General features: G+C 34.4%; 112 protein-coding genes, 1 tRNA gene and 5 pseudogenes (2 of these 118 only partly in view). 46 read left to right on the plus strand and 72 right to left on the minus strand.

Going from position 1 to position 115,343, the window contains the following annotated elements:
* Positions 1 to 374, minus strand: the 5' portion of a protein-coding gene (locus CINF_RS04930; RefSeq protein ID WP_179974702.1) for an amino acid ABC transporter permease. 337 nt of this gene lie to the left of the window's left edge; 374 of the gene's 711 nt are visible here — the first part of the coding sequence; its start codon is at positions 372 to 374; the stop codon falls past the left edge of the window.
* Between the two features lie 150 nt (positions 375 to 524).
* Between CINF_RS04930 and CINF_RS04935 the strand changes: the two genes are divergently transcribed.
* From CINF_RS04935 to CINF_RS04975, 9 genes are all read left to right on the plus strand, one after another.
* Positions 525 to 1,823, plus strand: coding sequence for an ArsS family sensor histidine kinase (locus tag CINF_RS04935; RefSeq protein WP_179974703.1), 1,299 nt, complete (start codon positions 525 to 527; stop codon positions 1,821 to 1,823).
* Positions 1,824 to 1,939: 116 nt separating this feature from the next.
* Positions 1,940 to 2,707, plus strand: a complete 768-nt coding sequence (locus CINF_RS04940) for a MetQ/NlpA family ABC transporter substrate-binding protein (RefSeq protein ID WP_178695308.1) — start codon at positions 1,940 to 1,942, stop codon at positions 2,705 to 2,707.
* Between the two features lie 127 nt (positions 2,708 to 2,834).
* Positions 2,835 to 3,299 carry an RNA pyrophosphohydrolase gene (locus CINF_RS04945; RefSeq protein WP_179974704.1) on the plus strand — a complete coding sequence of 155 codons (465 nt, stop codon included), beginning with the start codon at positions 2,835 to 2,837 and terminating at the stop codon, positions 3,297 to 3,299.
* 52 nt (positions 3,300 to 3,351) lie between these two features.
* Positions 3,352 to 4,560 (plus strand): aspartate kinase, encoded by a 1,209-nt coding sequence (locus tag CINF_RS04950; protein ID WP_178695310.1) that lies wholly within the window; start codon positions 3,352 to 3,354, stop codon positions 4,558 to 4,560.
* Positions 4,557 to 5,108 (plus strand): HobA family DNA replication regulator, encoded by a 552-nt coding sequence (locus CINF_RS04955; RefSeq protein ID WP_240156094.1) that lies wholly within the window; start codon positions 4,557 to 4,559, stop codon positions 5,106 to 5,108. Before CINF_RS04950 ends, CINF_RS04955 begins: the two co-directional genes overlap by 4 nt.
* Positions 5,108 to 5,725, plus strand: coding sequence for a DNA polymerase III subunit delta' (locus CINF_RS04960; protein ID WP_179974705.1), 618 nt, complete (start codon positions 5,108 to 5,110; stop codon positions 5,723 to 5,725). The genes CINF_RS04955 and CINF_RS04960 overlap by 1 nt, the downstream gene beginning before the upstream one ends.
* 13 nt (positions 5,726 to 5,738) lie before the next feature.
* Positions 5,739 to 6,893, plus strand: coding sequence for a dihydropteroate synthase (folP, locus tag CINF_RS04965; protein WP_179974706.1), 1,155 nt, complete (start codon positions 5,739 to 5,741; stop codon positions 6,891 to 6,893).
* Positions 6,894 to 6,939: 46 nt separating this feature from the next.
* Entirely contained in the window at positions 6,940 to 7,539 is a 600-nt protein-coding gene (locus CINF_RS04970; protein ID WP_179974707.1) for a tetratricopeptide repeat protein, read from the plus strand.
* Positions 7,540 to 7,720: 181 nt separating this feature from the next.
* The gene (locus CINF_RS04975) at positions 7,721 to 8,341 is read left to right on the plus strand and encodes a tetratricopeptide repeat protein (RefSeq protein WP_179974708.1); all 621 of its coding nucleotides are present in this window, start codon (positions 7,721 to 7,723) and stop codon (positions 8,339 to 8,341) included.
* A gap of 270 nt (positions 8,342 to 8,611) precedes the next feature.
* Here CINF_RS04975 and CINF_RS04980 read toward each other — a convergent pair whose 3' ends face one another.
* Positions 8,612 to 8,980 (minus strand): YkgJ family cysteine cluster protein, encoded by a 369-nt coding sequence (locus CINF_RS04980; protein WP_179974709.1) that lies wholly within the window; start codon positions 8,978 to 8,980, stop codon positions 8,612 to 8,614.
* A gap of 145 nt (positions 8,981 to 9,125) precedes the next feature.
* Positions 9,126 to 10,547 carry a class II fumarate hydratase gene (gene fumC, locus CINF_RS04985; RefSeq protein WP_179974710.1) on the minus strand — a complete coding sequence of 474 codons (1,422 nt, stop codon included), beginning with the start codon at positions 10,545 to 10,547 and terminating at the stop codon, positions 9,126 to 9,128.
* 131 nt (positions 10,548 to 10,678) lie between these two features.
* Between fumC and CINF_RS04990 the strand changes: the two genes are divergently transcribed.
* The 4 genes from CINF_RS04990 (at position 10,679) to CINF_RS05005 (ending at position 14,425) form a co-directional block, all read left to right on the plus strand.
* The gene (locus CINF_RS04990) at positions 10,679 to 11,455 is read left to right on the plus strand and encodes a threonine/serine exporter family protein (protein WP_179974711.1); all 777 of its coding nucleotides are present in this window, start codon (positions 10,679 to 10,681) and stop codon (positions 11,453 to 11,455) included.
* A complete protein-coding gene (locus CINF_RS04995; RefSeq protein WP_178695317.1) occupies positions 11,452 to 11,952 on the plus strand; it encodes a threonine/serine exporter family protein in 501 nt (166 codons plus the stop codon). Before CINF_RS04990 ends, CINF_RS04995 begins: the two co-directional genes overlap by 4 nt.
* Before the next feature lie 106 nt (positions 11,953 to 12,058).
* Positions 12,059 to 12,805, plus strand: coding sequence for a CDP-diacylglycerol--serine O-phosphatidyltransferase (gene pssA / locus CINF_RS05000; RefSeq protein ID WP_179974712.1), 747 nt, complete (start codon positions 12,059 to 12,061; stop codon positions 12,803 to 12,805).
* Positions 12,806 to 12,898: 93 nt separating this feature from the next.
* A complete protein-coding gene (locus CINF_RS05005) occupies positions 12,899 to 14,425 on the plus strand; it encodes a 2-isopropylmalate synthase (protein ID WP_179974713.1) in 1,527 nt (508 codons plus the stop codon).
* A 146-nt stretch (positions 14,426 to 14,571) separates the two neighbouring features.
* Here the strand turns inward: CINF_RS05005 and CINF_RS05010 are convergent, their stop codons facing one another.
* The 7 genes from CINF_RS05010 to CINF_RS05040 all read right to left on the minus strand — a co-directional run bounded on the left by CINF_RS05010 (position 14,572) and on the right by CINF_RS05040 (position 24,857).
* Positions 14,572 to 15,603 (minus strand): cytochrome-c peroxidase, encoded by a 1,032-nt coding sequence (locus tag CINF_RS05010; protein WP_179974714.1) that lies wholly within the window; start codon positions 15,601 to 15,603, stop codon positions 14,572 to 14,574.
* A gap of 118 nt (positions 15,604 to 15,721) precedes the next feature.
* A complete protein-coding gene (locus CINF_RS05015) occupies positions 15,722 to 17,365 on the minus strand; it encodes a methyl-accepting chemotaxis protein (protein ID WP_179974715.1) in 1,644 nt (547 codons plus the stop codon).
* A 57-nt stretch (positions 17,366 to 17,422) separates the two neighbouring features.
* Positions 17,423 to 17,764 carry an aspartate 1-decarboxylase gene (panD, locus tag CINF_RS05020; protein WP_178695322.1) on the minus strand — a complete coding sequence of 114 codons (342 nt, stop codon included), beginning with the start codon at positions 17,762 to 17,764 and terminating at the stop codon, positions 17,423 to 17,425.
* Positions 17,765 to 17,839: 75 nt separating this feature from the next.
* Positions 17,840 to 19,147, minus strand: coding sequence for a UDP-N-acetylmuramoyl-L-alanyl-D-glutamate--2,6-diaminopimelate ligase (locus CINF_RS05025; protein WP_179974716.1), 1,308 nt, complete (start codon positions 19,145 to 19,147; stop codon positions 17,840 to 17,842).
* Between the two features lie 29 nt (positions 19,148 to 19,176).
* On the minus strand, positions 19,177 to 20,586 hold the full coding sequence (locus tag CINF_RS05030) for an efflux transporter outer membrane subunit (RefSeq protein WP_179974717.1): 1,410 nt from the start codon (positions 20,584 to 20,586) through the stop codon (positions 19,177 to 19,179).
* The gene (locus CINF_RS05035; RefSeq protein ID WP_179974718.1) at positions 20,564 to 23,719 is read right to left on the minus strand and encodes an efflux RND transporter permease subunit; all 3,156 of its coding nucleotides are present in this window, start codon (positions 23,717 to 23,719) and stop codon (positions 20,564 to 20,566) included. Before CINF_RS05035 ends, CINF_RS05030 begins: the two co-directional genes overlap by 23 nt.
* A gap of 10 nt (positions 23,720 to 23,729) precedes the next feature.
* Positions 23,730 to 24,857 (minus strand): efflux RND transporter periplasmic adaptor subunit, encoded by a 1,128-nt coding sequence (locus CINF_RS05040; RefSeq protein WP_179974719.1) that lies wholly within the window; start codon positions 24,855 to 24,857, stop codon positions 23,730 to 23,732.
* 181 nt (positions 24,858 to 25,038) lie between these two features.
* Here CINF_RS05040 and radA point away from each other — a divergent pair, with 181 nt between their 5' ends.
* The 4 genes from radA (at position 25,039) to CINF_RS05060 (ending at position 28,257) form a co-directional block, all read left to right on the plus strand.
* Positions 25,039 to 26,385 carry a DNA repair protein RadA gene (gene radA / locus CINF_RS05045; protein WP_179974720.1) on the plus strand — a complete coding sequence of 449 codons (1,347 nt, stop codon included), beginning with the start codon at positions 25,039 to 25,041 and terminating at the stop codon, positions 26,383 to 26,385.
* Positions 26,386 to 26,387: 2 nt separating this feature from the next.
* Positions 26,388 to 26,810, plus strand: a complete 423-nt coding sequence (ybeY, locus tag CINF_RS05050; RefSeq protein ID WP_179974721.1) for an rRNA maturation RNase YbeY — start codon at positions 26,388 to 26,390, stop codon at positions 26,808 to 26,810.
* A gap of 10 nt (positions 26,811 to 26,820) precedes the next feature.
* Positions 26,821 to 27,843, plus strand: coding sequence for a hydrogenase expression/formation protein HypE (hypE, locus tag CINF_RS05055; RefSeq protein ID WP_179974722.1), 1,023 nt, complete (start codon positions 26,821 to 26,823; stop codon positions 27,841 to 27,843).
* Positions 27,844 to 27,915: 72 nt separating this feature from the next.
* Entirely contained in the window at positions 27,916 to 28,257 is a 342-nt protein-coding gene (locus tag CINF_RS05060) for a hydrogenase maturation nickel metallochaperone HypA (protein WP_178695329.1), read from the plus strand.
* A 115-nt stretch (positions 28,258 to 28,372) separates the two neighbouring features.
* Here CINF_RS05060 and CINF_RS05065 read toward each other — a convergent pair whose 3' ends face one another.
* The 16 genes from CINF_RS05065 to CINF_RS05140 all read right to left on the minus strand — a co-directional run bounded on the left by CINF_RS05065 (position 28,373) and on the right by CINF_RS05140 (position 45,964).
* Positions 28,373 to 29,479 (minus strand): cytochrome b/b6 domain-containing protein, encoded by a 1,107-nt coding sequence (locus CINF_RS05065; RefSeq protein WP_179974723.1) that lies wholly within the window; start codon positions 29,477 to 29,479, stop codon positions 28,373 to 28,375.
* Positions 29,472 to 29,972, minus strand: a complete 501-nt coding sequence (locus CINF_RS05070; RefSeq protein ID WP_179974724.1) for a diheme cytochrome c — start codon at positions 29,970 to 29,972, stop codon at positions 29,472 to 29,474. Before CINF_RS05070 ends, CINF_RS05065 begins: the two co-directional genes overlap by 8 nt.
* A gap of 9 nt (positions 29,973 to 29,981) precedes the next feature.
* Positions 29,982 to 30,395 carry a DUF1924 domain-containing protein gene (locus tag CINF_RS05075; RefSeq protein ID WP_179974725.1) on the minus strand — a complete coding sequence of 138 codons (414 nt, stop codon included), beginning with the start codon at positions 30,393 to 30,395 and terminating at the stop codon, positions 29,982 to 29,984.
* A gap of 147 nt (positions 30,396 to 30,542) precedes the next feature.
* Positions 30,543 to 31,766 (minus strand): sodium/glutamate symporter, encoded by a 1,224-nt coding sequence (gene gltS, locus CINF_RS05080; RefSeq protein ID WP_178695333.1) that lies wholly within the window; start codon positions 31,764 to 31,766, stop codon positions 30,543 to 30,545.
* A 236-nt stretch (positions 31,767 to 32,002) separates the two neighbouring features.
* Positions 32,003 to 33,880: a molecular chaperone HtpG gene (gene htpG / locus CINF_RS05085; protein ID WP_179974726.1), complete on the minus strand. Its 1,878-nt coding sequence runs from the start codon at positions 33,878 to 33,880 to the stop codon at positions 32,003 to 32,005.
* Between the two features lie 216 nt (positions 33,881 to 34,096).
* Complete coding sequence (locus CINF_RS05090; protein WP_179974727.1) at positions 34,097 to 34,504, minus strand: YgiW/YdeI family stress tolerance OB fold protein; 408 nt, start codon at positions 34,502 to 34,504, stop codon at positions 34,097 to 34,099.
* Positions 34,505 to 34,568: 64 nt separating this feature from the next.
* Positions 34,569 to 35,228, minus strand: coding sequence for a 3-methyladenine DNA glycosylase (locus CINF_RS05095; RefSeq protein ID WP_179974728.1), 660 nt, complete (start codon positions 35,226 to 35,228; stop codon positions 34,569 to 34,571).
* Complete coding sequence (locus CINF_RS05100) at positions 35,221 to 35,979, minus strand: DUF815 domain-containing protein (protein ID WP_179974729.1); 759 nt, start codon at positions 35,977 to 35,979, stop codon at positions 35,221 to 35,223. Before CINF_RS05100 ends, CINF_RS05095 begins: the two co-directional genes overlap by 8 nt.
* Positions 35,980 to 35,989: 10 nt before the next feature.
* Positions 35,990 to 36,715: a putative metalloprotease CJM1_0395 family protein gene (locus CINF_RS05105; RefSeq protein WP_179974730.1), complete on the minus strand. Its 726-nt coding sequence runs from the start codon at positions 36,713 to 36,715 to the stop codon at positions 35,990 to 35,992.
* Positions 36,712 to 39,840, minus strand: a complete 3,129-nt coding sequence (gene mfd, locus CINF_RS05110; RefSeq protein WP_179974731.1) for a transcription-repair coupling factor — start codon at positions 39,838 to 39,840, stop codon at positions 36,712 to 36,714. Before mfd ends, CINF_RS05105 begins: the two co-directional genes overlap by 4 nt.
* A 1-nt stretch (position 39,841) precedes the next feature.
* Positions 39,842 to 40,249, minus strand: coding sequence for a bactofilin family protein (locus CINF_RS05115; RefSeq protein WP_179974732.1), 408 nt, complete (start codon positions 40,247 to 40,249; stop codon positions 39,842 to 39,844).
* Complete coding sequence (locus CINF_RS05120; RefSeq protein ID WP_179974733.1) at positions 40,198 to 41,076, minus strand: M23 family metallopeptidase; 879 nt, start codon at positions 41,074 to 41,076, stop codon at positions 40,198 to 40,200. Before CINF_RS05120 ends, CINF_RS05115 begins: the two co-directional genes overlap by 52 nt.
* Positions 41,057 to 42,319: a folylpolyglutamate synthase/dihydrofolate synthase family protein gene (locus CINF_RS05125; RefSeq protein WP_179974734.1), complete on the minus strand. Its 1,263-nt coding sequence runs from the start codon at positions 42,317 to 42,319 to the stop codon at positions 41,057 to 41,059. Before CINF_RS05125 ends, CINF_RS05120 begins: the two co-directional genes overlap by 20 nt.
* Positions 42,320 to 42,380: 61 nt before the next feature.
* Positions 42,381 to 44,303, minus strand: a complete 1,923-nt coding sequence (locus CINF_RS05130) for a transglycosylase domain-containing protein (RefSeq protein ID WP_179974735.1) — start codon at positions 44,301 to 44,303, stop codon at positions 42,381 to 42,383.
* Positions 44,304 to 44,353: 50 nt separating this feature from the next.
* The gene (gene ilvA, locus CINF_RS05135) at positions 44,354 to 45,565 is read right to left on the minus strand and encodes a threonine ammonia-lyase (RefSeq protein WP_179974736.1); all 1,212 of its coding nucleotides are present in this window, start codon (positions 45,563 to 45,565) and stop codon (positions 44,354 to 44,356) included.
* The gene (locus tag CINF_RS05140) at positions 45,566 to 45,964 is read right to left on the minus strand and encodes a CoA-binding protein (RefSeq protein WP_179974737.1); all 399 of its coding nucleotides are present in this window, start codon (positions 45,962 to 45,964) and stop codon (positions 45,566 to 45,568) included.
* Between the two features lie 270 nt (positions 45,965 to 46,234).
* Between CINF_RS05140 and CINF_RS09165 the strand changes: the two are divergent.
* Positions 46,235 to 47,047: pseudogene (locus CINF_RS09165) on the plus strand (Cache 3/Cache 2 fusion domain-containing protein); the annotation flags it as partial.
* 546 nt (positions 47,048 to 47,593) lie between these two features.
* Complete coding sequence (locus CINF_RS09170) at positions 47,594 to 48,184, plus strand: methyl-accepting chemotaxis protein (protein ID WP_420808773.1); 591 nt, start codon at positions 47,594 to 47,596, stop codon at positions 48,182 to 48,184.
* 62 nt (positions 48,185 to 48,246) lie between these two features.
* On the opposite strand, the gene CINF_RS05150 is transcribed toward CINF_RS09170, so the two are convergent.
* Positions 48,247 to 48,507, minus strand: coding sequence for a hypothetical protein (locus tag CINF_RS05150; RefSeq protein WP_178695347.1), 261 nt, complete (start codon positions 48,505 to 48,507; stop codon positions 48,247 to 48,249).
* 8 nt (positions 48,508 to 48,515) lie between these two features.
* Complete coding sequence (rsmH, locus tag CINF_RS05155; RefSeq protein ID WP_179974739.1) at positions 48,516 to 49,514, minus strand: 16S rRNA (cytosine(1402)-N(4))-methyltransferase RsmH; 999 nt, start codon at positions 49,512 to 49,514, stop codon at positions 48,516 to 48,518.
* 59 nt (positions 49,515 to 49,573) lie between these two features.
* Between rsmH and CINF_RS05160 the strand changes: the two genes are divergently transcribed.
* Positions 49,574 to 50,146, plus strand: a complete 573-nt coding sequence (locus CINF_RS05160) for a class II aldolase and adducin N-terminal domain-containing protein (RefSeq protein ID WP_179974740.1) — start codon at positions 49,574 to 49,576, stop codon at positions 50,144 to 50,146.
* Positions 50,147 to 50,154: 8 nt separating this feature from the next.
* Here CINF_RS05160 and CINF_RS05165 read toward each other — a convergent pair whose 3' ends face one another.
* Positions 50,155 to 50,667, minus strand: a complete 513-nt coding sequence (locus CINF_RS05165; RefSeq protein WP_178695350.1) for an HIT family protein — start codon at positions 50,665 to 50,667, stop codon at positions 50,155 to 50,157.
* A 139-nt stretch (positions 50,668 to 50,806) separates the two neighbouring features.
* On the opposite strand from CINF_RS05165, the gene CINF_RS05170 reads away from it, so the two are divergent.
* The 4 genes from CINF_RS05170 to CINF_RS05185 are packed head-to-tail and all read left to right on the plus strand — an operon-like array spanning position 50,807 to position 53,716.
* Positions 50,807 to 51,040 carry a hypothetical protein gene (locus tag CINF_RS05170; protein WP_178695351.1) on the plus strand — a complete coding sequence of 78 codons (234 nt, stop codon included), beginning with the start codon at positions 50,807 to 50,809 and terminating at the stop codon, positions 51,038 to 51,040.
* A 19-nt stretch (positions 51,041 to 51,059) separates the two neighbouring features.
* Positions 51,060 to 51,317, plus strand: a complete 258-nt coding sequence (locus CINF_RS05175; RefSeq protein WP_178695352.1) for a hypothetical protein — start codon at positions 51,060 to 51,062, stop codon at positions 51,315 to 51,317.
* Between the two features lie 2 nt (positions 51,318 to 51,319).
* Positions 51,320 to 51,775, plus strand: a complete 456-nt coding sequence (locus CINF_RS09080) for a type II secretion system protein (RefSeq protein WP_179974741.1) — start codon at positions 51,320 to 51,322, stop codon at positions 51,773 to 51,775.
* Positions 51,776 to 51,814: 39 nt separating this feature from the next.
* Complete coding sequence (locus CINF_RS05185) at positions 51,815 to 53,716, plus strand: primosomal protein N' (RefSeq protein ID WP_179974742.1); 1,902 nt, start codon at positions 51,815 to 51,817, stop codon at positions 53,714 to 53,716.
* 268 nt (positions 53,717 to 53,984) lie between these two features.
* Here CINF_RS05185 and pseI read toward each other — a convergent pair whose 3' ends face one another.
* Positions 53,985 to 55,034: a pseudaminic acid synthase gene (gene pseI / locus CINF_RS05190; RefSeq protein WP_179974743.1), complete on the minus strand. Its 1,050-nt coding sequence runs from the start codon at positions 55,032 to 55,034 to the stop codon at positions 53,985 to 53,987.
* Between the two features lie 96 nt (positions 55,035 to 55,130).
* Here pseI and CINF_RS05195 point away from each other — a divergent pair, with 96 nt between their 5' ends.
* The 7 genes from CINF_RS05195 to CINF_RS05225 all read left to right on the plus strand — a co-directional run bounded on the left by CINF_RS05195 (position 55,131) and on the right by CINF_RS05225 (position 62,433).
* On the plus strand, positions 55,131 to 55,877 hold the full coding sequence (locus CINF_RS05195; RefSeq protein ID WP_178695356.1) for a plasminogen-binding N-terminal domain-containing protein: 747 nt from the start codon (positions 55,131 to 55,133) through the stop codon (positions 55,875 to 55,877).
* A 13-nt stretch (positions 55,878 to 55,890) separates the two neighbouring features.
* Positions 55,891 to 57,273, plus strand: coding sequence for an FAD-linked oxidase C-terminal domain-containing protein (locus CINF_RS05200; protein ID WP_178695357.1), 1,383 nt, complete (start codon positions 55,891 to 55,893; stop codon positions 57,271 to 57,273).
* A gap of 270 nt (positions 57,274 to 57,543) precedes the next feature.
* On the plus strand, positions 57,544 to 58,662 hold the full coding sequence (locus CINF_RS05205; RefSeq protein ID WP_179974744.1) for an acyl-CoA dehydrogenase family protein: 1,119 nt from the start codon (positions 57,544 to 57,546) through the stop codon (positions 58,660 to 58,662).
* An 89-nt stretch (positions 58,663 to 58,751) separates the two neighbouring features.
* Entirely contained in the window at positions 58,752 to 59,627 is an 876-nt protein-coding gene (locus CINF_RS05210; RefSeq protein WP_179974745.1) for a phosphate/phosphite/phosphonate ABC transporter substrate-binding protein, read from the plus strand.
* A 2-nt stretch (positions 59,628 to 59,629) separates the two neighbouring features.
* A complete protein-coding gene (locus tag CINF_RS05215) occupies positions 59,630 to 60,808 on the plus strand; it encodes a ferritin-like domain-containing protein (protein WP_179974746.1) in 1,179 nt (392 codons plus the stop codon).
* Between the two features lie 126 nt (positions 60,809 to 60,934).
* Entirely contained in the window at positions 60,935 to 61,285 is a 351-nt protein-coding gene (locus CINF_RS05220) for a TIGR04076 family protein (RefSeq protein WP_179974747.1), read from the plus strand.
* An 80-nt stretch (positions 61,286 to 61,365) separates the two neighbouring features.
* On the plus strand, positions 61,366 to 62,433 hold the full coding sequence (locus tag CINF_RS05225) for a vWA domain-containing protein (RefSeq protein WP_179974748.1): 1,068 nt from the start codon (positions 61,366 to 61,368) through the stop codon (positions 62,431 to 62,433).
* A 130-nt stretch (positions 62,434 to 62,563) separates the two neighbouring features.
* On the opposite strand, the gene CINF_RS05230 is transcribed toward CINF_RS05225, so the two are convergent.
* The 3 genes and pseudogenes from CINF_RS05230 to CINF_RS05240 form a co-directional block, all read right to left on the minus strand.
* Positions 62,564 to 64,174: a hypothetical protein gene (locus tag CINF_RS05230; RefSeq protein ID WP_179974749.1), complete on the minus strand. Its 1,611-nt coding sequence runs from the start codon at positions 64,172 to 64,174 to the stop codon at positions 62,564 to 62,566.
* Between the two features lie 60 nt (positions 64,175 to 64,234).
* Positions 64,235 to 64,654, minus strand: a complete 420-nt coding sequence (locus CINF_RS05235) for a pyridoxamine 5'-phosphate oxidase family protein (protein WP_179974750.1) — start codon at positions 64,652 to 64,654, stop codon at positions 64,235 to 64,237.
* Between the two features lie 228 nt (positions 64,655 to 64,882).
* A pseudogene (locus CINF_RS05240) lies at positions 64,883 to 65,342 on the minus strand (ZIP family metal transporter); the annotation flags it as partial.
* A gap of 5 nt (positions 65,343 to 65,347) precedes the next feature.
* On the opposite strand from CINF_RS05240, the gene CINF_RS09085 reads away from it, so the two are divergent.
* Positions 65,348 to 65,470, plus strand: a complete 123-nt coding sequence (locus CINF_RS09085) for a hypothetical protein (RefSeq protein ID WP_275690492.1) — start codon at positions 65,348 to 65,350, stop codon at positions 65,468 to 65,470.
* Between the two features lie 225 nt (positions 65,471 to 65,695).
* Here the strand turns inward: CINF_RS09085 and CINF_RS05245 are convergent, their stop codons facing one another.
* A complete protein-coding gene (locus CINF_RS05245; protein ID WP_179974751.1) occupies positions 65,696 to 66,970 on the minus strand; it encodes an MFS transporter in 1,275 nt (424 codons plus the stop codon).
* Between the two features lie 84 nt (positions 66,971 to 67,054).
* Positions 67,055 to 68,005, minus strand: coding sequence for a cation diffusion facilitator family transporter (locus CINF_RS05250; protein WP_179974752.1), 951 nt, complete (start codon positions 68,003 to 68,005; stop codon positions 67,055 to 67,057).
* Between the two features lie 171 nt (positions 68,006 to 68,176).
* Between CINF_RS05250 and CINF_RS05255 the strand changes: the two genes are divergently transcribed.
* A tRNA-Arg gene (locus tag CINF_RS05255) sits at positions 68,177 to 68,253 on the plus strand.
* A gap of 213 nt (positions 68,254 to 68,466) precedes the next feature.
* On the opposite strand, the gene CINF_RS05260 is transcribed toward CINF_RS05255, so the two are convergent.
* From CINF_RS05260 to CINF_RS05390, 29 genes and pseudogenes are all read right to left on the minus strand, one after another.
* On the minus strand, positions 68,467 to 68,640 hold the full coding sequence (locus tag CINF_RS05260) for a hypothetical protein (protein ID WP_179974753.1): 174 nt from the start codon (positions 68,638 to 68,640) through the stop codon (positions 68,467 to 68,469).
* 135 nt (positions 68,641 to 68,775) lie between these two features.
* Entirely contained in the window at positions 68,776 to 69,543 is a 768-nt protein-coding gene (locus CINF_RS05265) for a hypothetical protein (protein ID WP_179974754.1), read from the minus strand.
* 390 nt (positions 69,544 to 69,933) lie between these two features.
* A complete protein-coding gene (locus tag CINF_RS05270) occupies positions 69,934 to 70,158 on the minus strand; it encodes a type II toxin-antitoxin system YoeB family toxin (RefSeq protein ID WP_179974755.1) in 225 nt (74 codons plus the stop codon).
* 27 nt (positions 70,159 to 70,185) lie between these two features.
* The gene (locus CINF_RS05275) at positions 70,186 to 71,346 is read right to left on the minus strand and encodes a calcium-binding protein (RefSeq protein ID WP_338025064.1); all 1,161 of its coding nucleotides are present in this window, start codon (positions 71,344 to 71,346) and stop codon (positions 70,186 to 70,188) included.
* A gap of 144 nt (positions 71,347 to 71,490) precedes the next feature.
* Positions 71,491 to 73,515 (minus strand): Tle-like phospholipase domain-containing protein, encoded by a 2,025-nt coding sequence (locus CINF_RS05280; protein WP_179974757.1) that lies wholly within the window; start codon positions 73,513 to 73,515, stop codon positions 71,491 to 71,493.
* Positions 73,512 to 74,213: a hypothetical protein gene (locus tag CINF_RS05285; protein ID WP_179974758.1), complete on the minus strand. Its 702-nt coding sequence runs from the start codon at positions 74,211 to 74,213 to the stop codon at positions 73,512 to 73,514. The genes CINF_RS05280 and CINF_RS05285 overlap by 4 nt, the downstream gene beginning before the upstream one ends.
* 487 nt (positions 74,214 to 74,700) lie before the next feature.
* Entirely contained in the window at positions 74,701 to 74,880 is a 180-nt protein-coding gene (locus CINF_RS05290; RefSeq protein WP_179974759.1) for a type II toxin-antitoxin system YoeB family toxin, read from the minus strand.
* A 27-nt stretch (positions 74,881 to 74,907) separates the two neighbouring features.
* Positions 74,908 to 75,222, minus strand: a complete 315-nt coding sequence (locus tag CINF_RS05295; protein ID WP_179974760.1) for a hypothetical protein — start codon at positions 75,220 to 75,222, stop codon at positions 74,908 to 74,910.
* Entirely contained in the window at positions 75,182 to 78,172 is a 2,991-nt protein-coding gene (locus tag CINF_RS05300) for a calcium-binding protein (RefSeq protein WP_179974761.1), read from the minus strand. The genes CINF_RS05295 and CINF_RS05300 overlap by 41 nt, the downstream gene beginning before the upstream one ends.
* A 445-nt stretch (positions 78,173 to 78,617) precedes the next feature.
* The gene (locus CINF_RS05305) at positions 78,618 to 78,851 is read right to left on the minus strand and encodes a hypothetical protein (RefSeq protein ID WP_179974762.1); all 234 of its coding nucleotides are present in this window, start codon (positions 78,849 to 78,851) and stop codon (positions 78,618 to 78,620) included.
* 430 nt (positions 78,852 to 79,281) lie between these two features.
* A complete protein-coding gene (locus CINF_RS05310; RefSeq protein ID WP_179974763.1) occupies positions 79,282 to 80,571 on the minus strand; it encodes a calcium-binding protein in 1,290 nt (429 codons plus the stop codon).
* Positions 80,543 to 80,689: a hypothetical protein gene (locus CINF_RS05315; protein WP_179974764.1), complete on the minus strand. Its 147-nt coding sequence runs from the start codon at positions 80,687 to 80,689 to the stop codon at positions 80,543 to 80,545. Before CINF_RS05315 ends, CINF_RS05310 begins: the two co-directional genes overlap by 29 nt.
* Positions 80,649 to 80,915 carry a calcium-binding protein gene (locus tag CINF_RS09090; RefSeq protein ID WP_179975943.1) on the minus strand — a complete coding sequence of 89 codons (267 nt, stop codon included), beginning with the start codon at positions 80,913 to 80,915 and terminating at the stop codon, positions 80,649 to 80,651. Before CINF_RS09090 ends, CINF_RS05315 begins: the two co-directional genes overlap by 41 nt.
* Positions 80,916 to 81,233: 318 nt before the next feature.
* Positions 81,234 to 81,368: pseudogene (locus tag CINF_RS05325) on the minus strand (calcium-binding protein); the annotation flags it as partial.
* A gap of 70 nt (positions 81,369 to 81,438) precedes the next feature.
* Positions 81,439 to 81,564 carry a hypothetical protein gene (locus tag CINF_RS09095; RefSeq protein ID WP_275690493.1) on the minus strand — a complete coding sequence of 42 codons (126 nt, stop codon included), beginning with the start codon at positions 81,562 to 81,564 and terminating at the stop codon, positions 81,439 to 81,441.
* A gap of 153 nt (positions 81,565 to 81,717) precedes the next feature.
* Entirely contained in the window at positions 81,718 to 83,697 is a 1,980-nt protein-coding gene (locus tag CINF_RS05330; protein ID WP_179974765.1) for a Tle-like phospholipase domain-containing protein, read from the minus strand.
* Positions 83,698 to 83,706: 9 nt separating this feature from the next.
* Positions 83,707 to 84,381, minus strand: coding sequence for a hypothetical protein (locus tag CINF_RS05335; RefSeq protein ID WP_179974766.1), 675 nt, complete (start codon positions 84,379 to 84,381; stop codon positions 83,707 to 83,709).
* Positions 84,382 to 84,761: 380 nt separating this feature from the next.
* Entirely contained in the window at positions 84,762 to 86,450 is a 1,689-nt protein-coding gene (locus CINF_RS05340; protein WP_179974767.1) for a Tle-like phospholipase domain-containing protein, read from the minus strand.
* Positions 86,437 to 87,171: a hypothetical protein gene (locus tag CINF_RS05345; RefSeq protein WP_178695464.1), complete on the minus strand. Its 735-nt coding sequence runs from the start codon at positions 87,169 to 87,171 to the stop codon at positions 86,437 to 86,439. The genes CINF_RS05340 and CINF_RS05345 overlap by 14 nt, the downstream gene beginning before the upstream one ends.
* Positions 87,172 to 87,341: 170 nt before the next feature.
* Positions 87,342 to 88,541 carry a hypothetical protein gene (locus CINF_RS05350; RefSeq protein WP_179974768.1) on the minus strand — a complete coding sequence of 400 codons (1,200 nt, stop codon included), beginning with the start codon at positions 88,539 to 88,541 and terminating at the stop codon, positions 87,342 to 87,344.
* A 10-nt stretch (positions 88,542 to 88,551) separates the two neighbouring features.
* Positions 88,552 to 89,028, minus strand: coding sequence for a hypothetical protein (locus CINF_RS05355; RefSeq protein ID WP_179974769.1), 477 nt, complete (start codon positions 89,026 to 89,028; stop codon positions 88,552 to 88,554).
* A gap of 191 nt (positions 89,029 to 89,219) precedes the next feature.
* The gene (locus tag CINF_RS05360; protein WP_179974770.1) at positions 89,220 to 90,371 is read right to left on the minus strand and encodes a hypothetical protein; all 1,152 of its coding nucleotides are present in this window, start codon (positions 90,369 to 90,371) and stop codon (positions 89,220 to 89,222) included.
* Positions 90,372 to 91,469: 1,098 nt separating this feature from the next.
* A complete protein-coding gene (locus tag CINF_RS05365) occupies positions 91,470 to 92,618 on the minus strand; it encodes a hypothetical protein (protein WP_179974771.1) in 1,149 nt (382 codons plus the stop codon).
* Complete coding sequence (locus CINF_RS05370; RefSeq protein ID WP_179974772.1) at positions 92,602 to 93,048, minus strand: hypothetical protein; 447 nt, start codon at positions 93,046 to 93,048, stop codon at positions 92,602 to 92,604. The genes CINF_RS05365 and CINF_RS05370 overlap by 17 nt, the downstream gene beginning before the upstream one ends.
* A gap of 79 nt (positions 93,049 to 93,127) precedes the next feature.
* Positions 93,128 to 93,361 carry a hypothetical protein gene (locus CINF_RS05375; protein ID WP_179974773.1) on the minus strand — a complete coding sequence of 78 codons (234 nt, stop codon included), beginning with the start codon at positions 93,359 to 93,361 and terminating at the stop codon, positions 93,128 to 93,130.
* The gene (locus CINF_RS05380; RefSeq protein ID WP_179974774.1) at positions 93,358 to 94,140 is read right to left on the minus strand and encodes a hypothetical protein; all 783 of its coding nucleotides are present in this window, start codon (positions 94,138 to 94,140) and stop codon (positions 93,358 to 93,360) included. The genes CINF_RS05375 and CINF_RS05380 overlap by 4 nt, the downstream gene beginning before the upstream one ends.
* A gap of 108 nt (positions 94,141 to 94,248) precedes the next feature.
* Entirely contained in the window at positions 94,249 to 94,374 is a 126-nt protein-coding gene (locus CINF_RS09100) for a hypothetical protein (RefSeq protein WP_275690494.1), read from the minus strand.
* Positions 94,375 to 94,591: 217 nt separating this feature from the next.
* Positions 94,592 to 95,728, minus strand: coding sequence for a DEAD/DEAH box helicase (locus CINF_RS05385; protein WP_179974775.1), 1,137 nt, complete (start codon positions 95,726 to 95,728; stop codon positions 94,592 to 94,594).
* Between the two features lie 113 nt (positions 95,729 to 95,841).
* Entirely contained in the window at positions 95,842 to 97,800 is a 1,959-nt protein-coding gene (locus CINF_RS05390; protein WP_179974776.1) for a DEAD/DEAH box helicase family protein, read from the minus strand.
* 533 nt (positions 97,801 to 98,333) lie between these two features.
* Here CINF_RS05390 and CINF_RS05395 point away from each other — a divergent pair.
* From CINF_RS05395 to CINF_RS08975, 7 genes are all read left to right on the plus strand, one after another.
* A complete protein-coding gene (locus CINF_RS05395) occupies positions 98,334 to 98,510 on the plus strand; it encodes a hypothetical protein (RefSeq protein WP_179974777.1) in 177 nt (58 codons plus the stop codon).
* Positions 98,500 to 99,210 (plus strand): hypothetical protein, encoded by a 711-nt coding sequence (locus CINF_RS05400; RefSeq protein ID WP_179974778.1) that lies wholly within the window; start codon positions 98,500 to 98,502, stop codon positions 99,208 to 99,210. The genes CINF_RS05395 and CINF_RS05400 overlap by 11 nt, the downstream gene beginning before the upstream one ends.
* Positions 99,211 to 99,304: 94 nt before the next feature.
* Complete coding sequence (locus tag CINF_RS05405; protein ID WP_179974779.1) at positions 99,305 to 100,003, plus strand: hypothetical protein; 699 nt, start codon at positions 99,305 to 99,307, stop codon at positions 100,001 to 100,003.
* Between the two features lie 325 nt (positions 100,004 to 100,328).
* Entirely contained in the window at positions 100,329 to 100,787 is a 459-nt protein-coding gene (locus CINF_RS05410; RefSeq protein WP_179974780.1) for a hypothetical protein, read from the plus strand.
* Positions 100,768 to 101,505 (plus strand): hypothetical protein, encoded by a 738-nt coding sequence (locus tag CINF_RS05415; protein ID WP_179974781.1) that lies wholly within the window; start codon positions 100,768 to 100,770, stop codon positions 101,503 to 101,505. The genes CINF_RS05410 and CINF_RS05415 overlap by 20 nt, the downstream gene beginning before the upstream one ends.
* A 12-nt stretch (positions 101,506 to 101,517) precedes the next feature.
* Positions 101,518 to 102,102, plus strand: coding sequence for a C39 family peptidase (locus CINF_RS05420; RefSeq protein WP_179975944.1), 585 nt, complete (start codon positions 101,518 to 101,520; stop codon positions 102,100 to 102,102).
* A gap of 139 nt (positions 102,103 to 102,241) precedes the next feature.
* Positions 102,242 to 102,670 carry a hypothetical protein gene (locus CINF_RS08975; RefSeq protein WP_240156095.1) on the plus strand — a complete coding sequence of 143 codons (429 nt, stop codon included), beginning with the start codon at positions 102,242 to 102,244 and terminating at the stop codon, positions 102,668 to 102,670.
* Here the strand turns inward: CINF_RS08975 and CINF_RS05430 are convergent.
* The 3 genes and pseudogenes from CINF_RS05430 to dba form a co-directional block, all read right to left on the minus strand.
* Positions 102,634 to 102,855: pseudogene (locus CINF_RS05430) on the minus strand (AAA family ATPase); the annotation flags it as partial. The gene CINF_RS08975 and the pseudogene CINF_RS05430 overlap by 37 nt on opposite strands.
* Before the next feature lie 103 nt (positions 102,856 to 102,958).
* Positions 102,959 to 104,476, minus strand: coding sequence for a disulfide bond formation protein DsbI (gene dsbI, locus CINF_RS05435; protein WP_179974782.1), 1,518 nt, complete (start codon positions 104,474 to 104,476; stop codon positions 102,959 to 102,961).
* Between the two features lie 11 nt (positions 104,477 to 104,487).
* Positions 104,488 to 104,655, minus strand: coding sequence for a disulfide bond formation protein Dba (gene dba / locus CINF_RS05440; RefSeq protein ID WP_002779270.1), 168 nt, complete (start codon positions 104,653 to 104,655; stop codon positions 104,488 to 104,490).
* 154 nt (positions 104,656 to 104,809) lie between these two features.
* Between dba and CINF_RS05445 the strand changes: the two are divergent.
* The 6 genes and pseudogenes from CINF_RS05445 to CINF_RS05470 form a co-directional block, all read left to right on the plus strand.
* Positions 104,810 to 105,196 (plus strand): annotated as a pseudogene (locus tag CINF_RS05445) (ABC transporter substrate-binding protein); the annotation flags it as partial.
* 307 nt (positions 105,197 to 105,503) lie between these two features.
* Positions 105,504 to 106,352: a response regulator gene (locus tag CINF_RS05450; protein ID WP_178697311.1), complete on the plus strand. Its 849-nt coding sequence runs from the start codon at positions 105,504 to 105,506 to the stop codon at positions 106,350 to 106,352.
* Positions 106,324 to 107,592 (plus strand): sulfate adenylyltransferase, encoded by a 1,269-nt coding sequence (locus tag CINF_RS05455; RefSeq protein ID WP_240156096.1) that lies wholly within the window; start codon positions 106,324 to 106,326, stop codon positions 107,590 to 107,592. Before CINF_RS05450 ends, CINF_RS05455 begins: the two co-directional genes overlap by 29 nt.
* A 167-nt stretch (positions 107,593 to 107,759) precedes the next feature.
* A complete protein-coding gene (locus CINF_RS05460) occupies positions 107,760 to 108,245 on the plus strand; it encodes a phosphatidylglycerophosphatase A family protein (RefSeq protein WP_179974783.1) in 486 nt (161 codons plus the stop codon).
* Positions 108,246 to 109,694: 1,449 nt separating this feature from the next.
* Complete coding sequence (locus CINF_RS05465; protein WP_420808746.1) at positions 109,695 to 110,117, plus strand: type II secretion system protein; 423 nt, start codon at positions 109,695 to 109,697, stop codon at positions 110,115 to 110,117.
* Between the two features lie 244 nt (positions 110,118 to 110,361).
* On the plus strand, positions 110,362 to 110,544 hold the full coding sequence (locus CINF_RS05470) for a hypothetical protein (RefSeq protein WP_205195793.1): 183 nt from the start codon (positions 110,362 to 110,364) through the stop codon (positions 110,542 to 110,544).
* Between the two features lie 192 nt (positions 110,545 to 110,736).
* Here the strand turns inward: CINF_RS05470 and CINF_RS05475 are convergent, their stop codons facing one another.
* The 5 genes from CINF_RS05475 to CINF_RS05495 form a co-directional block, all read right to left on the minus strand.
* A complete protein-coding gene (locus CINF_RS05475) occupies positions 110,737 to 111,840 on the minus strand; it encodes an argininosuccinate synthase (protein WP_179974786.1) in 1,104 nt (367 codons plus the stop codon).
* A gap of 121 nt (positions 111,841 to 111,961) precedes the next feature.
* Positions 111,962 to 113,185, minus strand: coding sequence for a chorismate synthase (gene aroC / locus CINF_RS05480; RefSeq protein WP_179974787.1), 1,224 nt, complete (start codon positions 113,183 to 113,185; stop codon positions 111,962 to 111,964).
* Complete coding sequence (gene rnc, locus CINF_RS05485; RefSeq protein ID WP_179974788.1) at positions 113,182 to 113,928, minus strand: ribonuclease III; 747 nt, start codon at positions 113,926 to 113,928, stop codon at positions 113,182 to 113,184. Before rnc ends, aroC begins: the two co-directional genes overlap by 4 nt.
* Before the next feature lie 62 nt (positions 113,929 to 113,990).
* Positions 113,991 to 114,560, minus strand: coding sequence for an NTP transferase domain-containing protein (locus CINF_RS05490; RefSeq protein ID WP_179974789.1), 570 nt, complete (start codon positions 114,558 to 114,560; stop codon positions 113,991 to 113,993).
* 126 nt (positions 114,561 to 114,686) lie between these two features.
* Positions 114,687 to 115,343, minus strand: partial view of a hypothetical protein gene (locus CINF_RS05495; RefSeq protein ID WP_179974790.1) — the 3' portion only. Its footprint extends 27 nt past the window's final position; the window shows 657 of its 684 coding nt (coding positions 28-684); its start codon lies beyond the right edge, outside the window — the gene reads right to left on this strand; the stop codon is at positions 114,687 to 114,689.

The raw sequence follows: 115,343 nt of genomic DNA on the forward strand, positions 1-115,343 counted from the left end.
ATTTCTGCTACATAAGCTGAGCTATTTAACCCAAGTGCTACTATCGCCGCCCATAAATTATCGCTCACACTTGCCATTATCACAAAAGCAAAAATCATAAGCTGTAAAAGCACGGGCGTGCCACGAATAATATCGATATATTCATCAATGATAAAATTTAAAGCTTTAATTTGTAAAAATTTTAAAAAGGCTAGCAAAAAGCCTAAAACTATGCCTATGCCGATACCACCAAGGGTTAGTTTAAGTGTCATTAAATAAGCATTAAAATATGCGCTTTTTTGCGCTAGAGTGATTTCATAAGGAAAGGTAAAATACGCGCCAAGTATGATTATTACAAGAGCAAATATCAATTTAGCATTAAAAATTTTTTTCAATTATTAGCCTTGTGAGATTTGGGGCGGTATTATACAAATAAGTAGCTAAATTTAATGTAAGATTTTTTAAAATTTTATAAATTTTAATATACTCTTAGCTACTTTGCGCGCACAATTTTTGCTATAATGGCAGATTTTTTAAGGCAAAAAATGCGTTTTTCATCTATTTTTTATTCTATAACTTTTATTTTTGGGCTTGCAAGCACGGCTATATTTTTAGCGTTTTTATGGCTTAAAGAATACGACCAGCAAAACTACACCAGAGAGCTAAACACAAAATATTCAGTAGTAACAAACGCAATGTTAATGAAATTAAATGGCTATATCACCACAAATGAATACGAAGAGCAAGTAGAAGGCATTGCGATGCCAGAAATTGATAATGAAATTTTAAAAGAGCAAATAAAAACCCAAGCCCAAATCATAGAAAAAATAGAGCGCGATATAGGCAGCGGCGCGATTTTATACTATAAAAAGCGTTATTATTTGCTTTTAACCACGCATACAGGCGAAGAGCATTTGCTTTTTGATGATACTTTTCAACCTTACAGATACGATATAATCACGCTTATATTTTCCTTAGTTTTTCTTATTCTTTTAATGACTTATATTTTTGTAATTCGCAAAATAAAACCACTTAGAAAGCTAAAACGCCAAATAAATAAATTTGCTAGCGGGGATTTAAACATAGCAAACACAAGCACAGGTAATGATGAAATAAGCGAGGTTGCCGATGCTTTCTATAAGGCTGTAAGGCAAATAAAGGTGCTAAATCATAGCAGAACGCTATTTTTGCGCAATATTATGCATGAGCTAAAAACGCCAATTACCAAAGGACGCATTACAGCTGAAATGATCCCACAAGATAAATACCAAGAGCGTTTGATTAAGGTATTTGAGCGTTTGGAGCAGTTGATAAATGAATTTGCTGCTATCGAACAAGCTAGCGCAGGCTTTGCAAATATCGATGCGAGCGTGATGGATTTGCGCTCTATTTTAGATGAAGCCAAGCAGCTAGCCATGTGTGATGATAGCTTAGTAATGCTGATTTGTGATGAAAATATAAGCATTAAGGCTGATTTTAGATTGCTTAGCGTGGCTTTTAAAAACATAATAGACAATGGCATAAAATATGCCACAGATCATAAAATCCAAATAATTGCCACGCAAAATAAAGTCAGCTTTTTAAGTCGCGCACAGCCTTTAAAGCACGAATTAAGCTACTACACACAGCCTTTCACTCAAGAAAATAAAAACCCTAAAAACACACAAAATTTTAATGACAGCTCAGCCAAACACGCAAGCCAAACACCATATAAAGATGGTTTTGGGCTTGGGCTTTATATTGTGGATAATATATTAAAAGCGCATAATTTTAGCTTGCATTATGAATATATCGATGGCAAAAATGTCTTTTATGTGCTTTTTGATAATAATCAGGTAAAATAGTATATTTTAAAAAATGTGAAATAATAATAAATTCTACTAAATTTTAAAAATTACCTTATATTTACTTGATATTATAAAATTTCTTACATAATTAGGCACTTTTTTAAGGAGAACTTATGAAAAAATTCTTACTCTGTGCTTTGCTAAGTTCTAGCTTGGCTTTGGCTGAAAACATCGTAGTTGGCGCAACGCCCGTCCCGCATGCTGAAATTTTAGAAGCAATAACGCCGGAGCTAAAAGCACAAGGCTATGATTTAGTGATTAAAGAATTTAATGATTATGTCTTGCCAAATAAGGCCTTAGATGAAAAAGATTTAGACGCAAATTTTATGCAACATGAGCCATATTTGCGCGAGTTTAACGCAAACAACGGCACAAAAATCAACGCAGTAGCAAGCGTGCATTTAGAGCCAATGGGCGCATATAGCACTAAAATAAAAAACATAAACGAACTAGCAAATGGCGCAAAAATCGCTATCCCAAATGATCCAACCAACGAAAGTCGCGCCCTTGATGTGCTTGCAAGCGCAGGGCTAATAAAACTTAATGAAAATGTAAAACTTCGCACGCCTATTGATATAATCGATAATCCTAAAAAGCTTGTTTTTGTCGAGCTTGAAGGCGCTACTTTACCGCGAGCATTAAGCGAAGTTGATTTGGCTGTAATTAACTCAAATTTCGCCCTAAATGCTAATTTAAACCCGCTAAATGACGCTCTAATCATAGAAAACGCACAAAACAATCCATACTCAAACATTCTAGCCGTTCGCGCAGGCGATGAAAATACCGCAAAAACCACAGCGCTTAAAAACGCCATAACCTCACAAAAAGCTAAGGATTTTATTAAGCAAAAATATCAAGGCGCAGTAATCCCAAGCTTTTAAAATTTACTTCTGCTATTAAATGCGCTAAGCTATCAAGCTAGCTAGTTTAATAGCACAACCCTTACTAAATTTTATGAAATTTTAAACGCAAATTTTGTAGTATTGCCCAAAAATTTTAGGCAAGCAAATGCAAGAAAAAAATTACAGACCAAATGTCGCTATCATCGTGCTTGCGCCTACATATCCTTTTGAGTGTAAATTATTAATTGCCCAAAGAAGCGATATAAAAGGCGCTTGGCAATTTCCCCAAGGTGGCATTGATGAAAATGAAAGTCCAGAAGATGCGATGTTTAGGGAGTTAAAAGAAGAAATCGGCACAAATGATGTAGAGATTATTTCACAATACCCACAATGGCTAAGCTATGATTTTCCAGTAAATTTAGCTAAAAAAATGAAATTTGACGGGCAAAACCAAAAATATTTTCTCGTGCGCTTAAAACCTGGCGCAACCATAAACATAAACACACCAAAACCAGAATTTGATGAATATTGCTTCGTTAGGGTTGATGAAATCGAAAAAATCGTAAATAGCTTTAAAAAAGGCGTGTATATGAAGGTTTTAAAGTATTTCAAAGATAAAGGTTATTTGTAATACCAAATATAAAATTTGCCATTTTATATTTACATCATAAGAAAGGATTTTTATGCTAATAGTGCAAAAATACGGCGGCACAAGCGTTGGAACGCTTGAGAGGATACAAGAAGTAGCTAAACGCGTAATTGAGAGCAAAAACGCAGGACATAGCTTAGTGGTGATAGTATCGGCTATGAGCGGGGTTACAAATCGCTTGATAGAATATGCTGAGTTTTTTAGTAAAAACGCGCCACAAAGCAAGGATATGGATATGCTTTTAAGTGCTGGTGAGCGCATAACTAGCTCGCTTTTATCCATAGCTTTAAACACAATGGGATATAAAGCAATAGCCATGAGCGGGCGCAATGCCGGTATAATCACCGATGCAAGTGCTACAAAAGCGCGCATAAAACGCATACACACAAAAAATATCCAAACAGCCCTAGATGATGATAAAATCGTAGTAATCGCTGGTTTTCAAGGCGTAAATGAAGATGGCGAGGTAACTACTCTTGGGCGTGGCGGCTCAGATCTTTCAGCAGTGGCAGTTGCGGGGGCTTTAAAGGCTGATTTATGCGAAATTTACACCGATGTAGATGGGGTTTATACAACCGACCCAAGAATCGAACCAAAGGCCAAAAAGCTAGATAAAATCAGCTATGATGAGATGTTAGAGCTAGCTAGTATGGGTGCTAAGGTATTGCAAAATCGTAGCGTAGAGCTAGCCAAAAAACTAAATGTAAATTTAATTACCCGTTCAAGCTTTAATCACAATGAAGGCACACTAATTACAGGAGAAAATAATATGCAAAATATGGAAGATGTAGTAATAAGCGGTATCGCATTAGACAAAAATCAAGCGCGCGTAACCTTGCGTGGTGTAGTAGATAAGCCAGGCGTAGCAGCTGAGATATTTAGTAAATTAGCAAGCAAAAATATAAATGTAGATATGATTATCCAAAATACCAGCAAGGCTGATGGTACCACAACGCTAGGCTTTACCGTGCCAGAAAACGAAATGGATCTAGCAAAGCAAGTAGTAGATGGCTTAGCATCTAGTGTAGAAATCGAAGCTGATATAGTAAAGGTTAGCATAGTTGGCGTTGGTATGAAAAGCCATAGCGGTGTAGCTAGCAAGGCATTTAGCACTTTAGCAAATGAAGGCATAAATATAGAAATGATCTCTACAAGCGAGATTAAAATTTCTATCATCGTAGCCGCAAAATACGGCGAACTAGCCGTGCGCGCCCTACACAATGCCTATGAGCTTGATGCGTGATGAATCTAAGCAATTGGACCCTTGATGCTATTAGAAGCAGTGATTTTGATGGCATCACAATGAAATGGCTAGAAGAGCGCCGCAGCGAATGGGTAGGACTTTTAGGACTTCGTTTGCGGTATTTTTTAAATGGCGCTAGTTTTGTGCTAATTTGCGATGAAGAGCGCGAATGGTTTGAAAAATATTTTTTGCTAAATATTAATAAAGCTAACCTTGCGCGCCCGTTTTTGCCGTTTATATCATTACATTCGCTATATCCACGCATCAATGAGATAAATATCAAAGACGAACTAGCACTTTTACAAGATATGCTAAGCATTAGTTTTCCAAATGGCTATATGTATTTTTATGTAGGCAAGGGCAGCTCAAAGCTATCTTTAATCGCTAAAAGTAGCAATAATAGCTATATGTGGCTTTTTGATGAGCAAGCACAAAATAGCTTTTATCTAAACTCGCAAGATAATTTTTTAGACATCAAACTCTTATCACTTTTTAAGCTTTTTGATAAAAGTTTAAGTGAAATTTTACTTGGACGCGTAAGTTTATAATGCGCTCTAAAATTATAATATCAAACGATTTTGATGCGATTAAAGATGAATTAAGCAAGCAAGCGGGCGAAAATTTAAAAATTTTTGATTTTGGAGCCCAAGCTACAATAGACAACGCAAAAGAAATCATAGCCCAAGCTTATATTGCTGAATATAGCCAAAAAGTCGTGGCGATTTTTGCTTTAAAATTTGGCGTGGAATTTCAAAATGCCTTATTAAAAATCCTTGAAGAACCGCCAAAAAATATTATTTTTGTGATAGTATCGCCAGCTAAAAATTTATTACTCCCAACCGTGCGTTCAAGGCTAATGCTCCAAACCCGCAAAAGCCCACAAATACGCATCCAAACAGGGCTAAACCTAGCCAGGCTTGATTTTAAAAGCGCATATAATTTCATAGAGCGCATAAGCGCACTTGAAAAAAGCGGAGAATACGGCAAAAACGAGCTTTTAAGCCTTTTAAAAAGCATAATAATTGAAGCCTTACAAAGCGGATTAAAATTTAACCAAAGCGATTTAGAATACTTTAATAAACTCTACATCCTCTGCGCTACAAACACCAAAATAGCAAATATCCTAACGCCATTATTACTTTTAATCTTACAAAAGCAAAAATAATCAAAGGCAAAAAATGAAAATTTTTAAAATTTCAAACACTAGCGATTTTAGCGAGCTTTGTGGCATTATAAAACCGCAAAAACACGGCCAAGAAATAATGAAAACAAAGGCCAAATTAAATTATATTTTTTTAAAAAACATTAAAAATCCAGCCGCAAATATCTTAAAACAAGACGCGCTTTCAATCGGCGCGGAGCTAGTTAGCACGCATAGCGCGATTTTAGGCGGAGCAGATGAAAATAACGCGCTTTTAATAGCAAACGACAAACAACTCGCCCTACTTGCCAAAAAAGAAAAAATACAAGATTTTAAGCTTAAAGAATTGGCTAACTTTTTAGATGAATATCTTAAACAAAATAACGCGCCAAAACCTGAAATTATGGGCGTTTTAAATTTTAATGATGATAGTTTTTATGAATCTAGTCGCACTAAAACAAGCGAACTTTTAAGCAAATGCGAACAAATGATAAATGATGGCGCAACTTATATAGACATAGGCGCTGTTAGCTCGCGGCCAGGTAGCGTATATATCGGCGCAGAGGCTGAGTTTGCTCGCATTAAACCTATAATTGATTTGCTTTACCAAGAAAAAATTTTTGAGCGCGTAAAGCTCAGCCTTGATAGCTTTGATGAAAAATGCCTAAATTACGCCTTAGAGCGCGGATTTGGCTTGGTTAATGATATAAGTGCTGATTTAAACCTGGCAAATCTAGCAAAAAAGCACGGCGCAAGTTATTGCTTGATGCATAAAATCGGCCAGCCAGAAAATATGCAAGAAAATATAGAGCAAAAATCACGCGGGCGCGATATATTAGAGATTGTTGATGAGTTTTTTGCCCTTAATCTTGCCAAATTGAAGCAAATGGGCATAAAAAATATAATCTTAGACATTGGCATAGGTTTTGGCAAGAGCGCGCACGAAAATATGGTGCTAATCAAGCATTTGGAGCATTTTTTGCGCTTTAATTATCCTTTGCTAGTTGGCGCAAGCCGTAAAAGCGTGATAAATGCGTATTTTCCAAGCTCTCCGTCTTGGCGCCTAGCAGGCTCGCTATTTTTACACCAGCAAGCTGTCCAAAACGGCGCAAGCATAATCCGCACGCACGATGTATATGAACACGCCCAAACCTTTGCCATGCAAACTGCCTTAAATAAAATCACCTTTTAAAAACTATAAAAATTGAAATTTTAAAATTTTCATACAAGGAGAAAAAATGAAAAAACTTATTTTAGTTGCGCTAATTTTAAGTGCTGTGCTTTTGGCAAATGATGTTGATGACGCAACAAAGGCATATGACAAAAGAGATTATCAAAAAGCAGCAAAGCTTTACCAAAAAGCCTGCGATAGTGGAGATGTCAGGGGTTGCACTATGCTTGCGACTTTATATGAAGAAGGCCAAGGCGTAAAAAAAGATTATCAAAAAGCAAGCGAATTTTACCAAATGGCTTGCGATGGTGAAGTGCCTGAGGCCTGCTATAATCTAGGCGTTATGTATATGCAATGGCAAGATTATAAAAAAGCAAAAGATCTTTACGCAAAAGCCTGCGATGGTGGAAATGCCAGGGGTTGCAATAATCTTGGGTTTTTATACGCAAACGCACAGGGTGTGAGGCAAGATTTTCAAAAGGCAAGCGAATTATGGCAAAAAGCCTGCGATGGTGAATATGCCAAGGCTTGCTTTAATATCGGTCTTTCATATATAAAAGGTCAAGGCGCAAGACAAAATATAAATCAAGCCATAAATTTCTTTCGCAAAACTTGTGATTTAGGCGAGCAAATGGGCTGTGAAGCTTATATGATGCTAAATAAATAAGTAAAATTTTAAAATTTTAAACCTCGCTAGCATGGGGCTTAGATGCAAAAGTTTGGCTTATTTTAGAAATTCAAAAAATTAAAATTTTACAAAATTTTAAAATTTCGCTAGTTTATGGCTTAAACAGTAGCTAAAATTTTGGCATAATTTTGAATTTAAAATTTTCATACAAGGAGAAAAAATGAAAAAACTTATTTTAGCTGCGCTAATTTTAAGCGCCGGGCTTTTGGCTGATGATTTTGATGACGCAGACAAGGCATATAAAGCAGGTGATTATCAAAAAGCAGCAAAGCTTTTCCAAAAAGCCTGCGATGGTGGGAATGCCGGGGGTTGCAATAATCTTGGGTTTTTATACGCAAACGCACAGGGTGTGAGGCAAGATTATCAAAAAGCGAGCGAGCTTTTCCAAAAAGCCTGCGATGGTGGAGTGGCCGTGAGTTGCGGTGCGCTTGGGTTGTTATACGCAAACGCACAGGGTGTGAGGCAAGATTTTCAAAAAGCAAGAGAGCTTTACCAAAAAGCCTGCGATGGTGGAGAGGCCTTGGGTTGCTCTAATCTTGGAGTTTTATATTATAACGGCCAAGGCCTAAGGCAAGATTATCAAAAAGCGAGCGAGCTTTACAAAAAAGCCTGCGATGGTGGAGATGCCAAGGGTTGCTATAATCTTGGAGTTTTATATGAAAATGGCCAAGGCCTAAGGCAAGATAAAAGCTATGCCAAAGAATATTTTGGCAAAGCTTGCGATTTAGGCGATCAACTGGGCTGTGATGACTACAAAAAACTAAACGAGCAAGGCTATTAAGATAATTTGCTAAATTTTAAGTAGCGAAATTTTAAAAAATTTTAAAATTTGGCTACTGCATTATGATTTAGTAAATTTTAAGTAGGCAAATTTTAAAAAATTTAAAATTTTAAATCTCTTATTTTAAAGCACTAAATAAAATTTTAAAATTCCCAACAAACCAAAAAGCCCAAATTTTCAGCCTTTCAAGCTAGGCTCATTCTAGCGTGTTTTGGCATTGTTAAAATTTTATCCAAAAGCTTAAAAAGTGATAAGAGTTTTAAGCTAATCTCACTCTCTCACGCCGGAGCATTGGGCTTTTAATTCATCTAAATTTTCTAAAAAATAATGCCAAAATGGAAAGGATTTACATTGAGCTGGGCGCAATTCATAAATGCTACAATTTTTGCGCTTTGTATCAAAAAACACGCAAGCATAGCCATTTTCAAAGGGCTTTTCAATCAAACTATAACGCCCGTTAATTTTAATCATAAAAGCATTTTTTAGCCTATCTTTACTAAGCCCAAAATACCTAGCAAGCGCTGAAATTTCAGCTTCATTTATCCATATAAAGCCACTTTGTCCCACGCAGCACTTACCACCGCAGCTCTTACAGGCATTTTCGTCAAAACTAAAAGGATAGTTAGGATTTTTTATCATTTTTTAGCCTTAAATTTTATTTAGCTAAGAGTTTATTATAAAAAAGATTGAAAAAGATTGAAATTTGTACTTAAAATTTTAATACAAAACCTTGGCATCTTACAAATTTTAAATCCGCAAAATGCCAAAATTTTATATTTTAAAGCTATTCTTTTGGTGCTACCATATCCTCAGGCACCACCCATTTATCAAATTCCTCTGCGCTTAACTTGCCTGATTTTATGGCCTCTTCGCGTAAGGTTGTGCCGTTGTGATGTGCTGCTTTTGCGATATAGGCTGCATTTTGATAGCCTATGTGCGGATTTAGCGCCGTTACTAGCATTAAGCTTTCATGCATTAATTTAGCAATTCTTGCCTCATTAGCTTCTATGCCATAAGCACAATGCTCATCAAAGCTGATTATTACATCGCTTAATAGCCTTATGCTTTGTAATAAATTATAAGCAATTACTGGCTTAAACACATTTAATTCAAAATTTCCCTGACTTGCGCCAAATGCCACGCTTGCGTGATTGCCAGCTATTTGAACTGCTACCATCGTAACAGCTTCGCATTGAGTTGGATTTACTTTGCCTGGCATTATTGAGCTACCTGGCTCGTTTTCAGGTATGCTTAGCTCGCCTATTCCACATCTTGGCCCGCTTGCTAGCCATCTTATATCATTTGCGATTTTCATTAAATTTGCGCCCAAGCCATTTAGCGCACCGCTTAAAAATACCTCCCCATCGTGGCTTGTTAGGCCGTGAAATTTATTAGGGTGTGATTTAAAAGCAAACTCAGTTTTAGTTAGCACGCTTAATTCATCGCTTACCATTTGGCTAAATCTAGGATGAGAGTTCAATCCAGTGCCAACAGCCGTGCCACCTATTGCAAGCTCTACTAAAAACGGCATACTCGCAAGGATTTGCGCCTTGCTAGCTTTTAGCATATGCGCATAGCCACTAAATTCTTGCCCAAGAGTAAGTGGCGTAGCATCTTGTAAATGCGTGCGGCCGATTTTTACGATTTTGGCAAAATCTTTACTTTTTTTATTTAAGGTCTGCTCTAAACGCTCAATCGCTGGCAAAAGCTGCTTTTGTAGCTCTAAAACAAAGGCAATTCTCATAGCAGTTGGGTAAGTATCATTTGAGCTTTGGCCTTTATTTACATCATCATTTGGATGCACAAAAAATGGCGCATCAGCCCTTAGGGCTGCTTTATCTCTAAAATCACCGCCAAGTATTTCTATGGCGCGATTTGCTATAACTTCATTCATATTCATATTGCTTTGCGTGCCTGAGCCGGTTTGCCATACTACTAGCGGGAAATTCCCAGCTAATTTACCCTCTACAATCTCATCGCAAGCCTTAGCTATGGCATTTGTGCGCTCATCGCTTAAACGCCCTAGTTTGTTATTTACCTTAGCGCAAGCCTTTTTAAGATAAGCAAAAGCAGTGATTATCTCATCTGGCATTTTTTCAATGCCGATTTTAAAATTTTCAAAACTTCTTTGCGTTTGTGCTGCCCAATATTTATCATTAGGAACTTTAATCTCGCCCATTGTGTCTTTTTCTATGCGAAAATCCATCTTTTCTCCCTTTTTGGAAATTTTAAAATGGCGCAATTATACAAAATAAAGCTAAATTTTAATAAAAATTTGCCTAAAAAAGCGTTTAAAATTTAGCTATAATTTGCGCTTAATTTTTCACCGAGCCAACAATGCAAAAAGTAAATATAAATGATTTGGGTTTGTTTGTAAGTCAGTATGTTAAGGCACTTTATGCTAGCGGTGCGTATATTTCGCGCGTTAATCGCTGCACGCAACGCTTAGTTAGAGCATATGGCTATGAAATTAGTTTAAATTATTTTTACAATAACATAGCCTTTACAATCAGCGATCCACAAAACCGCTCTAATAAAGAAACCATGGTCTTTTCAAATGATCCTGTGCAAATAGACTTGCGCTTGCTTAGTGATTTAAGCGCGCTTAGCTGGGAGATTCACGATAATTTAGTCCCGCTTAGCAAGGCATTTGAATACTTAAATCGCTTGAAAATCCCGCGCAAACGATTAAAATTTATAGAATTTTTCATCATCGCCTTAGCTTTTGGCGCGTTTTGTAAGGTTTTTGGCGGAGATTTTAATTCTTGCTTGCTTACTGCTATTTCAGCATTTCTTGGTGCTTATTTGCGCCATTTTTGTGTGCTTAAAAAAATCGATCCACGCATTTGGCATTTATTTTTAGCCTTTTTTTCATCGTCCTTGCTAGCACTTGGGGCGCAAATTTTACCCACTCAAACCTTGCATATTGGATTAGCCACAAGCACGCTGTATCTTATACCTGGGATATTTTTCTTAAACTCAATGATTGATATTTTAGATTATCATGTTTTAGTTGGCATTAGCAGGTTTGTTAATGTTTTTATTTTAATTACTTGTATGGCAATAGGCGTTTATATCACGCTTATGGTTTTTGGGATAGGAATTTTGCCATGATGATGATTTTAAGCGATATTATTTTTGCTGGCATTGCTGGGCTTGGGTTTGCTTATGTGGCGCGCCCGCCATTTCGCACCCTTATAATTAGTGCTGTTTTGGCTGGCTTGGGGCATGGGTTTCGCACTATTTTAGTTGAAATTTATCATTTTGAAATGCTAGCTTTTGCTACATTTTTGGCGGCATTTTTGGTTGGTTTATTAGCACTTTTATGCTCTAAATACCTAAAAACACCATCTGAAATTATTAGCTTTCCTGCTTTATTGCCGATGATACCAGGCGTTTATGCTTATAAAACAATCTTATTTTTAATAGCTTTTTTAAATAGCCACGATGAAAATGCGCGCTTGCTTTATTTAAAGGATTTTTTTGAGCATTTTTTTACCACGCTTTCAGTAACGGCAGCTCTTGGTGTTGGAGCTTCTAGTGTGTTATTGCTTTTTGTAGAGCAAAGCTTTAAACTAACAAGATATAGCAAACTTTTTAAAATCAAATAGCTTTTAAAATTTTAAAAAATTTTACATTAAATTAAATTTTATGCTTTTAAATAAACTTATGCTATACTAAAAGCCTTAATCAAACTTGAAAATCAAAAGGGATAATTTGAATAGTGATTTAAAACTAATTTATATTTTGCCTAATCTTTTCACCGCTGCGTCTGCATTTTTAGGCGTTATTAGTATTTTTGCGGCTGTAAGAGCCGAGTATGATGTGGCTATAATTTACATTGTATTTTCATTGATTTGTGATGGGCTTGATGGCAGAGTAGCAAGGCTAACAAAAACCACTTCAAAATTTGGCGTGGAGTTTGATAGCTTAGCAGATATTATAGCCTTTGGCGTGGCTCCGGCGGTGTTGTTTTATTATAGCATTGGGCAAAGTTTTGGGCGACTTGGTAGCCTTGTGGCCGCGCTTTTTGTGGTATTTGGAGCAATTAGGCTGGCTAGGTTTAATGTAACTAGCCAAAATACAGAGCCAAATGTATTTATAGGCTTGCCCATACCATCAGCTGCTATAACTGCGGCCTTTTGGATAGGCGTTTATCAACATTATGCGATTTTTAGGGGCTTTGAGAGTGTTATATTGGTTTTAATGCTGGTTTTATCGGTGTTAATGGTATCGAATGTGCGCTTTCCTAGCTTTAAAAAAATCAGCTTTGAAAGAGCAAATTTTCTAAGGCTTTTAATATCGCTTTTATTAGTTTTTTCTCTATTATATTTATACCCGCTTGAAAGCGCGTGCGCTTTGATTAGTGTTTATATTTTTTATGGTATAATCCGCGGTTTTTGGGCGAGATTTTTTGCCAAAAATATTAAGCTTAAAGCCAAAAACGAGATAAAAAATGATTAAAATTTTAATTAAAAATTTATTATATTTGCTGGGCTGATGCCCATTATCACTAACTTTATCTCAAAATCAAAATTTTAAAATAAGGACAAAACAATGGATAAAAATCACATAATCATCTTTGATACTACCTTGCGCGATGGCGAGCAAAGCCCTGGCGCATCAATGAATACAGAAGAAAAAATCCAAATAGCCTTACAGCTTGAACGGCTTGGAGTTGATGTTATAGAAAGCGGTTTTGCAGCAGCTAGTGCTGGAGATTTTGATGCTATAAATCAAATCGCAAAACAAGTAGATAATATCTGCGTAGCAAGCTTAGCTAGGGCATTAGAGCGCGATATAAAAGCAGCGGGTGAGGCCATAATGCCAGCAAAAAATAAACGCATTCACACCTTTATTGCTACAAGCCCCATTCATATGGAGCATAAATTAAAAATGAAAAGCGATGAAGTAATTAAAAAAGCCGTAGAGGCTGTAAAGTATGCTAGAACTTTTGTTGATGATGTGGAGTTTAGCTGTGAGGATGCTGGGCGAAGCGATGTGGAGTTTTTAAAAGAAATTTGCGATGCTGTTGTAAGTGCTGGTGCTAGCACGATAAATCTACCAGATACCGTTGGCTTTCGTTTGCCAAGCGAACTTTATGAAAGAATGAAAGCAATGGTTGATTTTTTGGGCGATAGAGCCATACTCTCAGCCCACAATCACAACGATCTAGGGCTTGCCGTAGCAAATACCTTAGAGTGCATTAAAGCAGGCGCAAGGCAGGTTGAATGCACTATAAATGGACTTGGCGAACGCGCTGGCAATGCTGCGCTTGAAGAAATTGTAATGGCGATAAAAACACGCCAAGATGCGCTAGGGCCATTATATACAAATATTATAAGCAAAGAAATTTACGCCACGAGTCGCTTAGTCGCTAGCATTACAGGCATAGAACCACAGCCAAATAAAGCAATAGTAGGCAAAAACGCCTTCGCACATGAAAGTGGCATTCATCAAGACGGCGTGCTAAAATGCGCACAAACCTACGAAATAATCAGCGCAGAAGATATAGGCGCAAGCAAAACAAACTTAGTCTTAGGCAAACACAGCGGACGCCACGCCTTTAAAGATCGCTTAATTACTCTTGGTTTTGATTTAAGCGAGGACGAGCTAAACTCCGCATTTAGCGAGTTTAAAGCACTTTGCGATAAGAAAAAAGAAATTTTTGATGAAGATTTACGCGCACTTGTAAGCGAAGAAATCACCAAAATCCCTGAAATTTACAGCATCATAACACTTAGCAGCTCAGCTTGTAATAATGGCCACACAAGCGCAGCCATTAGCATACGCAAAATGCTAGAAAATGGCGAAGAAATCATACTTAGCGATGCGGCACTAGGACACGGGACAATAGATGCGATCTTTAAAGCCATCGATAGAATTAGCAACTCGGCAGGCGAGCTAAAAGACTACAAAGTAGCAGCCATAAGCAAGGGCAAGGACGCGCTAGCAAAGGTTGATGTGAAAGTAAAATTTGGCCAGCAAACAGTTATTGGGCATGGCTTAGATATAGATACAATGCTAGCTAGCGCAAAGGCCTATATAGCCGCGCTTAATAGCTATTTGAGTATGAAGGTATAAATTAAAATTTATTCATAAATACATTAAAAATTAGCGGGGCAATAACCCCGCTTTAAATTTTAAACACCCTTAAACTTACATCTTAATAAAAAAACGCAAGCCAAAAATGCCACTTTGCTTTAAAGTGGCAAGCATTAAAATTTATATTAATAATCCAAAACCGGGCGTGGGGTTTCATCTGTGCTAGGTGGCAAGATAGGATAAATTATTTGTGGCATTTGGCCTGTTAGGGATTTTAAAAATGTGATAATGCTTTTTGCTTCGCTATCGCTGATATTAATGCCAAGCTGAACGCTACCCATAGCTTTTATGGCATCATTTAGCGTCCAAATCGCGCCATTGTGAAAATACGGAGCTGTGTATTCTACATTGCGAAGAGTTGGGGTTCTTACCATTCCATTTGCATCGCCTTTAAAATCGCCTACATTAGCAAACTCATATTTACCAGCCACTTCAAAAGCTTGCATAGTCCCGCCTAAAATCGCTCCCGTATGACAGGCTATACAACCCTTATCTATAAAAACGCCAAGGCCTGCTTTTTCTTCTTTGCTTAGGGCATTTAAATCGCCGTTTAAAAATTTATCAAAACGAGATGGAGTTATAAGAGTGCGCTCAAATGTAGCAATCGCATCTGCTGCATTATCAAAACTAATACCATCTTTATAAATTTTATTAAATTCTTTTACATATTGTGGGATTGATTTTAAGCGACTTTCGATTAGTTCAGGTGTGCTAGCCATTTCAGGCTCTGCTGTCAAAGGGCCTTTTGCTTGATCTACTAAATCGCTAGCGCGTCCGTCCCAAAATTGCGCTGTATTTAATATAGCATTATAAACACTTGGCGCATTTACATGGTGTGGGTTTGGCGTCCATTTATGGCCTGTTGAAGCTGGTATGCCATCTACTCCGCCAAGGCCTAAATTATGACAGGTATTACAGCTAATCAAAGAACTTTTTGAAAGGCGTGGATCAAAATATAATTTTTTGCCTAGTTCTGCTTTTTCTTTACTATACACATTTGCTTTTACGCCACTTTTGCTTAGCTCGGCTTCTATTGCTTTTTGCGTAGTTGGCAAAGGCATTAAACCTGCATCTTTTGCTGATTGTAATAATTCGGCATCACTCATAGCAAACACAGAGCTTGCTAAAACAGTACTTAATATAAGTGATTTTTTCATTGTTTCTCCTTTTGTTAAAGTTGGTAAATTTTAAGCGTTATTTTTATAGCTCACGCTATGCCTTGGTAAATTTTAAATATCAAGGCAAATTTTAATCAAAACACTAAAAGATCATAAACTAATCAATCTTAAACGCTTTCATTATATCGCTTAATTCTTGTGCTACTTTTTGCATGGCTTGTAATTGGACTGCGTTTTCTTGCATATCTTTTTTGGTTTCTTGCGAGGTGATATCGATATTTTCTATATTTTTGGCTAATTTACTCATTGATTCTACGCCTTTTTGTGCCATTACAGCGGCATTGCCTGCTTTTTGGGTAGAATCATTTGAACTTTCATAAATATCTACAAGCATATCAGCTACTTTATTAGATAATTCATAGCCTTCTTGAACCTTTGGCGCGCCAGATTTTATTAGAGTAACTGTGTTTTGCGTTTCTTCTTGGATTTGTTTTATGGTGTTTGCTATTTCATCAGTAGCTGTGCCTGTGCGCTCGGCTAGGTTTCGTATTTCATCAGCTACCACCGCAAAACCGCGCCCGTGCGTGCCAGCTCTTGCAGCCTCAATAGCAGCATTTAAGGCCAAAAGATTTGTTTGGTCTGTAATCTCAGCTATTAGCTCAGCAGCTCCGCTAATTTCTTTTGCTTTTTCTTCAAGCAATAAAATTTGCTCTACTTGCTTTGCCACATTTGCATTGATTTCTTGCATTTTTTGGGCTACTTCTTCGCTATCTTCTTTGCCTTCATTACATATTTGCGTGGCTTTTTGGGAATTAGTGCGGGTGTCATTTGTCATTTGCATGATTTCATTTGTCCCGCTTACTACGCCTTGGACTATTTTAGTTGAAAATGAGGTGATTTTGCTTTGCTCATCTACGCTAATGCTTACTTTATCAAAAGTTTTAATCAATTCGTTTGTGCGCTCGCCTATGGTGTTTGAAGCGTTTCTTATTAAGATGGTGATTTGTTTTAATTTGTCTTTCATACTAATTGCATCAGCTAAAATGCTACGCGGATATTTGCTTACATCATCTTTGCTTAAATTACCACTAGCTACTTCTTTTATAACCTTGCTTACTTCATTTGGCTCGCCACCTAAGGCACTCACGATGCCACGCGCTGTAAATAGCGTAATAATCACAGCTATTAATATAGCAATCCCAGCAAGCACTAGCATAATTGTTACGAAGTTATTTACCACAAGCATAACCTGCTTTGTTAAATTATTATTAGCTTCTTCTTGGTAATCAATAAATTCATTGATAATTTTTAGCCATAAGCTAAAATCGCTTGCTACTTCATTAAGCAGTAATTTTTTCGCCTCATCTACTTGCCAAGATTGTTTTAATTGTATGATTTTTTTATAGCCTGCGTTTGTTTTATTTGCTATTTGATTTAAGCGCCCTAAAATCGCTCTTTCTTCATTATTAAAAAGGGCTGAGTCTTTTAGCATTTCATTCATATTCGCACTAGCAGCATTATAAAAATCCTCTAAACGCTTTATATCATCTAATGCTGCTTGCAATCTCGCCTCATCATCTAAAAGCACGACATCACGCACGCTTATTGCTCTATCATGGACGCTACCACGAAAATTTATAGCATAGCGTTGCTTTTTGGCATTTATATCATTCATTGTTTGCAAACGCGATTTAGCAAAATTCATTTGCACTATGCCCATAACAACCAAAATAATCATCAAAAAAATAACCGCCCCAAAACCAAGACCGATTTTACTAGATAGCTTTAAGTGCTCAAACACGATTTATCCTTGAAATTTTAATGGCGCGAATTGTAGCACGGCAATATTAAAGCAACTTTATATTATTTGATTTTTTTCATTTACATGTATGATTGTTGGTTGATGGATTTTGGCTTCTTCTAAACTCATACTAGCATAGGCTAAAATTATCACCACATCGCCTATTGCTACTTTTCTAGCTGCTGCGCCGTTTAGGCAAATTTCACCCTTTTTGCCCTCAATCACATAAGTGCTAAATCTTTCGCCATTATTTATATTTAAAATTTGAACCTCTTGGTTGATGAATAATTTGGCTTCTTTTATTAAATCTTTATCTATGCTGATTGAGCCAACATAATTTAAATTTGCATCAGTTACGCTTGCGCGGTGGATTTTTGAATAAAGCATATTTATTTGCATTTTTTACCTTTGATTTTAAAATTTGCTTAAATTTTAAATTATAAATTTTAAAATTTTAATTTTATAGTGTTAATTTTAAGCATTCATTTGTGCTAGCAGTTCGCGCACGCACTCGCTATCGCTAAAATGATATTTTATGCCATTTATTTCTTGATAATCCTCATCGCCCTTGCCTAAGATTACGATTATTTCATCATTTTTAGCAAAATCTAGTGCCATTTTGATCGCTTTTTTTCTATCTACTTCACAAAAAACTTGCGCCTTTGTGTTTGGGTTTATGCCAGCGCGGATTTGTGCTATTATGGAGTTTGGCTCTTCGCTTCTTGGGTTATCGCTTGTGATTATTAGAGTTTTGGCATACCTAGCTGCAATTTCTCCCATTAAAGGGCGTTTTAGCGCGTCCCTATCACCACCAGCACCAAAAACCGCGATAATATCGCGCCCTTGCAAACTTTCAAGCACTTTTAAAATTCCATCAGGCGTATGGGCAAAATCAACTATCACAAGTGGCTTAGAGCTAATTATTTGCATTCTACCAGCTACGCCGTCAAAATCGGCTATGGCTTTAATGATTTTTTCTCCATCAAAACCAAGCATAACGCAAGCACCAAAGGCGCATAAAATATTATAAAGATTAAAACGCCCTTGTAGCTGCGAGCTAAGGTGGTAAATTTTATTATTTGCGCTAATTTCTGCTTTAATACCTTTGCTTAAATCGCTATTTATTATAAAAAAATCTGCTTCTTTTTGGCAAGAATATAATTTAGAATTTGCCTTAAAATATTTTATATTCACATCATCAGCGTTTATCAATTTCATCACATCATCAGCAAAAAAATCACTTTTAGTGCGCGCGTATTCATCAAAGGTTTTATGAAAATCTAAATGATCTTGGCTTAGATTTGTAAAAATTTTAAGTATAAAGGGTAAGGATTGTATGCGCTTTTGAGCTATGGCGTGCGAGCTAACCTCCATCACGCAATACTCACACCCGCGCTGGCTAGCTGTTTTTAGCAAGCTAAGCGTGGCTAAGAATTGATTAGTAGTAAGTCCTTTTGGGGCTAATTGCTCTATATTTTCTTTATTTAATAAAAAAGCGCCCCTTGTGCCTAGATTTAGGCATTTTTGGTTAAGGCGGTTTAAAATGTAAGAAATTAGCGTGGCTGTGGTGGTTTTGCCATTTGTGCCGGTTATGCCTATAATTTTTAAATCTTTTGGGATTTTTGCTAGCTCATACGCCTTGGCTGGGGTGATGATTTGTGCGCCTTTTGCTTTGGCATCGGCTAAAAATTTTTCATTGCTTTTGGTAAGAACAAAATAGCAATTTTTCTCACATTCAAGCGAATTATCACAAATATAATTATCGCTAAGTTTTAAAATCATAACCAGCCCCTTATAAAATTAAATAAATTTTAATCCAAATCACTATCTAGTGGCTTTTCAAGTTTAAAGCCGCCGCCTAAGGCCTTATAAACCTCAACAACCGCATTTGCAATGCCTAATCTAGCCTTAGCATAGCTTAGCCTAGCAGATAGCAAACCACGCTGCGCGTCTAAATACTCCAAATGCGTGCTATAACCTTCTTTAAAGCGCGCCTTAGTAAGCATAAAAACCTTTTGCCACGAATCTCTTAAATTCCTTGAAGCTTTTAATTTTTCGCTGGCATTTTGGCGAAGTTTAAGGGCATCATGAACCTCGCCAAGTGCTGTTTTTAGCGTTTTATCATAGTTTAAAAGACTGGCGTTTTGATCTTTATAGGCAATTTTTGTATTTTGATAAGTGCGCCCAAAATCTAAAAGTGGCATCACCAACGAACCACCATAACTCCAATTCTTAGCTTCATTTACTATCAATCTATCAAACTCAGGGCTAGTATATCCTAAAACGCCAGTTAGACTAATTTTAGGGAAAAAATTAGCGATGCTTACGCCTATTTGGGCGTTTGCTGCTTTTAGGCGTTTAAGTGCAGCTGCTACATCTGGCCTGCGCTCTAAAATATCAGCACCTAAGCCACTAGGGATAGTAGGCGCGCTTATTTCATCGCCCGGCGTTGTTTTTATAAGATCGCCATTTAAAATAAAGCTAGTATCTTTACCGGCTAATAAAGCAAGTGCCGTGCGCGTGCTAATTAAACTATCTTGTAAGCTAACTAGCTGAGATTTAGCATCATCAACGCTAGCTTTTGCTTGCGAATAAACAAGCTCATCGACATTGCCACTTTCATACTCAGCTTTGCGATAAGACAAGGTTTCTTCATAGCTTGCGAGGCTATCTTTTAAAATTTGTTCTTGGTTTTGAAGGCTAACTAGTGTAAAATAAGTATTTGCCACGCTTGTAATTATGCTTAATTTTGCATTTTCATAATCATACTGACTTGCTTTAAAGCTTGCTATGCCAGCTCTTGCACTATTTCTAACACGCCCCCACAAATCTATCTCCCAGCTGGCTGAGCCACTAAGAGAGTGCGAGTTTGAGCTATTTTGATTAGCATTTGCTTTGGTGCTAGATCCACTTAAAGTAGAATTTGGCAAAAACTCAATCTTACTTAGATTCATTTGTATGCGTGCGCGCTCTAAATTGTTTAATGCTATTAATAAATCGCTGTTATTTGCTAATGCGCTAAGGATTAGCTCGTTTAATTTCTCATCATTAAATTCTTGCCACCATTTATCATTTAAATTATATTGCTCAAACTCATAGCGCATTTGCACATTTGTTTGTACCTCAGGCATATCAGGGCGAAACGAACACCCGCTAAGCAAAACAATAAAACCTAACCCAAGCCCAAATTTTATATTTTTAGAAATTTTTAGCTTTTTCATTTTCTTTCCTTAATTTACGCTCGCGGCGGCGATTATTATAACTTTCTAATAAATAAAAAAACAAAGGCACGAAAAATATAGAAATCGTGCTAGCTGCTATCATACCGCCCATAACGCCTGTGCCTATGCTATGCCTGCTAGCTGCGCCAGCGCCAGTGGCTAATGCCATAGGTAAAACACCAAGAGTAAAAGCAAGCGAGGTCATACAAATTGGCCTAAATCGCATTTTTGCTCCGTTAATTGCGGCCTCTGCTATGCTTTTACCATTATGTAAGTGCTCGTTCATAGCAAACTCTACTATCAAAATCGCATTTTTAGCAGCTAAACCTATCAATAAAATTAGCCCGATTTGAAAATACACATCATTATTCAACCCGCGCGCCCAAGTAAATAAAAGCGAACCAAACACCGAAAACGGCACGGCTGTAATTACAGCAAGAGGCATAAGCCATCTTTCATACTGAGCTGCCAAAATCAAAAACACAAAAACCAAGCCAAAAACAAAGGCTTTTGCGCCCGTGCCACTTGCATTTACTTCTTGATAAGAAGTGCCAGACCAGCCTATATTATAAGTTCCATTTGGTAATTCTTCGTGTATTATTTGAGAAATTGCATCTATGGCCTCGCCAGAGCTAAAACCAGTTTGTGGCTCGCCCATCAATTTAGCTGCTGGGAAACCATTAAATCTATCCACGCTATCAGGCCCTAATGAACGCTCCAAGCGCACCAAAGAATCAAGCGCAATTAGCTCACCACTACGACCACGCACATAAAGCGAGTTTATATCATGTGGAGAATCCCTAAAACTAGCCTCAGCCCGCAAATAAACCTTAAAACTTTTACCAAGGATATTAAAGTCATTTACATAATACTGACCTATGGTGGAATTTAAAGTAGAAAAAATATCAGCAATGCTAACGCCAAGCATTTTAATTTTTTCTCTATCCATCGTTAGGTTGTATTGTGGAAAATTTGTATCTAGCGTGGTTCGCACATTTTTAAGCGCTGGATGAGCGTTAGCTTTTGCGGATACTCTTTGCATATCCTCTTCTATTTGATTATAGCTTCTGCCATCTAAATTTTGTGCGTATAGCTCAAAACCACCTGAGAGAGAAAGCCCCATAATCGGTGGTGGCACTAAAACAAAGCTAAGTGCTTGCCTATCCATCATAAAATATTTTTTGTTTAATCTATCGGCTATGGCAAAATTAGAATTTTCATAACCAGAGCGCTCGCTCCAATCCTTTAAGATAAAAAACATAGCCCCAGCATTTTCCCGTGGCGCACCGCCTATTAAATCATATCCAGCTACAAGCCCGATATCTATTACATTTTTATCTTCAAGTGCTATTTGACGCAAAAACTCCATATTAGCTTCTGTGCGGTGCAAGCTAGCAGCAGGCGGCAAGGTAACAGCTGCTAAAATACTGCCTTTATCTTCATTTGGCACCAGGCCTTTTGGTGTAGCCTTAAATAAAAGCATCATCGCCACCATAAAAATCACCACTATCATAAGCGAAAACGCAACATGCCTTATAACCTTAGCAACGCCTGCTGAAAACACGCGAGTAGAAAAATCAAAAAATTCATTAAATTTTCTTACTACCCAAAAAGGTTCCTCTTCTTTTCTTTTCAACAGCATCGCACAAAGTGCTGGCGTAAGCGTAAGTGCCACAAAACCAGAAAAACACACACTTGAAACCAAAGTAAGCGCAAATTGCCTTTGCATAATGCCTACAAAGCCTTCCATAAATGAAACCGGTATAAACACAGCAGAAAGCACAAGCACTATTGAAATAACCGGCGTAGTAATCTCTTTCATAGCTTCTATTGTGGCTTCTTTTACAGAAATATTTAAATTTTCATGTAAAACGCGCTCGACATTTTCTATTACAATAATAGCATCATCTACTACTATACCAATAGCCAAAACCAAGGCAAAAAGCGTAATTAAATTTATAGAAAAACCAAAAGCATAAATACCAATAAAAGCACCACAAATCGACACAGGCACCGCAAGCAATGGTATAAAGGTATAACGCAAAGATCCTAAAAATAAATACATTACAATAGTAACAAGTATCATCGCCTCAATAAAAGTTTTAATAACCTCTTTAATAGATACCTTTACAAATTTTGTATTATCATTAAGCACTGAATAATTTAATCCGCTTGGAAAATTTGGCTTCATTTTTTCAAGTGCTTTTAATACATTATCAACAACTTCTATGGCATTTGCGCTATTTTTTTGAGAGATTATAACAGGCGTCATATTTTTGCCATTTAATTTACCATTTATAATATATGATTCTCCGCCTAATTCTATCCTAGCCACATCTTTTAATCTTAAAAAATTGCCTTTTTCATCGGCTCTTATTATGATATTTTCAAATTCTTTTGCTGTTTTTAAGCGTCCTTCTGGCTGAATGATATACACAAAAGCATTATCTTTTTCCATTGGCATTTGTGCGATTTTACCAGCTGGGTATTGGCTGTTTTGTTCTTGAATGGCAGCTATTACCTCGGTGGTAGTTAGATTATATTGCTTTAATAAATTAGGATTTACCCAAACACGCATAGAATAATCCTTACTACCAAGTGCCATCGCATCACCAACCCCTGGCAAACGCTTTAATTCATCTACGATATTTAATTTAACATAATTATTTAGCTCCACAGCGTCCATCACACCACTTTCATCATAAAATGAAAGAACCGCAAGCATAGAGCCAGATCGCTCAGAAACGCTTACACCAACGCGGCGCACATCTTCTGGCAAGGTATTTAGCACGGGCGAAACTAAGTTATTTACATTTACGCTTGCGGTTTGCGCATCTGTGCTTGTATCAAAATACACATTTAAATTCATCGAACCAGATGAACTTGATGAGCTTTGCATATAAATCATACCCTCAACGCCATTTATTGCATTTTCTAGCGGTGAGGCCACAGTTTCAGCTATGGTAGTAGCGTCAGCACCACTATAAGTAGCTGATATTACAATTTGTGGCGGTGTAAGCTTAGGGTATTCTTCAATAGGCGAAACACTAAGCGATACAAGCCCAGCTATTATTATTATAATAGAAACAACGCTGGCAAATACCGGCCTATTTATGAAAAATTTTGAAAACATTTTTTAGCCTTTATTTAGCGTTTTTGCTGTCATTTTGATCATTTAGGGCTTTTTGCTCTATTATTTGAACCTTTGCGCCTTGACGGATTTTTTTGAAATTATCTAAAATCAGCACATCTCCATCATTTAATCCGCTTGAAACTATATAATTATTGCCATCTTCGCTTGCAATTTTTATATATTTTTTATCTACTACGCCATTATTATAAAGATACACATACGAGCCTTTTATATCTTGTGATATAGCACTTTGTGGCACGGCAAAACTATCTTTTGCATAAAAACCATAAACCTTAACCTTAGTATAAATCCCTGGCCTAATCAAGCCATTTTTATTATCAAATATCGCCTTAGCATCAACCGTGGCCGTGTTTTGATTGATAACATTATCTATAAAAACCAAACTCCCGCTTTGCTCTTGTCCGTTTATTATAATGCTAACGCTAGGTTGAAGTCTTTTCCATGCGCCATTTGCTAGATTATTATCTATATCAAGTCTAGTTATATCAGAAACGCCAAATTTTACAAAAATAGGATCAAATTTACTAAGTCTTACTAATTCATCGCCCACGCTAGCCAAGCTCCCTACATCCTTGCGTGTATCGCCTACTACACCATCAAAAGGTGCGGTTACTTGCGAATACTCTAAATCTATTTGAGCATTTTTCATATTAGCTTGTGCTGTTTTTACATTAGCTTCTGCTTGATTTAGCGTAGCTATGGCAGCATCATAATCTTTTTGTGCGATGGCATTTTTAGCACGCAAAGATTTGGCTCTGGCATAATCAGCTTGTGCTTTTTGGCTTTGTGAGAGCGCAGCTTGATAACTACCTTGGGCGCTCTCAAATACAGCCTTATATTTAGCCTCATCGATTTTATAAAGTCTATCACCTAAGCTAACAGCTTGACCAGGGGCAAAAAACTGCTCTTCTATCGTGCCACTAACTTTTGCACGCACTACCACATCTAAATCACTCACAGTTTGTCCGTTAAATTCCAAAGTAAGTGGTAAATCCGCCTTTTTTAAGGTCATTGTCGTAACAGGCAAGGCCATTTGACCTTTTTGTTCTTGCTCTTTACCACAGCCACTAATAAATAGCGCCAAAACTCCCAAACCGCACAATAATAATTTATTCATGCATGCCTTCCTTAGTTTTATCTTAAATTTTAAATGAAAACTGAGTGTAGCCAAAAAAAGTAAAAATATGGGTAAATTAATTATAAATTTTTATTAACTATTCTTAGCTTTAAGCTCAAATTTTATTTTTACTCTTTAATAAAATTTGCTAAAATGCGCCCGCTTAAATTAAAGGTAGAATATGGCAAAAACTAAAAGCATTTTTGAGTGTCAAGCATGCGGATATCAATGCGGCAAATGGCTGGGCAAATGCCCAAATTGCGGAGCTTTTGAGAGTATAAGCGAGCTAAGTGCTGAGCAAATTAAAAGCTTAGAGCAAATAAAATCCCACACACTAAACAAACAAAGCGCACAAAGCATTACAGATATACAAATACAAAGCATTTCACGCATTAGCACAGGCGATAGCGAGCTTGATATAGTTCTTGGTGGAGGTTTGGTTGCTGGTTCGCTGGTTTTAGTTGGTGGTAGTCCTGGCATCGGCAAATCCACCTTGCTTTTAAAAATCGCCTCAAATCTAGCAAGTAGCACCGCCTCACCTGTGTTATATGTAAGCGGCGAAGAAAGCCAAAGCCAAATAAAAATGCGTGCTACGCGCTTAAATGCCGAGCATAAAGAATTATATTTATTAACGCAAATAAACCTAGATGAAATCATCGCTGAAATTTCAAAACGCGATTATAAGGTGCTTATAATTGATTCAATCCAAACTCTTTATAGCGATAAAATTAGCTCAACGCCCGGCTCAATCTCACAAGTTAGAGAAATCACCTTTGAGCTTATGCGCCTTGCAAAGGCTAAAAATATCAGCGTTTTTATCATCGGGCATATTACCAAAGAAGGCTCTATTGCAGGGCCTAGAATTTTAGAACATATGGTTGATGTGGTGTTGTATTTTGAGGGCGATTCTAGTAGGGAGTTGCGGATTTTGCGTGGATTTAAGAATCGTTTTGGCTCTACAAGCGAGGTTGGGATTTTTGAAATGAGCGAACGAGGGTTAATTAGCGCAAAAGATGCGAGTTCTAAATTTTTTACGCGCGGGCTAGCAACTAGTGGCTCAGCAATCACAGTTACAATGGAGGGTTCGCGCGCGCTAATTGTGGAGATTCAAGCCTTAGTTTGTGAAAGCAGCTATCCAAAACGAAGCACCACGGGCTTTGAAAAAAACAGGCTTGATATGATTTTAGCGTTATTAGAGCGTAAATTAGAGCTTATGCTGGGGCATTATGATGTTTTTATAAATGTTACTGGCGGGGTCAAAATCAATGAAACTGCTTGCGATTTAGCTGTGGTCGCTGCTATTATTTCAAGTTTTAAAAATCGCCCAATTAGCAAAGAGAGCATTTTTATTGGCGAGCTAAGCTTAAATGGCGAAATACGCGATGTTTTCAACCTTGATGCCAGGCTAAATGAAGCCAAAATGCAACATTTTAAAAATGTGATTTGCCCTAGCAAACCTACAAGTAAATTTGAAGGGCTTAAAATTTATAGCACCAAGCAAATAACCCAAATGCTAGAATGGATGTAAAGATGATATTTTGTGAGCAAGATTATCCAAAAATTTTAGATGAAATTTTAAGTTTTGCTTTAATGAAATTTAGCAAGCTTGGTGGAGGTATTGAGCTTTTATTTATTGATAGTGCTAAGATGCAAGAGCTAAATTTCAAACAACGCGCTAAAAATAACCCCACTGATGTGCTAAGCTTTCCTTATGAGCAAGGTTTTATTGATTTGCTTGGCTCTATTGTGATTTGCGTGGATTTTGTAAAGCAAAAAGCAGATGAATTAAAACACAGCCAAGATGATGAAATAGCCTTGCTTTTTACGCACGGCTTGCTTCATATTTTAGGCTTTGATCACGAAAACGATAGCGGGCAAATGCGCCAGGCTGAGCATTTGATAATATCGCATTTTAATCTACCAAAAAGCCTGATAATAAGAAATTCCAACTAAAAGAGGCCAAATGAAAACAGATAAAATTATGCTAGCTTGTGGTGGCGGTGGCGAAGAAATGAACGAGCTAATAAATGATGTGATTTTTAAAATTTTCGATAATGAAATTTTAAGGCGTGGCGATGATAGTGCGGTGCTGGATTTTGCGGAGTTTTTGCCAAATTTTAAAAATCTAGCATTTAGCACAGATAGCTTTGTAGTAAGCCCTTTAATCTTTGAAGGTGGCGACATAGGCAAGCTAGCAGTGTGTGGGACGATAAATGATTTGGCTATGGTTGGCGCTAGGGCGCTTTATTTGAGTTGTGCTTTGATAATTGAAGAAGGTTTTAGCCTTAGCAAACTTAAAAAAATCCTTGAAAGTATGAAAAATACAGCAGAAGATGCTGGTGTAAAAATAATATGTGGCGATACAAAAGTAGTGCCAAAGGGTGCTTGCGATGGGCTTTTTATCAACACATCAGGCATCGCGCTCACAAAACACAAAGCCCGACTCTCTCGCCTAAAAGCTGGGGCTAAAATTTTATTAAGTGGCGATATAGGCGCGCATGGAGCTACTTTGATGGCTAGCAGGCATAATATGCAAAGCAAGCTAAAAAGTGATTGTAAATGCTTACATAATATAGTTTTTGAGCTTTTGGATGCAAAAATTGATGTGCTTTGTATGCGCGATGCTACGCGTGGCGGGCTAAGTGCTGTGCTAAATGAATGGGTTAATGCTAGCAATAAAAGCATTAAAATTTATGAAAGCAAAATAGCTGTTAGCGATGAAGTAATGGGGATTTGTGAGCTTTTGGGATTTGAGGCTTATGAATTAGCAAATGAAGGAACATTTATCTTAGCCCTAGATGAAAAAGACGAAAGCAAAGCACTTGAAATTTTAAAAAAGCACAATCAACACGCAGCTTGCATAGGGCAAATTTTAAATGAAAATCCCGTGCTAAAAAATAAAGCCTGCGTAATTTTAGAAAATGCTTATGGAGCTAGTAGATTTTTACAAGCGCCAAAGGGCGAATTGCTGCCTAGGATTTGCTAGATTGTGGCATTTTTGTGTAAAATTTGTAGTATTTTGCTACAATTAAAAATCATAAAATTTTAAAGGCATAAAATGCACGAATTATCAATAGTTCAAGATCTTTTTAAACTTTGTGAAACAAACGCTATGCAAAATGCTAGCAAGCAAATCTGTAAAATAGAAATACAAATCGGGCGTTTAAGCGGGGTTGAGCCTTATTATTTAAAAAATGCCTTTGATGCGTTTAAAATAGGCACGATTTGTGCTGATGCCGAGCTTTTGATACAAATCCAAGATATAATGATTGAATGCGCTGATTGCGGGTTTAATAGCTATATAGAATTAGATGAGTTTTTATGCCCAAATTGCAAAAGCAAAAATATCAAAGTAACAGCTGGTGAGGATATTTTGCTAATGCGTTTAGAGATGATTTAATCGCGTTTTATAGATTTTTACAACTTTAAAATTTTAATTTTTTTTTTAAAATTTCACTGTAAATTTTAAAATTTGCTTAATTTTTACTTTTTATCGCTTTAAATTAAGCCAAATTTTAAAATCCTCTTACCATTTTATAATCTATCAAAGCCTTGGCAACCACGCCCTTATCTATATTTATATGGCAAGCAAGGCAATTTGATTTAGATTTTATTTTTTCATTTTTAAAAATTTCGGGCTTAATTTTTTTATGTTTTTTTATCCAATATTCATTTTGGGTGATGGCGATATTTTCATCATTTTTAGCGTATTTTAAAATATTAAATGCTATTTTATTAGCATTATTTTGGGCGCTATTTGCTTGTAAAAAGGCTAAAATTCTTTTATTTGTAGCTTCATCAATGCTTGCATCATCGCCAAAATGATTTTCTAAATCAGCCATCATAAGCTCCCAAGATTTTTTAGGCAAAAACCAAGGCGCATAAGCCATATGGCAACTAGCGCATTCTTTCATAAACTCAGCATTTTGCGCACCAAAATCACTAAAAACAGCGCGCGATTTTAAAATAAAATTTTGTTCATCTAAAAAATAAATCAAAGCCCCAAAAAGCCCAAAAATCCATATAAAAGTAAAGATTTTTTGGAAATTATTAAAAGTTATAGTTTCATTTTTTAAGCTTAATTTATAGCCAGTAAGCATGGCATTTAAGGCATCATTTTTGTAAATAAACTTATCAATCAAAGCACCACAAGTGTGGATTATTATCAAGCCTAAAAGCGCATTTGCCGATATTTTATGTAAAGGCTCGGCAAAAGCAAATTTAACATATTCATCATACAAAAAAGCAAAAATTCCGCTATTTTCATTTATTCCATATAAAATTAAACCAGAGCCAGCACAAACTAGCCCTAAGATCAGCATTAAAATAATCGCCACACAAGATGCTGGATTATGCCCTAAATACCGCTTTTTTTGCCCAAAAAACGAAGCAAAATATCCAAATAAATCCCTAAAATTAAAATCACTAAATTTTGAATATTTTGTGCCGATAAAACCCCAAATTATCCTAAAAATCAAAGCCAGAGCAAAAAGCGCGCCAAAGACTATATGCCAATACAATGCGCCCTTCATATCGCTTAAAATATAAGCAAATATAAAGGTTAAAATTAGCCACAAATGACTAAATCTAAGCCCAAAGCCCCAAATATAGCTTTTAATCACGCCAAGCCCCATAATTTGGTATTTCTATGCTTTTTTTGCCATAAATACCTTGCTCGGCTTTTTTATGACAGGCAATACAATTTGATAAAGATTTTACTTCTTTTTGCGTTATCATCCATTTTTCAAGATTTTTATGCTTTTTGATGTGATATGGAATTTGCGTGATTGATTCATACAAAACGCCAGGTTGAAGCGATTTTGTAATCTTTGCGCTTCTTTTATACTCCATTGCTTTATCGCTTGAATTTGCCAAAATATATTCTAGCAAATCCTTATGCTCGCTTTCATCTAAGCTAGCATCGCTGCCATAGTGGTTTTGTAAATTCGCCATAATATGCTCCCAAGATTTTTGGGGCAAAAGCCCAGGCGCATAGCCAAAATGACAACTAGCACATTCTTTTTTATATAATTGATTATCCACAGGTTTTATTTCAAGACGCCCTTTTGCATTTAAGCTAAAAACTAGCGCAAAAATCAGCATTAAAATTTTCATTTTTTATCCTTATTGATTGATTAAATAATAAAGCACATCGCCTTTTTCTAGCGCGCTGCCTTCGCGCAAATACACATCTTTAAAATTTCGCCTTAGCCATTTTTTTACCTCTTTTACATCGCTTAATCTTACAGGATTTGCCCTGGGCGAAAGTGGCGCAATTATTTTATTTGTGAAAATATTTTGATGTTCTTTGCTTAAATCCACACCATGACAGCTTTGGCAAGAGATATTTTGCCCATCTTTACCGATATTTTTAGTGCTAAAAATTATCTCACCACGCTTAGCATTAAAATCTACAAAATTTGCATTATCGCTTTTGGCTTGTAGTTTTAATTCTTCGATATAATCGCTCATTTGAGCATTAAACTCTGCCCCGCATAAAATACTAGCGCCCAAAAGCCCAATAAAAGTTTTTTTCATCTTACCCCCTTAAAAAAACGCCAATTATAAAAGAAAATGTTTATTTTATGTGAAATTAAAATTTTAAATATAATGTATAAATTTTGGAATTTTAAAAAAGAAAGGTTTTGGCCAAAATCTTAGCCAAAACCATAAAATTTTATTAAATTAATACCCTAAAAGAGCCACGAATCCTTGGATCACCACAGCATTTACAATGTCTATAAAAAATGCCCCACAAAGTGGCACGATGATAAAGGCAATCGCACTCATACCGTAGTTTTTACAAACTGCTTGCATATTTACCATCGCCGTAGGTGTAGCCCCAAGCCCAAATCCACAATGCCCAGCAGCAAGCACAGCCGCATCATAATCCTTACCACAAAATTTAAATGTTACAAAAATCGCATAAAATATCATTATCACGCTTTGAACTAGTAAAATTACTAAAATCGGCACAGCAAGGCTTGCTAATTGAAGTAGATTTATACTCATCAACGAAAAAGCCAAAAACAAAGCAAGGCTTACATTACCTATCATCGCTACTTCTCTATCAAAAACCTCGTGTATATTAAGCGCACCAAGCACATTACGCAAAATCACCCCACAAAATAAGCAATACACAAAAGTAGGCAGCGTCCAGCTTAGCTCAAAGCTCTTAACCCAAACAGCTAACCCCGACCCAACAAAAAGACAAATTGCAATAAGCGAAACACTCTCAATAAAAGTATTTTGCGTAATTCTACGCTCCATATCGGCTTGTTCAAAGCTTGTAGCACTATCAACTGAGGCGGTTGGCTTTTCTTGCGTGCTAACTAAGGCGTGCTTTTTAATAAGATAAGCTGCCACGGGACCTCCGATAATGCCACCAACAACAAGCCCAAAAGTAGCACTAGCCATCGCAACCTCCATCGCACCGCTAAAATTATATGGAGCCTTGCTAAACTCCACAGCCCACGCAGCGCCCGTACCGTGTCCGCCACTCATTGTAATAGAACCTGATAAAAGCCCCAGCAATCCATCTTGTCCCATTAATTTAGCCACGCTTATGCCTGCGACATTTTGGATAATTAACATAACACAAATCACGCCCAAAAACACAAAAAGCCTTTTACCGCCTTTTTTAAGCGAGCCAAAATCAGCCATCAATCCTATACTTGTAAAAAACGCAAGCATTAGCGGATCTTTTAGCCCGCCATCAAACTTAAACTCCACATCGCCCACAAGCCTAAATATTAAAAACACGCTTGCTGCGATAAGTCCGCCTACAACAGCCTCAGGGATATTATAAAAACGCAAAAAATGCACTCTGCGAATTATAAACCCACCAAGCAACAAAACCAGTGCCATCAGCACAAAAGTAGCATAGAAATCAAATGAAATCGTTTGCATAGCTCTCCTTTTGATAAAATGCCTTGATTATAGCATTAGCGTGCTTAAATTCCAGCAAGATAAATAAATATTTAATAAAATTTAAGGAATTTTTTATGCTTTGTTTAAAAATACTATCTAGCGCGCGTATTTAATGCGCGCCAAATTTTAATAGGGGTTAAAATTTTAAGATATTCAAAATTTTAATGCGCGCCATTTACCACGCATTAAATTAAAATTTTAAAATAATAAAATTTTTAAAGAGCTTTTAGCATAATTTTATTTAATCTTTTACAAAATTGCGGGGCATCTTCTATATTCATACCAAGAGCCAAACGCGCGCTATCAAAAAGCAAACTAGTAATATCATTTAGCAGTAATTCATTATCTTTTAACTTAGCAAAAAGCTCGTGTTTAGCGTTAATTTCTAAAATCGGCTTGATTTTTGGCGCTTCGTGCCCCATTTGTTTTAGCATTGATTGCATAGCAAAATCAGGGTCGTTTTTATCAAAAACAATACAAGCTGGCCAATCAGCTAGCCTTGATGAAATGCGCACATCTTTTACATCATCTTTTAAAATTTCTTTCATCTTAGCTAAAATGCCATTAAGTTCGGTATTTTCTGCTGTTTTCTCATCTTTGTTTGTGTTTAGTTCTTCGTCTGTGCTAGTTGAGTTTATATTTTTTATAGAAGTGCCATCAAACTCGCTAACCATCGGCATTACAATAGTATCGATTTCTTCATCACAAATTAACACATTTATATTTTGAGCCTTAAAACCTTCAAGCAATGGAGAGTTTTTTAATAAATTTTCATTTTGTCCGCTTATATAATAAATGCTTTTTTGATTTTCTTGCATCTTTTCTTTGTATTGGCTAAGCGTGATTAGCTCGTCATTTAGCGATGATTTAAACAAGCAAAGTTTTAAAATTTCATCTTTATTGCTAGCAAAACCATAAAGCCCTTCTTTTAAAACCTTGCCAAATAGTTTAAAGAATTTTTTGTATTTTTCAAAATCGCTTTTTTGGAGTTTTTCAAGCTCACTAAGGATTTTTTTAACGCTTTGATCTTTTACGCTAGCAAGAATGCGATTTTCTTGTAAAATTTCTCTACTAACATTTAAAGGCAAATCTTCAACATCCATAATTCCGCGCACAAAACGCAAATAACTTGGCAAAAGCTCTTTTGCATCATCTGTAATAAACACGCGCTTTACATATAATTTTACGCCACTTTCATAATCCATTCTAAATAAATCAAAAGGCTCATTACTTGGGATATAAAAAAGCGTGGTGTATTCTATTTTGCCCTCAGCTTTTGTGTGAATATGCATCAGTGGCTCTGCGCTATCGTGGCTGATTTGTTTGTAAAACTCATCATAATCGCTTTGTTTTAAGCTAGCTTTATTTAACTGCCACAGCGCGCTAGCTTTATTTAACTGCTTATTTACGCTTTCATAATGCCCTTCATTTTTGCCAGCCTCTTTTTCTTCTTGGCTTGGAGCTACCCATTCGTCCATATCCATAAAAATAGGATATGAAATGTGGTTTGAATATTTTTTAATAATCCCATCTATGCGAAAACTCTCACAATACTCATCATCTTTTAAATGCAAAATTATTTGCGTGCCAAAACTATCTTTTTGGCATTTGCTAATCTCATAGCCGTTTGTATCGCTAGTCCATAAAAAAGCTTGATTTGTGCCAGCTTTTAGGCTTTTTACCTCAATTTTATCAGCTACCATAAAGGCCGAATAAAAGCCCACGCCAAATTGACCAATCAACTGAGCATCTTTTTTAGCATCACCACTAAGCTTGCTTAAAAAGCCCTTTGTGCCGCTATTTGCGATAGTGCCAAGATTAGCAATTAGCTCGGCTTCATCCATACCTATGCCATTATCGCTAATGCTTAAAATTTTTTTATCTTTATCAAGTTCAAGCCAAATTTTAGGCGTCCAGCCATCGCAAATACTTTTATATTCATCATTTGTCAGGCTTAAATAATTTAGCTTATCAAGAGCATCGCTAGCATTTGATACCAACTCACGCAAAAATATTTCTTTATTTGAATACAGCGAATGAATCATTAGATTAAGTAAATCGCCTACTTGTGCGCCAAATTCGTGTTTTGCCATAGTTATCCTTTATAAATTTTAAAATTTAAAAAGCTTGATTATAACACACTAAAAGAAAATTTTAAGTTGCTAAATTTTAAACAAAACTTAAATTAAAATTTGAAAGATTTTTAATAATATTTAAAAGCGCATAAGCAAATTTTAAAGCAAAATTATAATTTGATAAGATCGTGTTTTACTTAAAATTTTAAGTAAAACACGCAAAATTAGTTTAAATTATTTTACTATTGTAATAAATTTTACATCAATTTCATTACGCCTAAAAGTATCGCTATCTACTTCGCCACGGATTTGGACGGTATCATTTGGGCCAGCTTGAACCCCATACCATTCATCATCGTCTATTTCTATGATGATTGTGCCTGTGTTATCGCTAAATTCGTATTTTTCGTGTGCTACTTGGCGAGTGATTTTGCCAGTTAGCGTTACTATTGTATCATCATAAGCATTTAGCGCGCCTTGGACTGTATTTACAGCAACTGCGCCAGGACCTGTAAATCCGCCCATATTCGCATTTACATTTGCGTTTGCGTTTGCGTTTGTGCCTGCGTTAAAACCGCCAGCTGCATTTAGCGAACCAGCCAAAGCAAGTGCTAAAACACTACTAATAAGAACTTTTTTCATTGTTACCCCTTTTATTGAATTGTAAGCGCCATTTTAACGGAGTTTTGTTAAGCTTTTGTGAAAATTAAAGCAAGTTTTTTAAAATTTCTTGTGCTTGAACGCTAAACTCATTTTTTCTTAAATGCGCCTTACAAAACTCAACTATTAGCCCGTGATAGCGCGCTAAAAGCATCGCAAGGCTAATTTGTGGATATTTACTTTGAACCTCGCTTATCTCCTCAAGCCATTCTCTTGTGCTTTCATAATCATCAAACTCATAGCCCAAAAATCCCAAAAGCACAGCCGTGTATTTATCAACCACCATATATTCGCGCTCGCAAGCATAGCAAAGTATGCTATAAACGCTCTCAAAACCTAAGCCATTTTGAGATAAAAGCCACTCTTTGCTAACATTTTCTTTAAAATTTTCAAAATTGCCAAACTTATTTAAAATATTTTTACACAACAGACTTAATCTTTTTGCCTTGGTGTTATAAAATCCGCTTGGTTTAATTAGCCTTGCAAGCTCGCTAACTTCGAGTTTTGCTACATCGCTAAGATTTGTTATATTAGCATTTTGTAAATTTTGCGTGGCTTTTTTCACATTTTCGTATTTTGTGTTTTGCCCTAAAATACTCTCAACCACAATCCAAAACGAACCATAATTTGGCCACCAATTAAGCGGGGCAATCTCATTAAAATTTATTGAGCGTTCAAGGCAAAAATAAAGATCAGAACTAGTCATTTTTATCCTTATTTGCTTTATAAAATTGCATTGCAGTGCGCGCTGAGCGAATGCCTTTAATGCTTGCGTAATTCATACTTTCATTATGCAATTTTTTTATTTTCTGTGCATTTAAAATTTTAATATTAAATAAATTATCTATTATATTTAAATATTCATTCATTTCAAGCTCATAAAAACTTAAATGCAAGCCAAATCTATCAGCTAGGCTTAAACTCTCGCGGCTATTTTCTCGCATCGTGATGTAATCATCGCTATTTGGCTCTTGCTTAATTATGTGCTTGCGATTTGTCGTAGCGTAAAATAATACATTTTCAGGGCTAGCTTCAATGCTACCTTCAAGCAATCTTTTAATCTGGCTAATGCCCTTATCGCCTAGCTCAAAACTAAAATCATCACAAAAAACAATAAAGCGATAATTTGGTGCTTTTTTGGCAGCTTTTAGCACCTTGTGTAAGTTTTTTAACTCTTCTTTGCCAAGCTCAATTAAGCGTAAATTTTCATTCATAAATTTACAAAATACCGCCCTAACCAAACTTGACTTACCACAACCCATTTCGCCCCATAAAAGTGCGTGGTTAGCGTTATTTGCGCCGTTTTTGATAAATTTTATGGTATTTGCTAAAAGTTCGTTTTTTTGCGTGTTTAAGCCATAAAGATCGTCTAAATGCGTAAAAGCAATATTTTCTACTGCTTTTAGTTTGGAGTTTCGCATTATCGCTGCTTTTGTATTTTGCCAATTTATTTTCATCAAAACATACCTATATTATTATCTTGTTCTTTATTTTGCTTTGTAGCGCTTTTTTCGTAAGGATTAGAGCTTTTGTGCTTTCGTTATTAGAAATTTCATCATTTGGCGCTTTGTAGTATTCATTTTGAGTGCTTGTGTTTTGATTATCGTTTGAATCATTTTCGCTTTTTTTAGCATTTTCTTCTTGGCTTTTTTGGGCTAGCTCGGCTCTTGCATCCATTTCCATAGAAATGGCTTGGGCAGCTACTTTTAAATCCTGTGGGCTTGGATCGCTTGGGGCAAGAGCTGCACGGCGCACTTGTTGGGCGCGGGAGAGCTTTTCTTCTGGGCTATTGCCACCACCTATTGCAATACTAACCTCGCCAGCTACGGCATACATTTTATTATCTGGGCCACGCTCATAGGTGTAGCTAGCCGAGCCTGCTAAATTGCCACCAGCTGCTTTATGGGCGGCTTCGTGTGCGCGCACATTAGCATCTGTGGCTTGAAGCTCTTGGACTTGGCGTTTTTCTTGTTCGTTTAAATTTTGTGGGTTTTGTTTATTGTCGTCTTTGTTTGTGCTGTTGCCTGAGTTTTGAGAATTCTCAGTGCTGGTGATGGCTGTTTGATTAATTTCATTTTCGTTACCTATGGCGTTTTGGTTATCACTGTTAGGATTTTGGTTTTGCTCATTTTGGGCGTTTTGTTGCTGATATAAAGCCTGTGCGTAGCCTGCGTTTATGTTAGAAATATTCATTTATCCCCCTTGCGTAGAAATTTTAAAATTGTATCTAGTATATCGTCATCATCAAAACTTTTTGATTTTATTATGATTTTTTCGCCTTTATTTGGCGTAAGGGCGATGGTTGAGGTGTGGTTACTTATGGCTTTATAGCCTTTTAGTGATGCTAAAATTTTAATTACCATCAAATCTAAAAATTGCTTAGTATAAACATCAAGCCTGCCAAAGCGTTCTTCGATTTCTGCGCCTATTTCATACACACTAGCACTATTTTCGCATTTACTAAGCCTGCGGTAAAGCTCTAAGCGCACCCTATCACTACTAACTAGCTCGCTATTTATAAAAGCATTTATGCTAAGGCGTAAATCTACATTATTTTGTGAATTTTCATCCTCATAGCAGCTAGCGTTTTTAATACTCAAACAACGATTTATCTCGCTTTCAAGCATTTTTAAATACAAACTATATCCAATAGCCTCAATATGCCCGCTTTGTGCTTGACCCAATAAATTGCCCCCGCCTCTAATTTCTAAATCATGATAAGCCAAAAGCGCGCCAGAACCTAAAAATGAATTACTTTCAAGCGCAATTAAACGCTTTTTGGCTTCATCGCTTAAATTTTCATTTTCACCTACTAAAAAATAACAATACCCCTGTTTTTCTCCCCTGCCTACGCGACCGCGCAACTGGTGTAAATCCGCTATGCCAAAGCGCGCCGCATTATCTACTAAGATTGTATTGACATTTGGCAAATGTATGCCACTTTCTACTATGCTAGTGCTTAATAAAATATCATATTCTAAATTAGCAAATTTTATCATTTCATCTTCTACGCTCTTAGCATCCATCTTGCCATGCAAGCACAAAATGCGAATATTTGGCACGATGGCTTTAAGATCTGCTTTAACGCGCTCTAAATCAGCTATTAAATTATGCACAAAAAACAGCTGTCCCTTACGCCTAAGCTCTCGCATAATGGCTTCTTTTATTAAAATTTCATCGTATTTTTTAACAAAGGTTCGCACATCTAGCCTACTAGCTGGTGGCGTGCTTAAAATGCTATATCCTTTAACTTGCGAAAGCGCCATATTCAAGCTTCTTGGTATAGGCGTAGCCGACATCGCAAGGATATGGGAATGTTCGCATAATTGTTTTAATTTTTCTTTTTGCTTAACGCCAAATTTATGCTCTTCATCAATGATGATTAAGCCAAGCTTAGATGGATTTATGCCCAAAAGTGCGTGCGTGCCAATTACTATGATATTTTCGCCATTTTCAAGTTTTGCTTTAATTTGTGCTTTTTGTTTTGGCTGGCTAAATCTATCAAGGCGGTAAATTTCAATATTAAAAGGCGCAAATCTAGCCTTTAAGCTAGCAAAATGCTGAGCACAAAGCAAGGTAGTAGGCACAAAAAATAAGCCCTGATACCCAGCGCGCGCGCACACAAACAAAGCATTCATCGCCACTTCTGTTTTGCCAAAACCCACATCACCACTAAGCAATCTATCCATAGCGCGCCCGCTTGCTAAATCGGCTAAAATCGCCTCTATGGCATTTTGCTGATCTTGGGTGTAAATAAAGCCAGCATCTAGCACAAACTTATCATAAAGCTCGCAAGGTTTTAGCTTTGGCGCGCTTATTAGCTCGCGCTTAGCTGCTAAGGCGATGATGGCATTTGCTATGGCAAAAAGCTTTTCTCGCACCTTTTCTTTAAGTTTTATAAAGCTTGCCTTGCCTAATTTATCCACATTTACCACAGCACCGCTACTTGCAATGTAGCGCTCAATTAGCCCCAAATGCTCCACAGGCAAAAGCAATCTATCCCCGCCAGCATAATTTATCACCACGCATTCTTTTTGCACGCCTAGCACGCGCGTAAGCTCTAAGCCAGCAAATTTGCCTATACCATAATGCTCATGAACTACAAAATCCCCAGCATTTAGCTCATTTATAATAATACTTGCTTTTTTTATGCGCCGTTTTGCTAAGGGCTGATTTAGCGAGATGATGATTTCATCGCTACTTATAAGATTTAAAATTAAAGGGCTTAGCTCTAATTTTATGTTTTTGTATTCGCTTAAATTTAACGCCCTAAACGAACTTTCATTTAAACTTAAAATTTTAATATTTTTATCATTATGAAAGGCAAAAAAGCTTTGCGTTGGCGTTGTTTGTAAATCTTTATAAATTTTTGGCTGAGTGATTAGGGGAAATTTTAAATCGCTTAAAATTTGTTGATTAAATTTTAAATTTTCTGGTGTGTTGGTGGTGAAATTTTGATTTAAATCTAGGCTTTTTAGCTCTAAGTGCGCCCCATTTAGCTTTTTATTATTGCTAGCTAGATTAAGGGCGAAATTTTGAATATCTATGCCATATTCATCTAATAAAGCAAAATCGCACTCACTAGCAAAAACAAAAGAAAATTCACTTAAATAATCCTTAAACCCGCTAATATACCAAAAGCCAAAAGAATGTAAATCTTTAATCAAAGCATCACTACTAAGTGCGTTTATTTGGCTATTTACTTGCTCAAACTCAGCCTGATTTAATCTAGCTAAAAATGGCGCGATATAAGCAAAATCAAGCTCATCTGTGCTAGCTTTTTGCGTGGCTTCATCAAAAATTTTAATGCTTTCAATCTCATCAAAATCAAGCAAAATTCTAACCGGCCTTTGGCTATCAATGCTAAAAATATCGATAATTTCACCGCTAATGCGCGCCTCGCCTTTATCTTGGACTATATCTACTAAATTATAACCAAGTAGCATAAGCTCATCTTTTAGGCAAGAATTGATTATTTTTTGCTTTTTTTTAAGTGTGATGCCTTGTAGGTGATCTTTTGTGGGTAAGGTATGAAGCAAGGTATTAAAAGGCGATAAAATCAGCTTTTTAGGATTTTTGCTTTTATAAAACGCACCTAAAACCTCGCTAATTTTAAATAATTCGCTTGAAAACGAGCGTAAATCATCGCCTCTTTTGGCTATAAACTCAGGCAAACAAAAGCATTCAAAGCCCGCATAAATGGCCGCATCTTTGCCAAGGGCTACTTCTTTATTATCATTAAAAATAATAATTTCTGGCAAAAACTCTTTTAATTTTTCATTAAAAGCGCTTAAATATTCATAGATCCTAGCTTGCATTTTATTTTGAGTTAGGTAAATACTCTAATGTAATCCCTGATAATTCATTGATTTTATTTTTTTGCTCTTTATAAGAACAGCTACCTATCAAGCGTCCGCCTGGCTCGCACACCAAATCAGCCACATTCATATCGCCCTCAAACACAGCATCTTTTAAAATTTCTACCAAATCAGCATCCACATTGCCCTCTAATCTCCCATTTATTACCACACGTTTGGCGATCACATCGCCTTTGATACAGCCATTTTTGCCGATTATTACGCTATCGGTTGAGTTTATAGAGCCTTGGATTTGACCATCTACATAAATCATAGATGTTAGGCTTAGATCGCCGTTAATTTGTGCGCCTGTTGCTACTATTGAGCTTTGTCTGTTTGTGTTGTTAGCAGATTTATTAAAGATTGCCATTGGATTGCTCCTTCTTTTTGAAATATTTCATTGTAGTTTGTGCTATCCCAGTTTATAAAATTTACAGGATTTAGTGGCTTTTGAACAAAGCGCACCTCATAATGTAAATGCGGGCCAGTAGAACGCCCTGAATTACCACTATATGCTACAAGATCGCCTTTTTTAACAAAATCGCCCACTTTTACGGGAAATTTTGCTGTTAAATGCCCGTATCTTGTGCTAAATCCGTAATTATGGCGAATTTCTACCATATTGCCATATCCTGCGGTTTTACCGGTTGATTGTATTACGCCATCAGCCGTGGCATATACAGGCGAACCTATTGGCATAGCATAATCTGTTCCAGTGTGAAATTGCATGTATTTAAGCACAGGATGCATGCGCGAGCCATAACTGCTAGTAAAACGCCCTTGCCCATTTGTAGGATCGCCATTTGGGATTTGTGTAAAAATAAATCTTTCTTGCGCGCCTGTTAGTGCTACGCTTTGTATTCTTTTGGTTAAATCCCATTCGCTTACATTGCCATCTATATTAAATTGTTCTTCTAATTCGCTAATCTTGCCCTCAATAGCTTCAAGCTCCATTTGGCTTTGTTTTTTTGCTTCTATTAGGGCGTTGTTTTCTTCTTGGAGCGTTTCTTGGACGCTTGTTAGCTCTTTTGAAATGTCTTTTAGATAATTTACATAAAGCACGGTTAAAACAATCAACATTATAAAAAACATCAGCACATACATTGCGAAATTTTTTACCACTTGACTTAAAACAAAATTACGCGAACCATTTAAATCCGTAATAGTTATCATAAATCTATTTTTGTGAAGTCCCATTAAAATCCCTTAAAAACGCATTTGCAAGCATAAACGAACCAAAAACAACATATAAAATTTTAAAATTTCTAGCTTTTTTTAGCTTTGATTTTATGCTTTTTTCAAAAATATGATTTTTTATTTTTTGCATATCAGAATATAAAAAATTGCGACAATTTATCTTTAAAATTTCACAATTTTTTTTAATTTCATCCTTAGCTAAGGCCCTTTCTTTGCTATCATACTCATACACTAAAATTTCATCAAAGCAAGGTTTTAGCGTGCTTAGCACAGCCTTAATATCTTTATCAAAAAAACAATTATAAATTAAAATTGCTTTTTTAACCCTTAACTTTTTTCTTAAATTTTCTAAATTTTTTCTTAACGCACAAGCGGCGTGCTCATTATGACCTACATCAATTATTAGATTTTTTTGAATATGCCAAAACCTACCTTTTAAATCAAAACTTTGCATTTTATTTAAAATTTGTTTATTAAAATTTGCGCCAAGTTTTTTGGCTGCAAAATAAGCCAAATAAAAATTATTTCTTAAAAAACCTTGATATTTTCTAGCATAAGTTCTGCTTGCTTTGTTTGCTCTATTAGAATTTGCTATTTCAAGTTTTGTGTTGTTTTTGGCGGCTATGCTTTTTGCTATATTATAGATTAATGGATTTTTGGCATTTTGAGTGCAAAGTATGGTGTGCGCGCTCATTGCGTTTAGCTTTGTAAGGGCGATTTGCTCTAAACTATCACCAAGCATAGCCACATGATCTATCCCAATAGGCGTAAAAATGCTAAGCTTTTTGCTAAAAACATTTGTAGCATCGTGTTCTCCGCCCATACCAGCTTCTATTATAACCTCATCACAATCCTTAAAAAGCCAAGCAGCAAGCAAGCTTGCCCATTCAAAATAACTAAGCGCGCTTATAAACTCTTTTGCATTTGCGCGCTCAAAACACGAAATAATCATCTCGTGCGCATTTTGTAACATTTTATCATCTACATTTTTACCATCAAGCCAAAATCTCTCATTAAAATCAAAAATATGCGGGCTTGTATAATGGCCTACTTTGCGTCCATTTGCACGCAAAATAAGTGCTAAAAAACGCCCTGTGCTACCTTTTGCGTTTGTGCCAACTATATGAATGATTTTTGGCATATTTATATAAGATTTTATAGCATTATACGCATTAGGAAAACGCGCGTAATCGATATTTTTATAATACGATGGTTTAAAAGATAAAAATTGCTTTAAGTCCATTTATTTTCTTTTTGATTTTAATTAAATGAAATTTTAAAAATGCGCCTTATTATAAACAAGATCAAAAAATCAAGCCCTCTTCTTCTTGCGTTTGTAAGGCGTTGTCTGTTTTATTTGATGGTAAGCGCGAAATATTCGTATGCAACACGCCATCATCGCTTTCAACTCCACTAGGCACATCAAACTCTTTTTTAGCATCAGGGTAAATTTTAAAATACTCCCGCCCAAATGCCGCAAAAACAGGCGCTGCTGTTAATCCGCCACCTTCAATTTTACGCATTGGCGTGTTATCATCATTGCCATACCAGATTATTGCTTGCATATCAGGCGTAAAACCACAAAACCAAGCGTCTATGTTATTGTTTGTGGTGCCGGTTTTACCAGCTACTTCTACGCCCTCAATCCTTGCTCGCCGCGCTGTGCCACTAGTAACTACTGAGCGCATCATATCTATCATTAAATACGCTTGCTTAGCTGGCTCAATCTCGCGAAAACTTGGCTTAAATTCCTTACTTTGCCCGTAGCGATCTGTGATTTGATTTATTAAATACGGCTTTGAAATACGCCCAAGTCCTGCAAAAACGCTATAAAGCTCGCTATAATCAATCATACTAATCCCAAAACTACCAAGCGCAATAGAAAGATTTGGCGGTATATTCTTAAAGCCAAACTCCCCTAATTTTTTCCACACATTATCAAAGCCAACATCGACTAAAAGGCTAATAGTAGCAAGATTGCGCGATTTGGTTAATGCTTCTTTTAGGCTAATAAACCCTGCAAAATCCTTAGCATAATTTTTTGGCTTCCAAGCCTTTTTATCATCGCCTACTCCATCAAAAGCCATCGCCACATCAGCTACTTTGCTTGCTGGTGAATAGCCTGAGTTTAGCGCGATTTGATACACAAAGGGCTTAAAGCTCGAACCTGGCTGCCTTGTGCTTTGTGTTACGCGGTTATAATTGCTTTTAGCATAATCAATCCCGCCAAGCATAGCTAAAATTTGCCCATTTTGTGGATTTGTTACTAAGATTGCGCCATTTAATTTATCCGTGCTTGCGTTATTATCTCGTTTTAAAATTTCATCATATCCCATTTGTAAGGCATTTTGAGCCACATTTTGTAAGCGCAAATCAATCGTTAAATTAACCTTATATCCGCCACTTTTAATATCAGGGTAGATTGTGCTTAGTTGTTTGATAGCTTCATCTATTACATAAGGCGCTTTATTTTGCGTTAGCGTTTCATCATAAACTACTGGCAATTCATTAATTGCGCTTATGTATTCATCTTTGCTTATCCAGCCAAGATCTTTTAGGCGCGTTATTACAGCATTTGCGCGAGCGATGGATAAATCCAAATGCCTTGTAGGATCATAGTTGCTCGGCGCCTTTGGCAAACCTACTAAAATGGCAATTTCTTTTAAGCTCAAAGCGTCTAGGCTTTTTTTAAAATATCCTTGCGCTGCTGTTTTTACGCCATAATATCCATGCCCTAAATAAACCTCATTTAAATAACGCTCTAAAATTTGCTCTTTATTTAGCTTTTTTTCGATTTGGTAGGCTAAAATCACCTCTTTTAATTTTCGGCTAAATTTTCTCTCGCGCGTTAAGACCATGTTTTTTATTAGTTGCTGGGTTATTGTGCTTGCGCCTTCTTTTAGCGACATTGATTGAATATCTTTAATTACCGCGCGAAAAATCGCTTCTAAATTTACCCCATCATGCTCAAAAAACGCGGTATCTTCAACAGCTATCAAAGCCTCTATCATTCGTGGCGGGATTTCGTTGTAGTGCGCATATTTGCGATTTTGCCCATCAAAAATATTAGCCACTAATTCACCATTTACATCATAAAATTCAGTGCTTAATTTTGGTTTATAATCTATTACATGATCTAAATCCACCCTTAGCTCTGAATAAAAAAAACTAAGCCACAAAACACCAGAAAGCACAACAGCTACAATAAAACCTAATAAATATCTCAATTTTTACCTTTTTAAATAAGTAAAAGCATAAATTTAATAGCAAATTTTAATTAAAACTCTTGGCTAAATTTATAGCCATTAGTATTTAATGCCGAACATACCGCGCTTTGATGCTCTTCGCCTTTTGTTTCAAGGGTGATGGTAATCATCGCATCGCCATAGCTTAATTTAGTTGAAAATCTATCATAATCAATCTTTACTATATTAGCTCCGGTGCTTGCTAGCACTTGGGTTAAGCCAGTAAGTGCGCCTGGCTTGTCTATTAAGGTTACATGAATTATCATTTTTCTAGCTGAGCGGATTAAGCCTTTTTCTATTATCACATTTAACATTTGCACATCTATATTGCCACCGCTTAAAACTATGCCGATTTTTGCGCCTTTTTCATAGTTAAAACGCTTTTCAAAAAGAGCCGCTACACCCACAGCCCCAGCACCTTCAACGACAATTTTTTGACTCTCCAATAAATACAAAATCGCATTTGCTATCTCATCATCGCTAACTTGAACCATTTCATCAACGCATTCTAAAATATGCGCTAGTGTTATATCGCTAGCATCGCGCACTGCTATGCCATCGGCTATGGTGCGAACAAAGCTAGAATTATGCTTAGAGCGCGCTTTAAAGCTTTCATACATTGCTGGCGCGCCTTTTGCGCTTACGCCTATTATTTTTATATTTGGGTTTAATTGTTTTGCATAACTTGCCACACCGCTTATTAGCCCGCCACCGCCAACTGGCACCACTATATAATCCAAATCTGGTATTTCATCTAGCATTTCAATAGCTATCGTGCCTTGACCTGCTTGGACTAATTCATCATCAAAAGGATGAATAAAGGTCATATTATGCTCTTTTGCATATTCTAAGGCATACTCATAAGCCTCGTCAAAATTATTACCCTTTAATATCACGCAAGCCCCAAGAGCCTTTGTGCCTGCTACTTTTGAAAGAGGCGCAGCCTCTGGCATTATAATACTAGCCTTAATCCCAAAATGCCCCGCACTAATAGCCACGCCTTGTGCGTGATTGCCAGCACTTGCTGCTACAACGCCTTTTTGTTTTTGTTCGCTGCTTAAATTTGCGATTTTATTAAAGGCGCCGCGCACTTTATAAGCACCAGTTATTTGTAGGTTTTCTTTTTTTAAATACACCAAAGCATCAGTTCTTGTGCTAATGCGCGTAGAAAGCACACACGGCGTATGCGATACAAAGGCTTCTATTTGCCTTTTTGCTTGAACTATTTTATGCAAGCTTACCATTTATTTATCCTTATTTAAAAGTTCTATCATTACACAAGCATCTTGGGTAAAATTTAGCCCATTTTCGCGTGCTTTTTTGGCTATTTCGTCATTTTTAATGCCTAATTGTAGCCATAAATTTTTAACGCCCTTTTGCATTATCTCATCAAAAACTTCATTCAATGCTTCGCTTTTTCTAAAAACCACGGCTGTATCAATGCTAGCACTTATATCATTTATATTTTTTACGCTTTGTTTATTAGCTATTTTAAAACTTCTTGGATACACGGCAAACACATTATAACCGCGATTTATCAAAAAATTGCCCACCTTAAAGCTATCCTTGCTAGCATCAGGGCTAAAACCAATCACAGCTATATTTTTCATACTTTTTAAAATTTTAAATCTATCATCTTGCATTTTGGCTCTTTGAAAAAAATCTGGCGATTTTAACCAAAAACATTTAAAACTTTATAAATTTTAAAATGGCACTATTTTTGCTAGTAGCTTTTAGGCTGTAAATCAATTAGGATTTAAGCAAAAATTTTAGTTATAATCACAAAATTTTTTAAGGTCGCTTTAATGTATGAAATTTGGGGTAAGTTATCAGTAACAAAAAAATTTACTTTTATTCAAGTTATTAGCTCGCTTATTGTGTTTTTGCCTTTGATTTTTTTTATAAATTATAAAATGAACGAGACTAGCCAAGTTCAACTAGAAAATAACCTAAAACAATTCTCCAAAGTGCTTGAAGCAAATTATGCCGTGATGGTAGAGCAAATCACGCAAATATCTGATGGCACAGCCGAGCTTTTTAAACAATACCTAATAAACCACCACGGCCAAATAACCAAAAACACATTTAGCAAAGGTGAAATTTTAAATATAGGCACAATCCAAGCAGCTGATATCCTAGCAAATAATACCTCAATGAGCGATAATAATATAATTGATGAATTTAATGGCGACACTGGACATTTAGTAAGCATTTTTTCTTTAAATGAATATAAAAAATTTGTGCGCATCGCAGGCGCTAAATACAGCGATAAAAGCAGGCATTTGGGCGAAGTTTTTGGAGATGAAAACCCAGCCTATCAAAAGCTAACAGCCAAAATCCCGCGTGCTTATTATTTTAGCCAATACATCGATGGCATAGATTATTTAAACGCCTACAAACCAATACTTGATAAAGATAAAAATGTAATAGGCGCTTATGTAGTAAGCCACGATTTAAGCGAAATTTATGAAATTTTAGGCGAAGAAATGGACGCGCTAAATATAGGTGAAGTTGGTAAAATTTTCTTAATAGATGCTCAAAATGATCGCTTTATGTTTGGCTATAAAGGCAGGCCAAGCGATTATGAATATTTTACCAATCTTAAAAAAGGTTCATTTGAATACCAAAAACAAGATGGCTATAATTACCGCGCCATAGTTGATTATAACCCAGTTCTTAGAGTTTTTATAATCCTTGAAGCAAGAGAAAACGACTTCACCGCAGCAAATAACCAAATCTCAGGCTATATCACCCTAACAACGATTTTACTTGTGCTTAGTTTATTGATAGTATCCTCAGCCTCCATAAAAACCATGGTAATGCGCAGAATAGATAAATTAAATAAACTCTTACAAGGATTTTTTGCTTACATCAACCACGATAGCCCGATACCACCGCACCCGATTAAAATTCGCAAAATGGACGACATAGGCAAAATAACAGCATCCATAAATGAAAGCATTAAAAAAACACAAATTAGCCTAGATGCTGATAAAGCCACACTTACTAGCGCTATAAAAGTGGCAAAATTAGTAGAAAGTGGCGATTTAAGTGCTAGAATCACCCAAACAGCCCAAAACCCAGAGCTTGCCGAGCTAGCCAAAATGCTAAATAATATGCTAGCTGATTTACAAAGCAAAATCGGGGCTGATTTAAATGAGCTAAGGCGGGTTTTTGATTCATACCGCGCGCTTTGCTTTAATACAAGCATACAAAAACCAGCAGGCGATATAGAAAGCACAATAAATGTCCTAGGCGCGCAAATCCGCAAAATGCTAAAAGATTCTTTTAGCAACGCAGCCAAATTAGACGAAACATCAAATATCTTAAATAATGTAGTAATCGAGCTTTTAGAAGATTCAAACGAACAAGCACAATCCATTAAACAAACAGCCGATGCGCTTAAAATTATGAATGCCTCTGTGCGCCAAGCAGCCACGCGCACAGGCGATGTGGTAGGACAAAGCGCGCAAATTAAAAGCGTAATTGCCACAATTGATGAAATAGCAGATCAAACTAATTTATTATCGCTAAATGCAAGCATAGAAGCTGCAAGAGCTGGCGTGCATGGGCGCGGATTTGCCGTAGTTGCTGATGAAATCCGCTCTCTTGCAGAGCGCACCAGCGCAAGCCTAGGTGATGTAGAAGCAAATATCAATCTCTTAGTAGCAAGCATAGAAGAAACCAGCAAAAGCATAGGCGAGCAAGACAAGGCAATTTCTATAATAAATCAAGCCGTTACCGCCTTAGAGCAAAGCACATCAAAAACAATCCAAATCGCCTATAAATCGCGCACAATCAGCCGTGATATAGTAGAGATTTCAGGGCGCATTAAAGAAGATGTGAGCAATAAAAAATTTTAAATAAGAATATGAGCAATAAAAATTTTAAAATTTAGCGCATTAACGCTAAATTTTAACCTGCGCTAATTCATATTATCGATTATTTGATTTTTATATCTAATTTGTTCTAATTTGTTTTTTAGGGCGCGATTTTCTTCTTTAAGCACATTTAATTGCTCTCTAAGCGTGGATATTTCGCGGCTTGTGTAGTAAATTTCATTGCTTAATTGTATTTTTGGCAAGGCTAAAACAAGCACCAAAGCCACCATCGCATAAGCAATCAATAAGGATCTAAGGCTTAAATTTTGTGCTTTTTGCTTTTTTGTAGGCTTTTCTTTTTTCATTTTTTGCCTTAATTAAACTCAAAAACGCGCATTTTAGCACAACTTGCCCTGGGGTTTGCTTTTATTTGCGCAGGGCTTGAAACAATAGGCTTTTTATTTAAAATTTGTCCTAATGCGTGGTTATTACCGCATTGACAGCGCAAAGCGCGCTCATTACAAATACAATTTTTGCTCCAAATTTTAAAACGCTCTTTTACAATCTTATCTTCAAGCGAATGAAAGCAAATCACGCACACCACGCATTTTGATGGCTTTAATCTCTCTAAATTATCCAAAAGCTCTCTAAGCACAAAAAGTTCATCATTTACCTCAATCCTTAATGCTTGCATCACAAGGCGCATAAGGCTAATATCGCGCCCACGAAGCTTGGCAGAGCCGATAATATCGCTAAGATCTTGGGCTGAGATAATGCGCTGTTTTGCCCTTGTGCTAATAATTTTATCAGCCAAAAAGCTAGCATTTGGTAATTGCCCATAATCTTTTAACACACGGCAAAGCTCGTTTTTTGGGTATTCGTTTAAAATAATTTGCGCATTTAGTGGATTTTTTGCGCTCATTCGCATATCTAAATTTTGTGAGTTTAGGCTAAAACCGCGCTCATTTATATCAATTTGTGGCGAACTAATGCCAATATCGGCTAAAACGCCCTTAATCTCAATCTTTTCTAAATCAATATGCTTAAAAATATCGCTAAAATTACAATTATAAACGCTCATTTGCCCGCTAGCAAGCTCGTGGCTAAATTTTATTAAAGCGTGATTATAAGCATTTTCATCTTGATCACAAGCTATTAGCTTTGCGCCTTTAAAATGCTCTAAAATCGCGCTAGAATGCCCGCCATATCCTAGCGTGCAATCAATAAAAGCTGGGATTTTTTGTAAATTTTGAGTATTTGAAATTTTAATTTGCCCGCTTTTAATCTTGGCTTTTGTTAAATACTCATTATTTGCGCTATTAAAGGCTGTAAGAACCTCATCTAATAAAACAGGAATATGCAACGGCTTCATACGCTAATAATAGCACATTTTTGCTATAATCGCACGCTAAATTTTTTCTAAGGCCAAAAATGAATCTCCAACACGCCAAAAACGAGCTAAAAAACATAAGCGCTTCGATGTTTAAAAAAAACTTTTTTGGGCTTTTTAGCGGTTCAATCTCTATGAAAATTGAGCATAATAAATTCATCATCAATCGCGCTCAGGCTGTTTTTGATAGATTAAGTGATGATGATTTTGTTTTGCTTAGTGGCTCAAAAGATTATCGCTGGAAAGACGCTAGCAGCGATGCTGATGTGCATTTTGGCATTTTTAAAAGCATTATAGAGGCGAAATACTGCGCTTTTTGCGTGCCGCCGTATTTATGTGCGTATAGCTTGGAGCATAAAAATTTTGAACCACAAGATTATTTGGGGAAAACTTTAATTGATAATATTTTTGTTTATGATGGCGGGCGTTTTGAGGATTGGGGTGAGCGCGCTCCATCTGAAATACCACGCTATATGCTAGAAAAAAACACAAATATAATGCTTGTGCGCGCTAGGGGGATTTATGTTTATAGCAGGGATTTACACGAATTAGTAAAAATCGTATCTATTATGGAGCATAGTTGTAAATTACTAAGCCTAGCAAAAATGTTTTAAGCTAAATTTTAAATTACACTATTAAAAGCATCTTTAAGTTTTAAATACTCATCCATAAATGGCGCGCCATGGACGCGCGAACTTGCTATTGTGGTAATAAAATTTGTATCGCGCGCATATCGCGGGACTAAATGATAATGAATGTGCTCAGCTATCCCAGCCCCAGCTGCTGCGCCTAGATTCATACCGATATTTACGCCACCAGCATTTAACGCGCTTTTTAAAATACCAGTGCCAAAACGCACAAAATAACTCATCTCAAACCAAATTTTTTCATCTAAATTTTCTATATTATCTGTGTGCAAATAAGGTATAACCATAAATTCCCCAAGCACATAAGGGTAAAGATTCATTACCCCAAAGCAATGCTTAGCACGAAATAAAATAAAATTTTCATCATCGTTTTTTGCTTGCATTTTTGCATCATCAAAACTTTTAGACATAGCGCAAAATACGCAATGTTGCTTTTTATCGGTAAAATATTGCTTGCGCCAAGGTGCGTGTAAATGCTTTAAACTCATTTAAATTCCTTCAAATTAAAAGCGCAAATTATACACAAAAAAATACTTATTGGCTAATTTTAAAAATTTTCAGTAAAAATAGCAAAATTTTATGCTAGAATAAGCGCCGATTTTCAATCTCACAAATAAAGGTCTTTTTATGTTTGACGAAAAAGTATTAAATAATCTAGCCGCAAAAGTCCAAGAACTAATGCAAAAATATGAAGAAATCTGCGAAGATAACGAAACCTTACGCAATGAATTAGTTAGCGCAAAAGCTCAAAATGAGGCAAAAAGCGCTCAAATCACTCGCCTTGAAGAAGAATTAAACAAACACAACACACAAAGCGATGATTTATTAAGACAAGTAGAAGCGGTATTAGGAAAAGCCTAAGCCATTTTAGGATAATACAATGACAGAAATAGTCCTAAGCATAACAGCTAAAGCTAATAAAGACTACACAGTTAAACTAGATGATAGCTTTGCTGAGGCGTTTGAGCGTGATTTAGAGCGATTATTAGATGGCAAAAAGCAATTTGAGGTAAAGGATTTATTGCATGCTTTTATGCAAAAATGCCATGAATATTATGAGCAAGAAACGCGCATAAACTCACTTTTGGGCAATATAGGCTCTATTGCTCAGTCATTAGATGGTAAATATAAGGAGTAAAGATGAAAAAGGCATTTACGCTAATAGAATTAGTTTTTGTTATTGTTATTTTAGGTATTTTAGCCACTGTTGCCATACCTAAGCTGATCGTTACAAGAGATGATGCTGAAATAGCTAAGGCAAAATCACAAATCGCAGCCGTTCGCTCAGGCATACAATTAAAAAGAAATGAAATGATTTTAAGCGGAACGCAAGGATATCCTGCCGACCTTGAAGATGGCGATTGTTGCTTTGGTGGAATTCTTAGCACAAAAATCGAGCAAAGAAAAGATGACAATAGTTATGGCTGGAAAAAAGAAACTGATGGCTCATACACAATAAATACAAATAAAGAACAAGTAAAATTTACTTATAATGATAGTGATGGCTCTTTTAAATGCACCGAAAGAAGCAGTAGTGATACTGGTACTGATAAAGATAGCTTAAAAAACGGCAAATGCACCACAAACTTATACTAAACCCCGAGTGCTAGCAAATGCTAGCACCAACGCTTTTTTATGTATTATTACGAAGTTATTATAAATGGCAAAAATCTAGCCCCGCTCACCTACCATAGCAACGCGCAAATCCCAAATTTTAATGCTGTAAAAATAAGCCTAAGAAATAAAGAAAGCTTAGGCTTTATTTTGCGTGAAGTAACAAAACCAAGCTTTAAAACAGCACAAATCCTAGAAATCTTGCCAAGCTTTCTTACGCCAATCCAGCAAAGGCTTTTGCTATTTATAGCTAGTTATTATACTTGCTCGCTAGGGCTTGCTAGTGCGTTATTTGAGCCTATGCAACAAAGCCAAAACGCAATAAAGAGCCAAAATCAACTGATTTGCCAAAACGCGCCAGAGCTTGAAATTTTAAATAAAAATATCACCTTACCAAAGCTTAGCCAGCTACAAAGCCAAGCTTATGAGTTTTGCCAAAAACGCGATATTAGCTTGATTTTTGGCGATACAGGAAGTGGCAAGAGCGAAATTTACATCAGCGCAATAGCAAACACTTTAAAAAACGGCCATCAAGCCTTGCTTTTAATGCCAGAAATCGCCCTAACCCCACAAATGCAAAAACGCTTGGAGCGGTATTTTGGCGATAGTGTTGGCGTATGGCATAGCAAAATCACCCCTGCTAAAAAGCGCAAACTTTTGGCTGATTTTATAAGTGGCAAGGTGCGTTTAATTAGCGGTGCGCGCTCGGCCTTGTTTTTGCCTTTTAGCGATCTTGGGCTAATTGTAGTAGATGAAGAACACGACCCAAGCTATAAAAGCTCGGTTACGCCAGCTTATAATACCAGAGATTTGGCTGTATTTTTGTGCGCGCCAAAGCAAAAAACAGATTTTTTAAAACCCAAACTAATCCTTGGCTCAGCCACGCCATCTGCTACAAGCTACCATAAATACGAGCATTTTCGCCTAAAAGGCACTTATTTTAATTCGCAAAAAAGCTTTTTATTTGATCCAAGCAATCTTGGGCTTTCAAAGATGATTATTTCGCATTTACAAGAAAATTTAGAGCAAAAAAAGCAAGCCGTGGTTTTCTTGCCAACTAGGGCAAATTTTAAACTCTTAAAATGCCAAGAATGCGGGCAGAGTTTTATTTGTCCGTTTTGCTCGGTGGCTTTAAGCCTCCACAAAAAGCAAAATGCCCTCAAATGCCATTATTGTGGCTTTATGTGCCCTATTCCCCAAGCTTGCGAAAAATGTGGCAATAATTTACTAGAAGCTAGCAAAATAGGCACGAGCGAACTAAAACTAATGCTAGAAAAAACCCTGCCAAATGCCGTAATAGCAAAGTTTGATAGAGATGAGATCACAACGGCTAAAAAGCTAGAAAGCTTGCTAAAAAATTTCAACGATCAAAAAATAGATATTTTAGTAGGCACGCAAATGCTAAGTAAAGGCCATGATTATCATAATGTCGCATTAGCCGTTATTATGGGGCTTGATGAGCATTTATTTCATTGCGATTTTAGAGCGCGAGAAAAAACCTTAGCGCTTGCTTTACAAATTGCAGGGCGCGCAGGGCGTGCTAGCGAGGGCAAAATTATAATCCAAAGCAAATTTTCAAGCTTTTTTTATCCTTATTTAAACGATTTTGAAGAGTTTTTAAAAGATGAATTAGCCCAAAGAAACCCGCTATATCCGCCATTTTCGCGCCTAGCAAGAATCATAATCTCCACAGATAATCAAAGCAAAAACGAAAACTTACAAAATAAGCTAGTTTTGGAGTTTCAAAATATCGCGGATTTAGAAATCATCGGCTATGGCAAGGCGGCAATAGAGCAAATTGCCAACATGCACCGCAATTATATTTTACTTCGCGCCCAAAATCCCGCCCCGCTCATCAAAGCCTGCCAAATAGCCCAAAATAACGGCGCTTGGCCTGATATAGATCCTTTTTCTTTTAGCTAGCTGCTTATAAACGCTATGAAATTTTAAAATTGTAAAATTTTAAATTGCCCGCATTAAAAAAGAAATTTTATAAATTTGGCTAAATTATAAAAAGCACAATTAAAAAATAAATTTTAAAAAACTCAGCAAAATTCAAAAAAAAATTAAAAACTAAGAAATTTTAAAATTGTAAAATTTTAAATTTGCCCGCATTAAAAAAGAAATTTTAAAATTTACCTAAACCAAAAAAAATCTTAAATTTTAAAATTTACCCACATCAAAAGAAATTTTAAAACTCAACCAAATCCCAAGAAAGTGGCGTGGCAAATTTTATATCCTTGCTTGCTTTTTTGCCAAGTATTTCATCATAAAATTTTGTGTGTAAGCCGTTATTTGGCCGCACTGAGCGCAAATTTTGTGCGCTGAAAATTTCGCCTTTTTTCATATCTTTACAGATATAAAGCGAGCGAGAATACGCCCTAGCAAGGCATTGTGCTGGCGTTAAATCGTATTTTGGCGCACCAAGGGCTGATTCTAAATTTCTAATTTGCTCTACCATTTGGGCAAACTCAGCAATCTCCATAGAAAACTTGCTATCTTCGCCGCCATCGCTTCTTTTTAAGGTTACATGCTTTTCTATAAATTTTGCCCCAAGAGCAACCGCGCCAAGAGCAACCTCAGAGCCTAAACTATGATCTGAAAGCCCCACCACACAATCAAAAATTTGCTCCAAGCTTTGAATAGAGCGCAAATTCATATCATCATATGGGCTAGGATAAGCAGAAGTGCATTTGAGCAAGATTATATCATCGTTGCCAGCATCTTTACAAGTTTTTATGGCTAGTTCGATATCGCTTAGAGTTGCTATGCCTGTTGAGATGATAATGGGCTTTTTACTAAGCGCACAAGATCTAATAAGCCCTATGTCGTTAATCTCAAAACTTGCGATTTTATACGCTGGCATATCAAGCGAGCTTAAAAACTCCACCGAGCTTAAATCAAAAGGCGAACTAAAACAAATAAGCCCCAAAGAATTTGCATAATCTTTAAGCTCGGCCTGCCACGACCACGGCGTATAAGCCTTTTGGTATAATTCATATAAGCTTTGCCCAGCCCAAAGCCCGCTTTTGAGCATAAACTCATCATTTTTGCTATTTAGCGTGATAGTATCTGGGGTATATGTTTGTAGTTTAATCGCATCTGTGCTTGTTTTTGCTAATTCTTTAATAATTTCTTTTGCGCGGTTGATATCGCCATTGTGATTAGCTGAAAGCTCGGCTACTATGAATGTGCGCGAATTTTTGCCTATGATTTTATTGGCTAAATTTATATCTTTCATTTTTACCCTTTTTAAAATTTGCTCCAAAATATCGCCTAAAATCGGCAAAATTCAAGGCTTTTAAGCTATAATCGGCAAATTTTTTTAGGATTTAGTATGAAAAGCTTGATTTTTGCCTTGATTTTTTTTGCGTTTGCTATGGGCGCTGAGTTTAATTTAAACGAATATAACACTTATATTCTAAAAATAAACGATGACAACACAGCTCAAATAAACGATAGTGCTAAAATAGTGGTTGGTTCAAGTGGCGTGGTAATGCGTGATTTTGGCAATGGACTAAGCTCAATTATAGCGCGCGCTGTGGTAAGCCATAAGCAAAACGGCTATGCTACCGTGCGCTTTGAGCTGTATTCTAACCTAGCGCAAAAAGCCCTGCCATTGCCTAAATTCACCCCAAAAAGTGGCGATACAATCGTGCTTAATTTTTTATACAACCGCGCATTAATCATCGCCCCAAACGCCGATGTTTATAAGCAAATTTTAAAAGCGTTTTCAAATATTAGCTTTATCCATCCTGATTTAGTAGCGGCTGAGCTAAGCTTTAATTACACGCCAAATCCTAGCAAAGATGATTTTCGCAAAAGTTGCGCTAAGCACGCAGCTGGCGTGATTTTTGTAGCACTTGATAAAGAAGCGTTTTTTGTAGATTGTGGATCATTTGCCGTGCTTAAAAGCTTTAAAAGTGGGCAAATCGCAAGCTATCATTTGCCATTTTATACCCAAGTTGATGGCATTGATACTGTATTTTGGAAGCCAGATAGCGCGCATATAAATGATTATGACAAATACTACCGCCGTTTAATTCTAAACCAAGAAAATGGCGGTATAGCAAATGAAAATTAAAAAAGGCTAGATTATGGATAAAGCACATATTGCATATTTTAAAAAGCTTTTAGGCGAAGATAACGCTTATTTTGACGAAGCGCACAGGCGTGCGTATAGCTATGATGCCACGAGAAAGAGCTTTTTGCCCGATGGCGTGCTGTTTCCGCGCGATGAAAACGATGTTTGCGAGATTTTGAAATTTTGCAACGCTCATCAAATCATCATTATTCCGCGTGGCGCAGGTTCAGGCTTTACGGGCGGGGCTTTGGCTGTCAATGGCGGGCTGGTGCTTGGCTTTGAAAAATATATGAATAAAATTTTAGAGATTGATTTAGAAAATTTAGTTGCAAGAGTGCAGCCGGGCGTGATAAATTCAGCCTTGCAAAAAGAAGTGGCGAAATTTGGGCTTTTTTATCCGCCCGACCCTGCAAGTATGGAGTATTCATCACTTGGGGGCAATGTCAGCGAAAACGCTGGCGGTATGCGTGCGGCAAAATATGGCATAACAAAGGACTATGTAATGGCACTTCGCGCGGTTTTGCCAAGCGGAGAGCTAATCCGTGCGGGCAAACGCACGATAAAAGATGTCGCAGGCTACAACATAGCGGGCATTCTCATCGCTAGCGAGGGTTCGCTTGCTGTTATTACTGAAATCACGCTTAAACTCATCGCCTTGCCAAAGCTCAAAAAAACGGCTATGGGCGTTTTTGATAGCGTCCAAAGTGCGATGAATGCGGTGTATAAAACGCTCTCAAAAGGCGTAACGCCCGTGTCTATGGAGTTTTTGGATAGATTAAGCATACAAGCTGTGGAGCAAAAATTTCACAAAGGCTTACCAACGGACGCTGGGGCGATTTTAATCGCTGATGTTGATGGCAATGTCAAAGAGAGCGTAGAAAGCGATTTAGCCGTGCTTAAAGAGAGTTTTAAAGACTGCAACGCGCGTGAATTTCGCGTGGCAAAAGACGAGGCGGAGGCGGCTGACATTTGGTTTGCTAGGCGCAACTGCTCGCAAAGCATTAACATTTACGGCACGCTCAAACTTAACGAGGATATTACCGTGCCACGCTCCAAGCTGCCTGAGCTTTTAGAGGGTATAGAGCAAATTTCAAGCAAATATGGCTTTAAAGTGCCTTGTTTTGGGCATACGGGGGACGGCAATGTCCATACAAATGTGATGATACCTGACAAAAACGATGAAAAGCAAGTGCAAAAAGGACACGAGGCGATAACGGAGATTTTCAAACTTGCGGTAAATTTAGGCGGGACGCTGAGCGGCGAACACGGCATAGGGCTGAGTAAAGCGCCTTTTATGAAGCTCGCATTTAGCGAGGCTGAGATGAATTTGTTTCGCGCCATAAAAAAAGCCTTTGACCCAAATAACATTTTAAACCCCTACAAAATGGGACTTTGAAATAAAGCTTAGCGCACGCTAAGCTTTGATTTAAATTTTAAACCCATTAAAATTTTAAATATCTTTTGCCTGATATAGATTAAAATTTAAACCCAGCTTAAAATTTTAAATAAATCTGCCTAATTTAAATTAGCCTTAAAATTTTGTGCTATAATCGCAAAATACTCAATGGTTTAGGTTAAACCACACGAATTTTACTTACTTTTATTCTCGTGTTTTGTAGTATCGCAATCTGTTAGATTGCCACCAAATATATTACAAAGGACTTTTATGTCAAAAGAACTTATCCAAAAGGCTAGAAAACTAGCCCAAGAAATCGTTGCGCCCATCACTGAAAGTGTCGATAAAGAGGGGCGTTTCCCAAAAGAAGCCTATGACGCGCTTAAAAAGCAAGGATTTATGGGACTTTTAGTGCCAAAAGAATTTGGTGGGCTTGGGCTGGGCATAATTGAACATACGCAAGTTTGTTATGAACTAGCACGAAAAGACGCTACCACAGGGCTTTGCTATATGATGCATAACACTGGCACTTCGGGCATAGTGAGCTTTGGCAGTGCGGCGATGAAAGATGAATTTTTACCCAAAATCGCCAAAGGCGAGCGAGCCATAGCCCTAGCTTACAGTGAAAGTGGTTCAGGCACTCATTTTGGCTCACCAGACATTAACGAGAGCCTAGAAAATGGCGCAAGAGTGCTAAATGGACGAAAAAGTTTTGTTACAAGTGCCTTACAAGCGGACTTTTATATGACAAACACAAATTCGTGCAAAATCAAAGGCGCACACAACACTTGGCTTGTGGATAGAACCTTGCCAAATATGATACACGAAGATAGTGCTTGGGACGGGCTTGGAATGCGTGGCAATGCCTCAATGCCTGTTTGGTATAACGGCGTGCGTGTTGATGAAAAATACCTTTTGGGCAAAGAAGGAGATGGTGACAATCACGCCATAGCCATAGTAATGTATTTTGTCGTGGGTTTAGCAGCTGTTTATACAGGGCTAGCTCAGGCTGCTTATGAGTGCATTTTAGAGCATACTAAAAAGCGTAAATACACCAGCGGACAAGCCTTAGCGGGCATTGAAATGGTGAGAGTGCAGCTGGCTGAAATTTACACCAAAACTCAAAGCTCTTACGCACTTACTATGGAGGCGGCAAGAAGTTTTAAAGAAAATGAAAGCGATGCGGCGGGCAAGATTTTTGCAAGTAGAATTCACGCCATAAATGTAGTAATGGAAGCTTGCACTCAAGCGATGAAACTTGGCGGTGGAACAGCTTATGCAAAACGCTTGCCACTTGAAAGGTATATGCGCGACTCGCTCGCCTCACAGGTTATGGCACCGGGGCTTGATGTGCTTAAAATTTGGCTTGGAGAAGCCTTAGTAAAATAGAGCTTATCTTGCGGAGATTTTACGGGAGTTTGTTAAATCCTATGAAATTCGCTCAAAGCCATCGTTACAAAAAAAAGAAAGGATAAAAAATGAAAACAATTTTACTTGGTGCGGTTGCTTACGACCCTAAGGTTGTTCCCATTTGGGATATTATAAGAGAATACGCGAATAATTATGGTTGCAAGCTTGATTATGTGCTGTTTAGCAACTATGAAAGGCAAATTGATGCCTTGCTTAAAGCTCATATTGACATAGCGTGGAACACCAACACAGCTTGGATTCGCACGCTTTATGCCACGCAAAACAAAGCAAAAGCACTCATTATGCGTGATACTGATGTAAATTTCACCACGAAATTTGTGTGTAAAAAGGGCAGTGGGATAAAAACACTCAAAGATTTACAAGGCAAAAACTTTGGGCTTGGCAGTATGGACAGCGCACAAGCTGCTATTATGGCACTTTACTATCTTAAACGAGCGGGCATAAGCCTTGATATAAAGGAATTTAATTCACCCAACGAGTGTGGCAGGGCAAATGAAAAAGAACTTAGCGTTGTTCGTTATAACTCAGATGTTGGCAAGCACGGCGACACAGGCAGAAGTGAATATGATATTTTAGAAGGCATTAAAAGCGGACGGCTTGATGCTGGAAGCATAGGTTCAAGCACTTGGGCTAGGATTTTAGAAAATGGCAGCTACCCTGAGATAGAAAGTTTTTGGACTAGCGAGGGTTATTGTCATTGTAATTTCTCTGTTTTGCCAAATTTTGACGAGGCTTTGGGCGAGAAATTTAGCCAAATGTTGCTTAGCCAAAATGAACGCAAAAACGAAGAGCTTATTTCTAAAATGATGACAATGGAGGGCTTAAACCGCTGGATTCGCGTTGGCAAAAGCGAGCTAGAAGCTTATCATAAGGTCTATGAGGCAATGAAAGAACAAAATTTGCTTGAAAACAAGGTAGGTTAAGCTTGAACTCACACATTTTAAGCCTAAATTTAGGGCAGATTGAACTTGGCAAAGCCTTTTTTTTGCGCCTTGAAAACGCCTTTTTACTTGCTAAAAATGGCGACATTATCGAGGTTTTGAGCGATTTTGACAATTTAGAAAGCGATTTAGTCGCTTGGTGTCATTTTAAGGGCGAAATTTTTGTTGAAAAAAAGCCTTTAAAACACGCTTTTAGCTACTATTTGCGTAAAAATTCACAAGAAAATTTCACGCCCACGCCCTTAAATGTGGAAAATTTAGCCCCCACTATGCTAGGACTTGCCCCGCGTGGTGTTAGCACGCAGCAAGGCAGCCCAAAGTATCATTTTAACTTATCCTCAAAGGAAAATGTGTGGAGCGATTCTCTTATAAAACTTTATGAGGAGGCGAAAAAAGCGCAGTGGAATGCCACAAGAGACATTGCGTGGAATGAAATCCCAAGTTATGAGCAAGCTTATGAGCAAGCTTTGGCGCAGATTATGACTTATTTGATTGAAAATGAGTTTTTGGCCCTTTACATACCTAGTCAGTTTTTGGCTCAAATTTCGCCCTTTTACACCGAAGTGCCGCTATTTTTAGCAAGCATTATAGGCGATGAGGCAAGGCATATCGAGGCTTTTTTAAAAAGGGCAAAAGCCACAAAGCTTGGCGTCCAGCACTCTAGCGTAGCGACTCAACGCAGTCTTTACACGCTTTTTAACGAAAAAGATTATTTTAAATCAAGTTTTTTGCTTCACATTATGGGGGAAGGCACTTTTATTGATTTGCTCGCCTTTTTAGAAGAATATGCCAAAGATGAGCCTACAAAGAGGCTTTTATACCTTGCTAGGCTTGATGAGGCTCGTCATGTTGCCTACGGACAAGAGCATATAAAAAATTCAATCAAATCAAATCCCCACAAAATAGAGCTTTTAAAAGAGTGCGTTTTTTCTCGCCGCCATAGTCTTAATGAGATAAACGCCGAATCAAGCCTCTTGATTGAGGCTTTAAGCGTATTTGCAGGTGGTAGCACAGAGCCAAATGCTTACAAAAAAGGCTTTGAAATGGTTGAAAACTTAAAAGCCAAAATGCATATAAACCGCACGCAAAGGCTTGTTAATTGCGGTATAGATGAGGATTTGGCTGTGGATTTAAGCAAGGCACACACACCAAATTTTATGTGAAATTTGATGTTTTGTTAATTTCTGCGAAAAATTTACAAAATTCGCCCATTTAAGCCCAAAAGATGACTTTAAATACTATTTTTAGCATTGAATTTATGCTATAATTCAAGCATAAAAGGGACGAAAGTGAAAAAATGGTTTGATGAGGACTATGAATTTGAGCTTGAAGTAAGGGGCTTTTTGCGTGGCGATAAAACTGAGGGATATTGCCGAAATGGCGAAGAAATCGGCGACAGCTACAAATGCACCTATGGTTGCCCCACGAATTCACAAGGGCAAGGCATTTGCTCGAAAATGATGATGATACTATTTCCGCTTATGGAGGCGGTGCGAAGTGGCGGAGATTTGCGAAATTTAGGCGGACAGAGCAAATTCAGCAAGGATATAGTTTGCCCCGATGGTTGCGTGATTTTCAAACTCACAGCCAACAAAACAAACAAGCCAAATTTCTTTAAAGTCATCAACGAAAGCAAATAATCACAAACACAAAATCAAATGATTTACACTTGGTTAATGCCTTGATGTTACAATGGTTTATAAAAACAAAAGGAGATGAAATGAAAAAGTGGTTCTTGTGTCTTTTGTGCTTTTGCTTTGTTTATGCAAATGATGACATTGTGATTGATGAGCATTATTTTAATCAAATGCTTTATAGTCTCATCTTTGGGGCAAGTTGTGATGAAAAAGTAGCGCATCAACACTCAGCTTTTAGCCCAAATACCATTACCGTGTATAATGGCAGCAGCATTGATGGTTTAAAATACGATGAAAACTCCAAACAAAGCAAAATCATTCGCTTTGCGGGCAATTTTTTAGTAGGCGGGATAAAAGAAAATGCAAATTTTATCAGTGCTGACAGAGCCATTTCTTACACTCTACAAAATGACACTTTGAGCGTGAAAAGTGTTTGCGATAAGCAAAGTTTTAGCATTTTGCACTTTAAAAACGGCGATTTTAACATAAAACTAGGCACAAATCCCACAAAAGAGCTTGCCATAGTAATCAACGCAAACTCATCTATGCAAAAATACAACGCCGCACTCAAAGAAATAGCCCCTTTTATCGCTCAAAATATCTTTAAAGACGGACAAAACTACGCTAAAATCTCGCTTGTGTTTTTTTCTGGCTTAAATTCAACCGAGCTTGGCACATTTTATGATGAGCAAAGTTTTACAAAGGCTTTAAACAAGATAAAAAGCAAGAACTCACAGACAAAAATGCTTAATCTTTCTTTGATTAAGGCTATGTCAAATTTTACAAAGGACAATGGCTTGACAAAGGAAATTTATCTCATCAGTAACGCTAAGCCAAGCGATATGCAAAACTCTCAAAAGGTGCTTACTTTAACGCAAAATCTTAATCAAAACATAGTCAAAAACTCCAAAAACAAGGCACAAAACCTTGTAAAAATTCACACCTTTGCTATCGGGGCTGATTTAAAATACCTAAAAGACTTAGCCCAAGCTACAAATGGCACTTATCATAAGGCTAGCAATGCTTATGATTTTAAAAAGCAAATTCTTACCACAAGCAATGATGGCAAGGACTTTGATATGCGTAAAATCGACAAAGAAATAAGAATCAACAAGGCACACAAAGCCTACGACCCTGATAACCCTGAGTGATTTTGACTTATGTGATAAAATTTGTTGCATTTTGTCAAATTTTATCACTTTTTTATAGTGCGTTTTCGCTAAATTTTGCGTTTGTATATAGCAAATTTTAGTGAAATCAAGCCTGATTTATACAAGCAAATTAAGAAGCTTCGTTTATAACCTCATAAGCAACATCAACGACTTCATCTCTATCAAAGGTATAGTTTGGCAATTTAGGGCGTTGAGATACGATAGCCACCACGATAGGTTTAAGTATGCTATTTGCATAAAGTAGTATTTGTTTGATTTCAAATTTTTTGCCAAAGAAATTCATATCATCTTGGATTATTTTATTAACTATGGCAGAAAATTTGGCTTCCTCTTCTTTGGATAGTTTAAACAGCACACTTAAAGTGATGATATGTTCAAAAAATACTCGTTGTTTTTTAGCTAAATCATCTTCTATAAATTTATCCATAAGTTTTTTAAGCATAGCTCCACCACCCATTCCACCGAGTAAGCCGCCTGCTAAACCGCCTATTATTGTGCCAACTCCCGGGATAAATGATAGCGCAGCCGCTCCAGTTAATGCCCCAGCTGTTCCACCAGCTATACCGCCAGCATTTACAGCGATATTTTTCACACATTGCATACCAGAGATTTGCCCTCTCATCATTTGCACAAGCTCTACGCTAGAAGTAACCGCCATAGTCGCAGCTGCCACTACAATAGTGCCACGCAATGCACTGTTTGCTGCGCTATTAACCGCTCCTTTACTTGCACTTGACGCACCTTTTTTACCTACTTCGGCTAACGCCCTACCCACTGCATTGCCATTAAAATTAAAATTTATCACTTGTTTTAAAAAATTATTGAGTGCAGGGATTTTTTGTGCTTGCGCTCCAACCATATAGATGGCAAACGCTTTTCCACCAGCATTTATATTTATAATTACAGATTCTTTTAATGCCTTTTTCAAATCCCGCTCTTTAAAATAACAAATACTAACATTTACCACAAAAGACACTCCAAAAGCTACCATAGCTACTACGAAACCATTTCGTGCATCATATTTAAGACTTTCTTTGGTGCAAAATTTGGAATAATTTTTTGCCTCTTGGAGTGTTACACTGCCTTTTCTAACGATATTCTTTGCTTCTTTTGGGTCGGTAACGCCAGGCACTTTGCCTTGCTTTATCTTGTCTTCCATAACTTTTACCGCTTGTTCGTATTGGTCTTTTGGCACTTCAAGCTGCATAGGTTTGCCCTCTTTATTATAATATCTATAATTTCCACTGCCTTTATCATCAAAACCAGCACCTACACTTCTAGCAGCTGTTTTATAATATTTAGTTTGTATTTCAATACCATCCACAAGTCTATCTGCACCATTTAAAGCGTTATCGCCACCTACTATTTTAGCATTTTTACCAGCCCATATATCATTCTCATTATTCATAATCTCAGCAGCAAATCCGTGTCCTGTATCTGCATTTTGTAAAGTTTGAAAATTTTTCGCCCATATCTCAGCTACACCCAAAGTTGTAGCGGCTGTGCTTGTGGTATTTGAGAGATTTTTAATAAATCTTTCTTTATAATCTTCATAGCTTTCGCCATTTAAAATCACGGGGTTTAAATCTTCGCTAATTTCCAAGCATACATTTTCAGTTTTTTCGCATAAGCTTGAACAAAACCACTCACCTTTAATGTCATTTGTGGTGTTTTTGTCCTCCGCCTTGCCACACGATGAGCAAAGGGCAAAATTATCCAAATTTACAAAATTTAATTTACTTGTGCTAAGTCCTGCTTGCGAAAAGTTTGGTTTTAGCTGTTACAATTTGAGAGTTTTGATATTAGATAAATCCAAAACAACAGTTGCTGTTTTGAAGTGTATTTCATACACTATCAGTGATTTTCCGCCATATTCTATTGTTTCTCGGTAATCAGGTATTTTCTCGCAAAAACAATCCGCCAAATCAAAAATAGATTTTTTACTCTTAATAGCAATTCCTTTCGCTTTTATATGCTCGTTTTCTTTTTTTGGGATTGTTGTAAAGGCAACATTTTGATTTTGTTTTATTTCTTTTACTTTGTCGTTATTTTTAAATGTCGCAAAATATATAACATTATTTTCGGGATTGAAATAATAATTAACAACTCTAACATTTGGAATGCCGTCTGCTCCAACGGTTGCTAAGGCAAGGTCGGTTTGTTCTGCCATCATTTTTTGAAATTCTTTGAGCGTATCCATAAAAATTCCCCCTCTATTATTTATATATGATTATAATATAAATAACGATAAAAGTTTTATAAAATTTGAGATTTTTTAAATTGATATGAGAATTTGACATAAAAATTTAATATCTCACCACATTTATTTTGAGGAAATCTCGTAGTTTGTCATACTCGTCCTTTGTGAGATAGCGAAATTTTCGCTCATTTAGCATTTAATTAAAAGCAAATTTAAATTCACAAAAAATTAGCCATTCAGCAAAAGCAGGCTAAACGCCATCACGCCCATTCCCACGAGCAAGCCGTAAAGGCAGTGGTGCGCCTTGCCGTAGAATTTCGCCGCAGGCAAAAGCTCATCAAAAGAAATATACACCATTATCCCCGCCACAAGCGCAAAAATCACCGCTAGCACGGTTTCACTCATAAAGGGCAAAAGTGCCAAAGCACACACAAGCGCACCCAAAGGCTCGCTAAGCCCTGAAAGCGTGGCAGGCATACACAAAGGCTTTTTTCTTGCTACCTGTGGAATGATAAATCGGCAAGGACACCATCATACCCTCTGGTATGTTGTGTATCATCACAGCCAAAGCTATCACAAGCCCGAAAGAAAAGTCGCTCAGCGTAGATATAAAGGTCGCAAAGCCCTCAGGGAAGTTGTGTAGGGCGATGATGATAGCAAGCAAAACGCTCATTCTTTGCAGCTTTTTTTGAAATGATTGAAAACTTAAAAACCAAAATGCATATAAACCGCACGCAAAGGCTTGTTAATTGCGGTATAGATGAGGATTTGGCTGTGGATTTAAGCAAGGCACATCAAATTTTATGTAAAATTTAGCAAGGCAAGGCTACAAATGCCTTGCTAGCGCATTAGCAAGAAAATAACGCATTTACTTAGCGCATTTACAAATACTAGGCCTTTGCTCAAAAACGATAATATAATTTGGCATGATGCTTGCGTGATTTTAAACTCACAAAAGCGTGATTTTTAAACTCACGAAATAAGCCATTTTTTGTGCCTTTACTTACGCAAGCAATAAAATTGCATTAAAGGCAGTGCGCTCTAATCAAGTTCTCTTTGCTTTGGTATTAAAGCTGTGCAAATAAGCGAGATACAAGCAATAACGCCAAAATACACAAAAAAGCCCCATTCTATGCCAAGTGCTTTAAATTGCAAGGCTACATAATTCACGCTTCCGCCAAAAAGTCCCACACTTATCATACACCCAAGTCCAGCACCAAGTGCGCGAATTTGGGGTGGAAAAAGTGAGGTTTTAGAAATGGCTGCCACAGCTGTGTAAAAACTCAACATAAAACACATAAAACAAACTATAACAAAGAGTAAAAACTCATTTGACCCGCTTAATGCTACGCTTTTTAAAGCCATAAAAAGCGGATAAGTCCCTACAAGACAAAAACCAAGATAAATGAAGAGTGAAATTTTAAAGCCTATTTTATCGCTAATTGCACCGATAAAGGGTATAGCCACACACAGCACAAATAAAGAGCCTAGCATAATGTTATTGGCTAAGATTGTATCAACGCCGTTATTTATCATAAATACCTTAGGATAAACTGTGATTGCATAAAAGCCTATGGTGCAACCAGCCGTTACGCCTATTACTATTAAAAGGGCTTTGTAGGATTTAAAAAGGGCTTTAAAGCTCCCTCTATCAGCATAATTTTCAAGGACTTTATGAGAATTATCCTGTATAAAACTTCTAAAAAAGAGGCTTAAAATAGCCAAAACTCCGCCCACGAAAAATAAAATTCTCCAACCAAATTCTTGCATTTGTCTTTCGTCTATAAACAAAAATAAAAGGCTAATGCTTGCAACCGCAAGAAGTTGTCCGCCGATTATGGTAACATATTGAAAGCTTGATACAAAGCCTCTTTTACCTTGTGGGGCGATTTCTGTTAAATAAGCTGCAACTATACCAAATTCCCCGCCAACTGCTATGCCTTGAATAAGCCGCAAAAGCAGCAAAAGCACCACAGCCATATCTCCAATTGCTTGTTTATCAGGTAAAAGGGCTATGCCAAAAGAACCAAATGACATAAAGATGATAGAAACTATCATCGCCTTTTTACGCCCCTTAATGTCAGCCATTTTGCCAAAAATAATGCTTCCAACAGGCAGCATTAAAAAGCCAGCCGCAAAGACACCAAAAATTTCAATTTGCGCAAAAAGTGTTGAAGTGGCATTAGAAAAATTATGAGCAAAATACACAGCCGCAAAACCATAAATATAAAAGTCAAACCATTCAACAAGATTGCCACTACTTGCAGCGATAACAGAGTGAATTTGAGCCTTTTTGCTTAGTTTGGTTGTTTGCATTTTTGTCCTTTTTATCAAGAATTAGCTAGAAATTTTAATTTTTTACTGGCGCGCCGCGTTTAAAATTTATTTTTGTTAGATTAACTAACTCCAACTTGGCTCTATCGTGCAATGGCCTATATCAAATTTTTCATAAAGCGTGCTTGCGATCTTTTTAGATAAACTTTCAAACTCATTTAAGTTTTCTTTATTAATGCGAATATGCATTGTAGCAACGAACATTTTATGCGTGATTTGGCTAATGTGTAAATCTAAAATTTGCTCTACTTCTTTATTGATTAAAATTTGCTGGCTTACTTTTTGCATATCAATAGGCGAACTTTCAAGCAAAACATTTACGCTTTGTTTAATTAATATTAATGCCCAGCGAAGCAAAAGCAAGGCAATTATAAGCCCTAAAATCGTATCTATATAATAAAATTTTGTAAAATACACAATCACACCACCGATAATCACGCCAACAGAGCTTAACAAATCGCTCAAAAGATGAAAAAAGGCCGATTTCATATTGATATTATCCAAATTTGCACCCTTAAACATCAAAACGCCCACAAAAACATTAACCAAAAATCCCACGCACGCCACAATAAGCATAGTTTTAGCATCAATCTCGCTTGGATTTAAAAGCTTTTGTATGGCCTCATAGCTTACAAATCCAGCAGCTAGTAGTATCGTAAGCCCATTGATAAATGCCACCAAAATTTCAAGGCGAAAATAGCCAAAAGTTTTTTGCGGACTTTGGAGCTTTTGCGTGGCTAAAATAGCCAAAAAACTAAGAGCCAGCGCAAACGCATCGCTAAACATATGTAAAGTATCGCTTAAAAGCGCCAAAGAATTGCTAAGCAAAGCATAAATAAATTGAACAATCATCATCGCACTTGTAGCACTAAAAGCTATTAAAAGCACCTTTTTATCGCCTTTTCGTGCATCAAAATGGTTGTGGGCTTCGTGAGCGCCATTAGAGCATGAATGCGCACAATCTGTATGATTTTTTCGTAATAAAGGCTCGTGTAATAAAAACTTAGCTGAATCCATACAATTTCCTTATTTTTTATTAAACTTGATTATTTCAGCATTTCAAAAGCATAGGCTTAGCTAAAATACGGCAAATTTTAATGCTTAAAGTTTAATGTTGTATTAATATTTTTTATGATTTATTTTTATTTGTATTTAAGTATAAAAAGGTATAATTGCGCTCTTTTTTGTGCGCTCTTAGCTCAGCTGGATAGAGCACTTGATTGCGGTTCAAGAGGTCAGAGATTCGAATTCTCTAGGGCGTACCACTTTTTTATAAATCACATTTTTAAACTATCACATTAAATTTTAATCTCTACATCAAGGATTTTTATGCCACGCTTTTTATGCTTGCAAAACTTATCATTATTACTCCTTTTATATTAAATTTATTATTGCGCATACAGCAAATAAAACAAAATATAAGAAATTACAGCAAATAAAATTTTAAAAATATATATAACATTTTCGCAAATTCTATATCAAGTGCCACTATATTTAACTCTACCATCGGCTAAAATAGATTTTAATAATGCAAATTTTATAAAATAATCATATAAACAACCGCTGTATTTTTTTGTATAATACGCGCTTAAAAGTAAGTATAGACCTATAAAAAAAGAAATAACTCCAAATAAAAATGCTTGCTTAAACATATTTTATGCCCTTTTAATTTAAAATTTTGAATTTTTTCCACTGCTACTTACAGATACTATATCAGCAAGATTGTTGCTGTTTTGTAACTTTTATTGGCTAAAAAAGCAGCGTCTTTTATCGTGCTTAGATTTATACTATTTTGCTGTGCCATTATTTTCTCCTTTATTTAAGATTGATTTTACTGATTTGTATGTATTTTGATATTCTATTCTTTTAGTAGAGCCGATGCTACTTAAAAATCTAGTTAATGTGCTTGTGCTATAAGCAATATTATATTCTATTGCTATTACAATGTTTGTACCATTTACTTCAGCATGTACTTCATAAATTGGAAATTTAAAATTAAAAAACGGGCAATTTAAATCTTTGTCTTGGCAGTCTCTTAATTCTTTAGTAGAACCATACCGCCACATTAAATCTTGACTAACATTATTATCTATAATTTCAACAATAGGATAAGAATTTCCAGCTATTAAAGTTGCAACTTTAAACACCACCTTTTGCGGCACTTCAACCTGCCATAAGCTCATAAATGTGCCTAACAAGCCGATACTAAAAAGTGATATCGCTCTGCGTTTTAAGTTATTTTGGGCTAGGGGGTTTGTGTGTATGATGTGATAGTATTTTTCATATGATTCTTGGCTCCGCCAAAAATAGCGCAAAAATACAGGCAAAGATATAAATCCGCAAGCAAATAAAAATGAAAAAAATCTACTTTCTTTATCAAAAAATAAAAAGGCAATGCCACCACAAAGCATTGCTAAAATAAGCACGCTAATCAATACTTTGCTAAATTTTGTAAGCGGTAAAAACCAGCACCCACAAATAGCCAACGCCCAAAAAAGCGGGAAAAACACCATAAAAATCATAAAAAACATAGGCAAAAATATGACAAGAATCATTTTTGTCCTTTAAAAAAAAATTTTGTATTTTTTAATTATAAAATTCTAATGATATTTTAAATAATTCTTATAAAAAAAATCAATAGTTTTATACTAAATTTATTTTTTTATAAAAATATAATTACAATTTAAAATAAATAAAAAATTTTATAAAATGCTTAAAAATTTACAGATTTAAATTGATTCGTAATGTTTTAAAAGTAAAATTTTATTTACTATCTTAAAGGTGTGTAGTTAGCTAATTATACACCTTGTTTTAAAATAGATTGACTTAAATAATTTTATTTGGCTCAATTCACCAAGAATTACAAAAGCTAAATTTAGAGAAATTTTAAGGTCTTTTAACTTCGTAGCTTTACAAGTTATTTAGATATTGAAGCTATATTTATATCAAATGTTACTAAATTGATAAAACAAATTCCATTTAAACCAAGCATATTTATCCTTATAGTGCGTTTTACACACCAAAATGATAATCGTGCTTTCTTTAAAATAATACACAAGGCGGTGTTTGTCATTTATATGCCGTGAATACACACCGCTAATTATAAACACATATAAATCTAATACTTTATAAATAACAATACGCAAAGCAGATCTTACATAATAAACCATCTCATTTAGAAATTACATTAAATAAGATTAGATTATATCAGCGTTTTTTGATGCTAAGGCAGATAATAATTTTATTTGTTCAAAGTCTAGCTCTGTGTTATCATCGAATCTAACTTTATCTATTTTATAGTAATTATCACCAAGAGCATATTCTGCTATTATTTTATTATTTCCTTGTGTTATTATTAGGTCATAGTTAGAATTTGAGCTAAATGATAAATCACTAAGTTTTATGCCATCTTTAAACTCAATAATATCTTTACTATCATCATTTATTCTATAACTATCATAATTATAAATACTATCTACTCCCCAATTTTTACCAAATACATAAGTATCATTACCTCTGCTTCCATTTAAATAATCATTGCCAGATCCACCTATTAAGATATCATCACCATTTTCACCATATAGATAGTCCTTGCCATTGCCACCATCTAGTGTATCATTGCCATTTCCACCATAAATTCTATCATCTCCATCTTCGCCATTTAATATATCGTCTTTTGAGTTGCCATATACATAGTTATTGCCAGAGCCTGCATTTACTGTATTTTCTACATCCATAAAGCCATAAAGATTTTGAGTGCTATCTTTACCTTGTAATACTAATTTTCTTAAATCAGCAAAGCTTAGCTCTGTGTTATCATCGAATCTAACTTTATCTATTTTATAGTAATTATCACCAAGAGCATATTCTGCTATTATTTTATTATTTCCTTGTGTTATTATTAGATCATAGTTAGAATTTGAGCTAAATGATAAATCACTAAGTTTTATGCCATCTTTAAACTCAATAATATCTTTACTATCATCATTTATTCTATAACTATCATAATTATAAATACTATCTACTCCCCAATTTTTACCAAATACATAAGTATCATTACCTCTGCTTCCATTTAAATAATCATTGCCAGATCCACCTATTAAGATATCATCACCATTTTCACCATATAGATAGTCCTTGCCATTGCCGCCAAGCAACACATCATTTGAATACAAGCCATTTAACCTGCTATTGTCATCACCAGCTTTTAAAATTTTTATATTTAAATTATTAGTAATTTGTGTTAAATATTCAGTATCAGTTACTATATTTTGTGCTAATATTTTTTGTGTAGTGTTTAAAATTATAGACTTTTGCTCTTCATCAAGTAAGGCTAAGCTTTCTAAAAAACTCTTTATTTTCTATCGCTTGCTTAATCAACATCGATTCTACCGCTTTTTTTAGATTTTTATCATTGTAAATAGCATTGAATTCAATATAATCTATTAAAGCATCAGCTGCGCTAGTTTGTAAATTTTTCTTTAAATTGCATAGCTACTTTATCAAAAATTTAAAGCAAATTCATAAGTATCATCATCATTTAGCGCCATATTTACTTCTATATTTTTAGCATATTTATCTAGTCTTGTGCTTACTAAAAGAGATTTATACACATAACTTATTATACTATCATATGCTTTTTCAATACTCTGTATTGCGCTTTTTACTTCTTCATTGCTACTTACATATAAAACTTTATTTTCTTTACCGCTAAACACACTTACAACAGCTGCTTTTGTGGCTAGTTCTTTTATTTTAGCACTATCTGTATCACTAATTTTAAACTCATATAAAGCCAAAGCTTGCCCTGGTGTTAGGCTTTTTGAGTTTGGCGCGTTTTCATTACTAGTTATTATATTGCCTTCATTGCTTAGTATTTCATCATTTATAGTGATTTCATTATTATTTGCTCTTTTTATTGCTTCATTTATCCCAGAGCTTGTAGTGCCACTTGCTACTGAGCTTATGTTTATTTTTGCTTTTTGGATAGGGTTATCTAGCTCTTTGTATTGTTTAGCTGTTTTAGCCCATAAATTTACTAATGTTTCAACATTGCTTAATTGTTGTTGTTTTGTATTTAATGCTTTATAACTTTCATAAGCATTTTTTATTTCATCACTTAAAGATAAATTAAAATTTCTTACAAAACCAGTTCCTTTAATAATGCCATCTGTATCATCAAGTATATTTCTTTGTATTGTATCCACACTAAAATCAATATCACTTGCTAGATTATTTTTGCTTTCATTGCTAATATTTGTGCTAAATGAGCCAATTAAAATTTGCTTATTATCTTTATCTAGGGCTGTATTATCAGCCATAAATTCTAAATCTATGCTTTTAATATTATGCTCATTTAGAGTTTTTAGCTCATTTTTTTGGCTTATACCATCGCTGTTTTTATCTTGCCAAACTAAAATTTCATTAAAGGCTTTATCATTACTATCAAAAATGCCATCATTATTATCATCTAAATCTTTTAAAGCCTGGGCGCCGTTTTTAGCTAACTCGCCATTTTTTAGTTTTGTGAAGTTGCCAAATAATTCTGCTCCGCTAGTGATTTTACCATCACCATTTATATCTCTTGCTAAAATGCCATCACTACTATTTACCCAGCTTGATTTAAAAGCTATTTTATCACCATTATGATCAAAGAATACGCCATTTTCTAGGCTTAGAGTATCTATCTTGCCGTTATTGTTTAAATCAAGGGCAATAGGATCGTAAAGACTGATGTTTATGATAGGTAAAAAATGCTCGACTTCATCTAAATTAGCAATAAGCTTTTCTATTAAATGCTCATCGTATCCAGTTATTGCATTTTTAATTATACCAAATATATCCAAGCCATCGTAATTATCGCTATCAAGAGCTATATTTATACCAAATTGTTTCCCACCCAAAGTTCCATTTGATACAGGATCTTTTGCATTGTAAATATTTAGTATGTTCTTTTTTGCTGTGTTTAGCTCATCCTCATTTAAAATATTTTCTACATACGCCTTTACTCCATAAGCATTAAAAGTTATAGTTTGCATATTTAACTTTGCGCCCACTGCTTGTGCTAAGCTTCCGCCTAATGAATGCCCTGCTATGCTTATTTTAGCATCTGGGTTTTGTGCTTGTATTCTAGCTATTTGCTCACTAGCAAAAGCAAAAGCTTGACTAAATTGCTTATTTGTAATATCACCAAGCAAGCCTGTGCTAGTAGCTCCCATTATTAAATTATCACGATAATCTTGTGCATCATTACTGCCACGAAAGGCTATGACATATTCATTTGTGTTTGTGTCTTTAAACACAGTTGCACTAAAACCACCAGTATCAACTCCAAAAAATTTTGATTTTTCATTAATTTGGTCGATAACTTCAAAACTAGAATTTGTAGCAGGGTTGGTGATTATTCCATCTTTTGGCAAATGTTTATCTTTTTTGTAATCATCATCGCTAGTCGGCTTTTCAACTTTATAAGCTTCATTTGCCAAATAAGCAAAATTTTTAACATCTGTAAGCGCAATGTTTTTCATTTTTTTTCTCCTTTTTGATGTTGTTTAATATATTCAAGTATAGTAAGTTTTTTTCCATTTACTTTATATTTAGATCCGTGTGTAAAACCCGTGCATTTACTGCCCGTTTCTATATTTCTTAAAAAGCACATCAAAGTACTTTCTGCTATAAAAGCTGTTTTTATTTGGCCTATTTTTCGTTCATTGATTGTTTTATTTATATCATCATAGATATAAACTTCTGCTTTTCTAAAATAAATCTCAAATAGTGAAATATTTGGCAAATACCCATCATTTTCAAACTTTAATTTTATATTAGATTTATCATTTTCATTTAGCACTGTGTAGTTATTATTAAATATTTCTATCCCAACATCAATCATGTTAATTATTATCTTTTGCGGCACTTCAAGCTGCCAAGCATAAACTAAAAGGCACGCGCTTGCTATTGCTAGCCTTAATTTTGTAAAATTTATAAAGTATTGCTTTCTTTTAAGTATTAGTATTGATAAAATCATTACAGGCACGGCAAGAAATAACTCAGCCCCAAAGCCAAAATATAAAATAAGCAAAATAAAAATCGCATAAAAAACCAAAAAGCTTATTTTTACACTAAGCTTTTTACTAAGATTTAGCACGCCAAAAAGCACATAAGCATACAAATAAGCAAGCAAAACACAAAAAGGCACAAACATAAGAATAATTATCAAAAAAATCATAAAATAAAATTCCTTTAAAAAAATTTTGTATTTTTTTAATTATAAAATTCTAATTAATATTTTAAATAATTCTTATAAAAAAAATCAATAGTTTTATGCTAAAATTATTTTTTTTATAAAAATATAATTACAATTTAAAATAAATAAAAATTTTATAAAACGCTTAAAATTTACAGGTAAGGCAAAACCGCAAATAAATTTATTCTATGTTTTAAAATAATATTTTTTAAATTGACTAGTAATGTTTTAAAAGTAAAATTTTATTTACTATCTTAAAGGTGTGTAGTTAGCTAATTATACACCTTGTTTTAAAATAGATTGACTTAAATAATTTTATTTGGCTCAATTCACCAAGAATTACAAAAGCTAAATTTAGAGAAATTTTAAGGTCTTTTAACTTCGTAGCTTTACAAGTTATTTAGATATTGAAGCTATATTTATATCAAATGTTACTAAATTGATAAAACAAAATCCATTTAAACTAAGCCTATTTATCCTTATAGTGCGTTTTACACACCAAAATGATAATCGTGCTTTCTTTAAAATAATACACAAGGCGGTGTTTGTCATTTATATGCCGTAAATACACACCGCTAATTATAAACACACATAAATCTAATACTTTATAAATAACAATACGCAAAGCAGATCTTACATAATAAACCATCTCATTTAAAAATTACATTAAATAAGATTAGATTATATCAGCGTTTTTTGATGCTAAGGCAGATAATAATTTTATCTGTTCAAAGTCTAGCTCTGTGTTATCATCGAATCTAACTTTATCTATTTTATAGTAATTATCACCAAGAGCATATTCTGCTATTATTTTATTATTTCCTTGTGTTATTATTAGGTCATAGTTAGAATTTGAGCTAAATGATAAATCACTAAGTTTTATGCCATCTTTAAACTCAATAATATCTTTACTATCATCATTTATTCTATAACTATCATAATTATAAATACTATCTACTCCCCCAATTTTTACCAAATACATAAGTATCATTACCTCTGCTTCCATTTAAATAATCATTGCCAGATCCGCCTATTAAGATATCATCACCATTTTCACCATATAGATAGTCCTTGCCATTGCCGCCATCTAGTGTATCATTGCCATTTCCACCATAAATTCTATCATCTCCATCTTCGCCATTTAATATATCGTCTTTTGAGTTGCCATATACATAGTTATTGCCAGAGCCTGCATTTACTGTATTTTCTACATCCATAAAGCCATAAAGATTTTGAGTGCTATCTTTACCTTGTAATACTAATTTTCTTAAATCAGCAAAGCTTAGCTCTGTGTTATCATCGAATCTAACTTTATCTATTTTATAGTAATTATCACCAAGAGCATATTCTGCTATTATTTTATTATTTCCTTGTGTTATTATTAGGTCATAGTTAGAATTTGAGCTAAATGATAAATCACTAAGTTTTATGCCATCTTTAAACTCAATAATATCTTTACTATCATCATTTATTCTATAACTATCATAATTATAAATACTATCTACTCCCCAATTTTTACCAAATACATAAGTATCATTACCTCTGCTTCCATTTAAATAATCATTGCCAGATCCGCCTATTAAGATATCATCACCATTTTCACCATATAGATAGTCCTTGCCATTGCCGCCAAGCAACACATCATTTGAATACAAGCCATTTAACCTGCTATTGTCATCACCAGCTTTTAAAATTTTTATATTTAAATTATTAGTAATTTGTGTTAAATATTCAGTATCAGTTACTATATTTTGTGCTAATATTTTTTGTGTAGTGTTTAAAATTATAGACTTTTGCTCTTCATCAAGTAAGGCTAAGCTTTCTAAAAACTCTTTATTTTCTATCGCTTGCTTAATCAACATCGATTCTACCGCTTTTTTTAGATTTTTATCATTGTAAATAGCATTGAATTCAATATAATCTATTAAAGCATCAGCTGCGCTAGTTTGTAAATTTTCTTTAAATTGCATAGCTACTTTATCAAAATTTAAAGCAAATTCATAAGTATCATCATCATTTAGCGCCATATTTACTTCTATATTTTTAGCATATTTATCTAGTCTTGTGCTTACTAAAAGAGATTTATACACATAACTTATTATACTATCATATGCTTTTTCAATACTCTGTATTGCGCTTTTTACTTCTTCATTGCTACTTACATATAAAACTTTATTTTCTTTACCGCTAAACACACTTACAACAGCTGCTTTTGTGGCTAGTTCTTTTATTTTAGCACTATCTGTATCACTAATTTTAAACTCATATAAAGCCAAAGCTTGCCCTGGTGTTAGGCTTTTTGAGTTTGGCGCGTTTTCATTACTAGTTATTATATTGCCTTCATTGCTTAGTATTTCATCATTTATAGTGATTTCATTATTATTTGCTCTTTTTATTGCTTCATTTATCCCAGAGCTTGTAGTGCCACTTGCTACTGAGCTTATGTTTATTTTTGCTTTTTGGATAGGGTTATCTATTTCTTTGTATTGTTTAGCTGTTTTAGCCCATAAATTTACTAATGTTTCAACATTGCTTAATTGTTGTTGTTTTGTATTTAATGCTTTATAACTTTCATAAGCATTTTTTATTTCATCACTTAAAGATAAATTAAAATTTCTTACAAAACCAGTTCCTTTAATAATGCCATCTGTATCATCAAGTATATTTCTTTGTATTGTATCCACACTAAAATCAATATCACTTGCTAGATTATTTTTGCTTTCATTGCTAATATTTGTGCTAAATGAGCCAATTAAAATTTGCTTATTATCTTTATCTAGGGCTGTATTATCAGCCATAAATTCTAAATCTATGCTTTTAATATTATGCTCATTTAGAGTTTTTAGCTCATTTTTTTGGCTTATACCATCGCTGTTTTTATCTTGCCAAACTAAAATTTCATTAAAGGCTTTATCATTACTATCAAAAATGCCATCATTATTATCATCTAAATCTTTTAAAGCCTGGGCGCCGTTTTTAGCTAACTCGCCATTTTTTAGTTTTGTGAAGTTGCCAAATAATTCTGCTCCGCTAGTGATTTTACCATCACCATCTATATCTCTTGCTAAAATGCCATCACTACTATTTACCCAACTTGATTTAAAAGCTATTTTATCACCATTATGATCAAAGAATACGCCATTTTCTAGGCTTAAAGTATCAATTTTGCCATTATTGTTTAAATCAAGGGCGATAGGGTCGTAAAGTGAGATATTTAGCGTATCACCGCCAAGTGAGTGCCCATTTACTACAAAGTCCCCTAAATTAGCAACTAATTTATCAAAAAGCCCGCTTTGCTTGCTTTTATCTATAAGCAACTTAGTTGTATCATATCCACTTTTTGCTAGTAGATACATAGTTCTCAGCATATCTACTACGCTATTTGAGCTATCGTTATAGTCTGAGCCACTCTTTTTAGGATACAACAAAGCTGAATTATCGCCGTTATTTATCATATTTGCTAAGCCTTCTAGCTCCTGTGTATTTAATTTTGCGGTATCACCAATTTCTTTTGATACATTATCGTAAATTTTTTCAGTGTAATTTCCCAGCTCAAAGCCAAAATTTTCTTTTAAAATATCGCTTATTTTTATTGCCGCTAGTGTAGAAGCTGTGGTGACCAATATGCCACTTCCAAAGTATGTTCCAACAGCCACAATAGAGGCTCCTTGTATAAAATTTCCTACATAGTGGGCTATATTATGTTCAATATCTTTGTTTTTATCATAGCTTAAAGTAAAATCTAGTAATAATAACTTAGAACTTTTTGCTAATTCAAAAGCTTTTGTACCCTCAATCTCTCCGTATAGATTTTTAAAATTATCTATAACAGAGCCTAAGCCAGCATCAATTACATTTAGAGTATTTTTTACGGTATCTTTAATGCTATTGTCGTTTTCTTGTTTTAGCATTGTTTTTGCCGTAGTTTGGTTATTTTCCATTGTTTTCTCCTTTTAGTTTTATTACGAAGTTATCAAAACTGTATAAAGTTTCTAGCTCTAATATATTTATATTAAAATTACTTTGAAAATATTTATTTAGTTTTTTTTCATCTCTTTTGTAAAAAGGAATTTCGATTATATTAAAATTATTATCCACTATTATTAAAGTTTTTAGTTTTAAAGTTATCTCTCTATAAATAAAAAAAGAAAGAATGTAAGCAAGTGGAAAAAAAATAAAAAATATATATAATATAATTCTTATAAAAAATTTTTATTTTACTTACTTTGTATTTCATTGAGTTTAAATTATTACTTTCGCCATACATTGAAAATGAATAAAGAAGTGCAACACTACAATTTAGTATATTATCAGGTGTTATTTCAATGTATTTATTATTTTTCTGATAAATAATTTTATTTTTTATAAAAACTTATAATAGGATTTTTACGAAATATAAAAAGATAAATAGTGATAAAAAAGCACTCCATAAGTAGCAGCTAAAAGGTTATTGTCTCTAAACGAGCCAACTTCTACGGCTCTTTGTTCGGCAGTAGTAGTAAGAAAAATCTTTACTATTAGTTCAACCGCAATAATAATAATAGCTAACAATAGCATTTTATCACTATAATTTTTTATGCTAAATAATGAATGTTCTTTATTTGTATTTATTTGTTCCATTGCTCCACCTTGTCTATCTTTTCAGAACCTTTTAAAAATTTAAAACCAAAACCCGCATTTTAGTAAAAAACTAGCTTTTAAAGCTAAATTCTAGCTAAATATTGCTGAAACCAAGTTCAACTTCGCCAATAACATTAATATTAGTTATTTCGTTTTTTTGATTAAATTTTCATTGTAGATTAATTTTATTGTAATTACAGCATCTGCTTTTGCTAGGCTATTTTATTAAAAATAAGAGAAATTTCATTTAACGGATTAAGCCAAATTATATCCACAGGTTTAATTTAAAGCACAAAGCTATTTTACTTACAAAAATACAAAATCAACAAATAATTATAAACACACATAAACCTAATACTTTATAAATAACAATACGCAAAGCAGATCTTACATAATAAACCATCTCATTTAGAAATTACATTAAATAAGATTAGATTATATCAGCGTTTTTTGATGCTAAGGCAGCTAATAATTTTATTTGTTCAAAGCTTAGCTCTGTGTTATCATCGAATCTAACTTTATCTATTTTATAGTAATTATCACCAAGAGCATATTCTGCTATTATTTTATTATTTCCTTGTGTTATTATTAGGTCATAGTTAGAATTTGAGCTAAATGATAAATCACTAAGTTTTATGCCATCTTTAAACTCAATAATATCTTTACTATCATCATTTATTCTATAACTATCATAATTATAAATACTATCTACTCCCCAATTTTTACCAAATACATAAGTATCATTACCTCTGCTTCCATTTAAATAATCATTGCCAGATCCACCTATTAAGATATCATCACCATTTTCACCATATAGATAGTCCTTGCCATTGCCACCATCTAGTGTATCATTGCCATTTCCACCATAAATTCTATCATCTCCATCTTCGCCATTTAATATATCGTCTTTTGAGTTGCCATATACATAGTTATTGCCAGAGCCTGCATTTACTGTATTTTCTACATCCATAAAGCCATAAAGATTTTTAGTGCTATCTTTACCCTGTAATACTAATTTTCTTAAATCAGCAAAGCTTAGCTCTGTGTTATCATCGAATCTAACTTTATCTATTTTATAGTAATTATCACCAAGAGCATATTCTGCTATTATTTTATTATTTCCTTGTGTTATTATTAGGTCATAGTTAGAATTTGAGCTAAATGATAAATCACTAAGTTTTATGCCATCTTTAAACTCAATAATATCTTTACTATCATCATTTATTCTATAACTATCGTAATTATAAATACTATCTACTCCCCAATTTTTACCAAATACATAAGTATCATTACCTCTGCTTCCATTTAAATAATCATTGCCAGATCCGCCTATTAAGATATCATCACCATTTTCACCATATAGATAGTCCTTGCCATTGCCGCCATCTAGTGTATCATTGCCATTTCCACCATAAATTCTATCATCTCCATCTTCGCCATTTAATATATCGTCTTTTGAGTTGCCATATACATAGTTATTGCCAGAGCCTGCATTTACTGTATTTTCTACATCCATAAAGCCATAAAGATTTTGAGTGCTATCTTTACCTTGTAATACTAATTTTCTTAAATCAGCAAAGCTTAGCTCTGTGTTATCATCGAATCTAACTTTATCTATTTTATAGTAATTATCACCAAGAGCATATTCTGCTATTATTTTATTATTTCCTTGTGTTATTATTAGGTCATAGTTAGGGATTTGAGCTAAATGATAAATCACTAAGTTTTATGCCATCTTTAAACTCAATAATATCTTTACTATCATCATTTATTCTATAACTATCATAATTATAAATACTATCTACTCCCCAATTTTTTACCAAATACATAAGTATCATTACCTCTGCTTCCATTTAAATAATCATTGCCAGATCCGCCTATTAAGATATCATCACCATTTTCACCATATAGATAGTCCTTGCCATTGCCGCCATCTAGTGTATCATTGCCATTTCCACCATAAATTCTATCATCTCCATCTTCGCCATTTAATATATCGTCTTTTGAGTTGCCATATACATAGTTATTGCCAGAGCCTGCATTTACTGTATTTTCTACATCCATAAAGCCATAAAGATTTTGAGTGCTATCTTTACCCTGTAATACTAATTTTCTTAAATCAGCAAAGCTTAGCTCTGTGTTATCATCGAATCTAACTTTATCTATTTTATAGTAATTATCACCAAGAGCATATTCTGCTATTATTTTATTATTTCCTTGTGTTATTATTAGGTCATAGTTAGAATTTGAGCTAAATGATAAATCACTAAGTTTTATGCCATCTTTAAACTCAATAATATCTTTACTATCATCATTTATTCTATAACTATCATAATTATAAATACTATCTACTCCCCAATTTTTACCAAATACATAAGTATCATTACCTCTGCTTCCATTTAAATAATCATTGCCAGATCCGCCTATTAAGATATCATCACCATTTTCACCATATAGATAGTCCTTGCCATTGCCGCCAAGCAACACATCATTTGAATACAAGCCATTTAACCTGCTATTGTCATCACCAGCTTTTTAAAAATTTTTTATATTTAAATTATTAGTAATTTGTGTTAAATATTCAGTATCAGTTACTATATTTTGTGCTAATATTTTTTTGTGTAGTGTTTAAAATTATAGACTTTTGCTCTTCATCAAGTAAGGCTAAGCTTTCTAAAAACTCTTTATTTTCTATCGCTTGCTTAATCAACATCGATTCTACCGCTTTTTTTTAGATTTTTATCATTGTAAATAGCATTGAATTCAATATAATCTATTAAAGCATCAGCTGCGCTAGTTTGTAAATTTTTCTTTAAATTGCATAGCTACTTTATCGAAATTTAAAGCAAATTCATAAGTATCATCATCATTTAGCGCCATATTTACTTCTATATTTTTTAGCATATTTATCTAGTCTTGTGCTTACTAAAAGAGATTTATACACATAACTTATTATACTATCATATGCTTTTTCAATACTCTGTATTGCGCTTTTTACTTCTTCATTGCTACTTACATATAAAACTTTATTTTCTTTACCGCTAAACACACTTACAACAGCTGCTTTTGTGGCTAGTTCTTGTATTTTAGCACTATCTGTATCACTAATTTTAAACTCATATAAAGCCAAAGCTTGCCCTGGTGTTAGGCTTTTTGAGTTTGGTGCGTTTTCATTGCTAGTTATTATATTGCCTTCATTGCTTAGTATTTCATCATTTATAGTGATTTCATTATTATTTGCTCTTTTTATTGCTTCATCTATCCCAGAGCTTGTAGTGCCACTTGCTACTGAGCTTATGTTTATTTTTGCTTTTTGGATAGGGTTATCTATTTCTTTGTATTGTTTAGCTGTTTTAGCCCATAAATTTACTAATGTTTCAACATTGCTTAATTGTTGTTGTTTTGTATTTAATGTTTTATAACTTTCATAAGCATTTTTTATTTCATCATTTAAAGATAAATTAAAATTTCTTACAAAACCAGTTCCTTTAATAATGCCATCTGTATCATCAAGTATATTTCTTTGTATTGTATCCACACTAAAATCAATATCACTTGCTAGATTATTTTTGCTTTCATTGCTAATATTTGTGCTAAATGAGCCAATTAAAATTTGCTTATTATCTTTATCTAGGGCTGTATTATCAGCCATAAATTCTAAATCTATGCTTTTAATATTATGCTCATTTAGAGTTTTTAGCTCATTTTTTTGGCTTATACCATCGCTGTTTTTATCTTGCCAAACTAAAATTTCATTAAAGGCTTTATCATTACTATCAAAAATGCCATCATTATTATCATCTAAATCTTTTAAAGCCTGGGCGCCATTTTTAGCTAACTCGCCATTTTTTAGTTTTGTGAAGTTGCCAAATAATTCTGCTCCGCTAGTGATTTTACCATCACCATCTATATCTCTTGCTAAAATGCCATCACTACTATTTACCCAGCTTGATTTAAAAGCTACTTTATCACCATTGTGATCAAAAAATACGCCGTTTTCTAGGCTTAGAGTATCTATCTTGCCGTTACCATCAAGATCAAGAGCGATAGGGTCGTAAAGGGATACGCTTAATATTTTCTCATCAAAATTACCACTTTGAATAGCTTTTGTTAAATTTTCTATTAAATGCTTGTATATATAGCTTAGTTCTCTAAGCGGACCACTTTTACTAAAAAAATCTAAAATCAAACTTCCGCCAGTATCTAGCGCAATACTTTTGCCAAAATGCTCCCCGCCGTAAGTGCCATTTGATATAGGGTCTCTTGTGTCGTAAAAATTTAAAACTTTATCCTGTGCTACCTCTTGCTCCTCTTTGCTTAAAATATTTTCTATGTATTTTTTTATAGGATAAGCATTAAAGGTCATCGCTTCCATATTTAGCTTTGCTCCCACAGCAGCAGCTAGTGCCCCACCTAGCGAGTGCCCAGTAAAGCTTATTTTAGCATCAGGATCTTTGGCTAAAATTTCAGCTATTTGCTTGCTAGCAAATGCAAAAGCTTGGTTAAATTGCTCACTATTAAGCCCTCCTAACAATCCAGTATTTGTAAGCGACATAGATACATCATCTAAATAATCCCAAACATCACCAATCTCAGTGCCGCGAAAGGTAATTACATATTCATTTGTTTCAGTGTTTTTAAACACAGTTCCACTAAAACCGCCACCATCCTCATTTGTTTGTTCCACTACTTGAAAACTAGAATTTGTGGCTGGATTAGTTAAAGGTTTTCCTTTATACATTTCTTTTTCCTTATTGATATTTTCATCATTCTCCACAGCATTCTTATAGCTTTCATTGGCTAAAAAAGCCGTATCTTTTACATTGTTTAAAGTTATGTTTTTCATTTGTTTTCCTTATTTGTTATTGTTTTTATTTTTGATAAATGACATTAAATAGTCACGACCGCCACTATCCCTTTTTATATATCTATTGCATCGCCCACTTGCATCAATACAAAGAGGACCAGCATCACTCCAAGGTGTCCAAACATACCCTATATACTTTTTATCTCCTTTACAATCAAAACTATCGCATACATAAATATTGTTTTTTGTGTAAGCAAAGTTAAGAAATTTTTTTTCTTTTTCATATTCAAAATATATATTATCTTTCTCTCCAAATTTTTTTTCAGGATTTTCAATATACTCAAAATCATCATTAACTATTTCAAGCTTTACAGGCAAAAGATTTACTATTATCCTTTGTGGCACCTCTAAACCCCAAAAATACAGCAAAAAAAACAAAAAGGCGATAGAAATTCTTTTAATTATTGCTTTATTTGCTAGATTTTGAAAATACTTTCTTTCTCTAAACAACAAAGCAGTCAAAATAACAAGAGGTGCCAAAAATAAAGATGGATAAAAATGCACATATTCTATCATCAAAGCCAAAAGCAAATAAAAAGCTAAAAGTACTACTTTAAATTTTGCTTTAATATCTAGTTTTATCACACCATAAGGTATATATGTGTATAAAAAAATAAACCCAGCAATAAATACCAAACCAAACGGCAAAAGAACAAGACCCATAACTTAACCTTTATAATATTTTAATTTTTCTCTTATTTTTATTTTTTACCCCTTTTTTAAAAAGTTAGTATTCTGGTAGAAAATTTTATAAACCCATTTTTAAATTCTAGAATTTAACCAAAAATCATTGTCTAAAAAACCAAAACCCGCATTCTAGCAAAAAGCTAGCTTTTTTTTAAGCTAAATTCTAGATAAATATTACACAAATTCTAGAATTTTATTAATTTATTATTCTAAAAATATTTAAATATTTTTAAAGAATAAATTTACATATTTTAATATAAAATAAAACTCCAAATTCTAGAATTTAAAAAAGCCAAATTCTAGAATTTAACCCCCACCAAATACACAAATGCCCAAATTCTAAAATTCCTTAAATTCTAGAATTTAACTCCATCGCTTAGGGTTATCTCTCCAGCCTCGGCTCTTTTTATTGCTTCATTTATCCCAGAGCTTGTAGTGCCACTTGCTACTGAGCTTATATTTATTTTTGCTTTTTGTATAGGGTTATCTAGCTCTTTGTATTGTTTAGCTGTTTTAGCCCATAAATTTACTAATGTTTCAACATTGCTTAATTGTTGTTGTTTTGTATTTAATGCTTTATAACTTTCATAAGCATTTTTTATTTCATCATTTAAAGATAAATTAAAATTTCTTACAAAACCAGTTCCTTTAATAATGCCATATGTATCATCAAGTATATTTCTTTGTATTGTATCCACACTAAAATCAATATCACTTGCTAGATTATTTTTGCTTTCATTGCTAATATTTGTGCTAAATGAGCCAATTAAAATTTGCTTATTATCTTTATCTAGGGCTGTGTTATCAGCCATAAATTCTAAATCTATGCTTTTAATATTATGCTCATTTAGAGTTTTTAGCTCATTTTTTTGGCTTATACCATCGCTGTTTTTATCTTGCCAAACTAAAATTTCATTAAATGCTTTATCATTACTATCAAAAATACCATCATTATTATCATCTAAATCTTTTAAAGCCTGGGCGCCATTTTTAGCTAACTCGCCATTTTTTAGTTTTGTGAAGTTGCCAAATAATTCTGCTCCGCTAGTGATTTTACCATCGCCATCTATATCTCTTGCTAAAATGCCATCACTACTATTTACCCAGCTTGATTTAAAAGCTACTTTATCACCATTGTGATCAAAGAATACACCATTTTCTAGGCTTAGAGTATCGATCTTGCCATTAGCATTTAAATCAAGAGCAATAGGGTCGTAAAGTGAGATATTATCTATTCCACTATTTTTAGCAAATTTTTCAAGTTGCTCTTTTGACATATTTAGAGCTTTTATCACTTCAGCAATTGGGTGACCTTTCATAAATGTGCGAACCCAATCATATATAGAAGCACCTATACCTAGCGTTCCTTCATCAGGAAAATAGCAATCTTGTGAATAACTTAAATCTTTGTTGTAAACTTCGCTAAGTAACTTTCCCGTATCTATTGTTATTGTGTTACCATAATCTTCCGCCATCTGACCTATTTTATCGGTGCTTAATTTTACATTTAAAACCTTGTCTTTATTTTGCTCAAACTTGTCAGAGTTAAAATCAGCTAGATTTTCTATCACTCCTTTAGCACCATATGGATTAAAAGCAGTGCCTTCTAGTCCAAATTCATAAGCCATTTGTTGAACTATTTCGCCACCTTGCGAATGCCCTGTTGTTGTAAATTTAGCATTAGGATTTTTTTCTAGTATTTCTTTCATATACATAGCAGTAAATATTTTAGCGCTTTCGGCTTGTTCGTTTATTTTACCAAAATGCATTTTTATATTATTTGAATGGTCATCGGGGCTAAATTTCTCTGTCCCTCTATATGATATCACATAGTTATCAGTGCCAACTTCTTTAAAAATTGTCATATCAAAGCCATTGTTATCTCTTTTTTGATCTATAACTTCAAATTTAGTTCCTGTTTGATCGTTTGATATAATTTTACCTTTTTTTATTTTCTCGCCACCCATATTTTCATATCCAGCTTCAGCTAAAAATGCATCATTACGCAACTTTGTCATTGAAATTGAAACACTATTTTGTGTCATTGTTTTCTCCTTGTTTGATTTGATTTTCTTTTAAAAAATTGATTATTTCATCCTCTTGATTATAAATACCATAAGCAGCAATACCTTTACCAACAGAACTTATAGAACCAAAACCACTTAAAAAAGTATGATTATACGCACTAGCATATGTTTTAGCTATAATTTTCCCATTTCCAGTTAAATCAATGTCATCATAGATGTAAATATCATATAATGGATAACTAAAAGAAAAGATGAAAGGGCAACCAATCGTTTCCCTGTCACACAAAATACTTTCTTTGCTCTTAGAAAATAAAATATTATTTTTTATTTTACCTTGATCATTTATTGTTATTATTTTATAATTATTATCTATAATTTTAATATTTAAATTACTATTTTTATGTGTTATATCAAGAATTATTTTTTGTGGCACCTCAAGCTGCCAAAGACAAAAAACACAAACAAAAGAGCTAAAAATAACTAGTTTTTTGCTGAAATCTTTATGAAAAAACATAAAGCCGCCAAAATACAAAGCAGTCACAAAAAATCCACTTATTATAAAGAATTCCTTGCTCCACATCGTATAATAACCCCACAGAGCGTATAGTCCAATAGCTAAAATTATAAAATGTATTTTTTTGCTAATTGCAAGCTTATAAATTACTACCGACCAAAAATAAGAAAAAATCAAAACAAGTACAAAATAACCAGCTAAAATAATAATACTAAACAAAAACAAAATATCACCTTTAAAAAGTATTGTTATATAAATTTTTTCTTATAACTTTCTTTTAAATTCTAGAATTCAAAAATCCAGCCAAATGTCCAAAGTCTAAAATTCCTTAAATTCTAGAATTTAGGCACTTATTTTAGGATTATCTAGCCCCTTGTATTTAGCGTAAAATTCGCCTATATCCTTGCTAAGACCTGGTTAAAGTCTCTCACAAAGCCAGTGCCTTTAACTAGCCCAGCACTTTCAGCCATTTCACGCCCTATTGTATCCACACTAAAATCAATATCACTTGCTAGATTATTTTTGCTTTCATTGCTAATATTTGTGCTAAATGAGCCGATTAAAATTTGCTTATTATCTTTATCTAGGGCTGTATTATCAGCCATAAATTCTAAATCTATGCTTTTAATATTATGCTCATTTAGAGTTTTTAGCTCATTTTTTTGGCTTATACCATCGCTGTTTTTATCTTGCCAAACTAGAATTTGCCCAAACGCCTCATCTCGCTCATCAAATACGCCATTTTCATCGCTATCAAGGTCGCTTAGAGCCTCTTTGCCATTTTTTGCTAACTCGCCATTTTTTAGTTTTGTGAAGTTGCCAAATAATTCTGCTCCGCTAGTGATTTTACCATCACCATCTATATCTCTTGCTAAAATGCCATCACTACTATTTACCCAGCTTGATTTAAAAGCTACTTTATCACCATTATGATCAAAGAATACGCCATTTTCTAGGCTTAAAGTATCAATTTTGCCGTTATTGTTTAAATCAAGGGCGATAGGGTCGTAAAGTGAGATATTTGCAGTATCTGCTAAATATTTAGCAAAATTTACAGTGCCATCTTCGTTAAAGTATTTTAAAGCGCCAGCGAAATCGGTGTATAGTTTTTGCTTATAATCCTTTGTAGGACTAATTATAAAATCAGCTGCTTGGTCTGCTAAATCCATAGCTTTCGCACATGCTTCAATAATGCCATTATAAGCATCTTCGCCCCAAACTGCACCAGCTATTCCGCCAAGTGTTCCACCTATTACAGTTCCAATTGGACCAAATAAACTACCAAGCCCAGCACCAGCTTCACCTACCAATATAGCAGTAGCAGCAGTTCCGATTACATCGTTCATACTTTTATCAGGGTTTCCTTGTGCGTCAAACACGCCAGAAACAACACCATCTACAATAGAATAAGCTTTACCTAACAATGTGCCTTTAACTACCGCATCGGCATGGCTCAATCCTTCTTTTAATAAATTACCACTAAAAGCTAAATATCCGCTAAATGCGGACATTGCAATATCTTTGCCAGTTGAGTCTTTGATTACAACTTCTCTTGTGCCGTTATTTTCTCTTGCATAAGCAAAACCTTGTCCCATAATTTACTCCTTAAATTTTATTAAAAAGCGACCATTGCTTTATATTTTTAGAATTTAAAAAATTTTTTAAGTCATCTAAAATCGCATTATCAAACAAATACTTGCTTACAAAAATAGTATTCCAAAATTTTTTGTGAGCTATGCTAATATCATTTGTTATTATTGTTCGCTTGTTCCAATAATATTTTATATCTTTGTAATACACTTTTTTTGAAAAAAATGTATATTTAGCAATTAAAAAATCATCATAGCAAAATATTTTTTCTAATTTTAATGTCAGCACAAACCAATACGGGATAAAAATAATTAACACTCCACCAATTAAATTCGGAATAATATTGTTAATGTTTAAAAATGCTACACAAATAAGAAATATAAATAAAAGCGATATTGTAAAAAAAATACCATACAGATTTGATTTAGTAGATTTTGTTTTTTGTATTGTCAAAATAGGCTCATCTACTTTTATATTATCTTTATTTTCCAAATTTCTTACCTTTCTAAATTTCAAAAAACTCCGAAATTCTACTCAACTTTTACTTAATTCATACTTGCTATATATATGAAGTTTAATTTAAGTAATTTAGCTTTTTTTAAATTTACTAAATTACTATAATTTATAAATTTAAATCTCGTCAGTATCACCGATACTGAACTCTTAAATTTACAAATTTGAACTTACGCAACTAGTAAATTTAAATTTGTAAATTTGTTTAAATTTAAGCTTTCAATGCCAAGTTCAGAGAGTGATTTTAATTCGTTTGTTTCTGAAACGCCGTTTGAATTGCTATCTTGCCAGATTTGGAGTTTGTCAAAATTTTCATCTAAATTTGAGATAATGCCATCGTTATTGCTATCTGGTTCTTTTAAAGCTTCAAAGCCATCTTTAGCATTTGGGTTTGTGTATGAGTAGTGATTGTTTGATTTAGATTTATTGCCAAATAATTCTGCTCCGCTAGTGATTTTACCATCACCATCTATATCTCTTGCTAGTATGCCATCCTCGCCACTTATCCAGCTACTTTTGAAGGCTATGTCATCACCATTGTGATCAAAGAATACACCATTGTCTAGGCTTAGAGTATCTATCTTGCCGTTACCATCAAGATCAAGAGCGATAGGGTCGTAAAGGGCAAACTGCTCTGTTGCTTTTTCAAATTGTTTTAACTGTTCTAAGTTCATTTTTAAAACATTGCTTATGCCTATTGCGCCTAGTTCCTTATGCTTTTCTAAAATTCTTGCTCTTTCTTGCTCTATTAGTAAAAATTCCTCGTGAAATATTTGCAATTCTTTTAGAGGTAATTTCGCTAAATGTTTAAAGTCATCATCTTTTAGTGTATCGTGTTTTATCATATCCATAAAAATTTCTATTTTTTCTTTCTCTTCTTTTGTTAAATTTTGGCTTTTTTCTTGCCAATCTTTTTTGCTAGCAGCATCAACAAAAGGTATATTCCAAGAAGGGACAATCTCTCCATCCCCTGTGCCTATTTTCACATTAGCAGCCCTAAAAGATTCTATAACTTTATCAATACAACTATTCCATAATGAACTATAAGCATCCGTATCATTTTCTAAATTATTCCAATAATTTATTGAATTTTTTCCATTTATATCGTCTAGCACAAAAGAAGCAATAAAATCAGATTTTCCTAAATAATATTCATCATCTTTTTTACTAATATTTGAGTTTCCATGTAGAGTAAAAAATGTATCTAATAGGCTTTTGCTTTCATCAAGTTCAAAACCAAATTTTTCTATTTTACCTGTTTTTACATCTAAATACTCAACCCACATGTGTCCTAAAAAAGACTCTTTGCCATTGATACGCATAGATTCAGATGACTCTAAGTGTATTGTTGCTATATATTCCATTGTTTCTCCTTTTTTTATGGTATGTATAATCTAAGACAAAGAAAAAATAAAAAAGTTATACAAAAATAATAAATATAAATAAGTCTATCTATATTGTTATTATTTAAATTAAAATAGCATTTTTTAAGAAATATTATAACCAATATAATACCTAAAACATGTAAAATTATTAAGAATAAATTATTTATTAAGTTATCTATAACTAGCAAGCTCCTTACTATCAAAACTGATTGAAAAATAAGCGGTAAAATAATAAAAAAATTAAATACTAAAAATAAAATTTTTTTCAAAAAGCACCTCTATATGGAATTCCATATAACTTCATAGTAGCGAATAAAAAGAAAAATACTAAAATCATAAAGAATAAAATTAACAATTCTGTAAAAATTATTTTATTATTTTTTTAATTGTAAAAATGTATTTATTAATAATTTAATCAATAAAATTTCATAAATTACAATCATAACTAAAATAGCAAAATAATCAAGATATTTATATAATATTAAATCATAATTATTTAAAAGAAAAATCATCGAAAAAAATAGAAAATAATCTATCAGCCTCACTAAACATTTTTTATAAAAGTAAAAAAATCCTATCGGCATAATAGCTATAACTAAGCAAAAAAATAGCAAACATCGCAAACAAAATAAACAAGATAATTTGCATATTTCTACTTTTAGCAAAAGAACATATTTTTAAATATTTTTCTCTCATTAAATCAATCCTTAATTCTAGAATTTAAGCAAAAAAATCATTTTCTAAAACCAAAATCCGCATTTTAGTAAAAAAACTAGCTTTTTTTAAGCTAAATTCTAGATAAATATTACACAAATTCTAGAATTTTATTAATTTATCTTTCTAAAAAAATATTTAAATATTTTAAAGGCAAAAAATTTACATATTTTAATATAAAATAAAACTCTAAATTCTAGAAATTCAAAAAAGCCAAATTCTAAATCTAGAATTTAAACTATAATTTAAATCTAAATCTAGAATTTAGCCCCCAACAAATACACAAATACCCAAATTCTAAAATTCCTTAAATTCTAGAATTTAAGCACTTATTTTTATGCTATTTACGCTAAAATCAATATCACTTGCTAGATTATTTTTGCTTTCATTGCTAATATTTGTGCTAAATGAGCCAATTAAAATTTGCTTATTATCTTTATCTAGGGCTGTATTATCAGCCATAAATTCTAAATCTATGCTTTTAATATTATGCTCATTTAGAGTTTTTAGCTCATTTTTTTGGCTTATACCATCGCTGTTTTTATCTTGCCAAACTAAAATTTCATTAAAGGCTTTATCATTACTATCAAAAATGCCATCATTATTATCATCTAAATCTTTTAAAGCCTGGGCGCCATTTTTAGCTAACTCGCCATTTTTTAGTTTTGTGAAGTTGCCAAATAATTCTGCTCCGCTAGTGATTTTACCATCACCATCTATATCTCTTGCTAAAATGCCATCACTACTATTTACCCAGCTTGATTTAAAAGCTACTTTATCACCATTATGATCAAAGAATACGCCATTTTCTAGGCTTAAAGTATCAATTTTGCCGTTATTGTTTAAATCAAGAGCGATAGGGTCGTAAAGTGAGATGTTTGCGGTATCAGCTAAATATTTAGCAAAATTTACAGTGCCATCTTCGTTAAAGTATTTCATTATCTTTACAAAGTCTAGGTAGAGTTTGTCGTGGTATTCTTCTTTGGCTTTTTGTGGATATAGTATAGCTGAGTTATCGCCATTATTTATCATATTTGCTAAGCCTTCGCGTTCAGCTGGAGTAAAACTATCAAATTTAACAAAATCAAATTTTTCGTTAATAAAATCGTATAAATCATCACCCCATAAAGAGCCTGCAACAGAGCCTGCAACAGCTCCAAATATCGCTCCTATTGGTCCACCCAGAAAAAAACCTGCTTTACCACCTATCCAGCCAGCTCCAATACCAGCAACTACTGCTCCTGTTATATTATCCATTTCTTTATTTGGATTTAATTTATGATCAAAAGCACCTGTGATAATGCCACTAGATACACCTAAAACTACAGATATAATTTTCCCTGGCGTTCCACCATATTGTGCAGATACTTCGCCGATAAAGCCAATATATCCACTAAATGAAGAAAAAGCTATATCGCTTGAGGCAATATCATTATTTGTTAAAAGAATGGTTTTAGAAGTTCCACTCATATTCGTCTCCTTTTATTATTTTGTTTGATATTAGTTTTTCTTTAATTTTTTTCAAATCATCATTAGAAAATAAAAAAGTTTCAATTATCATTAATCTACTATGTAAAAATATTTTACTTGTATCAATAAACATAATTTTACCGGTAAAAAGCCTTTTAGATAAGGAAACTTTTAAATCACTACATTTTATTTCTATATGACCTATGAGCCACCTTTTTATTATTTCATTTTTGGTAACTATAAGTTCTTGGAATAGTAAAGTATCAATAAAAATAAATAAAACAATAACAAATAATGTGCAAAAAAGTAAAGTAATAAGACCACTGGTACTTATTGATAAAAACAAAAAGATAAAAACAAAAAGAGAATATACAAATAATATAATTGTTTTTTTAATTAAATTACATTTAAAGCTTGCCGTTTCATTCATAACTCATCCTTTAACTTAATGGCAAAAATCTAAAATTTTAAACCAACATCCACATTTTAGTAAAAACTAGCTTTTAAAGCTAAATATTGCTGAAACCAAGTTCAACTTCGCCAATAACATTAATATTAGTTATTTCGTTTTTTTGATTAAAAACTTCAAAACTAGAATTTGTAGCAGAGTTGGTGATTATTCCATCTTTTGGCAAATGTTTATCTTTTTTGTAATCCTTATCGCTAGTCGGCTTTTCAACTTTATAAGCTTCATTTGCCACATAAGCAAAATCTTGAACATCTTTAAGCGTAATATTTTTCATTTTTTGTCTCCTTTTTGATGTTGTTTAATATATTCAAGTATAGTAAGGTTTTTTCCATTTACTTTATATTTAAATCCGTTTGTAAAACCCGTGCATTTACCACCTGTTTCTATATTTCTTAAAAAGCACATCAAAGTACTTTCTGCTATAAAAGGTGTTTTTGTTTGGCCTATTTTTCGTTCATTGATTGTTTTATTTATATCATCATAGATATAAACTTCTGCTTTTCTAAAATAAATCTCAAATAGTGAAATATTTGGCAAATACCCATCATTTTCAAACTTTAATTTTATATTAGATTTATCATTTTCGTTTAGCACTGTGTAGTTATTATTAAATATTTCTATTTTATCATCAAACATATTAATTATTACCTTTTGCGGCACTTCAACCTGCCATAAGCTCATAAATGTGCCTAACAAGCCGATACTAAAAAGTGATATCGCTCTGCGTTTTAAGTTATTTTGGGCTAGGGGGTTTGTGTGTATGATGTGATAGTATTTTTCATATGATTCTTGGCTCCGCCAAAAATAGCGCAAAAATACAGGCAAAGATATAAATCCGCAAGCAAATAAAAATGAAAAAAATCTACTTTCTTTATCAAAAAATAAAAAGGCAATGCCACCACAAAGCATTGCTAAAATAAGCACGCTAATCAATACTTTGCTAAATTTTGTAAGTGGTAAAAACCAGCACCCACAAATAGCCAACGCCCAAAAAAGCGGGAAAAACACCATAAAAATCATAAAAAACATAGGCAAAAATATGACAAGAATCATTTTTGTCCTTTAAAAAATTATTTTAAAAAAGCAAAGTCATATTTTAGTTAAAATTTATAAAAAAAATTAATAATTTCATGCTAAAATTATTTTTTTTGTAAAATATAATTACAATCTAAAATAAATAAAAATTTTATAAAACTTTACGGCTACAAAAAAGCCAAAAACTTCACCTACTGAAATACTTAATGCTTCATATCCTTTGCCTGTTTTAACCATTTTGTAACCTGGCACAAGGCATACACCTTAGAAGATGGCATTCCTAAAAAGAAACTTGAAGAATATCAAAAAAGTATTAGTTATAAAAGCCACAAATAATATAAAATATAACGCCACCAATATGGCAGATACAGTCACTTTATTTGAAAAAAGCGGATTATTAAAATAAACAGTTATAATACCTTGTTTATTTTTAAAATATTTTTCAACTGTGCCCACATAAACAAATATTTTATTTCCCCAATTCATCTATAACCGGCAATTTATCTATTGCAACTTTAAAGTATTGTTGATTTTCCCAATTATTTTTTATGCCAACCACGATTAATCTTTCTTTAGCTCTAGTGACTGCTACATTTAATAAATTTGGCTTACTAGATGCCCATTTTCTTGCACCTTCTTCTTTGCCACCAAGCACAAAAATTACAACCCTGCTTTCTTTTCCTTGCATTGTATGAATTGTTCCAACTGTTATTTTATTGCTTAATTGCGAAAAATCACTTTTTATCATACTTTTTAGAGCAAATACAACAGATCTAAATGGAGATACGATACTTATATACTTACTCTCATCTTCTTTAACTGCTGGTTCGTAAGTAGAGTATAAAATTTGAAGTATATTTTTTACAATTTGCATTTCATTAAAATTACAATATTTATCGCTTCCTTCCCAAGTTTTTGCATCTATAAAACAGCTAGGTACATTTATTTCATCTTTTTCTTTTTTACCTTGTATCATAAGTCCATCGTATGTAGTTTCATTTGAAATATCAAACATTATTTTATTACATCTATTATGTACTCTAAGCGGAGAGCCTACCCAAATTTTTGTTTCGCCTTGATTTAGATATGTGCCGTAAAATTGCGACATATCAGCTCTTGTTTGCACTGAGTTATTATATAAATCAAAAGCCAAATTTGCCTTAGTGTATTCTAATAAGGCAGTATTTATATTTTTAGGGATTGTAACGACTGGCTCTAGTTGAAGCGGATCACCTACTACAATGGCTCTTTTGCTTCTAATGAGCGCACCTAATGTAGCAGGCAAGGCTGCTTGTCCAGCTTCATCTATCATTAAGTAGCCAATAAATTCATCTTGTGTAAAAGAAAATAAACGAGAAAATGAAGCAAAAGTTGTAGATATTACAGGAATAACAAAAAATAACGACCTTACTATTTCTAAAATATCAGAGTTTTTATATAGCTCCTTGTCTAAGTTATTACTAAGATATTTTTCTATAAGACCTATATTAGTGCAAAATTTGCCAGCATTAGCCAAAATAGTTAATTCTTGTAGTTTTAAAGCCTTAACAAAAAGTTCTTTTTTAGCTTTAAATAAAGCTGTGTCGCTACCATCTTCATTCAACATAAATGGCGATGACTTTTCTCTTTTGTCATCGTTGTCGTTATATTTAAATGGGTTTTTTAATGCCAGCTCTGTTTGTATTTGACTTACGGCAGATTTAATAATATTGATAGCTTCTACATTATCCGCCATTTTTTTGAGCTACTATCTACAAATTTTATATTTTGCTCTATTTTTTGTTTGGAATTTTTAGCGATGCTTATTTGTTTTATAGTATCTTCAATTTGCTTGATTAAATCATTTTGTTTTTTGTGCCATTTTTTATTGCGAGCGGTATTAAATAAAGCCGTAAAAAACCCAGGTTTTAAATCTTTATGGTAGCGTATGAGATCGTTTAAAGAATCTAAATCCGTTTCTTTACTTTTAATAAGCAAACAGCAGTTATTTAAAGATTCTTCTAATGAATTAAAATTTAAAGCATTTAATTTATCATCAATGTCCTTATTTTCATTTTCTAAATTTTTAATCTCTTCTTGTTTTGATTTGATTTCTTTGATATACATATTAATGTCACAATTTTGTGTATATTCATCAGACAAAGATTTTACTTTTGATAAAGCTTTGGTAAATTCTTGTTTTGCTTTTTCCCATTGACTGCTTACATCTGTGTTTTTAACTCTGTATAAGAAATTTTTAAAAGACTCTATTTTATCAGTCATTTCTAGCTTATCTTTTGACAATGGAGCTTTTATGTTCGAGCAATACTTGGCATAATGATTGTTTGAGTGTGATATTACTTCATCATAGCATAAAGCACTTATAAAATTACTTTTATTCTTGCTATTGCCCAAGGTAGCGCACAGCAATCCCCAGCAATCTTCTTTATTTAATTTTGAAGCATACTCCGCAAAATACGCACAATGTGGCATATCTAAATCTATGCTATCTCTTTTTGGTATTTCTTTACTTATATTCTCTACAGCTCCATTATTTGATGAAGCCACGACAATTTCATATCCTATAAGAGATGGATTTAAGGCATAAACATATTTCTTTTTTTGCGGATTGCCTATAAATTTTAAAGTTTCATCTGGTGTTTGAAATTTAGATATTTGTTTAGCTCTTTGAATTATAATGTTTGCTATTATATCTTTTAATAGAGTTGTTTTTCCTGTGCCTGGAGGACCATTTACAGAGTAAAAACCACCTTCGGCTTTATAATGTTTTATAATTTGATTTACACAAAAAGATTGAGAAAATCTTAATGGATACTTGCTAGCAAATGAACCGTCTGCTTGATTATTTGGCATTAAAGATTTATTTATGAGATCTATATTTTTTCTTAAATCAATTCTTTTTCTCTCATCAATAGAGGGATTTAAATATTCTTTTAATAAGGTATTAGCATTGCCATTTTCAAATTTTTTAATAGCTGCAAAAATATCTTCTATAAAAAAGCTATTAATCATTGAATCCAAAGATTCTTTATTTTCTTGATTTAGTTTATCGCTCCAGCTAATTTCAGCTTGAATCATATTTGTAAATAAGTTAAAAGGTATATTTTTAATTATTATTTTATTTACTTCTGTAATCAATTCTTCTATTGATAGATTAGCTTGTTTAAGATTTTCTATATCTCTGGCTGTAAATAATTGAGATTTTTTGAACTCGCTATATAATTGTGGGCTTAGCTCATCAAAATGAACGCAAGCCCAAGAAGCGTTTGATATAACGATATCTTCTGAATTAAATTCCCAATTATTAAGATAGGCAGATTTGCCTTGCACAATTTTATTAAGCGTTAAGCAGTATCCTGCTGTTTCTATATCGGATTTTTCTAAACGGTCGTCTTCTTTATTTAGTTTTTCTAGTAAAAAGCTATATAAGCTAGGTTTCCACTCGCTATCTAATGGATATATTAACCCATATAATTTTATTTCTATTCTTAACTTTTTATCATCATCAGCAATTTTTTCTATTACTTGGGATAGTTCTTTGTTTAATTCTGAAATTTGGCATTTTATAACATTTATATTTTTGTTAGCTGAGATAACTTTTGCTTGGGATTGTAAAGCTTTTGAATTTAGTAATTCGCAATAAAGAAAATAATCTAAAGTTGATATTTCATTTTTCATAAAAACCTCAATGTTGCGTGTAGTCATAAATTTTAGTCTGGGAATTTTATTATACAAAGCTTATTTAATAATCGACTAAAATACAATTATAGCATAGCAATATAGAAAATATTTATAAAAAAATATTGTATAATTTGTTTTTATGGTATATGGCTTATTGTAAGTTTTATTTATTTGGTAAATAAATAAATAATTCATTAAATATATTGCAAAAAAAATTAAGAATTAAAATTTTACAAAATTAATAATTATTGAGATATTGTTTATAAATTAAACCAACAATTTTATCAAGGTTTTAAATTTTGATAAAATGCCCATGATTGAGTTTAAAATGCGCAAAATCACGGAAAGATTATGGATATCAATAAAATCCGAAACATAATTCCCCTGGTTATGTGCTGTTAGCCGTCTTGCTAAAAATAATAAAAGATTGTGTAAAATAGTAACACAATATAAGAAATATTAACAACGTGTCTATTTAATTGTTAATTTTTTACTAAACTTGCCGATATATTTCAAATTAAAGAGCAAATATGTTTAAAAAACTTTTCTTTAGTGCTGTAATTTCAGCTATTTTAGCTAGCAGTGCTTTTGGTGTTGATTTGCTAACTAGTGTAACAAATGGCAAAATCAGCGATAATAGCCCTGGTGTAAAGGTGCTTAGCCCAGAAGAAGCAAAGCAGGTTAAGGGTGGGTATAATGTTAGATAACATAAGTTTCATACAAAATAAAATTAGCGATATGCCAAGCAGGGTATCAAATTCAGAAGAAAGCCAAAAACTAAAACAAACAAGTACCGATGTTTCACAAAAGCCTAGCGAACAAACCTTGAGTGAGCCTCCAGCTGGCTTTAGTGCTGGATATAGCTATGGCATGTATGACTACGAAATAAACGGAGCAAAAAATATCTTTTACTACGCAAATATCCGCAATGAGCAAAATGGTTTTGTACCAGGCACAGAAAATGAAAAATCTTTGATAAAAGAGGCTTTTGATTTGCTTTTTCAAGGTGGTATGAGGCTTAGTGATTTGGTGGATAAAGAGCATTTTGGAGAGCTTTTTACAAAAGAATTTTCTAGCGAGGCAGAGGTTTTGTCTTATGCCAAAAAGCTTGGTGATGATAGGGCTACTTGGATAGATAGTATAAAACAGCCTAGCATAGATGATATAATGATAGATGCTAGTGGTGGCGAAGCAAAAAGACTAGAAATACAAGCAAAACAAAACAAAGCCGATGAGATAGAGCGAAATAACCGCATGCTAATGCGACAGTATAACGGCGCAAAAAGCAGGAATTCTAACTCATCAGCAAATAGTGAAATTCTAAAAACATTTTTTGAAGAGTTTTTGAAAAATAATGATCCTTTGAAGTTTTTGGAGTTTATGAAAAAAACGGATATTAGGGCATAAAAATTCATTAAAATGCATGAACTAAACTCAATGAAAGCATATTTCTATCATTTTATATGGAGTATATCTTAAAAGCAAGGGCAAGAGTAAAATAATGCTACCTATCCATCAAGAATTCACTAGCTCGTTACAATATGCCTATGATATGGGCTATATCACAAATATGCTACAAAACAAAGAAAAACAAAGCAATCAAAGCCGAGGACAAAATGACCAAATTCAAGCTTTTGTCGATGCTCAATACAAGCAAATAGGTGCCAGCAAAGAGCATAAAGAAAGCGAAGTAGCTAGGATTTCTAATGTACTTTCAAATAAAGCTAGTGACGCTGCTTCTAGCTTGCAAAAAGCAGGATATGAGCATTTCATTTTTGGTAAAAATAATCTGTATTCAAAAATCATATCCTTAGATGATTCCCAAAAACAAGAACTTTTAGATTTTGCTATAAAATACAATGATGTTATTATGAGTAGTAGCGAACTAAATGAAGTTTTTAGTAGCGAAATTAGCATAGAAGATTTTAAAAACAAAGTGGAGAATTTGGCCAAAAACACTCCAAGCAAACAAATAAACACATTAGATAAACAAAATCAAAATGTAGCAGAACTAGACAAACAAGCGCAAATAGGGCGCAACAATCGTATGCTACTGCGCCAGTATAATGGAGCAAAAAGCAGGAATTCTAACTCATCAGCAAATAGTGAAATTCTAAAAACATTTTTTGAAGAGTTTTTAAAAAATAATAATCCATTAGCTCTTTTAGAAATTATGAAAAAAACGGATATTAGGGCATAAACTATCCAAATGAAAAGCATATTTTTGGCATTTTTATTAACTTGTCATTGCTGTGCAGAAAATTACTATTGATTTTTCACGGATAGATAAACAATTATTCAAATCGTCTTTTTGGTTATGTGCTGTTAGCCGTCTTGCTAAAAATAATAAAAGATTGTGTAAAATAGTAACACAATAAAAAAATATTAACAACTTGTCTATTTAATTGTTAATTTTTTACTAAACTTGCCGATATATTTCAAATTAAAGAGCAAATATGTTTAAAAAACTTTTCTTTAGTGCTGTAATTTCAGCTATTTTAGCTAGCAGTGCTTTTGGTGTTGATTTGCTAGCTAGTGTAACAAATGGCAAAATCAGCGATAATAGCCCTGGTGTAAAGGTGCTTAGCCCAGAAGAAGCAAAGCAGGTTAAGGGTGGGTATATAACAGAGCAATATCAGCTTTCAAATAATGAAATGCTCGCTATATTTATACCTACTGTTCAAAGCGAGATTGAAGCTGGCAATCTGATTGGAACCGCCTTGGTTACAGCTACTGGGCATGTGCCATATAGAAGCATTACCCAACAAGTAATAGGCTATAAAGTAACTAAAAATATTTCAAGTCCAAATGGTAGAAAGTATGCTTATTTTACTTATGATGTGATGAGTTTGGATTTAGTAGATGGTGGTTTGCAGAAGTTGACTACAAGTTCTTTGCTGAATAACAACTATGTAGTTAAAATACTGGTAAATCAATACAAAAATTCTTTTGAAAATAGACTTGGTGGGTATAGTGTTAAATAATATAGCAAACAGCTACACATACAATGTGGCCACCCAAAAAGAAAACCAATATAAAACAGTAAAAACGCAAAGCATAGTGTCTAACGAACTAAACTACAAAGACACCGAGTTGTATAAAAAAGTAGATAAATTCGTAGAAAATGGCTATCAAAGCACTTTAGGGTTACAAATAAGCGATAAATACAGAAATGAATTGAAAAATGATTTATACACTATGCTAAACGATGAGCCACAAGGTGGCGGGTTAAGGGCGTATATGTATGGACTTTTTGACCACGCAGTAAATGGCACCAAAAATATTTTTTACTATATGAACCCACAAAATGTGGGAGAACAAAAAGCAAAAGAGATAACAGATTTTGTGCTAGGTGAAGTTTTTGCTGAAGTTAAAGGCTTTTTGGATATCAAAAAAGATTTGTTTGATAGCAGGGATACTGATATTTTTACCAAAGAAATGAGTCAAAACGAACTGATAGCAAAGGCTAAAAATCTAGGTGCTACAAAAAAAGCAGAACAAGCAAAAGATATCCAAAATAAAGCTGATGAAATTGAGCGAAATAACCGTATGCTAGTGCGCCAGTATAATGGCGCAAAAAGCAGGAATTCTAACTCATCAGCAAATAGTGAAATTCTAAAAACATTTTTTGAAGAGTTTTTGAAAAATAATGACCCTTTGAAGTTTTTGGAGTTTATGAAAAAAACGGATATTAGGGCATAAAAATTGATTAAAATGCATGAACTAAACCCAACAAAAGCCATATTTCTAGCATTTTTATTGGCTTGTTCTTGCTACGCAAATTTTGCTGTAAAATCATATCAAGAAATAAAAAATGCTCGCACCATAAGGCAAAGCTACGAGGCTTCTTGTGGTGCTGCTAGTATGGCTACAATCTTAAATCTCATAGACAAGCAAAACTTCGCTGAAATGGATATGATAAAAGCTTTAAGTAAAAAAGAGTTACACACTGATATGGTAAGCTTTGCTGATCTTGAAGATGCTCTAAAATCACTAAACTACGAAACAAACTCATATAAAATAGATAGAAATATTTTAGAGCATTTAAAGGCACCAATTCTTGTAAAAATAGAAGATGATCCTAGATTTCCACATTTTGTGGTTGTGATAAATCATAATGGCGATTATTTAGTCATACTAGACCCTAGCCACGGCGAGTATATAGCCTCTAAATCTCAGTTTTACAGCCTTTGGGATAGGGAAAAAAAGGGCGGATACGCACTAATAATAAAACCAAAACTAGAATTTCAAAGAGAAAAAATAAACTTCCCAAATAAAATATTTTTTGAGAAATTCTAGAATTCTTTTAAAGCCTTAATTATCAATAAGTCTTAATTGCCAAGCATAATTTTTAATTTATAAAACTTTTTTTCTCTTATTTTAGAACGAATATTGCTTAACAATTCACATAATCTATTATTAAAGCAAAAGGCATAAAATGCTAGTAACTCAAAACCAAAGATCTACAAACTGGAATTCTAGTTTTTCTAGGCAAGAACAAGGGAATTCTAATGAAGTTTTTAATCTAGAATTCCCTAGTAAAATAGAAATATCAAGCGATACAAAAACAGCCAAAAAGCTAGAAATAAACGGAGTAGAATATCTAGAATTCCCTAGCTCAAATGTATCTATAAGCTCAGCCACTGCTGTGAGCCAAGCGATCAAGACTACCGCCTACGGATATAGCGTAGATGATAAAGGCTTTATGGGGGCGGATTTTAACGCAGCTGCTGGCTTGCCAGCTGAGTTTAAAATTCACAAAAGCACGCTAGATGAGTTTGTAGAAATCTCACATAAAAACACTGCTTGGAACGCCACCTTGCACGAAAACTCCTCAAGTTTAAAATTTCCTCCATCAAATTCATAAAAATCTAAGCCAAATTCCTTAGCCACCGCTCTTGCAAAGCTTGTTTTACCAGAGCCAGCTACGCCAAAAAAGAGACTATGGGGAAGTTTTTGCATAGCGATGAATTTTTTAAAGACTTCTACGAGTTAATATTGTCCTAAAATTTCATCTAAATTGTTGGGGCGAAAAGTTAATGCTAGGCTCATTTTTTACCTTAATAATATTTTTGAAATTATAGTATAAATCCCTAAAGTTAGGGATTTATAAAACATTGATAAATGTTTAAAGGGGCATAAGCCCAAAAAAGGCTTATTTAAGAGTATAGAGCTTGTTTGAGCCGTCTTGATAAGATAAGATGTAAATTTTATTATCTTTAAAGAAAAGGCTTCTTGCGTTTTTAATCTCACTTGGATAAGAGATGACTTTCACAACTTCTTCTTTGGCAATATCGATGATGGCAATCACATTGTGATTTTTGCTAAGTGCATAAATTTCCCCATCTTTAAACGCCATAGAAGTTACATATAAATCACCCAAAGTTTTGCCTTCTTTAAGTGCTGCTTTTGGACTAAATTCGCCTGAAAGAACTCTATCTTTTAGAGAAACTTTAGAGATGATGAAGTCTTTTGCGTTTTTGTTATTTGGCACTGTGGCTAGGTAGAGGTAATTTGCATCATTTGTCATACTAGCAACATGGTGAAATTTCGCACGCACTGTATCAAGTCTGCCACGACCTAAATCCTTGCCTTGTCCTTCAAATTTATCTGCTCCTTTGATAAAATCTGCATATTGCAAAACTTCATTGGCGTTTTCATTTTTACCAAATCTTAAGAAAGATTTATTAGAACCCATAAGTAAAAATTTATCTTGCATATAAGGAATAACGCCTATGATAGGATCAATGGTCGCTGAGAAGTAAGGGTCAAGCTCAAAAGCACTTTTGATATTAAAATTTTCGTCCATAAATGCAACATCAAATTTAGAACTTGCCACAAATTCCCCACCTATGAAATCAAGAGTGTTAATAGGTTTATCAAAACTAATATTTTGCTCACTTGTGATTTGTAAATTTTCATCGATTTTTGCAAAAGGAGCGTTTTGGCTGTCATTATCAAAAACAATGCCTAGTTTTTCGCTAGCACTCTCAAAGGCATAATCAGGAGCTTTAACATCGCGCTTTCCTAAGAAAGAAATATTTTGCCATAAACCCTTCCAACCATCTGTACTCCAAATGATGTATTTTGGATTTAAGCTAAATCTTACAGGATCGCCTTGTCCTACATAAGGAGGAATACCTGTGCTTACAAAGGCTTGGAAAACATTTGAAGCTACGATGATAGCACTGATTAAAACTGCTGCAAAGCTAAATTTAGTGTATTTTCTAAATTTTTCCCCATTTAATTCTGCTTCAAAAGCATTAAATTTAGGAGCAAAAGCAAAAATCACACCTAAAAGCAATACAACAGCCCAAAATACTACTTCAGCCCAAAAATAAGTATGGATACCAAAAACTGCTAAACCAAAACCTTGATCTAAATCTCTATGAGCGTGATTGCCATAGTGAGCAAAAGATTGATAAAGTCCTACTGCTGTCATGATTAAAAGAGCAGCAAGGTATTTGCCTTTCATACCATAACGAACAATGAAAAGCGCCATTACACCGATAAAGATCATTGCTTCTCTTTGTCCCCAGCAAAGCGTGCAAGGACTATCGCCCAACATATAACCAAATACAAAATTTGCAATACCTACAGGCAAGAGTATAATCAAAAAGCCTGCTAAACACATTAGCGTGTAGAAATTTTTTGTTTTATTGATTTCGTTCATTTAGCCCTTCCTTACAGATTCATTATTGTTAATAGTGCGCCTGTTTTGTGGCCAACATAGAAAAAAACCATTAAAAGCCAAGCTACCATTACCAAACCAAAAGCCAAATTTTCTTTTTCTGGTTTTTTGATAATCAGTATCAAGGCGATTAAAACTAATAAAAGTTCAAGAAACTCCATAGTATCTCCTTTGAAATAAAAGTCGTTAATTTTATTTGAAAAACATAAATTAAAAATAAATTTTTATAATTTTTTCATAAATTTAACCCTCCATAAGCTTGTAAGGAATTTTGAATTATTTTATAATCGCACAACATTTTTTCAAGGAGTTTTTATGAAAATTATCGCGTTAATTTTATGCTTTATTTGTGCCTTATGGGCAAGTCCAAAAGATACACTTATTATAGCTGTGGAAAATGAAGCGCCCAAAATCAATCCCGCTTATAGCGAGGATCATGATGCTGTAATAGGCTTGATATTTTCGGGTTTAATTCGCTTTGATGAAAATATGAAAGCAAAGCCTTATTTAGCAAAGTCTTGGAGCATTATCAAGGACGGCTTAGTGTATGAGCTTGAGCTTAGAGATGATGTTTTGTGGCATGATGGGGCTAAATTTAGTGCTAAAGATGTCAAATTTAGCCTTGAAGCTTTTAAAGATCCTAAAAATAATGCCGAAATTTATGTGAATTTTAAGGATATTGAAAAGATAGAAATTTTAAGTGATTATAAATAAACCTTAAACCTTAAAAGCACGATAAAAAGAATATTTTATTAAAAGTGTTAGTGCTGGTTCTGGGCACCACTTCGACAAATAAAATCTCCATTTGTTCAGTATTTAAAGCATTAAAAAATTTTTTTGCCAAAAATGCTAAAAATTAGATTTATTCTAGATAGTATCCATAAACACTAAAAACATAAACAAAATTTCATCAAGCAAAAAACGCCTTAAAAAGCAAAATTTTATAAAATTCAAGTAAATAAAATAAAAAAATAAGTAAAATATCGCCCAAAAATTTTGAAAGCAAATAGTGAAAATTTTAATCATAGAAGCTGAGAGCTATCTGGCTGCGAGCTTAGCAAGCAAGCTTGAAAGCGAGCAATTTAGCTGTGATATAAAAAGCCCCGCGCAAGCCTTAAATGATGATGACTACGATGTAATCTTGCTTAGTATGAGCGGGTTTTTTGATTATTTAAAATTAATTAACGCGCATAAAAAAAGCATTATTATTTTACTGGTAAATTATATAAGCAACGATATTTTAGAGGCCCTAAAAGCTGGGGCTGATGATTATATTTTAAAGCCCATAATCATAGAAGAATTAAGGCGCAAAATCACGCTACTTGGCGATTACAAACGCTTGAAAATTTTAAGCGCTAGCTATGAAAATATCATAAAAAACAACACTGATGAAATAATTAAAAATAAAAATTTATTAAAAAATATATCATTGCCGCTATGCCTAATAAGCCAAGAACGCTTTAAAAGCGATTTATTCGTGTGTGCATTAGCCAAGGTTAAGGGCTTAAATTTTGCAAGAATAAAATTACCAAATGATGAAATACCCGGCGAACACATAGATTATTTTTATGATTTTGAAAATTTAAACGCACAAGATAAAAAGAAAATTTTAAATAAAAAAAATGAAAATATCATCATTTACGCCAAGGTAAGCCAAGGCATGCAAAATCAAATAATCTTAGATGAAAAAAGTCTAATAACTGAAATTATGCCGATCCAAGAATATATAAAATTTTGCATCATCTCTTATCAAGATATTTACACAGACATCGAAATAGCAAATATGCTAGGCGTAAGCCGCAAGCTAATATGGGACAAAAGGCGCAAACATGGCATCACAAAACAAAGAAAAATCTAAAAAAACCCCTGCCAACAAAAACGAAGCTAGCAAAGCTTTAAAAAACGCAAAAATCATCAATATAAATGAAGATGAATACGGCACACTTGAACTAATCGCAAGTGGGGCATTAGGCGAGCATAAAAATCTAGCAGATAATGATATAATAAAGCAAATCGCCAAAACAGGCGAATATAAAAAACAACTAATGCCCTATGCTTTTAGCTTCGCCCCATCAGGCAAAGAAAATCAAAAAATGTTAAAAAATTTAAAAGCCAAAACCAACACCGATGCTTTAAAACCAAAAACCATCGCCTTTGATCTTTGTTTAAACGGCAAAATCGCAGGCAAAATCCAAGCAAGCAATATCTACAACCTCAGCCATCAAAATTTAAGTATTTTTAGCGCAAAAAATATAAATTTTACAAAAGAAAAATCCCAAAATAACGCCCTAGCAATAGCTGGCGAACTTAGCATTTTTTCAAGCAAATTAGCCAAAATCAAAACCCAAATCGCAAAAACCATAAAAGAGCGAAATTACCGCAAAATCACAGCCATCATGCTTACAGCCGATCCCTTACACCGCTTGCATGAGCGCTTAATTCGCATGACAATCGACAAAGCAGATTTTTTGATAATCTTTTTAGTGCGAACTTATAACATACAAGGCAGGCTAAGCTTTGATTTAAGGCTTGAATGCTTGCGATATTTTTGTGATAATTATTTGCCATCAGGGCGTGTAGCCATCGTGCCTTTTGAAAATACCACGATTTTTAGCGACCACATAAATCCCGTGCTTGAAGTCATCACAGCTAAGAATTTTGGCGCAAATAAAATAGTAATAGGACAAAACCACGCAGGCATTGGATTATTTTATGATAACAATCAAGCAAACACCCTGCTTGATGAAGTTTGCGAGCGTTTGGGGTTGGAGCTGATTGTGATGCCCCAGATGTTTTATTGTGAAATTTGCCACACGCTCACAAGCACAAAAACCTGCCCACACGGCGATCATCATCACATAAAATACAGCCAAGCCACGCTTAAAGAATTGCTTTTTGCCGGGCTTATGCCGCCAGCGATTTTAATGCGTAAAAAAATCTCAGCCATAATCTTAGACGCACTTTATCCAAATAGATTTAAATCTTTACAGCGCATTTATGATGATTTATTTGCAAATCGTGGGATCTTAGAAAAGCACGACCAGCGCGACTTTTACGAGCAATTAATGCGACTTTATCAAACTAGCTCATTAAATTAAATTATAATTAAGGCAGATTTAAAGATATATTTTAAAATTTTAAAATTTATGCTAGTTTTTTAGCAAAAATTATTTTTAAAATTTAAAATTTATGCTAGTTTTTTAGCAAAAATTATTTTTAAAATTTTAGAAATTTCATAAATCTTAAGTAAATTTAAAGGATAAAAATGAAAAAAATTTTTGTGAGTTTTTTTTATGTGGGATTTTTGCGCCCTGCACCAGGGACTTGGGGAAGCGTAGCGGGCGCGATTATTGCGTATTTTATTTATGAATATTTAGGGCGAGAAACTCTATTTTTAGCGAGCATCGCGCTGTTTTTATTTAGCATTAAAATCATCGATGCTTACGAAGCCCAAACCAAAAGCCACGATGCAAGCCATATCGTAATAGACGAAGTTGCTGGCGTGTGGCTTGCTATTGCTCTTGGCGCTAGTGGCGTGCTTGGCGCGATTTTGGGACTTGTGTTTTTTCGCATTTTTGATATCAGCAAGCCCAGCATAATTGGCAAAATTGATAAAAATGTAAAAGGCGGGCTTGGCGTGATGGGCGATGATATGCTAGCTGGCGTATTTGCTGGGATTTGCAGCGCCCTTTGTAGCGCGCTTTTCGAGCATTTTGGACTTAATGAACTTCTAGCTAGCCCATGGGTGTAAGGCTTTAAAATTTCACAAAACATAATGCCAATTTTATGAAATTTTAATGCTAATTTTTATTTTTTTAATACTGATTTTTTTAAAATTTAGTGCTAATTTTTACTTTTTTAATGCATATTTTGTAAAATCTATGCCTATTTATAAAAATAAATTATGCAACTTTTACCCAAAATAAATTAACGGGTTTTTAATTTAATTATAAAAAACACTAAAATTTTATGCAACTTTTATTCAAAGTAAATTAGTAAGTTTTTAGTTGAATTATAAAAGCAAATTTAAAATTTAAACTTAGTTCAACATACCACAAACCAAACACGCCAAATTCCTAGCCAAAATAAAATTTTAAAATTTCATTCAAAAAATCCGCCAAATTTTAACCCACGCCACACACATTTTTATCCACAAAACCGCCCAAATTTTAAAATTTTATTTTTAATCCACACGCAAAAAACCCAAAACCAAACCCGTACACCCGCAAATTCCTAGCCAAAATAAAATTTTAAAATTTCATTCATAAATCCACCAAATTTTAAACCCGCGCCCCGCTTTGATAAAACCCGTCAAATTTTAACCCACGCCAAATTCTCAGCCACGCCCGCTGCATTCTTAAACAAAATGAAATTTTAAAATTTTAATTTTATTAAACCCCCGCGAACCAACTATTATTTAAAAACAAACCGCGCCCACCACACTCTTGCGCGCGCTCGAACCGCCACACCTTTAATCACCTTGCACCCACAAATTCCTAGCCACAATCCAAAAAACAAATTTTAAAATTTCAATTTAATTCAACACGCAAAAATCCCGCCCTCTAAACTCTTAGCCAAAATAAAATTTTAAAATTTTTATTTAATTCAACTCACCAAAACCCGCGCCACGCAAATTTTTATCCGCCAAACCGCTAAAAATTTTAAAATTTAATTTTTAACCCACGCCAAATTCTCAGCCACACGCCTACAATACCCAAGTCGCCCGCAACGCCCGCCCTACTCCGCTAGCCATTCGTGCCACGCCATTATCTAAAAAGAAAACACGCCCGCAAACTCTTAGCCACGCGCCAAATCGCCTTGCTCTTTATTCTCACCACCCGCCCAAAACCAACCCAATCTGCGCCAAATTTTAAAGAATTTATAAAATTCCAAAAATGCAAAATCACAAAATTTTTAAAGACTTTATAAAATTTAAAGAATTTAAACCCCAAACCCACCAAAATTATAAAACATTTACCAAATTTTAAAGAAATTTATTAAAATTTTTAAAGAAATTTGAAAATTTTTTTTTAAAAAAACTTTATGTAATTTAAGCTTAGTTTAACCCCCCCTATAATTCTTGCGCTTGCTTGAAGCAGGCACTAAGCAGACGGTGGCTTACTCCAAAAATCTCAATCATAGGGCCAGCGTTTGCTTAGGATTTCAACACAAGGAGTTTTCGATGAGAAAAGGTTTTACGATGATTGAGTTAATATTTGTTATCGTAATTTTAGGTGTTTTGGCGTCAGTGGCGATACCAAGACTAGCAGCTACAAGAGATGATGCAGAAATTGCCAAAGCGGCTACGAATGTAGTAACAGCAATTAGTGATATAACCGCTTATTATACAGCAAAAGGTTCGTTCTCAACCAATTATACCGATATGACGAATGCGCTTGATAGTGCTGGTAAATTTCAAATTAAAAGCAAAGATTGCGTAGCCATAACAGCCACAGAAGGAACAGATGCGAATAATCCAGCTAAGATAAAGTTAGTGATTACACCAACTAATAGTGAACCAGTATGCACCGCATTACAAACTTTACCGTCAATAAAGACTATGTGTAAAAATAATGTTAGTAATTGTGAAATAATCATTGGTGGTTCGCAGGTAACTTGGTAATTTATTTATAGTTAATTTTGCATAATTTAAACTCTGTCCCCTTGGAATTTTAAAATTCCAAGGGGTTTTTTATTTTTATTCTTTAAAATTTAAATATGTTTAAATTTTAATCTCCAAAAAACTTTAAATTTTAAAATTTCAAATTTTTTTTAAATTCGTGTGGAATTTAAAATAAAAAAAAGCAAAACTAAAAACGCATGGCAGGCGTGGCGCAAAAAAGCACGGCTAAGAGTGTGTCAGGGATTTGGCGCGTGGCGTTTGGGTGGCTTGTTTTGTGGGTGTGGCGGTGGGCGCAAAAAAACAAAACAAAAAACCGCGTAGCAGACGGGCGGATTTAACACGGGGCGTGCGTGATTGTGTTTGTAGCATTTTTGTGGCTTGCGTGGTAAAAAAACGCGAACAAAAAACAAAAACAACACGCGAATGAACAAAAAAATGCGCGATAAAGCATTAAATCAAAAACACAAAATCATAAATTTAAAATTTCAATGGATTGTTTATTTTTATTCTTTAAATTCTAATTTTCAAAAATCTTTTAATTTTAAAATTTCAAAAATATTTTTCAAAACCCGTGCGGAATTTAAACTACAAAAAAATAAAAAATATCAAATAAAAAATATCAAATCACAAAATATTTTCTAGCCTCTTGTTTGCTTAAAAACGCTTTTTGGCTAAATTCTTTATCGCCGATTTTTGCCTTGTATTCCTTGCCCGGCTCGCTTTTAGCATAAGTTAGCGCAAGGCGCACGGCTTCGCGCATATCATCATCGCTGGCATTTTTGCTAATTAGCACGAGCGCGCCTTTTAAGTTTTGAATACAAACCTTTTCAAAGCGCGGATTGTTGATGGCACTAAGTTTGGCGTTTTCGCTCTCATCGCGCCCGATTATCACCTTTGCGCCGCCATTTAAGCGCAAATGCCTGCCATAGCGCAAACATTGTAAATCCAGCGCATTTATTTTGCTATCATCAGCACTTAAAACGCCACGCTTTTTGATATTTGTTAAAATGCCTTGATTGCTTGGAATTTTAAAATTTGGCTTAAAATTTTCATCACTTTTCATTTCGTGGGCGGTAAAATCTTTAAGTTTTAGGGCAAAATTCGCATCCGTAAAAGCGCAACCCCCGCCAGGACTTGCCCACTCGCTAAATCCATAGCTTTTTGCTAGGCTAAGCTGAATGCTTCGGCTGCGTCCATTGATGCTAAGTAATTTTTCTCTATCGACTAGGCCATCGCGCTCTGGTTTTGTAGGCGCTAAAAGCTTAGCACACAATGGGCGTAAAACTACATCGTATTCGTCATTTGCTAGCTTTTTTACATTTACCATCGCATCGCTTCTTTGGCTCATTGGACGCTGGCCTACCACCTCGCCCGAAATCACAAAACTAGCGCCGTATTTTTCAAGCAAAGAAATTGCCATCCTAAACATAAAAGCGTGGCAATCAATACACGCATTAAAGGCCTTGCCATAGCCAAATTGTGGGCTAAAAAGCACCTCGTGTAAATACCGCTCACGCCCGTCAATACGCTCAAAGCTAGCACCTGCCATCTTTGCGCGCTCTTTCATTATATTAAGCACATTTTCATCATCGCTAAAACCAATATCAATATGCACAGCATGGACGGCGATATTTTGCGCGCTAATTAGCTTTATGGCTAGCATACTATCAAGCCCGCCACTAAATAACGCCAAGCATTTTGGGGTTTTATTTAAAGTTTGCATGGTTTTTCTTTCTTTAAAATTTCTTTCTTTAAAATTTGCTGTGATTTTTAGGGTTAGATTTAAAATTTTAATTGCGCTTTTGGCAATTTTTAACGCTTTTAGCGTGAAATTTTAATAAAATCTAACGCCAAGCCTTTTTAAGCTGAGCTAGGCTTTTGCTTGCGCCAAGTAAAAGCATATCAGCAAGCACTAAGCGCGCCATCGCACAAGCCACAACTGCTCCGCGCACGCCAATACAAGGATCGTGCCTGCCACGAAGCGCGCATATATCATCATCGCCGGCTGTATTTATACAAGGTTCATCTTCAAAAATACTAGGCGTTGGCTTAAAATGAATTAGCATAAAAATATCTGCGCCGTTGCTAATCCCGCCAAGCACGCCGCCTGCGTTATTTGATAGCAATCTAGCACTTGGAGCGTAATCCAAGCCATAGCCTAAGGCATTTTTGCCGATATTTAGGGCATTTGCTTGATTAAAATTTGCCGTGTTTTGTTTGCTTGATTTTAGGCTTTGGATAAAATCGTTATTTTCAAAGCCGTTAAGCTTGGCTGAATGCGCGCCTATGCCAAGTTCTACGGCTTTTACTCCATTTATGCCCATCATCGCAGCGCTAAGCTGGCTATCTAGTTTATAATAAAGCGGCTCGCCAAGCCCAGCAAATAGCCCACTAATGCGCACAATCACGCTTGCGCCTACGCTTTTGCCTTCATTTTTGAGTTTTTGGATAAGCTCTTTTTGCTCGTTTTCAAGGCTAGGATTTAGGGCGAAAATTTCGCTATTTTCGGCGTGGCTAAAATCGCAATCTTGGCTATTTTTACCGCTTGCAAGCGCGCTTAGGGCGTGCTTTGCTTGGCCGATTTTGCCAATTGATATCACGCCAGCTTGAACCTTTATGCCAAACTCATCTAAAAGCAACCCAGCAAACGCGCCTCCGCCAACTCTTATAGCCGTTTCTCTTGCGCTTGCTCTGCCGCCACCTTTATAATCGCGCACGCCGTATTTTGCCAAATATGTATAATCAGCATGACCTGGGCGAAAAATATCTTTGATATTATCATAATCCCCGCTGTGCTGGGCTGTGTTTTTGATGATAAAGCCTATTGGAGTGCCTGTGCTAATTAATGCGCCATCATCTTCAAAAACCCCGCTAAGTATGGATAAATCGTCATCTTCTTTGCGGTTGGTTGCGTATTTGCCGCCTGGTTTTCGCATCGCCATTTGCGCTTTAATATAAGCTAAATCTATTTTCAAACCAGCTGGCAAGCCATCAAGCACGCCTCCAATCGCCCTGCCATGGCTCTCGCCAAAAGTGCTTAATCTTAAAATTTTGCCAAAGGTATTCATTTTGTGCCTTTATTTTTTGTTGATTTTGGCTCTTTTTTGTTTGAAATTTTACTTGGTTTAGTAGAGCTTTTAGCAAAAAGCAATTCTAATGCGATTTTGGCGCTAGCTTGCTCGGCTTGCTTTTTGCTATCGCCTTGTGCGGTTGAGATTTGTTTGCCATTTAAAAATAATGCCATTTCAAAGATTTTTTTATGATCTGGGCCTTTTGTGCTTATTAGCTCGTAGCTAGGCAGTGAGCCAAAATGCGCTTGTGTTAGCTCTTGGAGCTGGGTTTTGTAATCTTTATAAAGCGTGCTTGTGTCGATATTTTTATATTCTTTTTCAAGCAGTTTTATAAAAATTTTACGCACTGCTTCAAGCCCGCTTTCAAGGTAAATCGCGCCCATTGTGGCTTCAAGCGCATCACTTAAAAGGCTTGGTTTATTTCTGCCTCCATTGCGCTCTTCTGCTGGCGAAATATGCAAAAACTCGCCTATTTCAAGCATTTTAGCGATTTTTGCAAAGCTAGCTTCATTAACCAAAGCAGCTCGCAATTTGCTCAAATCGCCCTCGTTGTGCTGATTTTTAAATTTTTTAAAAAGATACTCACCCACAATCAAATCCAGCACCGCATCACCCAAAAACTCCAAACGCTCGTTATTTAGCCCACTATGCGTGCTTTTATGCTCCAAAGCGTGTGCTAAAAGTTTAGTATCTTTAAACTCATAGCCTAAATTTTTTTGTAATTTTTCAAGCCCACTCATACACAATCCTAAAAAATTTTAAGCAAGAATGTAGCTAAAAATGCCTTTATAAAGTCTAAATTTTAGTATTTTAAGCGCATATTTAGCGCATTATTTGCCTTGGAGATATCTGCTGTGGTGTTTAGATTTATAAACTGCTCGCTCTCATCAAAGCTTATTATTTTGGTATCGCAAGCCTTTAAAAGCTCTTTTATGGCGTAATTTTGATTTTTTATTTGCTCTTTTGCTATTTTTGCAATGCTTGGATTAAAAAATCCACAAAGCGGGTGAGTTTGGTCTTTATTTGATCCTATACAAATTTGCGCGCTTTTTGAGCCTTCAAATAACGCTAAAATCGTGCTTTCGTTGATAAAGGGCTGGTCTGCTGGGATTATAAAAATGCTAGAAGTAAAAAACTTATCTAAATTAGCCAGCACAAAAATAGGCGCAAAATCCTTAAAATCATCTTTTAACAAAGGTAGTGGCGGGGTAAATTTTTGCTCTTTTGCGCTAACTTGCACGCAAGCAAAAAGCTTGCTTAATTTATAATATAAAAAATGCGTTATCGTAGCGAAATTATCGTATTTTAACAAGCTTTTATCAAAGCCCATACGGCTTGATTTACCCCCAGCTAAAATTAAGGCATTTTGCATTTTTGCTCTTTTAACAAATTTTATAATATTAAAATTTTAAAGCCAAAAATTTAAAATTTTAAAGCCGAAATTTTAAAATTTCAAAACTCAAATTTTAAAATTTGCGCCAAATGCGCTAAGCGTAAATTAAAATTTTAATCTCTCAAAGCAATTTTTTGCTTTTTGGTGAGAAAAAATTCCTATCAATCCTTTTAATTTTTCATCCACACTAAAAGTAGTTTCAAACTCGCCAAAGCTTGTTTTTAGCGTGATTTTATCGCCATTTTTTAGTTTTGCAACCTTTGCAAAAAGCTCTGAGCCTAAAAGCTTGCTTTGCGGGTTTGTGTAATAAAACACGCAAGCTCCGTTAAAATCGCGCCCATCTTCAAGCTCGCCAAGCTCTCCATCAAAACTAACGCCCTGCCCTGCTAAATCCACGCTTTCAAGCTCAAAATGCTTACAAATAAGCCCTAGCATAAACTCCAAACTTTTTGCATTAGTTTCGTTAAAAATTTCAGGCGCAATTATTAGGCGTTTTGCCTTTGCTAAAAACTCTAAAATCTGCTCTATTTCTTCTTCGCCTACATTGCTTTCACCGCTTAAATAGCCAATATCTGCATCACTAAAAAACTCATTTTCTAAAAAAGTTTTCGCACAAATCATCATCAAAACAAAAGCAAGCGTGTCTATTTCGTATTTTATAATTTTGCTTTGGCATTTGCTTTTTAGCTCTTCATCATCAAGTGGTGAAAGCACTAAATATTCATCATTTGCGTTTATTAGATTACTTGCTCGTTTGCTTAG

The organism is Candidatus Campylobacter infans, from assembly GCF_013416015.1.
Classification (GTDB): Bacteria; Campylobacterota; Campylobacteria; order Campylobacterales; family Campylobacteraceae; genus Campylobacter; species Campylobacter infans.

Bases quoted from the DNA above. Each gene is read 5' to 3' on its own strand.
- CINF_RS04935 (WP_179974703.1), top strand. From the start codon at position 525: ATGCGTTTTTCATCTATTTTTTATTCTATAACTTTTATTTTTGGGCTT.
- CINF_RS04940 (WP_178695308.1), top strand. From the start codon at position 1,940: ATGAAAAAATTCTTACTCTGTGCTTTGCTAAGTTCTAGCTTGGCTTTG.
- CINF_RS04945 (WP_179974704.1), top strand. From the start codon at position 2,835: ATGCAAGAAAAAAATTACAGACCAAATGTCGCTATCATCGTGCTTGCG.
- CINF_RS04950 (WP_178695310.1), top strand. From the start codon at position 3,352: ATGCTAATAGTGCAAAAATACGGCGGCACAAGCGTTGGAACGCTTGAG.
- CINF_RS04960 (WP_179974705.1), top strand. From the start codon at position 5,108: ATGCGCTCTAAAATTATAATATCAAACGATTTTGATGCGATTAAAGAT.
- folP (WP_179974706.1), top strand. From the start codon at position 5,739: ATGAAAATTTTTAAAATTTCAAACACTAGCGATTTTAGCGAGCTTTGT.
- CINF_RS04970 (WP_179974707.1), top strand. From the start codon at position 6,940: ATGAAAAAACTTATTTTAGTTGCGCTAATTTTAAGTGCTGTGCTTTTG.
- CINF_RS04975 (WP_179974708.1), top strand. From the start codon at position 7,721: ATGAAAAAACTTATTTTAGCTGCGCTAATTTTAAGCGCCGGGCTTTTG.
- CINF_RS04980 (WP_179974709.1), bottom strand. From the start codon at position 8,980: ATGATAAAAAATCCTAACTATCCTTTTAGTTTTGACGAAAATGCCTGT.
- fumC (WP_179974710.1), bottom strand. From the start codon at position 10,547: ATGGATTTTCGCATAGAAAAAGACACAATGGGCGAGATTAAAGTTCCT.
- CINF_RS04990 (WP_179974711.1), top strand. From the start codon at position 10,679: ATGCAAAAAGTAAATATAAATGATTTGGGTTTGTTTGTAAGTCAGTAT.
- CINF_RS04995 (WP_178695317.1), top strand. From the start codon at position 11,452: ATGATGATGATTTTAAGCGATATTATTTTTGCTGGCATTGCTGGGCTT.
- CINF_RS05005 (WP_179974713.1), top strand. From the start codon at position 12,899: ATGGATAAAAATCACATAATCATCTTTGATACTACCTTGCGCGATGGC.
- CINF_RS05010 (WP_179974714.1), bottom strand. From the start codon at position 15,603: ATGAAAAAATCACTTATATTAAGTACTGTTTTAGCAAGCTCTGTGTTT.
- panD (WP_178695322.1), bottom strand. From the start codon at position 17,764: ATGCAAATAAATATGCTTTATTCAAAAATCCACCGCGCAAGCGTAACT.
- CINF_RS05025 (WP_179974716.1), bottom strand. From the start codon at position 19,147: ATGATTTTAAAACTTAGCGATAATTATATTTGTGATAATTCGCTTGAA.
- CINF_RS05030 (WP_179974717.1), bottom strand. From the start codon at position 20,586: ATGAAAAAGCTAAAAATTTCTAAAAATATAAAATTTGGGCTTGGGTTA.
- CINF_RS05035 (WP_179974718.1), bottom strand. From the start codon at position 23,719: ATGTTTTCAAAATTTTTCATAAATAGGCCGGTATTTGCCAGCGTTGTT.
- CINF_RS05040 (WP_179974719.1), bottom strand. From the start codon at position 24,857: ATGAATAAATTATTATTGTGCGGTTTGGGAGTTTTGGCGCTATTTATT.
- radA (WP_179974720.1), top strand. From the start codon at position 25,039: ATGGCAAAAACTAAAAGCATTTTTGAGTGTCAAGCATGCGGATATCAA.
- ybeY (WP_179974721.1), top strand. From the start codon at position 26,388: ATGATATTTTGTGAGCAAGATTATCCAAAAATTTTAGATGAAATTTTA.
- hypE (WP_179974722.1), top strand. From the start codon at position 26,821: ATGAAAACAGATAAAATTATGCTAGCTTGTGGTGGCGGTGGCGAAGAA.
- CINF_RS05060 (WP_178695329.1), top strand. From the start codon at position 27,916: ATGCACGAATTATCAATAGTTCAAGATCTTTTTAAACTTTGTGAAACA.
- CINF_RS05070 (WP_179974724.1), bottom strand. From the start codon at position 29,972: ATGAAAATTTTAATGCTGATTTTTGCGCTAGTTTTTAGCTTAAATGCA.
- CINF_RS05075 (WP_179974725.1), bottom strand. From the start codon at position 30,395: ATGAAAAAAACTTTTATTGGGCTTTTGGGCGCTAGTATTTTATGCGGG.
- gltS (WP_178695333.1), bottom strand. From the start codon at position 31,766: ATGCAAACGATTTCATTTGATTTCTATGCTACTTTTGTGCTGATGGCA.
- htpG (WP_179974726.1), bottom strand. From the start codon at position 33,880: ATGGCAAAACACGAATTTGGCGCACAAGTAGGCGATTTACTTAATCTA.
- CINF_RS05090 (WP_179974727.1), bottom strand. From the start codon at position 34,504: ATGAAAAAAGTTCTTATTAGTAGTGTTTTAGCACTTGCTTTGGCTGGT.
- CINF_RS05095 (WP_179974728.1), bottom strand. From the start codon at position 35,228: ATGACTAGTTCTGATCTTTATTTTTGCCTTGAACGCTCAATAAATTTT.
- CINF_RS05100 (WP_179974729.1), bottom strand. From the start codon at position 35,979: ATGAAAATAAATTGGCAAAATACAAAAGCAGCGATAATGCGAAACTCC.
- CINF_RS05105 (WP_179974730.1), bottom strand. From the start codon at position 36,715: ATGAATATTTCTAACATAAACGCAGGCTACGCACAGGCTTTATATCAG.
- mfd (WP_179974731.1), bottom strand. From the start codon at position 39,840: ATGCAAGCTAGGATCTATGAATATTTAAGCGCTTTTAATGAAAAATTA.
- CINF_RS05115 (WP_179974732.1), bottom strand. From the start codon at position 40,249: ATGGCAATCTTTAATAAATCTGCTAACAACACAAACAGACAAAGCTCA.
- CINF_RS05120 (WP_179974733.1), bottom strand. From the start codon at position 41,076: ATGGGACTTCACAAAAATAGATTTATGATAACTATTACGGATTTAAAT.
- CINF_RS05125 (WP_179974734.1), bottom strand. From the start codon at position 42,319: ATGGACTTAAAGCAATTTTTATCTTTTAAACCATCGTATTATAAAAAT.
- ilvA (WP_179974736.1), bottom strand. From the start codon at position 45,565: ATGGTAAGCTTGCATAAAATAGTTCAAGCAAAAAGGCAAATAGAAGCC.
- CINF_RS05140 (WP_179974737.1), bottom strand. From the start codon at position 45,964: ATGCAAGATGATAGATTTAAAATTTTAAAAAGTATGAAAAATATAGCT.
- CINF_RS09170 (WP_420808773.1), top strand. From the start codon at position 47,594: ATGCTAAAAGATTCTTTTAGCAACGCAGCCAAATTAGACGAAACATCA.
- CINF_RS05150 (WP_178695347.1), bottom strand. From the start codon at position 48,507: ATGAAAAAAGAAAAGCCTACAAAAAAGCAAAAAGCACAAAATTTAAGC.
- rsmH (WP_179974739.1), bottom strand. From the start codon at position 49,514: ATGAAGCCGTTGCATATTCCTGTTTTATTAGATGAGGTTCTTACAGCC.
- CINF_RS05160 (WP_179974740.1), top strand. From the start codon at position 49,574: ATGAATCTCCAACACGCCAAAAACGAGCTAAAAAACATAAGCGCTTCG.
- CINF_RS05165 (WP_178695350.1), bottom strand. From the start codon at position 50,667: ATGAGTTTAAAGCATTTACACGCACCTTGGCGCAAGCAATATTTTACC.
- CINF_RS05170 (WP_178695351.1), top strand. From the start codon at position 50,807: ATGTTTGACGAAAAAGTATTAAATAATCTAGCCGCAAAAGTCCAAGAA.
- CINF_RS05175 (WP_178695352.1), top strand. From the start codon at position 51,060: ATGACAGAAATAGTCCTAAGCATAACAGCTAAAGCTAATAAAGACTAC.
- CINF_RS09080 (WP_179974741.1), top strand. From the start codon at position 51,320: ATGAAAAAGGCATTTACGCTAATAGAATTAGTTTTTGTTATTGTTATT.
- CINF_RS05185 (WP_179974742.1), top strand. From the start codon at position 51,815: ATGTATTATTACGAAGTTATTATAAATGGCAAAAATCTAGCCCCGCTC.
- pseI (WP_179974743.1), bottom strand. From the start codon at position 55,034: ATGAAAGATATAAATTTAGCCAATAAAATCATAGGCAAAAATTCGCGC.
- CINF_RS05195 (WP_178695356.1), top strand. From the start codon at position 55,131: ATGAAAAGCTTGATTTTTGCCTTGATTTTTTTTGCGTTTGCTATGGGC.
- CINF_RS05200 (WP_178695357.1), top strand. From the start codon at position 55,891: ATGGATAAAGCACATATTGCATATTTTAAAAAGCTTTTAGGCGAAGAT.
- CINF_RS05205 (WP_179974744.1), top strand. From the start codon at position 57,544: ATGTCAAAAGAACTTATCCAAAAGGCTAGAAAACTAGCCCAAGAAATC.
- CINF_RS05210 (WP_179974745.1), top strand. From the start codon at position 58,752: ATGAAAACAATTTTACTTGGTGCGGTTGCTTACGACCCTAAGGTTGTT.
- CINF_RS05225 (WP_179974748.1), top strand. From the start codon at position 61,366: ATGAAAAAGTGGTTCTTGTGTCTTTTGTGCTTTTGCTTTGTTTATGCA.
- CINF_RS05235 (WP_179974750.1), bottom strand. From the start codon at position 64,654: ATGGATACGCTCAAAGAATTTCAAAAAATGATGGCAGAACAAACCGAC.
- CINF_RS09085 (WP_275690492.1), top strand. From the start codon at position 65,348: ATGATTGAAAACTTAAAAACCAAAATGCATATAAACCGCACGCAAAGG.
- CINF_RS05245 (WP_179974751.1), bottom strand. From the start codon at position 66,970: ATGCAAACAACCAAACTAAGCAAAAAGGCTCAAATTCACTCTGTTATC.
- CINF_RS05250 (WP_179974752.1), bottom strand. From the start codon at position 68,005: ATGGATTCAGCTAAGTTTTTATTACACGAGCCTTTATTACGAAAAAAT.
- CINF_RS05260 (WP_179974753.1), bottom strand. From the start codon at position 68,640: ATGTTTAAGCAAGCATTTTTATTTGGAGTTATTTCTTTTTTTATAGGT.
- CINF_RS05265 (WP_179974754.1), bottom strand. From the start codon at position 69,543: ATGATTCTTGTCATATTTTTGCCTATGTTTTTTATGATTTTTATGGTG.
- CINF_RS05270 (WP_179974755.1), bottom strand. From the start codon at position 70,158: ATGGTTTATTATGTAAGATCTGCTTTGCGTATTGTTATTTATAAAGTA.
- CINF_RS05280 (WP_179974757.1), bottom strand. From the start codon at position 73,515: ATGAAAAACATTGCGCTTACAGATGTTAAAAATTTTGCTTATTTGGCA.
- CINF_RS05285 (WP_179974758.1), bottom strand. From the start codon at position 74,213: ATGATTTTTTTGATAATTATTCTTATGTTTGTGCCTTTTTGTGTTTTG.
- CINF_RS05290 (WP_179974759.1), bottom strand. From the start codon at position 74,880: ATGGTTTATTATGTAAGATCTGCTTTGCGTATTGTTATTTATAAAGTA.
- CINF_RS05295 (WP_179974760.1), bottom strand. From the start codon at position 75,222: ATGATACTTATGTATTTGGTAAAAATTGGGGGAGTAGATAGTATTTAT.
- CINF_RS05300 (WP_179974761.1), bottom strand. From the start codon at position 78,172: ATGGAAAATAACCAAACTACGGCAAAAACAATGCTAAAACAAGAAAAC.
- CINF_RS05305 (WP_179974762.1), bottom strand. From the start codon at position 78,851: ATGGAACAAATAAATACAAATAAAGAACATTCATTATTTAGCATAAAA.
- CINF_RS05315 (WP_179974764.1), bottom strand. From the start codon at position 80,689: ATGATACTTATGTATTTGGTAAAAAATTGGGGAGTAGATAGTATTTAT.
- CINF_RS09090 (WP_179975943.1), bottom strand. From the start codon at position 80,915: ATGGATGTAGAAAATACAGTAAATGCAGGCTCTGGCAATAACTATGTA.
- CINF_RS09095 (WP_275690493.1), bottom strand. From the start codon at position 81,564: ATGTTGATTAAGCAAGCGATAGAAAATAAAGAGTTTTTAGAAAGCTTA.
- CINF_RS05330 (WP_179974765.1), bottom strand. From the start codon at position 83,697: ATGAAAAACATAACTTTAAACAATGTAAAAGATACGGCTTTTTTAGCC.
- CINF_RS05335 (WP_179974766.1), bottom strand. From the start codon at position 84,381: ATGGGTCTTGTTCTTTTGCCGTTTGGTTTGGTATTTATTGCTGGGTTT.
- CINF_RS05340 (WP_179974767.1), bottom strand. From the start codon at position 86,450: ATGACACAAAATAGTGTTTCAATTTCAATGACAAAGTTGCGTAATGAT.
- CINF_RS05350 (WP_179974768.1), bottom strand. From the start codon at position 88,541: ATGGGACAAGGTTTTGCTTATGCAAGAGAAAATAACGGCACAAGAGAA.
- CINF_RS05360 (WP_179974770.1), bottom strand. From the start codon at position 90,371: ATGCGTATCAATGGCAAAGAGTCTTTTTTAGGACACATGTGGGTTGAG.
- CINF_RS05365 (WP_179974771.1), bottom strand. From the start codon at position 92,618: ATGAGTGGAACTTCTAAAACCATTCTTTTAACAAATAATGATATTGCC.
- CINF_RS05370 (WP_179974772.1), bottom strand. From the start codon at position 93,048: ATGAATGAAACGGCAAGCTTTAAATGTAATTTAATTAAAAAAACAATT.
- CINF_RS05375 (WP_179974773.1), bottom strand. From the start codon at position 93,361: ATGAAAAATATTACGCTTAAAGATGTTCAAGATTTTGCTTATGTGGCA.
- CINF_RS05380 (WP_179974774.1), bottom strand. From the start codon at position 94,140: ATGATTCTTGTCATATTTTTGCCTATGTTTTTTATGATTTTTATGGTG.
- CINF_RS05385 (WP_179974775.1), bottom strand. From the start codon at position 95,728: ATGTTGAATGAAGATGGTAGCGACACAGCTTTATTTAAAGCTAAAAAA.
- CINF_RS05390 (WP_179974776.1), bottom strand. From the start codon at position 97,800: ATGAAAAATGAAATATCAACTTTAGATTATTTTCTTTATTGCGAATTA.
- CINF_RS05395 (WP_179974777.1), top strand. From the start codon at position 98,334: ATGTTTAAAAAACTTTTCTTTAGTGCTGTAATTTCAGCTATTTTAGCT.
- CINF_RS05400 (WP_179974778.1), top strand. From the start codon at position 98,500: ATGTTAGATAACATAAGTTTCATACAAAATAAAATTAGCGATATGCCA.
- CINF_RS05405 (WP_179974779.1), top strand. From the start codon at position 99,305: ATGCTACCTATCCATCAAGAATTCACTAGCTCGTTACAATATGCCTAT.
- CINF_RS05420 (WP_179975944.1), top strand. From the start codon at position 101,518: ATGCATGAACTAAACCCAACAAAAGCCATATTTCTAGCATTTTTATTG.
- CINF_RS08975 (WP_240156095.1), top strand. From the start codon at position 102,242: ATGCTAGTAACTCAAAACCAAAGATCTACAAACTGGAATTCTAGTTTT.
- dsbI (WP_179974782.1), bottom strand. From the start codon at position 104,476: ATGAACGAAATCAATAAAACAAAAAATTTCTACACGCTAATGTGTTTA.
- dba (WP_002779270.1), bottom strand. From the start codon at position 104,655: ATGGAGTTTCTTGAACTTTTATTAGTTTTAATCGCCTTGATACTGATT.
- CINF_RS05455 (WP_240156096.1), top strand. From the start codon at position 106,324: ATGGCATCACAAAACAAAGAAAAATCTAAAAAAACCCCTGCCAACAAA.
- CINF_RS05460 (WP_179974783.1), top strand. From the start codon at position 107,760: ATGAAAAAAATTTTTGTGAGTTTTTTTTATGTGGGATTTTTGCGCCCT.
- CINF_RS05465 (WP_420808746.1), top strand. From the start codon at position 109,695: ATGATTGAGTTAATATTTGTTATCGTAATTTTAGGTGTTTTGGCGTCA.
- CINF_RS05475 (WP_179974786.1), bottom strand. From the start codon at position 111,840: ATGCAAACTTTAAATAAAACCCCAAAATGCTTGGCGTTATTTAGTGGC.
- aroC (WP_179974787.1), bottom strand. From the start codon at position 113,185: ATGAATACCTTTGGCAAAATTTTAAGATTAAGCACTTTTGGCGAGAGC.
- rnc (WP_179974788.1), bottom strand. From the start codon at position 113,928: ATGAGTGGGCTTGAAAAATTACAAAAAAATTTAGGCTATGAGTTTAAA.
- CINF_RS05490 (WP_179974789.1), bottom strand. From the start codon at position 114,560: ATGCAAAATGCCTTAATTTTAGCTGGGGGTAAATCAAGCCGTATGGGC.